Origin of the sequence: Spongiactinospora rosea, from assembly GCF_003315795.1 — a bacterium.
Taxonomy (GTDB): domain Bacteria; phylum Actinomycetota; class Actinomycetes; order Streptosporangiales; family Streptosporangiaceae; genus Spongiactinospora; species Spongiactinospora rosea.
Window position 1 is genome coordinate 570,734 of the sequence record NZ_QMEY01000003.1, and the last position, 115,343, is coordinate 686,076.

The window sequence follows — 115,343 nt, forward strand, 5'->3', positions numbered from 1 at the left end:
GCGGCCTCTCGCCGGGGGAGACCCGATTCATCGCCTGCACGGGCGCGTCGTTCTCACTGTACGTCTCCGGGCTGTGAGTCCCTGGCAGACGGATCACCTGCTCTGAGGCCCGGTGGCCGGGCCCGCTCCGCCAAGGGCGGTGCCCGGCCGCGGCCCTCCGGACGCGATCAGATCCGGATGACGGCGTGGGGCGTGAGCGCCGGGTCGCCCACCCTGACGGTGGTCCGGGCGCTCGGCAGGTCCTGGGTGTCCCAGGGGTCGATCTCGCCGTCGCCGCCCGGGTTGCTCGCCTCGGGGGAGGGCTCCGGGGCCGGGCTCTCCTCGCCCTCCTCCTTCTCCTTGTCCTTCTTCTCGTCAGGCGACCTGTCCGGCGAAGGGGACTTCTCGCGTTCCTTTTCCTCGTTCTCCTTTTCGCGCTGCCTCTCCCGCTGCTCCCGCTCCCGCTCGCGCCGCCGGTCGTCGTCCTCCCGCCCCTCCGGGGAGGACTCGTCCGTGGGAGCGGGGGCGGGCCGTACCTGCTCGTCCGGCGAGGGGGCCGGGGCTTGCACGGGGACCTCGGGGCTCGCCGGGGCGGTGGTCCTGATCGTGGTCGTCGTGGTGACGAACCCGGGGGCGGGCGCACGGCGTTCCCCCGGCTGCGCCGACAGCCAGGCGGCCCCGCCGCTGACCATGGCGACGAGCATCGCCAGGCCGGTCAGCCCGGCCACCGCGAGCACCTTCCTGCCACCGGTCTCCCGCGAGGCTGCGGCCGGGCGGTCGCGGTCGCCGTCCGGCTCGGCGGGCTCTGTGTGTCCGGAGTGCGCGTTGCGCGCCGTACGGTGGCCGTGGCCCGGCCCATGCGCCGGACGGGCCGCCCGGGCGGCGGAGACCCTGGCGTGGCCGCACCCGGCCCCCCGCGCCGCGGGCCGTACGCCCGCCGCCGCCTCCACCACCCCCACGGGGATGGGCGCGGTGGACTCGGGTTCCAGGCCCGACAGCACGGCCTGCATCCGGGCCGCCGCCTGCTCGGCGGTCGGGCGTTCGCGCGGGTCCTTGCTCAGCAGCGCGCCGATCACCGGGGCGAGCGCGCCCGCGTGGCTCATCGGCGGCGGCTCCTCGTGCAGGATCGCCGAAAGGGTCGCCAGCGCGTGGCCGCGGTGGAACGGCGAGCGGCCCTCCACCGCCAGGTACAGCGTCGCGCCGAGCGACCACAGGTCCGAGGCCCGTACCGCCCGGCCGCCGGCCGCGCGCTCCGGGGCCATGAAGCCGGGCGTGCCGACCAGCATCCCGGTCCGTGTCATCGGCGAGTCGCCCTCCATGGTGGCGATGCCGAAGTCGGTCAGTACCGCGCGCTGATCGTCGGTGAGCAGCACGTTGTCCGGTTTCACGTCCCGGTGCAGCACACCCGCGAGATGGGCGGCCCGCAGCGCGGCGATCACCTGGACGCCGATCCGGGCCACCTCCATCGGTGGCAGCGCCCCGCGTTCGCGGATCGCCGCCCCCAGTGTGGTCGAGGGCACCAGTTCCATGGCGATCCACGGATGGCCCCGTTCCTCCAGTACGTCGTACACGGCGGCCACACCCGGATGGCTGATCCTCCCGGCGGCCCGCGCCTCGCGGAACGTACGGGTGGTGAACGCCTCACGTTCCGGTTCGGACAGGTCCGGCGGTGGAGTGATCTTCTTTATCGCGATGTCCCGGCCGAGCGTTTCGTCGTGCGCCCGCCATACGGTCCCCATGCCACCGCGGCCGATCGGCTCGACCAGCCGGTAGCGCCTCCCGACCAACTGGCCCCGCTCCTGCGAATCCGACATGGACCGACGGCTACCCAGGGAAGGCCCCGGCATGCGACAGGAAGGGCGTTACGGACATACCTCACTTGGCGGGCTGGAAGGTCCTCGCGAAGGTGTCGAAGAAGGACAGGTCCTTTTTCCAGCTATCGGCCTTGGTGTGCCAGTAGAGCGCGTAACCCTTGCCGCCGTCGGTGACGAAGCCCCGGTTGCGGACACGCGCCCGGTCCGACTTCAGCTGCCAGGTGAACTCCCAGTCGGCCGCGGCCTTCATGTAGTCCACCTTCTCGATCTTCACGATCTTGTAGCCCCTGAAGGACTTCCGCGCGCTCTTCTCCTGCACCACCCAGTCCTTGTACGGGTCGGACCCGGCGTCCGCCGCCTCCTCGATCAGCAGGTAACTGCCCTTCGCCGTCCCCGGCCCGTGGAACCACACCGAACGCCCCTTCTCCTGATAGGCCGACCAGCCTTTCGGCAGGGCGATGGAGAAACCGCGCTCGTTCTTGTAGGTCCACCATCCTTCGGGGGCCTTGGTATCGGGTTTCGGGTCTTCGTCTTCCTCCTTGTCGGACTTGTCATCCGATTTCGGGGGCTCGGCGGACTTCTCCGGGGCGGATTGCGGCGGCGAGACGGATTGCCGTCCGCCCTGTTCGCTCTTGCTCTTCTCCCCTTCTTTCTTTTTCTTGTCGTCGTCCTTGCCGCCACTGGCGTCGGAGGAGGGGCTGCTGGTGATCTCGGCGGTGCCGGTACCGCCGTCGGAGGCGCTGCGCATCCCCAGCCACCATGCGATCAGCCCCACGAGCACGACGGCCAGCACGACGAACGGGATGGCGCGCTTGAACTGACCGCCGGGGAGCAGGCCGGGACGATCTCCGGGCGGCGGGGCGGGCGGGAAGTCCGCAGGCCCGAACGACGGCCGGGGGCCGGTCGGCGGGAACTCGACCGCGGTCCGCGCGGCGGGCGGCTCCTGACGCGGCGGGTCCTTCCTGAACCAGCCCGCCAGTTCCTCATCGATGCCGATGGCAGGCGGTTTCTTCGGGGACGGCCGCTTTTCGGGGACCGGGTCCAGTCGCGCGGTCTGCCCGTCCTTGGCGACGTTCTTTACGGCTTTGGAGGGCTTGGCGGATTTGCCGGGTGTTTTGTCGCTGGACGGTCCTGCCGCCTTGGGCGCCGGGGAGGCGGTTTCCTTGCCGGCGGCCGCGGTGGGTTTGGCGGATTTTCCGGATGCCGCGCTGGGCTTGTCCTTTTTGTCGTCGTCGGTGGCGCGGGTGGCCGGCCCTGCGGTCGCGGCCTTCGGGGTGGCCTTGGCGGGCTTTCCGGGTGTGGCGCCGGAATGGTTCTCTTCGTTGCCGGTGGCCGAGCCGGATGGGCCTGCCGCCTTGGGCTTCGCGGTCTCCGCGCCTGTTCCGCCCTGTTCGGCGGTGGAGCGGGACGGCTCGGCCGCCTTCGGCGTCGATGGCGGGGCTTCACCGTCCGCGGGCTCGCCGGGAGCCGAAGCGGCCGCGGAGCCGCCGGACTCTTCCTTGATCGAAGGGGCGAGGGCGGTGTCATCGGCCTCGGCATCGATCGGGGCGATGTCCGGTGAGGTGTCGTCCGTCGCGGCGTCGGACACGGCGGAGGCTTCGGCCGCCGCGGTACCGGCGTCGGAGGTGTCCGGCCCGGGGTCCTTGCCCGATTCGGCCGGGGCGGCGGTCTTGGCACCGGCGCCGGAGGCCGCCTTGCCCTTGGCGGTGGCCCCCTGTTTTCCGGCCTTGGAACCGGTGCCGCTCTCCGGGGCCTTCGCCGTACCGGCGGGCTTGCCCTTGGCGGTACTGGCGGACGCGGACGGCTTCCCGCTCTCCGGGGCCGTCGGGCTTTTCGCGTCCGCCGGTTCACCGGACTTCTCGGAGAGCGTGACCTTGGTGGTGGCGGCCTGATCGGTGGCGGGCTTCGGCGTCGCCGTACGCGCGTAGGGAGGACGGCGGCGCGTCGCCGCGTCATCCTGCCCGCCCGCCGCCTCTTCGTCGGCAGGCGACGCGAACGCGCCCTTCCCGTACCCCTTGGGAGGCGCGCCCTGCCCGAACGCGCCGCGACCGGGGGCATCCGGGGGAGAGGTGGAGGCGAACGCGCCCCGCCCAGGAGTGGCCTGGGAGGCGGCCTTCTCGAACGCGCCCAGCCCCGAAGTGCCCGGTTCGGTACCGGAGGTGGACACCGGCGGCACGGCCAGCTTCGTCTCCGGCTCGGAGGACGCCTCCACCTCAGGGGACTCGCCTTGGGCCGCGTCCTCTTCCGCCTCGGCGGCCTTCGGTGGTACGGGGGCCGAGGCCCTCTGCTCCGGCGCGGGCCGCCCGGTGGACGGCGGCCCGCCTAATGCCGACCCGCCGCCGGGTACGGCGGGTGGCGGCGCGCCCGTGGGGCCGCTGGAGGGTTTTCCGCTTTCCGATCCGGCGGGCGGCGGTGTGCTCTTGGGGCCGCCGGCGGGAGACTTGCTCGCGGGTGCGGCCGATGGCGATGCGCTGCCGCGTGCGGCGGGTGGCGGCGTGGCCGCGGGCCCGCCGGACGGGATACCGCTCGCGGGCGGGGCCGATGGTGGCGGGCCGCCGGCAGGGGCGCTGGGCGGGGAAGCGGGGGTGGGCCGTGCCGGCGCGGGCGCCGGGCGGGGCTGGGCGGCCGGGCGAGGGGCCGGGTCCTGGGCGGGGCCGTAAGGGGGCTGCTGGCGGGCGGCGTCGGCCGCCGGGCCGTAGGGGTTCCCGGGGCGCCTCGGGTCCGGGGCGGGGCGGTGGGGAGCGCCCTGGCGTCCCGCATCCGCCGGAGGACCGTAAGGGGCGGCCGGGCGCTGCGGGCCTCCCGCGCGGTTCGGTGGCGGCGGAACCGGCGTACGCCCGGGCCCCTGAGCGGGCCCCGGGCCCGGCCGCCGCTGGACCGGGCGGATCGCGGGCATGATGCGGGTCGGGTTGCCGCCGTCCAGTACCTGGCGCAGCATCCGCGTGGCCTCGTCATGGGAGAGCCGCTGCACGGGCTCCTTCAGCAGCAGCCCCTCGATCACCGGCAGCAGCGGCCCCGCGTGCGGCGCGGGGTCGGGCGCGTCGGTCAGTACCGAGTGCATGGTCGCCAGCGGCGTGCCGCGATCATGCGGCGGGCGGCCCTCCACCGCCGCGTACAGGGTCGCGCCCAAGGACCACAGGTCCGACTCACGGCGCGCCGGACGCCCGCGCAGCCGCTCCGGCGCGATGAACGCCGGAGTGCCCGCCAGCCCGGTCATGGTGAGCTGGGTCTCCGCCTCCAGCGTGGCGATGCCGAAGTCGGTGAGCACCACCCGGCCGTCATCGGCCAGCAGCACGTTCTCCGGCTTGACGTCCCGGTGCAGCACGCCGGCCTTGTGCGCGCTGCGCAGCGCGCTGACCACCTCCAGGCCGATCTTGGCGGCCCGCTGCGCGAGCAGCGGCCCCTCCTGCTTGATCACCTGCCCGAGCGACCGCGAGGGGACCAGTTGCATGACGATCCAGGGCCGGCCGTCCTCCTCGATCACGTCATGGACGACCACCACGTTGGGATGGCTCAGCCGCGCCGCGGCCCGGGCCTCCCGCAAGGTACGGCGGTTGAGCTGCTGCACCTCGTCACCGAGCGCGACCGCGTAGCGCACCTCCTTGACGGCGACCCGCCGGTCCAGCAGATCGTCGTGAGCGGCCCACACCACGCCCATGCCGCCGCGCCCGATGGGTTCGAGCAGATGGTAACGCTTTGCTACCACACGTTCGCTGCGCTGCCCCTCCGACATCACCGACTTTGACCCCCTCCCTGAAGCTAAAAATCCTCCCATAGAGGTGGATCTGGAGCGACCGCAAGCCGTTGCACGGCGGGCGATCCAGAGTCCGCACAGTGACCAGGATCTTCCGTCAAGTGGCGCGACGGGTGGTGATGGCCTAAGGTCATGGGCATGGATCACCATTTCGCGTTTATCGAGCCGGCTCCGGGAGGGCCGGTCGCACCAGCGTGAAGTAGCGATCGACCGGAGCCGGCTCAAGGCAGGGACGACACGTCTCTGCCTTTTGTTTTACCTCTTCACCTCACCCGCCGGCTCGTGGGGAACGCACGGCCGGCCCAATGCACAGGAGCCGAGATGTCGTCGATTTCCCTGCATGGTCAGTGGGAAAGGTCCGATTCGTGAGCGTAGAAATTCCGGACCTGCGCACGACGCGGGTCGTACGGATCGGACAGGTACCACTGGGTCAGGACGTCCTGCCGGTGGTGATAGGCGGAACCGCCGCGGCGGCCGGGCCGGGCGGCGCGCCCGGCGCGGCACAGGACATCCGATGGATCACGCTGCGTGGTCATCACGGACGCCGCCCGGCGGGCGAGATGGTCGCCGAGGCCCGCGCCGGATGGGCGGGCCCGATCCTGGTGGAGCCGTTCTCGGCCGCCGATCTGCCGGACATCGCGGAGCAGGCCGACGGCGTGGTCGTCGGCGCGGCCTGGATGCAGGACTTCCGGCTGGTGCGCGCCGCGGCCAAACTCGGGCTCCCGGTGATCGTGCAGCGTGGCCCGGCCGCGACGCTGGAGGAGTGGCTGGCCATCGCCGACTACTGCGTGGCCGAGGGCAACGACCAGGTGGCGCTGTGCGAGTGCGGCAGCCGTACGCCCATGCCGGGCGGCGGGATCACGCTCGACCTGGCCATGGCGCGCGAGGCGCGGGACCGCACCGGCAGGCCGGTACTGGTCGCGCTCGGCCGGGACGCCGAGCTGGCCGGGGCGGCGGTCGCGGCCGGGGCCGACGGGCTGATGCTCGCCCCCGACGCCGAACGCGAGGTCGTGGCGGCGGCCAGGGAGGCGGCGGTCGTGGTGGGCGCGATGGTGCGCCGCGAGGACCCCGCCACGGTGGCCGAGGCCCGTCAGGTCATCGACCGGGTGGACGCCGCGCTGGCCACGCTCCTGGAACGCCGGGCCGAGCTGGCCGGCGTCGTGCAGCGGCTGAAGCCGGTGGGCGGGTTCGCCGGGCGCGACATGGAACGCGAGCGCAGCCTGGTGGCCGCCATGGCCCGCCGCGCCCCCGTCCTGGGCGCGGACCGCCTGGCCCCGGTGATGAACGCCGTGATCGAGGCGGGCCTGCACCTGGCCGAGGAGCGCCGCGCCGGGCCGGACGGCGGGTGATCCTCCCGCGCCCCGGCAGGCGTGTCGCCGCGGCGCGGACCCTTTCCCGCTGGTGACGGGGCGGCGCCCGGCAGGTGTCCGGATGACGGGCGCCGGGTGGCCGCAACGCCCGCCGAACACGCGTAGGCTCTTGTCCGCCGCCTTTCGCGAGTGGTGATCGAGGGAGCCGCATGAGCGAGTCGTTCGTCCATCTGCACGTGCACACCGAGTACTCCATGCTCGACGGTGCCGCCCGGTTGAAGCAGATGTTCAAGCAGGTGGGCGATCTGGGCATGCCGGCCATCGCGATCACCGACCACGGCAACATGCACGGCGCCTACGACTTCTACAGGCAGGCCATGGCCGCCGACATCAAGCCGATCATCGGGATCGAGGCGTACGTCGCGCCGGAGCTGCGGCACAACAAGAAGCCGGTCCTGTGGGGCGAGCCGCACCAGAAGCGGGACGACGTCTCGGCGGGCGGCTACTACACCCACATGACCATCTGGGCTCGTGACAAGACGGGCCTGCACAACCTGATGAAGCTCAGCTCGCGGGCCTACACCGAGGGGTTCGTCCGCAAGTGGGCCCGGATGGACGCCGAGCTGCTCGCCGAGCACTCGGCGGGGCTCATGGCCACCACCGGCTGCCCGTCCGGCGAGGTCCAGACGCGGCTGCGGCTCGGCCAGTACGACGAGGCCGTCAAGGCCGCCGCGAAGTTCCAGGAGATCTTCGGCAAGGAGAACTACTTCCTGGAGGTCATGGACCACGGCCTGGACATCGAGCGCCGGGTCCGCGACGGCCTCACCCGGATCAGCCGGGAGCTGGACATCCCGCCGCTGGTCACCAACGACTCGCACTACACCTACGAGTCCGACGCCACCGGCCACGACGCCCTGCTGTGCATCCAGACCGGCAAGCAGCTGTCCGACCCCGACCGGTTCAGGTTCGACGGCACCGGCTACTACGTCAAGACCGCCGACGAGATGCGGGCGATCCACCCCAACGAGGAGCTGTGGCAGGAGGGCTGCCGCAACACGCTGCTGGTCGCCGAGCGGGTGGACCCGGCGGGGTTCTTCGAGTTCAAGAACCTCATGCCCACCTACCCGATCCCGGAGGGCATGTCCGAGGCCGAGTTCTTCCGGTCCCAGGTCTGGGAGGGGATGGGCCGCCGCTGGCCGGAGGGCTTCGACGAGGAGCACCGCAAGCAGGCGGAGTACGAGATCGGGATCATCGAGCAGATGGGCTTCCCGTCCTACTTCCTCGTGGTCGCCGACTTCATCATGTGGGCCAAGGCCAACGGCATCCGGGTGGGCCCGGGGCGTGGTTCGGCGGCCGGTTCGCTGGTGGCCTACGCGCTCGGCATCACCGACCTCGACCCGCTCCCGCACGGGCTGATCTTCGAGCGGTTCCTCAACCCCGACCGCGTCTCCATGCCCGACGTCGACATCGACTTCGACGAGCGCAGGCGCGGTGACGTGATCCGGTACGTCACCGACAAGTGGGGCGCCGACAAGGTCGCCATGATCGCCACGTTCGGCACCATCAAGGCGAAGGCCGCCATCAAGGACGCCGCACGCGTCCTGGGCTACCCGTACGCGCTCGGCGACAAGGTGTCCAAGGCGTTCCCGCCGTCGGTGATGGGCAAGGACATCCCGCTCTCGGGCATCTTCGACGCCGACCACCCGCGCTACAACGAGGCGGGCGAGCTGCGCAAGCTGTACGAGGAGGACGTCGATGTCAAGGCCGCGGTCGACCTGGGCAGGGGCCTTGAGGGCCTGATCCGCCAGACCGGCGTGCACGCCGCCGGCGTGATCATGTCCGCCGAGGTGATCACCGACCACATCCCGATCATGCGCCGCGACTCCGACGGCGCGATCATCACGCAGTTCGACTACCCGACCTGCGAGACGCTCGGCCTGCTGAAGATGGACTTCCTGGGCCTGCGCAACCTGACGATCATCGACGACTGCCTGAAGATGGTCGAGGGCAACACCGGCGAGCGGATCGACCTGCTGAAGCTGCCGCTCGACGACCCCAAGACCTACGAGCTCCTCGGCCGGGGCGACACCCTGGGAGTGTTCCAGCTGGACGGCGGCGGCATGCGCTCGCTGCTGCGGCTGATGAAGCCCGACAACTTCGAGGACATCTCCGCGGTCGGCGCCCTCTACCGGCCCGGCCCGATGGGCGCCAACTCCCACACCAACTACGCGCTGCGCAAGAACGGCCAGCAGAAGATCGAGCCGATCCACCCCGAGTTCGAGGAGTCCCTGGCCGAGATCCTCGGCACGACCTACGGCCTGATCGTCTACCAGGAGCAGGTCATGGCCATCGCGCAGAAGGTCGCCGGGTTCTCGCTCGGCAAAGCGGACCTCCTCCGCCGCGCGATGGGCAAGAAGAAGAAGGCCGAGCTGGACAAGCAGTTCGCCTCCTTCGAGCAGGGCATGAAGGACAACGGATACTCCGCCGCGGCGATCAAGACGCTGTGGGACATCCTGCTGCCCTTCTCCGACTACGCGTTCAACAAGGCGCACAGCGCCGCGTACGGCCTGGTCTCCTACTGGACCGCCTACCTCAAGGCCAACTACCCGGCCGAGTACATGGCGGCGCTGCTGACGTCCGTCAAGGACGACAAGGACAAGTCCGCCCTCTACCTCAACGAGTGCCGCCGGATGGGCATCAAGGTGCTGCCGCCCGACGTCAACGACTCCGACTTCGACTTCACCCCGCGCGGCGCGGACGTCCGGTTCGGCCTGTCGGCGATCCGCAACGTCGGCGGCAACGTGGTGGACGGCATCATCGCGGCCCGCCGGGAGAAGAGCCGGTTCACCGACTTCAAGGACTTCCTGCGCAAGGTCCCCGCGCTCGTCTGCAACAAGCGCGTGATCGAGTCGCTGATCAAGGCGGGCGCCTTCGACTCCTTCGGGCATGTCCGCAAGGGCCTGGTCATGGTCCACGAGCAGTCCGTGGACGCGATCATCGACATCAAGAAGAACGAGGCGATCGGCCAGGACTCCCTGTTCGGCGCGGTCGAGGGCGTGGAGGACCAGACCTTCGACGTGCAGATCCCGGAGGGGGAGTGGGACAAGAGCACGGTGCTGGCCTTCGAGCGGGAGATGCTCGGCCTGTACGTCTCCGACCACCCGCTGCTGGGCGTGGAGCACATCCTGTCCCAGGGGGCCGACTGCTCGATCGCCGCGCTGCAGGCCGACGAACGGCCGGACGGCCAGGTGATCACGGTCGGCGGCATCCTGTCGGGGTTGCAGCGCAAGGTCACCAAGAAGGGCGACACATGGGTGCTCACCCAACTGGAGGACCTTGAGGGCTCCATCGAGGTGATGATCTTCCCATCCGCCTACCAGCTCTGCGCCACGATCCTGGCCGAGGACGCCATCGTCTTCGTCAAGGGCCGCCTGGACAAGCGGGAGGACGTCGCCAAGATCATCGCGATGGAGGTCACCGCCCCCGACCTGACCCAGGAGGCCGGCGGCCCGCTGCTGGTCAGCCTGGCCCTCAGCCGCTGCACACCACCGCTGGTGGGCCGGCTGAAGGAGGTGCTGACCACCCATCCGGGCACCACCGAGATCCACCTGCAGGTCCACAACGGGGCCAGGACGACGGTGCTGCGCCTGGACGACCGCCTGCGGGTGTCCCCCTCCCCGGCGCTGATGGGCGACCTCAAGCAGCTTCTCGGCCCCGCCTGCCTCGGGGCCTGACCCCGGGCCAAGGCGGGGTCAGCGGCCCCAGGGCAGGTTCAGCCAGCGGTCGATCACCCGGGTGTGGCGGTGGTGCCGGTGCTGGCGGTGGTTCCGGTGGCCGCCGCGGGCCCGGTGGTGGCCGTCGCGGCCGTGGCGCCGCCACCGGCGGCCCTCGCCGCGGTGGTGCCGCCCCTCGCCGCGTTCGGCCTCCGCCTGTTCGAGGCCGGGGGTGTGCCCGCCGCCGAAGCGCGACATGTCCGGCCTGCGGAACGGTGTGGGCGCGGTGTCGCGCAGCGCGCGGGACATGGAGTCCACCCAGATGGGCCCCGGCAGCGACGCCCCCTGCACGCTGCCGTAGTGGGTGCCGCCGATGGTCACGCCGCGCAGCGGGTAGCGGTAGGAGCCCCGGATGTCGCCCACGCTGACCGCCGCGGCCAGGTCCGGGGTGTACCCGGCGAACCACGCCGAGGTGTAGCCGTTGTTGGTGCCGGTCTTGCCCGCCGCGTCGCGGCCGATGTCCTGGCCGCGCATGGTGCCCTTGTCGAAGACGCCGCGCAGCACGTGGGAGACCGCGTCGGCGACGTCGGGCTCGATGGCCTGGGAGCAGTCCGGGGGCACGCGGGTGGCCCGCCCGCCCGGCTCGGCGATCTCGGCGATCACCATCGGCCGGCAGTACCTGCCCCTGGCGCCGAAGGCGGCGAAGGCCGCGGCGACCGTCACCGGATCGACCTCGTTGACGCCGAGGGTGAACGTCGGCACCTCGCGCAGCGGTGTCCCGTCCGCGCGCTTGACGCCGAACCTGCGGGCCGTCCGCACCACGTCGCACAGCCCGACCTTCTGCTCCAGCATCATGTAGAAGATGTTCACCGACTTCCAGGTGCCGGTGGAGATGCTGTGCGGGCCGCCCTCGCCCTCGCCGCTGGCGTTGTGGATCACGGTGCCGGGGTCGTTGACCGGGTTGCCGTGGCAGTCGCGGTACCCGTACCCGGCGACGAACGACCCGGGCGTGTTGAAGCCCTCGTCGAACCGCCAGCCCTCGGCCAGCGCCGTGGCCAGCGTGAACACCTTGAACGTCGAGCCCGCCTGGAGCCCCTGCCCGCCGCCGTGCGCGATGTCGGCGGGCAGGTTGTAGGTGGTGTGGTCGCCGTGCTTGCTGTTGCGCGGATTGCGGCCGTAGCGCTTGCTGGCCGCCAGCGCGCGGATCATGCCGGTGCCCGGCTCGATCATCGCCTCGGCCGCGACCTGGGCGTCGGCGGGGTCCACCTGCGCCGAGACCGCCTTCTCGGCGGCGCGCTGGATGCGCGGGTCCAGGGTGGTGCGCAGCACGATCCCGCCGTGCATCAGGCGGCGCTGGCGTTCGGCCCTGGTGTGCCCGAACGCGGGGTTGGCCAGCAGCTCCTTCTGCACGTACAGGCAGAAATAGGGCGAAGAGCTCTCCGAGCAGCCGCCCGGCTCGGGGCGCAGCCTGATGCCGAGCCCTTCCCGCCGCGCCTCCGCGGCCCGCGCCGCGGTGATCATGCCGAGACCGGCCATCCGGTCCAGCACCAGGTCACGGCGTTCGCGCAGGCGCTGCCTGCGGCTCGGCCCGAGGGCCGGGTCCGTCTCGTACGGCCGGCGCACCGCTCCCGCCAGCGTCGCCGCCTGCCCCAGCGTGAGCCGGTCGGCCGTGGTGGAGAAGAACCGCCGGGCCGCCGCCTCCACCCCGAACGCGCCCGCCCCGAAGTAGGTGATGTTGAGGTAGCGCTCCAGGATCTCGTCCTTGGTGTACTTCTTCTCCAGCGCCAGCGCGTACCGCAGCTCGCTGATCTTCCTGCGCAGGCTCGGCGCCCGCGCGCGCTGCCGCTCCTGCTCCGACTCCGCGGCCTCCACCAGGATGTTCTTCACGAGCTGCTGGGTGAGGGAGGAGCCGCCCTGCCGGATGCCGCCCGCCTGGGTGTTGGTGATCAGCGCCCGCAGCGTGCCCCGGACGTCGAGCCCGCCGTGCTCGTAGAACCTGGCGTCCTCGATGGCCACCAGGGCCTGCCGCATCACCGGGGCCACCCGCGACAGCGGCACGGTGGTGCGGTTTTGGAAGTAGAACTGGGCGAACTGCCGGCCCCGGGTGTCCAGCAGGCGCGTGTGCTGGGCCAGCGGCACCTCGCGCGGCGCGGCCGGCAGGTCGGTGAAGGTGGCCGAGACCTGCTTGGCCGCCAGCCCCGCCCCGCCCACCGCGGGCAGCGCGAGCGCGGCGGCGAGCAGCCCGCCGAGCGCGCCCGCCATGGCCAGCTTGGCGAGCGCCCCCTGCCCGGCGGCCGGCGCCCCGTCACGCCGCTTACGCGCGGCCCTACCCGACCTCACGTCTGGGTAGGTGCAACCAGCCGATCAGTGTCAAACGCCGCCCGCCGGAATCTTTACTCCGCGCTTCACTTCACCGGGGCCATTTCCCTGCTGATCTTCAGCCCGAGCGAGGCGAACTGCTCGAACGGCCGGTGGTAGCCCCGCTCGATGTGGTGGACCCCGCGCAGCGTGGAGGTGCCCTCCGCCGCGGCGGCGGCCAGCACCGCGGAGAACCCGGCGCGGATGTCGGGCAGGCGTACGTCCGCTCCGCGCAGCTTGGACACCCCGCGCACCACGGCGGAGTGCTTGGCGTTGGTGTCGTGGTAGCGGCAGGCGGGCCCGCCCAGGCACACGTCGAACACCTCGATCTCACAGCCCATCTTCTGCAGCGCGGGCACATAGACCAGGCGGTTCTCGAAGACCGTCTCGTGCAGCACGGACATGCCGTGGCTCTGGGTGAACAGCACCATCAGCGGGGTCTGCCAGTCGGTCATGAACCCCGGATGGGTGTCGGTCTGCACGGCCGCCTGGCGCAGCCCGTCGGGGGCCGACGCCGACAGCCAGTCATCGGTGATGTCCACCTGCGCGCCCATCCGGGCGAGCGTGGTGATCGCGGTGACCAGGCGGTCCTGGGGGCACCCGTGGACCCGCACCTGACCGCCGGTGATCAGCCCGGCCACCAGGTAGGAGAACGCCTCGATGCGGTCGCCCGCCAGCCAGGTGGAGGCGCCGCGCAGGGTCGGCACGCCCTCGATCACGATCCTGCGGTCGGGACTCAGCTCGATGCGCGCCCCCATCCGCTGCAGGAACAGCGCCAGCTCCACGACCTCCGGCTCCATCGCCGCGCCCTTGAGCACCGTCTTGCCCTCGGCGCGCACCGCGGACATCAAGATCGTCTCGGTGGCGCCGACGCTCGGGTACGGCAGCTCGATCCGGGTGCCGTGCAGCGCCTTGGCCTTGGCGGTGATGCCGCTGTCGCCGACCTCGATCTCCGCGCCCATCGCGCGCAGCGCCTCGACGTGGAAGTTGACCGGCCTGCGGCCGATCGGGTCGCCGCCGACCAACGGCACGTACGCCTCGCCCGCCAGGTGCAGCAACGGCCCCAGCATCAGGATCGGGATCCGGTTCAGGCCGGTGAACGCCGCCGGGACCTGCGGCTGGATGACGGGGCCCTGCGAGATGGCGATCTCCCGCTGGGTGATCTCCACGTTCATCCCGAGCGCCCGGAGCATCGCCGCGGTGATCTCCACCTCGCCGACCTCGGGCGCGTTCTGGATCGTGCTCTCCCCCGTGCCGAGCATCGCCGCGACCATGTGCTTGGACACGGCGTTCTTGGACCCCCGGACCTCGACGTCGCCGCGCAGCGGTCCGGAGGGCTCGATCAGCCAGACCTCTTCTTCGTTCACGCGCCAAAGCCTAGCGAAGCGGCTCTCGTGGGCCCCGTGACCGTCGGCCTCCTTCTGTAGCATCGGAGGAATCCAACCAAAAAGGGGGCCCTCCTTGCGGGAGTCGCGGGACTTCGCCGTAACCGTGCTCGTGCTGGCCGTGCTGGGTGTCGCGGCGGGGGTGGTCTGGTCGCTGGTCGCGCCGCGCGCGCCGTACGTCGCGCTGGACGGCGGACCGGCCCTCGCCGATCCGTCCACCCAGGCCCTCGTCGCCGCCGACGGATGGTTCGCGGTGATCACCGGCGCGGTGGGGCTCGCGGTGGGGCTGGTGGGGTTCGTGCTGTCGCGGGGGCGTTCGCCCGCCGTGCTGGCGGGGCTCGCTGGCGGCGGGCTGGTGGCCGCGTTCCTGGCCCGCTGGATCGGCGGCGTGGTCAACCTCGGCACCGCGCACGTCGCGGCGCCGGTCGCGGGCGGGCCCGCCGTGCCGGGGGCGCTGGAGCTGACCGCGTCCGGGGTGCTGGTGACCTGCCCGCTGCTGGCCGTCGGCCTGTACGGCCTGCTGCTCGGCCTCGGCCTCTACCGCGACGACGACCCCGTCCCGTCGCCACCGCCCCTGTAGCCCGGGCGTGGCGGCCCAGTGAGTAGAGCAGGCCAGTAGAGCAGGTCGGTAGAGCAGGTCAGCCGAGCAGTGGCGGGCGGCGGGCCGCGTGGCCGGTGGCGGCCTCGAACGCCGCCGCCGCCCGCAGCACGCCCGCGTCGCCGTACGGCCGGCCCACGAGCTGCACCCCCACCGGCAGCCCGTCCGGCGTGAACCCGCACGGCACCGACGCCGCCGGCGCGTGCAGCACGCTGATCCAGTACGCCGACCGCATCCACGCCAGGTAGTCCGGCATCGGCACCCCCGCCACCACCGCCACGTGCGGCTCCTCGACGGGGAACGGCGGCACCTGGCTGACCGGGGCGATCAGCAGGTCGTAGTTCGCCCAGAAGGCGCTCATCCTGCGGAACAGGCCGGTGCGCAGGCGTTCGGCCCTGGCCAGGTCGGCCGCGGTGAGCGCGCGCCCGGCCGTGACGTTCCAGCGCACGTTCTCGGCCAGCTCGGACTGCGGCAGCTCGCCGTAGGCGAGCGTGTAGTACCATGCCCGGTAGATCCGGAAGGCGTCGTCGGCGGCGGACAGGTCGAGGTCCACCCGCTCGACCCGCGCGCCCAGCCGCTCGAAGACCGCGGGCGCCCGCGCGGTGATCGCCGCGGTGTCCGGGTCCACCGGGAGCCCGCCCAGATCGGGGCTCCAGGCCACCCGCAGACCGGTCAGGCCGTCCGGCGCGGACAGCGCATGGGACAGCGAACTGGACAGCGCGTTGGACAGGGCCGTGAACTCCGACCCGTCGCCGGGCAGGGTCAGCGGCGAGGAGTGATCGAACCCGGCGATCACGCCGAGCAGCAGCGCCAGGTCGCCGACCGTCCGTGCCATCGGGCCGCTGACGCCCAGGGTGTACCAGGCGGCGGTGCCGGTGGCGGGGGAGGGCACCAGGCCGGGGGTCGGCCGCAGGCCGGTCACGTTGCAGAACGAGGCCGGGTTGCGCAGCGAGCCGCCCATGTCGGAGCCGTCGGCGAGCGGGACCATGCCGGTGGCCAGCGCCGCCGCCGCGCCCCCGCTGCTGCCGCCCGCGCTCCTGGCCGTGTCGTAGGGGTTGCGGGTGGCGCCGAACACCGCGTTGACGGTGTGCGAGCCGGTGCCGAACTCGGGGGTGTTGGTCTTGCCCACGGTGATCGCGCCTGCCGCGCGCATCCGCCGCACGATCACCGCGTCGCGGTCGGGCACGTGCTCCTCGTACAGCCGCGAGCCGTAGGTGGTGCGGATGCCCGCGGTGTCCACCAGGTCCTTGTGCGCGACCGGCAGCCCGTGCAGGGGGCCGCGCAGGTGACCGGCCGCGAGGTCGGCGTCGGCCTTGGCGGCCTCGGCCAGCGCCTGGTCGGCCACCAGCGTGACGATGGCGTTGACCGTGCCGTTGACCCGCTCGATCCGGCGCAGGCACGACTCCACCAGCTCGACGGCGGTGATGTGGCGTTCGCGTACGAGCCGGGCGGCCTCGACGGCGGTGAGGTCGCACGGCTCGGTGTCGCTGATCATGGCGGGCTCAGCCCGCCTTGGCGATGGCGGCGGTGACGCCCCTGGTCAGCTCGACGAGCACGGACGGGGCGGTCTCGATCTGCAGGCCCCTGCGCCCCGCGGAGAAGTAGATCGTCTCGAACGCGAGCGCCGAGGAGTCGATCACCGTGGGCAGGCTCCGGCGCTGGCCGAGCGGGCTGATGCCGCCCACCACGTATCCGGTGACCCGCTCGACCTTGCCGGACTCGGCCATGACCGCGCGCTTGCCGCCGAGCGCCGCCGCGAACGCCTTCAGGTCGAGCTTGCCCGCCACCGGCACCACGGCGACCGCCAGGCCGTCCTCGACCTCGGCGACCAGTGTCTTGAAGATCCGCTCGTGCGGCACGCCGAGCGCGTCGGCGGCCTCCTCGCCGTACGCCTGAGCGCTCGGGTCGTGCTCGTACGGATGCAGGGTGAAACCGGCCCTGGCCTGTGTCAGCGCCACGGTGGCCGGGGTGCCCTGCCCGCCCTTGCTCTTGCTCCTGCCCACAGGGAGAGCCTAGGGGAAGACCAAAGATCTACTTTGTAAAGGCCGAGGGACGGGTGTCCACAAGGTGGACAGAACGAGTTTCGTCTTGCGCACTCCGTAAACTGGTGAGGTGATTTCCCGTATCGATCTGCGCGGAGGGCTCCCCAGAGACCTCCGCGCCGTGCTGCCCCGCGCCGAGCTCGACGTCGAGGCCGCCCTTGCCAAGGTGCGGCCGATCTGCGATGACGTGCGTCATCGTGGCGTGGCCGCGATCCGGGAGCTCACCGCACGCTTCGAGGGTGTGGAGCTGGCCTCCACCCGCGTCCCCGTCCAGGCCCTGGCCGACGCGCTGGCCGCGCTCGACCCCAAGGTCCGCGCGGCCCTTGAGGAGTCCATCCGCCGCGCCCGGCTGGTCCACCGCGCCCAGCGGCGGTCCGACGTCACCACCCAGGTGGTGCCCGGCGGCACGGTCACCGAGCGCTGGGTGCCGGTCGAGCGGGTCGGCCTCTACGTCCCGGGCGGCCGGGCGGTCTACCCGTCCAGCGTGGTCATGAACGTCGTGCCCGCCCAGGAGGCCGGGGTCGGCTCCCTGGCGGTCACCAGCCCGGCGCAGGCCGCGTTCGGCGGTCTGCCGCACCCGTCGATCCTGGCCGCGTGCGCGCTGCTCGGCGTCGATGAGGTCTACGCCGTGGGCGGCGCCCAGGCGGTCGCCATGTTCGCGTACGGCACGCAGGAGTGCCCGCCCGCGACCATGGTCACCGGCCCGGGGAGCATCTGGGTGGCGGCGGCCAAGCGGCTGCTCAAGGGCCGGATCGGCATCGACTCGGAGGCCGGCCCCACCGAGATCGCCGTCCTCGCCGACCGCACCGCCGACCCGGTCCACGTCGCCGCCGACCTGATCAGCCAGGCCGAGCACGACGTGATCGCCGCCGCGGTGCTGGTCACCGATGACGCAGACCTGGCCGCCCGGGTGGAGAAGGAGCTGGCCGCGCAGGTCGCCGCGACGCGGCACGGCGAGCGGGTCACCGAGGCCCTTTCCGGCAGGCAGTCCGGCATCGTGCTCGTCTCGGGCATCGACGACGGCCTCGCGGTGGTCGACGCTTACGCCGCCGAGCACCTGGAGATCCAGACCGCCGACGCCGCCGCGGTCGCCGCCCGCGTGCGCAACGCCGGGGCGATCTTCATCGGCCCCTACTCCCCGGTCTCGCTGGGCGACTACCTGGCCGGCTCCAACCACGTGCTGCCCACCGGCGGGTGCGCCTGCCACTCCTCGGGCCTGTCGGTCCAGACGTTCCTGCGCGGCATCCACGTGGTGGAGTACGACCGCGCGGCGCTGGCCGGGGCGGCGGCCCATGTGTGCACGCTGGCCGACACCGAAGACCTGCCCGCCCACGGCGCCGCGATCCGCGCCAGGTTCGACTGGGGGCTGCCCTCGTGACCTCGCTCTCCGACCTGCCGATCCGCGAAGATCTGCGCGGACGCTCGCCGTACGGCGCTCCGCAGATCGACGTGCCGGTCCGGCTCAACACCAACGAGAACCCCTACCCGCCGTCGCCGGGGCTGGCCGACGACCTGGCCCGGGCGGTGCGCGAGCAGGCCGTCGGCCTCAACCGCTACCCCGACCGCGACGCGGTCGAGCTGCGCGCCCGGCTCGCCGACTATCTCGGGCACGACCTGTCCGGCGAGCGGGTGTGGGCGGCCAACGGGTCCAACGAGGTGATCCAGCAGATCCTGCAGGCGTTCGGCGGCCCGGGGCGCACGGCGCTGGGCTTCGAGCCGTCCTACTCGATGCACCCCATCCTGACCAGGGGCACCGCGACCGAGTGGATCGCCGCCGCCCGCGAGGACGACTTCGGCATCGACCCCGGCAAGGCGGTGGCCGCGATCGAGGAGCACCGGCCCGACGTGGTGTTCCTCACCTCGCCCAACAACCCGACCGGCACCGCGCTGCCGATGCACGTGATCGAGCGGGTGGTCGCCGCCGCGCCCGGCATGGTGGTCGTCGACGAGGCCTACTTCGAGTTCGCCCGCACCGGCACGCCGTCGGCGCTGACGCTGCTGCCCGGCCACCCGCGGCTGATCGTGACCCGCACGATGTCCAAGGCGTTCGCGATGGCGGGCACCCGGCTGGGCTACCTGGCCGCGCACCCGGCGGTGATCGAGGCGCTGCTGCTGGTCCGCCTGCCGTACCATTTGTCGTCGTTGACGCAGGCGGCGGCGCTGGTCGCGCTGGCCCACCACGCGGAGCTGCTGGGCACGGTCGATCGGTTGCGCGCCGAGCGCGACGCGACGGTGGCCTGGCTGCGCGGCAAGGGCCTGTCCGCGGCCGACTCCGACGCCAACTTCGTGCTGTTCGGGCGCTTTCCCGACCGCCGCGCGGTCTGGGAGGCGCTGCTGGCGCGCGGGGTGCTGGTCCGCGAGCTGGGCCCGGCGGAGTGGCTGCGGGTTTCGATCGGGACGGGCGAGGAGATGGCGGCCTTCCGGGCCGCACTGGAAGGCGCCGTGATGGAGGGGGCTGCATGAGGTTCGGCCGGGTGGAGCGTACGACCAAGGAGACCTCGGTGCTGGTCGAGGTCGGCCTGGACGGCACCGGGCAGGTCGATGTCGCGACCGGAGTGGGGTTCTTCGACCACATGCTCGCGCAGCTCGGCAAGCACGGGCTGTTCGACCTGACCGTCAAGACCGAGGGCGACCTGCACATCGACTCCCACCACACGATGGAGGACACCGCGCTGGCGCTGGGGGCGGCGTTCCGCGAGGCGCTGGGCGACAAGTCCGGCATCCGGCGGTTCGGCAGCGCGTCGTGCCCGCTGGACGAGTCGCTGGCCCAGGTCACCGTCGACCTGTCGGGGCGGCCCTACCTGGTCCACACCGAGCCGGAGGGCATGGCCCCGATCATCGGCCGCGACTACGACACCACCATGACCAGGCACATCCTGGAGTCCCTGGTGGCCCAGGCGGCGATCTGCCTGCACGTCCACGTCCCCTATGGTCGCAACGCCCACCACATCGTGGAGGCCCAGTTCAAGGCGCTGGCCAGGGCGCTGCGCGAGGCGTCCGAGCGCGACCCCCGGGTCACCGGGGTGCCCAGTACCAAGGGCGTCCTGTGACGAACAACTGGACCGCCGCGGTCATGATGTTCGTCGGGCTCTTCCTGATCGGCGGCGTCGTCTCCTTCTTCAAGCAGGGCATGAAGCTGTTCGCCGTGGTGCTCGGCGTCGGCGCGGCCCTGGCGATCACGGCGGGGGTGCTGTGGTGGTGAAGGACGTCGTCATCCTCGACTACGGCTCGGGCAACCTGCGCTCGGCCGAGCGGGCGCTGGCCCGCGCCGGCGCCCAGGTGACGGTCACGGCCGACTACGACGCGGCGCTCAACGCCGACGGCCTGGTGGTGCCGGGCGTCGGCGCGTTCGCCGCGTGCATGGCGGGCCTGACCGGCGTACAGGGCGACCGGCTGGTGGCCCGGCGGCTGGCGGCCGGGCGTCCGGTGCTCGGCATCTGCGTCGGCATGCAGATCCTGTTCGAGGAGGGCGTCGAGCACGGCGTGCACACCAAGGGCTGCGGCGAGTGGCCCGGCACCGTTGAGCGCCTGTCCGCGCCGATCCTGCCGCACATGGGCTGGAACACCGTGGCCGCGCCCGAGGGCTCGGTGCTGTTCGCCGGGCTGCCCGCCGGCACCCGGTTCTACTTCGTCCACTCCTACGGCGTGCGGCAGTGGGAGCTGGCCGCCGGTCCGGGGTTCGCCGACCCGCTGGTGACCTGGTCCCGGCACGGCGAGCCGTTCGTGGCGGCGGCCGAGAACGGCCCGCTGTCGGCCACCCAGTTCCACCCGGAGAAGTCGGGAGACGCCGGAGCGGCGCTCCTGGCCAACTGGGTCGGCTCGCTCGGCTGAGCGCGCGATGAGGCGAGCGTGAGCAAGGAGCGGGCCCGCCGCCGGGCCGAGCGGGAGGCCGAACGCGAACGGCAGGCCGCGCTGCGCGCCCGGCAGGAGGCCAGGACGGCCCGCCGCCGGGAGCGGCGCGGCAGGCTGCTGGCCGTGCTGCCCCGCCGGGTGCGGGTGGCCAGGCAGGGCGGCCTGCTCGCCCGCCGCCAGCGCGCCCAGAACGCGGTGTTCCTGGTGCTCTTCCTGATCGTCCAGGTGCTCGCCTGGCTGCTGTTCTCCACCTGGGCGGCCCGGCTGGGCGTCCTGGTGTTGTCGTTGCTGATCGTCCCGGTGCTCGTCACCCTCGTCTTCGACCGGAGGTCGTGAACAAATGTCGTCGCTGGTGCTGCTGCCCGCCGTAGACGTAGCGGACGGCCAGGCCGTGCGCCTGGTGCAGGGCGAGGCCGGGACGGAGACGTCCTACGGCGATCCGCTCGCCGCCGCGCTGGCCTGGCAGGAGGCCGGGGCGGAGTGGGTCCACCTGGTCGACCTCGACGCGGCCTTCGGCCGGGGTACCAACCGCGAGCTGCTGGCCTCCGTGGTGGGCGCGCTCGACGTCCAGGTCGAGCTGTCCGGCGGGATCAGGGACGACGAGTCCCTGACCGCGGCCCTGTCCACCGGGTGCCGCAGGGTCAACATCGGGACCGCCGCCCTGGAGGACCCGGTCTGGTGCGCCAAGATCATCGCCGAGTACGGCGACCGGGTCGCGGTCGGCCTCGACGTCCGCGGCACCACCCTGGCCGCCCGCGGCTGGACCCGCGAGGGCGGCGACCTGTGGGAGGTGCTGGACCGGCTGGAGTCGGAGGGCTGCTCCCGGTACGTGGTCACCGACGTCACCAAGGACGGCACGCTGCGCGGCCCCAACGTCGAGCTGCTGCGCCAGGTGTGCGCGCGCACCGAGCGTCCGGTGATCGCCAGCGGCGGCGTCTCCTCGCTGGACGACCTGCGGGTGCTGTCCTCGCTGGTCCCCGAAGGGGTGGAGGGCGCGATCGTCGGCAAGGCGCTGTACGCGCAGGCGTTCACCCTTCCCGAGGCCCTGGCCGCGGTCGCCGCCTGACGTGGCGCGCCGGGTACGCTGGGTGACGGACGAACGGGAAGGAGTGGCCGGGTGAGCGTCGCGGTACGCGTGATCCCCTGCCTGGACGTCGATGCCGGACGGGTGGTCAAGGGGGTCAACTTCACCGGCCTGCGCGACGCCGGAGACCCGGTCGAGCTGGCCGCGCGCTATGACGCCGAAGGCGCCGACGAGCTGACGTTCCTCGATATCACGGCCTCGTCGGGGGAGCGCGAGACGATGTTCGACGTGGTCCGCCGGACGGCGGAGCAGGTCTTCATCCCGCTCACCGTGGGCGGCGGCGTCCGCGCCGTGGCCGACGTCGACCGGCTGCTGCGGGAGGGCGCCGACAAGGTCGCCCTCAACACCGCGGCCGTGGCCCGGCCCGAGCTGCTGACCGAGGCGTCCCGCCGGTTCGGCGCGCAGTGCGTGGTCCTGTCGGTCGACGCCCGGCGGGTCGTGGACGGCCCGCCGACCCCGAGCGGCTTCGAGGTCACCACGCACGGCGGGCGGCGCGGCACCGGCATCGACGCCGTGGAGTGGGCCAGGCGCGGCGAGGAGCTGGGCGCGGGGGAGATCCTGCTCAACTCGATGGACGGCGACGGCACCAAGTCCGGCTACGACATCGAGATGCTCCGCGCGGTCCGCGCGGCCGTCTCCCTCCCGGTGATCGCCAGCGGCGGCGCGGGCGACCTCGCCCACTTCCCCCCGGCCGTCGAGGCCGGAGCCGACGCGGTGCTCGCCGCCAGCGTCCTGCACTTCGGCCAGCTCAAGATCGGCGACATCAAGGACACCCTGCGCCAGGCGGGCCACCCCGTCCGCTGACCCCCGCCCGACCCCCGAACGGCTGACAGCCGATCGGCCGTCATGCGGCCGGGGTGCCCTGGGGTGCATCCTGAAGCAGCGGAACGGGCAGGAGAGGATCCGCGGGAGGGCAAGGCGGGCACCGGATGGGCACTGCGCGCCCGCCACGGCGGATCCGTCTCCTGTCCCGTTCGGCGTATCGATTCAGGACCCGCGGGCGGGCCACGGATGGGCGCCGTAGGCCCGCCGCAGCGGTTCCGTCCCCTGCCCGACCCGGCCCGTTGATCAGGGATCAACGGGCCAGTGGGCCGTTGTACGGCAGGGCGCGGATCCGTTTCCTGTCCCGTTCGGCGTGATGGTCAGGGATCAATGGGCGTAGACTGAGTTCCGCCCATCCCCCCCGCCGAAGGTGCGCGCGGTTTGCCCATGACCGCCGGTCTCCTGTTCCACGACACGGAGAGCCGCACCCCTGCTCGCGCGGCGTTGAACCGCGTCATCGCCGTGTGCGGCGCCGTCATGCGCGGCGCCGAGGCCCTGCTGGCCGCCGCCGCGGGTCTGCTCGGCGCGCTCCCGCCGGTCTCGCTCGCCTGGCTGTCGTCGGCGCTGCTGCTCAATCTGCTCTGGACCTCCGCCTTCGTGTGGGCCGCGCTGCGGTACGGCCTGCGGGCCTGGCTGGTCGCCGGGGAGATCGCCGTCGCCTGCGCCCTGTGCCTGGCCCAGGGGCGGCTGCTGGTCCCTGAGGTGGCCATGGCCGGGGCGAGCTGGGTCGCCGTGCTGGCCACGATGTCCATCCTGATCGCCGCGATGGCCTGGCGGCCGAGCGCGGCGGTACCGGGCGGGCTGGCGGTGGCGCTGGCCCATCTCACCGGGGCGCAGCTCGCCGGGTTCGGTGGTGGGGTCGTCACGGTGGGCATCCACTGCGTCCAGATCATCGCGGGGGTCACGCTGATGACGCTGCTGCGCCGTTCGGCCGACCTGGCCGACGCGCTGCTCACGCGTTCCAGGGAGGCCGCCAAGGCCGACGCCGTACAGCGGGCGCGGCGCGCCGACGAACGCGGCCAGTACAGCCGGGTCCACGACACCGTGCTCAACACGCTGACCACGGTCGGCGCGGGCGGCGTCGAACGCACCTCCCCGACGCTTCGCGGCCAGGCCGCCGCCGACCTGCGCGAACTGGAGCGCATCGCACGAGACGCCGCCCCCTCCGGCGGCCCGGCCCGGCTGGACGAACGACTGGCCGCCGTCGCCACCGAGGCCACACCACAGGTCCACACCGACCTCACCCCCCACACGGTCCCCGGCCACGTCGCCGAGGCGTTCGCCGGAGCCTGCGCCGAGGCCCTGACCAACGTCGCCCGCCACGCCGGAACCGGCACCGCTCACCTACGCCTCACCGACGGCGACGGCCGCGTCCTGGTGGAGATCACCGACACCGGCCACGGTTTCGACCCGGCGAGCATCCCCACCGACCGCTACGGCCTGCGCGGCTCGATCACCGCCCGGATGGAGTCGGTCGGCGGCGGAGCCCGTGTGGAGTCCGGCGCACACGGTACGCGTGTCCTGTTGTGGTGGTCGCCTTGAGTGATGATCCGGCGATTCTGGTCGCGCAGCGGTATGGGCGCGGGGCGACCGCGGCGATTGTGGTGATCTTCGCGTGCTGGCACGCGGGCTACGATCTGGCCGCCACGGTGATCAGCCGGGATGTCTATCGGTCGCCGTTGCTGGTGGCCGGGGCGTGGGTGGTCTTTCTGGGCATCGGGGTCGCGGGGTCGGTCGCGTTGTACCGGTCTGAGCGGCCGATTCGCGGGGTGTGGGGCTATGCCGCCGCCGCGCTCGCGGTGGCGGCGGCCGTGCTGGTGGCGTGTCCGCCCGCCGAGGTGGTGCAGCTCGCCGACTGGGGCTGGGTCTCGGTCGCCTGGCTCGGTCTCATCCTGTTCTGGCGGCGGCGGCACCACCTGCGCGAACTGCTTCTGTTCCTGGCCCTCGACGCGGTGATCGTGGTGGCCGGGATGGCGGTGTACGACCGGCTGGACCGGATCTCCCTGGCGTTGTTCCTGATGGTGTTCTTCGGCGGGGTGACCCTGGCGGTCGGGGCGAGCGTGGCCGGGCACGGGCTGGTGGCGGCGGCGTCGTTCGCCGCCGAGCGGTCCGCCGAGCAGGCTCGTGCCGAGACGGCCAGAGAGATCGCCGGGCAGGTGCACGCCGACCGGCTCCGCCGCTACCAGGCGGTCAGGTACGCCGCCGCCGATCTGCTGACCGCGCTGGCCGGGGGCGCCGACCCCGCCGACGAGCGGCTCAGGCGCGAGTGCGCCGCGGGCGGCGCCCGGCTGCGCCGGTTGATCTCCGAGACCGAGGACGTCCCCGACCCGCTGCTGCGCACGCTGCGCGACCACGTGCTCGACGCCGAGCGCCGCGACGTCGTGGTCGCCCTGGAGCCGCCGGTCGGCACGATCCCCGAACTGCCCCCCGGTGTACGCGGGGCCCTCGCCGACGCCCCGCTGCGGGCGCTGCGCGGGGCCCGCGCCGAGGCGCGTGTAACGATCTACGCGACCCCCCACGAAGTCATCGTCAGCGTGGTCGCCGACAGCGACGACCTCACCGTGCCCGGCGACGGCGGCGAGGTGGAGGTCACCCAGCAGAGGGAGGGAAGATCGCTGTGGGTTCAGAGCCGCTGGCCCGGCCGGTGACCTTGGCCGTGGTCGAGGACCACCCGGTGACCATCGACGGGATCCGGCTGTGGCTCGCCCGCGACCCGGCCCGGCGCGTGGAGCTGGTCGCCGGGGGCGCGACGGTCGAGTCGGTGCTGACCGGGCCGGGCGCGAGCGCCGACGTACTGCTCCTGGACCTCGAACTCGACGGTGTCATGATCACCGATCGGGTCGCCGGGCTGTGCGCGGACGGGCGGCGGGTGATCGTCTTCTCCGGCCATCGGGAGCCGGAGACCGTGCTGGCCGTCCTGGACGCGGGCGCGGCGGCCTTCATCGCCAAGCACGAGAGCGCCGACCACTGCGTGGAGACCATCGTGGCGGTCGCGCGCGACCGCCCGTACGTGACGCCGAGCATGGCCCACGCGCTGATCGCCGACGACCGCCCGCAGCGCCCGCGCTTTTCCGAACGCGAGCACCGGGCGCTGCTGCTGTGGTTCCAGTCGATGTCCAAGGCGTCGGTGGCCCGCAGGATGGGCATCAGCGAGGCGACCGTGCGGCAGTACATCGACCGGGCACGGGTGAAGTACGCCAAGATCGGGCGGCCCGCCCCGACCAAGGCCGCCCTGCTGGCCCGCGCCATCCAGGACGGCCTGATCCGGCCCGACGAGGTCGGGGAGTACCGCTCGTACGCCGCCGAGTGAGCCGGGCCGGGCCTTTCAGAAGGCGCGGAAGTGATGGTACAGCTCGAACGCCTGGTCCTCAGCGGCGAACGCCGCGGCCTCCGAGCGCTTGACCGCGAGGTACGCCTCGCGCCGCAGCGGCCCCAGTGCCTCCATGAGCAGTTCGTCGGCCTCCAGCGCGGCCAGGGCCTCCTCCAGGGTCGCCGGAAGGCGGTGGACGCCCAGGCGGGCCCGCTCGGCGGCGCTGAGCGTGTCCGGATCGACGCTGACCGCCTCGCCCGGGTCCAGGCCGCGGCGCAGCCCGTCCAGCCCGGCGTGGATGACCGCGCCGAGCGCCAGATAGGGGTTGGCCGAGGAGTCGGACGGCTTCAGCTCCAGGTTGACCGAGCCGGGGGCGAGCGGGGAGCAGATCCGCACCGCGGCCTCCCGGTTGTCCAGGCCGTAGCAGGTGTAGGCGCTGGACCACATCCGTGGCGCGAGCCGCCGGAAGCCGTTGACGGTGCCGCTGGTGAGCGCCACCAGGGCGGGCAGGTGGGCGAGCAGGCCGCCGATGAAGCGGTAGCCGAGCTGGGAGAGCCCGTTGGGGTCCGCGTCGTCGGCGAACAGGTTGTCGCGCCCCTCCCGGTCCCACAGCGACAGGTGCAGGTGGGCTCCGTTGCCCGCCTGGTCGGCGATGGGCTTGGGGGCCAGGGAGGCCCACATCGACATCCGCAGCGCCGTACCGCGCACGGTCTCGCGGTAGATCACCTGGTTGTCGGCGGCGCGCAGGGCGGGCGCGTGCCGGATGGACAGCTCGTGCTGGCCGTGCCCCAGCTCCGGGTGGTAGTGCTCCACCCGCAGGCCCTGCGCCTCCAGCGCCTTGACCAGTGCGGAGGTGTAGTCGTGGGCGGCGTTGAACCCGGTCGTGGCGTAGCACAGGCTGTCGTCGAGGGGGGCCAGGCGGTCCAGCGGTTCGCCGGGCAGCCGCCGGCCGAGCGTGAACTCCGGCTCGTACGCGGCCATCAGGGTGTACCCGGCCCCGGCCAGCGACTCGGCCGCCTGCCGAAGGAAGTCGCGCGGGCAGGCGTCCCACGGGCCGCCGTCGGGCAGGCGCATGTCGCACAGCATGGACGCCGACCCGGGCGCGTACGGCAACGGCACGAACGTCGAGGGGTCGGGGACGAGCCGGATCTCGCCCACCGGGCCCATGCCCGCCACCGGCTGGAGCCGGTCGAGCATGTTCATCGCCATCATGGCCACCGTGTGACCGATGCCGGTGCCGAGGCGCTGGGCCAGGCGCGAACGCGAGGCCGCCTTTCCCCGGATGACTCCGCCGTGGTCGGCGTACAGGAAGCGGATCAGCTCGATGCCCTCGATCTCGGAGCGCTCAAGGACCCGCCGGGCCGCCGGGTCCAGTGGCTTGATCTCGGTGACGCGCTGGCGATCTGTCATCCTGCCTGCGTAACACGTCGGCGTTCGCGGGGAAAGCACTACCGGGGGAGTGGCCTGCCGAGCCCTCCCCGGATGCCGGCGAACGCGCCGGTCAGGTGAGGATCTGACTGAAGAAAGTGGCCAATTGGTTCGCGCCGTTCATGATGCCGTCGAGAACGCCGTTGACGGCAGCCGCCGCCTGCGACGGTCTGCTGAACAAGTAGAAGACCACGAACGCGATACCGACGTACGTGAGCACCTTCTTGACCTGCATGGGGGGCCTCCTGCAGTCCAATCCCTGGCTTATATACCCGGTTTCGACGAGTTGCTCTCGGAAACTTGGGCGATCATAACCTTTCGGTCGGCCGCCACTCCGGCGCCACCCGCTCCCCGAAGCCCCCGTCGCTGCGAACCCTAACCCGCGCGGACGGGGCTTGTCGGCGTTGACTCGCCGGTGACGCCGCTGTCAGGGCTTTGTCACATGCCCGCGCCCGCCCGCCCGGCCGTCATAGGCCCAGGTCCGCGCCGCGCAGCCGGGCGATGTCGGCCGGTTCGCCGCTGAGATCGACCCTCGCGTGGTCCATGCGCCCCGCGCAGAACATCAGCAGCTCGGCCGCCGGGCCGGTCACCTCCACGTGGGGGGCGTCGCGGTCGCCGCCCAGCGCGACCCCGCCGCCGAGCCGGTGCAGCACGACGCCGACCGGCGCGCGGCGCAGCATCAGGCGGGCGGTCTTGGCGAGTCTGCGCCACAGGGTCCGCTGCTGCTCCGGTGGCAGGTCGCGGGGCTCCCAGCCGGGCTGGGCGCGGCGGACGTCCTCGTGGTGGACAAAGAACTCCACCGTGTTGACGGCCTCGTCCGCGCCGGGGACGAGGCCGTACACGCCGCCCGGCCCCCGCCTGATCAGCTCGACCAGCCCCGCGTAGCCGTGCTTGGCCTTCAGCGACTCCTGGACGGAGGCGGTGTAGGGGGCCAGAGCCTTGACCGCGATGCCGCCCATGGCGTCGACCCGGCGTTCGCGCAGGACGAGGTGGGCGGCGAGGTCGAAGGTCGCCCAGCCCGCGCACAGCGTCGGCGCCTCGGGGCCGAGCCGGTCGAGGAGGTCGCTGAGCGCGGCGCGTTCCGCGCGGGCATGGCTCACATCTTGATCGTAACAACCGCCGCACGCCCGGTGCCGCGGGGCGTTCGCCGGGGGAGCCGCCGCCTTCCGGCGGAATAAACGTGTCGGTAGTTCGTGATAGTGAGATAGACGGAAATTTCATACGGAATCCCTGCAGATAGTCGATCAGCCGTCGAAAGGACCCCCGTATCGTGGCGAGCAAGGTCACCACCGCCGTCATGCGCGAGGGCCTCCAGGTGCTCTGGGTGGCCATCCGCGCGGAGCCGGTGGTCTTCACCTTCGCGGTCCTTTCCAGCGCCGTCTACGGGGGCATGACGGTCGCCTCCGCCTGGGCGCTCGGGTGGGCCACCGAGCACGTGGTGCAGGAGGCGTTCGAGAACGGGGACATCGCCGGCGGCGTGGTCGCCACGGGCGTCCTGCTGATCCTCGGCACCGCGCTGCTCAAGGCGCTCGGCGTGGCCGGCCGGCGCATCCTGGCGGGCGTCATGCAGTACCGCATGCAGGCCCGCTCGCGGCGCGGCGTCACCCGCCAGTACCTCAAGCTGCCGCTGTCGTGGCACCACCGCCACCCCACGGGCCAGCTCCTGTCCAACGCCAGCGCCGACGCCGAGGCCGCCTGGGCCCCGCTCGCGCCGCTGCCGATGGCCGTCGGCGTGATCGTCATGCTGTTCACCGCCGCGGTGAGCATGGTGCTCACCGACACGGCACTGGCCGTCGTGGGCTTCCTGATCTTCCCGGCCATCGCCGTGCTCAACCTGGTCTACCAGCGCAGGCTGAGCCCGCTGGTCACCAAGGCCCAGCAGTTGCGCGCCGAGGTCAGCGAGATCGCCCACGAGAGCTTCGACGGCGCGCTGGTCGTCAAGACCCTCGGCCGCGAGGACCTGGAGACCGAGCGGTTCGCCGCCAGGGCGGGCGCGCTGCGCGACGCCAACATCGCCGTCGGCCGCATCCGCGGCCTGTTCGACCCCATGCTGGAGGCGCTGCCCACGCTCGGCGTGCTGGCCGTGCTGCTGGTCGGCGCGATGCGCCTGGAGTCGGGCGCGATCACCGTCGGCGTGCTCGTGCAGGTGGCCTACCTGTTCACCCTGCTCGCCTTCCCGATCAGGGCGCTCGGCTGGGTGCTCGCCGAACTGCCGCGCAGCGTGGTCGGCTGGCGGCGGGTGCAGGCCGTGCTGGACGCGACCGGCGCGATGGAGTACGGCACGGAGACCTTCGGCGAGCGGGCCGCCCCGGCGGCGCTCACCGTCGAAGGGCTCGGTTACGCCTACTCCGACAGCCCCGTCCTGCACGACGTCGCCTTCGAGGTGCCGGCCGGACGTACCGTCGCGCTGGTCGGGCCGACCGGATCGGGCAAGTCCACGCTGGCCCAGACGCTCGTGCGGCTGGTCGACCCCACATCGGGAACGGTCCGGCTGGACGGCGTGGACCTGCGCGAGGCCGCCCGCGGCGAGGTCAGCCGGGTCGCGGCGTTCGTGCCGCAGCAGACGTTCCTGTTCGACGACACCGTGCGCGGCAACGTCACGCTCGGCCTGCCCATCCCCGACGAGGACGTCTGGGCGGCGCTGCGGCTCGCGCAGGCCGACGGCTTCGTCAGCGCGCTGCCCGGCGGCCTGGACACCAAGATCGGCGAGCGCGGCGCGACCCTGTCCGGCGGCCAGCGCCAGCGCCTGGCCCTGGCCCGCGCGGTGGTCCGCCGCCCCCGGTTGCTCATCCTGGACGACGCGACCTCCAGCGTGGACCCCCAGGTCGAGGCCAGGATCCTGTACGGCCTGCGGGACGCCGCCGAGGCCGCCACGGTGGTCGTCATCGCCTACCGGATGGCGACCATCGCCCTGGCCGACGAGGTGATCTACCTCGAACACGGCCGGGTCGCCGACCGCGGCACCCACGCCGACCTCATCGTCCACTGCGCCGGATACCGCGAGCTGGTCACCGCCTACCAGCGCGAGGAGGCCGAGCGCGAGGCCCTGGCGGACTCCGGCTCGCCCGCCCCGTCCCGCTCCGATGACCCCGAGGAGGTCTCCGCTTGAGCGCCCTGCAGGGAGTCGAGCGTTCCGCGCTCGCCACCGTCCGGCGCGGGCTCGCGCTCACCCCGGAGTTCCGCAAGGGGCTCGCGGGCACGATCGCGCTCGCGGTGATCGCCACCCTCGGCAAGATCATCGTGCCGATCGCGGTCCAGCAGACCATCGACACCGGCCTGCGCGGCGCGGTCCCCGACCTGCCCTACATCCGTACCGCCGTCCTGGTGTGCGCCGCCGCCGTCGTGGTCACCGCCGTGGCCGCGTACCTGATGAACGTACGGCTCTACAAGTCCACCGAGTCGTCGCTGGCGACCCTGCGGGTCCGCGGCTTCCGGCACGTCCACGACCTGTCCGTGCTCACCCAGAACACCGAACGGCGCGGCGCGCTGGTCTCGCGCGTCACCGGCGACGTGGACCAGATCAGCAACTTCATGCAGTGGGGCGGGATGATGATCATCGTCGCGCTGGGCCAGATCGTGGTCGCCAGCGTGCTGATGTTCGTCTACTCCTGGCAGCTCACCCTGCTGGTGTGGGGGTGCTTCGTGCCGCTGTTCGTCGCCCTGCCGCGCGTCCAGCGCCGCCTGTCGGGGGCCTATACCCATGTCAGGGAGCGCACCGGCGACATGCTGTCCGGCATCAGCGAGTCCGTCGTCGGCGCGGGCGTGATCCGCGCGCACAGCTCCGAGGACCGCACCGCCGACCGGGTGGACCGGGCCATCAACGCCACCCGCTCGGCGCAGACCCGCGCCCAGACCATCGTCGGCATCGTCTTCCCGGTGACCGAGATCGTCGGGGCCCTGGCCCTGGCCGCCGTGGTGCTGCTCGGCGTACGGCTCGGCCTGGACGGCGACATCACGGCCGGGCGCCTGGTCGCCTTCCTGTTCCTGATCACGCTCTTCTTCGCGCCGATGCAGATGGCCACCGAGGTGCTGAACGAGGCGCAGAACGCCATCGCCGGCTGGCGGCGCGTCCTCGGCGTGATCGACACCCCGCCCGACGTCGCCGACCCCGGCGAGGACGGCGTCACCCTGCCGCGCGGCCCGATCGAGGTCTCCTTCGAGTCGGTCGGGTTCGCCTACCCGGGCGGCAAGCCGGTGCTGAAGGACGTGACGGTGGACATCCGCCCGCGTACGCGCGTGGCCGTGGTGGGGGAGACCGGCTCGGGCAAGACGACCTTCGCCAAGCTCCTCACCCGCCTGATGGACCCCACGTCCGGCCGGGTCCTGGTGGACGGCCAGGATCTGCGCCAGGTGCGCTTCTCCTCACTGCGCGAGCGCATCGTGATGGTCCCCCAGGACGGCTTCCTGTTCGACGGCACCCTCGCCGACAACATCCGCTACGGCAGGCCCGGCTCGACCGACGAGGAGATCCTGCTCGCCCTCACCGAACTGGGCCTGGCCGACTGGCTGGAGGGCCTGCCCGCCGGGCTGGACACGCCGGTCGGCCAGCGCGGGGAGTCCCTGTCGGCGGGCGAGCGCCAGCTCGTCGCCCTGGCCCGCGCCTACCTCGCCGACCCCGACCTGCTGCTGCTGGACGAGGCGACCTCCGCCGTGGACCCCGCCACCGAGGTACGGCTGGCGCGGGCCCTGGAGGGCGTCACACGCGGCCGTACCGCGATCTCCATCGCCCACCGGCTGTCCACCGCCGAGGCCGCCGACGAGGTGCTGGTGTTCGACCAGGGCCGCATCGTCCAGCGCGGCCCGCACCGCACGCTGGTCGAGGAGCCCGGCGTCTACGCGGAACTGCACGCCTCCTGGATCTCGGCGGCCCGCTCCTGAACGGACGGGCCGCCGGGGCTGGAGCGCGGACCGGTACGAGGTGCACACTGGCCTGGTGATCAGAAAGCTGCGCCCCCGCGCCTACGACGAGGCGATCTACGTCGGGCACTACTTCCGCACGGGCGTCCCCGTCGTGATGGACCTCAGCGCCCTGCCCGACGCCGAGGCCAGGCAGATGGTCGACTTCGCCGCCGGGCTCGTGTGCGGGCGGGGCGGCGACATGGACCGCCTCACCGACCGGGTCTTCCTGCTGCTGCCCGCGGCCCGCTGACCGGCCCGCTCATAGGGGCCACCTGTTGGGGGACCGCCCGGCCGGTGCGGCACAATTGGGGGCATGTCCCTTGACCCCGCCATCGCGGCCAGGTTGAAGCGCGACCCCGACGGGCTGGTGCCCGCCGTGGTCCAGCAGCACGACACCGGCGAGGTGCTGATGCTGGCGTGGATGGACGACGAGGCACTGCACCGCACGCTCACCACCGGCCGGGCGACCTACTGGTCGCGCAGCCGCAAGGAGTACTGGGTGAAGGGCGAGACCTCGGGCAATCCGCAGTGGGTCAAATCCGCCGCGCTCGACTGCGACGGCGACACGATCCTGCTGCGGGTCGACCAGGTGGGCGTGGCCTGCCACACCGGCGACCGCACCTGCTTCGACGCGGGCGCGCTGGCCGTGCCCGCCGCCGGATGAGCGCGCGGTGACCGCCGACTCCCGGCGCGGCCTCGCGATCTGGGTGGTCGCCTGCGCGCTCGGCGCGGGCCTGACGCTGTTCGCCGCCGGACGCGACTGGGCCAAGGTCACCATGGGCGGCGTCGCGGGCGGCCCGGCGAGCACGGTGCCGGTGTCCGGCGGCACCCTGGTCCCGGTCCTGACCCCGCTCGCGCTGGCCGCCGCCGCCTCCGCCGTGGCCGTGCTGGCCACCCGCGGCCTGTGGCGGCGCGTGGTGGGCGCGGTCCTGGCGCTGTGCGGCGTGGGCGCCGCCGTCGCCGCGGCGACCGGCGTGTCGGCCGCGTCGGGCCCGGCCGCGGCCGAGGCCGCCGCCCGGCAGAGCGCCCTGGCGCTGAGCGGCCAGGCCGCCGCCCAGGCCGTCTGGCCCTGGCCCGCGGTCGCCCTGGCCGGAGGCGTGGTGCTGGCGCTCACCGGGCTCGTCGCCTGCGTGCGGGGCGGACGCTGGGCCGCCATGTCCGCCCGGTACGATCGCCCCGGATCACGGCGTGAGGCCGCCGCCTCCGGTGACCGCGCGATGTGGGACGCGCTCGACGAGGGCGTCGATCCCACGGCCGACCCCGTAAAGCACGACAAGGAGAAATGATGGCCGGCAAGGACCCGACCAACGACCACGGCAGCCCGGCGGCGTGGACCACCGTGGCGATCATGCTGATCGGCTCGACCGTGAGCGGCCTGGCGCTCATCTGGGACTCTCCGACGATCTTCTTCAGCGGCCTCGGCGTGGTGGTGGCCGGAGGGATCGTGGGCAAGGTCATGCAGATGATGGGACTCGGCAAGCAGCCCGCCTGATCCCCTCTGGTCACAACTTTCCTGCAAAGCGGACTTTCCGCGTATTGCTGCGGCCGGTTGTCGCTACGCTTTGCGCGCGTACTCTCGCGTGACCTGATGGGCCGCCTTCAGATCACGATCGTCACCCTGACGGTCGTGGCGGAGGTCTTCCCCCGTGTGGAACGGTTTACCAGCGGTCGCCGATTCGAGCGCACGGCCAGTGAAGCGCCGATCACCGAGGAGACCTTGATGAGCTACGGCCATGGCAATGGCGGCTACCAGGACCAGCCGCCCTCTGACGGCTACGGGAACCAGCCCCCGTACGGCCAGGGGCAGCAGCCCGGTCCGGGGTACGGCCAGCCGGGCGGCTATGGCCAGGGCCACGGTCAGCCCGGCGGGCAGGGGTACGGCCAAGGTTACGGCCAGGGCCAGCCGCCGCCCGGTTACGGCGATCCCGGCGGCTACGGTCAGCCTGGTTACGGTTATGGCCAGCCCGGCGGCTACCCGCCGCCGCGCACCAACAACGGCATGGCCATCGCCGCCATGATCGTGGGCATCGTGGGCCTGCTCAGCTGCGGCCTGCTGTCCATCATCGGCGTCGTGCTCGGGCATGTCTCGCTCAAGCAGATCGAGCGGACCGGCGAGGACGGCCGCGGCATGGCCATCGCGGGCCTGGTGATGTCCTACATCGGGGTGGCGGTCGTGCTGGTCTACGTCGTGTTCATCGTCGGGATCCTCGGCTACGGGTTCTTCCTGTTCGACAACATGGCGGAGTCCGGTTCCCTCACGTCCTGAACACAGGTCCGCGGGTAGTGTGAGGGGCGATGACGGAGGTCCGGCGGCCGATGGCGGCACAGGGGGCGGGCAGGGGCCGGGGCGACCGGCCGCTCGCGGCGCTGGTCCCCGCCGGGGCGGGGGCCGCGGCCCTGGCCGCGGTCGCCTACATCGGGCTCGTCGATCCCGGTGAGCCCGGCCACTACCCGCCGTGCCCCTTCCTGATGCTCACCGGCCTGTACTGCCCCGGCTGCGGCACGCTGCGCGCCGTGCACGCCCTGGCCCACGGCGATCCGGTGACCGCCTTCGGCCTCAACCCGCTGGTGGTCGCCCTGATCCCATTCGTGGTCTGGTGGTGGGGGCGCTGGCTCGCGGGCGCGCTGCGCGGCAGGCCGTGGCCCGCCGTACGCGTACGCCCGGTCCTGCTGTGGATCGGGCTCGCGGGCGTCCTCGCGTACTGGGTAGTGCGCAATCTTCCTTTCGCGGCCTATCTGGCGCCGTGACCGGACCCGGGTGTGACCGCCCCCACCCTGCGGCCGGTCGAGTGCGCACAGGCCGATACCATCGAGCAAGCGAATCCGAGCTCCAAGGCGAGGAGATGGCATGACAGTGCTGGACGAGATCCTGGACGGTGTGCGCGCCGACCTCGCGGAGCGGCAGAAGGCCGTCTCACTCGAAGACCTCAAGCAGCGCGCCGAGCGCGCGCCCGCCGCCCGCGACGTCTTCGCGGCGCTCGGCGGCGACAAGGTCTCGGTGATCGCTGAGGTCAAGCGGTCCAGCCCGTCCAAGGGCGCGCTGGCCGCCATCGCCGACCCCGCGGCCCTGGCCGCCGACTACGAGGCCGGCGGCGCGCACGTGATCAGCGTGCTCACCGAGCGGCGGCGGTTCGCCGGCAGCCTGGACGACCTCGCGGCCGTCCGCGCCGCCGTGGACGTGCCCATCCTGCGCAAGGACTTCATCGTGTCCTCCTACCAGTTGTGGGAGGCCCGGGCGTACGGCGCCGACCTGGCCCTGCTGATCGTCGCCGCGCTCGACCAGAACGCGCTGGTGTCGCTGATCGAGCGGGCCGTGTCGATCGGCCTCACTCCGCTCGTCGAGGTGCACACTGAAGAGGAGCTGACGCGGGCCGTCGAGGCGGGCGCGCGGATCATCGGGATCAACACCCGCAACCTCAAGACGCTCGAAGTCGACCGCGACGTGTTCGCCGCGCTGGCTCCGAAGGTCCCCGACGGTATGATCAAGGTGGCCGAGTCGGGGGTCCGCGGCCCGCATGACCTGCTGGCCTACGCCAGGGCCGGGGCCGACGCCGTCCTGGTCGGCGAGAGCCTGGTGACCGGCAAGGACCCGAAGGCCGCGGTGGTGGACCTCGTCACGGCGGGGGCGCACCCGGCCACCCGGCTCGATCCGTCGCGGGCCGACAACCGACCTGAGAGGCATCAGTGACCGCACCAGAGGGATCCGTTCTCACGACCGCCGACCTGGCCGGAAACGCCGTGCTCGGTGACGATCCCGACAGCAACGGCAAGTTCGGGTCCTTCGGCGGCCGCTTCGTGCCCGAGGCGCTGATCCCGGCGCTCGACGAGGTCGCGGCGGAGTACGCCAAGGCCAAGACCGACCCGGAGTTCCTGCGCGAGTTCGACCATCTGCTGCGCGACTACGCGGGCCGGCCGACGTCGATCACCGAGGTGCCGCGGTTCGCCGCGCACGCGGGCGGCGCGCGGATCGTGCTCAAGCGCGAGGACCTCAACCACACCGGCGCACACAAGATCAACAACGTGCTCGGCCAGGCCCTGCTGACCAGGCGGCTGGGCAAGACCCGGCTGGTCGCCGAGACCGGCGCGGGCCAGCACGGCGTGGCCACCGCGACCGCCGCGGCGCTGCTCGGCCTGGAGTGCGTGATCTACATGGGCGCGGTCGACTGCGAGCGCCAGGCGCTCAACGTCGCGAGGATGAAGCTCCTCGGCGCGACCGTGGTCCCGGTCCACAACGGCAGCAAGACCCTGAAGGACGCCATCAATGAGGCGTTCCGCGACTGGGTGACCAACGTCGACCACACCCACTACCTGTTCGGCACGGTCGCGGGGCCGCATCCGTTCCCCGAGATCGTCCGCGACTTCGCCCGCATCATCGGGGTCGAGGCCCGCCGCCAGGTGCTGGAGCGCTACGGCCGGCTGCCCGACGCGGTCGCCGCCGCGATCGGCGGCGGCTCCAACGCGATCGGGATCTTCCACCCCTTCATCGCCGACCGCGACGTCAAGCTGTACGGCTACGAGGCCGCCGGGCACGGCGTGGACAGCGGCGAGCACGCCGCCACCCTCTCCGCGGGCACGGTCGGCGTGCTGCACGGTTCGCGCACCTACGTCCTGCAAGACGACGAGGGCCAGACCATCGAGTCCCACTCGATCTCCGCCGGCCTCGACTACCCCGGCGTCGGTCCCGAGCACGCCTGGCTGAAGGACACCGGCCGGGCGACCTACGCGGGCATCACCGACGACGAGGCCATGGCCGCGTTCGCCCTGCTGGCCAAGACCGAGGGCATCATCCCGGCCATCGAGTCCTCGCACGCCCTGGCCGGGGCGCTCAAGCTCGGCCCGGAGCTGGGCCCCGAGGCGATCATCCTGGTCAACCTGTCCGGGCGCGGGGACAAGGACATGGGCACCGCGATGAGCTACTTCAACCTGTGACACCCGACCTTGAAAGGGGCGGGGCCGCCGCAGGCCCGGCCCGGTGAGAACGGACGCCATTCGATGACGCAATCCACGACGACCCTGGCCTCGGTGTTCGGGAAGACCCGCGCGGAGGGCAGGGCGGCCCTGATCGGCTACCTCCCGGCCGGGTTCCCCACCAAGGAGGGCGGCGTCGCCGCGGCCTCGGCCATGGTCGAGTCGGGCTGCGACGTGATCGAGATCGGCCTCCCGTACTCCGACCCGCTGATGGACGGCCCGACCATCCAGGACGCGGTGCACCGCTCGCTGACCAACCGCACCCGCATCGCCGACGTGCTGCGCACCGTGGAGGGCGTGGCCGCCACCGGCGCCGCCACCCTGGTGATGACCTACTGGAACCCGATCGACCGCTACGGCGCCGAGCGCTTCGCCCGCGACCTCGCCGACGCGGGCGGGGCGGGCACCATCACCCCCGACCTCACCCCCGAGGAGTCGCAGGAGTGGCGTGAGGCGTCGGCCAAGGCGGGCATCGACACGGTGTTCCTGGTCGCGCCGAGTTCCACCGAGGAGCGCATCGCGGCGGTGACCGAGTGCTGCTCCGGGTTCGTCTACGCGGCCTCCCTGATGGGCGTCACGGGCGCCAGGGAGAGCGTGGGATCGGCCGCCGAGAGCCTGGTCAAGCGCACCCGCTCGCACACCGAGCTGCCGGTCTGCGTGGGCCTGGGCGTCGGCACGGGCGCGCAGGCCGCCGAGGTGGCCGGCTACGCCGACGGGGTCATCGTCGGCTCGGCCTTCTGCCGCCGCCTGCTCGACGCGCCCGACGAGGCGGCGGGTCTGCGCGCGGTGGGCGAGCTGGCCGCCGAGCTGGCGGCGGGCGTACGGCGCAGCGGACACTGACGGGGGCCGCCCTCCGCGGCGGCTCTCCGGAGGTCGTCTGATACACCTGACTTGCGGGTCTTTGCCGGTCACAGCGGCAGGACTCGCAGGTCTTACCCCACTCTTATGCGCCCCGTGATCTCATCTATGCGGGTACTGTGCGCTTTCAGTCCGCCCGATGCAAGGACCACCTCCCCTTTAGGAGACCATGGTGCTCGTGACATCAGAACCGCCCGCGTCGATCCGGTCGCGCACTGTCGCGAAGGCGCTACCCTGGGTGACGACCGTGGCCCGGCTGGTGGTCGCGGGCGTGCTGATCGTGGCCGGATGGCTCAAGATAGGCAACCCCGCGCTGTCGGTCCGGGCCGTCGAGGCGTACGAGCTGCTGCCCGGCGCCGTGGCGACCGTGGTGGGCTACGGCCTGCCTATCCTGGAGATAGTCGTAGGGGTGTTGCTGGTTGTCGGCCTGCTCACGAGGATCGCGGGCGCGATCTCCGCGTTGCTCATGCTGGCCTTCGTCATCGGCATCGCCTCCGCGTGGGCCCGTGGGCTGCGGATCGACTGCGGCTGCTTCGGCGGCGGCGGCGAGCTGGCGGCGGGGGAGGATCCCGAATACCTCTTGGAGATCGTCAGGGACTTCGGCATCGCGCTGCTCGCCGCCTGGATCACGATCCGCCCGCCCGGGCGTTTCGCGCTCGACTCCGCCCTCGGGCTGGCGCCAGATCGCGAGCAGTACGACCGCCACGACGACGAATGGGACGCCGACGAGGCTCCCGGCACAAAGGAGAACGGCTGATGGGTCGCAAGACCTCTGGTGACGCCGGAGCGCGCGAGCGCATCAAGGCCCAGCGCGAGGCCGACCGCAAGCGCGAGCAGCGCAAGCGCGTCACCACCATCGTGGCCGCGGCGGCCGCCGCGGTGCTCGCCGTGGGCGCGGGCATGTGGTACGCCGCGTCCAGCAGCCGGTCAGAGACCGCCACCACGGCGACCGCGCCGATCACCAAGCAGGCCGACGGCACGGTGGTGATGGCCAAGCCGGGCGTCGAGAGCCCGGTGCTCGACATCTACGAGGACTTCCAGTGCCCCGCCTGCCAGGCGCTGGAGGAGACCAGCGGCGCGACGGTGAAGAACCTCGCGGCCGAGGGCAAGGTCAAGGTCGTCTACCACCCGATCACGATCTTCGGGATGGAGCCGACCAAGTCCAACTCGGTCCGCGCGGGCGCGGCGGCGCGCTGCGCCCCCGCCGGGCAGTGGCTGGCCTTCCACGACAAGCTGTTCGAGGAGCAGCCCAGCGAGACCGTCAAGGGCTTCGAGCTTCCCGACCTGGTCGGCTGGGGCAAGGACGCCGGCATCGAGGACCCGGCCTTCGAGAAGTGCGTCACCTCCCAGGAGCAGGCCAAGGCCCACCAGGACTACAGCAAGCAGGTGCTCGGCTCCGGCGTCATCAAGCGCGGCACGCCGACCGTCCTGCTGGCGGGCACCGAGCTCAACGACACGGCGTTCAAGCCGGCGGATCTTCGTCAAGCCGTTCTCAATGCCGCCGCCAAGTAGACCCCCGACACGCTAATCTCACCTGACATGCCCCTCGCCTCGATTCCCAGCCCGTCCGAGGGCACCTGGTACCTCGGACCCATCCCGCTGCGGGCGTACGCGCTCTGCATCCTGCTCGGCATCATCGTCGCCGTCTGGATGGGCGAGCGCCGCTGGCGCGCCCGCGGCGGCACCCCGGGCACCATCGTCGACCTCGCCGTCTGGGCCGTCCCCTTCGGCCTCGTCGGCGGGCGGCTCTACCACGTCATCACCGACTACCAGCTCTACTTCCCCGACCGGCCGATCGAGGCGCTCTTCATCTGGAACGGCGGTCTGGGGATCTGGGGGGCCATCGCGCTCGGCGGTGTCGGGGTCTGGATCGCGTGCCGCCGCCGCGGCATCGCGCTCAGCGCGATCGCCGACACCCTGGCCCCGTGCATCGCCGTCGGCCAGGCCATCGGCCGCTGGGGCAACTACTTCAACCAGGAGCTATTCGGCAAGCCCACCGATCTCCCGTGGGGGCTGGAGATCGACCCGGGCCGCGACGGCACGGTCGTCGGCGCGGACACCTACCACCCCACCTTCCTGTACGAGTCGCTGTGGAACCTCGCGCTGGCGTTCGTGCTGATCTGGGTGGGCAGGCGCTTCGCGCTGCGGCACGGGCGGCTGTTCGCGTTGTACGTCGCCGGATACACCTTCGGCCGCTTCTGGATCGAGGGGCTGCGGGTCGATGAGGCCCACCAGATCCTCGGCCTGCGGCTGAACCAGTGGACCTCGATCGTGCTCTTCCTGGCCGCGCTCGCCTTCTTCTGGCTGACCAGGAACAAGACCGGCGAGGAGTCGCTGGGCGAGCCGCCGGACGAGACGGCCGAGACCCCTGAGACGACCCAGACCGGCGATGACGACCCGGCGCACCCGGGCGACCAGGCCGACGACGAGCCCGCCGCTGCCACCACGGCCGCTCTCAGGGCCGGTGATGAGGATCCGGCGCATCCGGGCGACCAGGCCGACGCCGAGGAGAGCGGCACGGGCGCCGCGGGCGGCGCCGCCGCCGGGCGCGACGGCTCGCCCGACCCGGTGCACGCCACCGACCAGGCCGACGCGGAGGAGGCGGAGGCCGCCGCCCGGGTCAAGGCGGAGGCCGGCGACTCCGACGGCTCGGTACAGGTCGGCACGGAGCCGGAGGCCGGCACCAGATGATCGTGGGCGGTTCGCGCGGCCCGGCCGGGACCCACCGGCGGGGCCGCGCCGGCACCGGTGGCCTGCCGGTGCCCGGCGAATGAGCAGGGCGCCCGCGCGCAGGCGTCGTCGTACCGCACCGCCGCGCCGCACTCCGCCGCCGGCGCCGCGCCGTACCCCGCCCCCGCCGCCCCTGGAGGAGAACGCGCTGGCCCGGTGGGGGCTGGACCACCGCCAGCAGCGCATCCTGACGATCATCGCGGTGACCGCGGGAGTGATCATCGCCGCGGTCGCGCTCACGTACGCCATCACCGGTCTCGGCGGCGGGGTGAGCGCCGGGGAAACCGAATCGGCCACCAGTCCGGTGCAGGCCAGACCGGACGCCTACCACGGCTGGGCCTCGACGCCGGTGTTCGCCCCGATCGCGGCGCGCACCGCCGACGCCCGGGCCCTCACCGTCAAGGAGGTCTTCGGCCAGAAGACCCTCAAGGCCGGGAAGATCAGCCTGAAGCTGGTGGCGACCAAGCTGGACGGCGACTGCGCCGCCGCCGCGTGGGGCGCCCCGCTCACCGAACGGCTCGCCGCGGGCGAGTGCAACCAGGCGCTGCGCGGCCTGTACGCGAGCGCCGACAACCGCTATGTCGCCCAGTACACGCTGTTCAACCTGCGTGACACCGAGGCCGCCAACACCCTGGTCAACGACCTTGAGACCCTGCACAGGGGCGGCTGGGCCGCCGCGCTGCCCGCCGAGCGGGCCGCGATGCCGCGCGACGGGCACACCGAGGCCAGCGGCCACGCGATGGGCCACTACGCCGGGCTGGTGTGGATCGGCCGCGGCGACGGGGCCGAGCCCGCCGCGTCCGACGACTTCGTCACGCTCTCGCTGGCCGTGCGCGGCGTGGAGAAGTCGGTGTACCGCAGGATCGTGGCCGCCTCGGGCACGCCGACGCAGTAGGAGCCATGTCCCGCCGCACCATCGTGATCGCCGTGTCCGCCGTCTGCCTGCTCGCCGTCGTCGCGGGCCTGCTGGCCTGGTTCCTGGTAGATGACCCGCCGCGCGCCGCCGTGGTGCGCGGCGACCGGACGTCGGCGGTGTACGCGCCGATCGCCGCGCGGACCCAGGATCCGGCCCCGCTGACCGTGGCGGAGGTGTTCGCGGCGGGGCAGGTGCGCTCGGGTAAGGTGGTGCTGAACCGGGGGGAGACCGGCTCGCCCGGCGAGTGCGCCGAGGCGGTGTGGGGGGACACGGTGACCGGGGCGGTCGCCGGATGCACGCAGGCGCTGCGGGCGGGGTACCGGACGCCGGACGGCCGGGTGGCCGGACAGTTCGTGATCTTCAACCTGGCCGACGCCGCAGCGGCCGACCGCCTGGTGGACGCGCTCGCCGGACGTACCGGCGGGTTCGCGCGGCTCGCGCCCGGAGTGCCGGACGACTTCGACGCGGCGCGCAGCCGCGCCCACGCGCGGGCCCTCGGCCACTTCGTCGCGGTGAGCTGGGCCGCGCCGCTGATCGGCGGCCCGGAGGTGGACCTCACCCGGCACCTGGTCGCGCTGGACACCCTCGGCCAGGCGGCGACCGCCCGCGTGGTGCGGGCGACTTAGCGCCGCCTTGACGGCCGCCGCGGCGGCGACGATGCCGCCCGCGGCCCTTGACGGACATTGCGCCGGATGTTCGTGATGCCGACCTGATGGGCACTATTCCGGCAGGGTACGGTAACCTCTACCCACACCGCAGCAGGGCCAACGTCGTCCCTCGCCTGTAGCAACCAGCAGACGAAGACGACGGGAGGGATTCAATGCCTGCTGCCCGCCTCGGGTTCCCCGAGCCCCAGGGCCTGTACCACCCCGCCACCGAGCACGACTCCTGTGGTGTCGCCATGGTCGCCGACGTGGCAGGCCGGCGCAGCCACGACATCGTCGCCAAGGCGCTGACCGCGCTCTGCAATCTCGATCACCGGGGGGCCAAGGGGAGCGAGCCGGACACCGGTGACGGCGCCGGCATACTCACCCAGATACCCGACACCTTCCTGCGCGTGGTCACCGGCTTCCCGCTGCCCGCGGCCGGGGCCTACGCGGCCGGCACCGCCTTCCTGCCCTCCGACGGGGAGGCCAGGGCGATCGCCGTGCAGATGATCGAGGAGATCGCCGCCGAGGAAGGGCTCACCGTACTCGGCTGGCGCGACCTGCCCGTCGATGTGACCAACGCCGGACCCTCCGCCCGCGCGGTCATGCCGTTCTTCCGGCAGCTCTTCGTCGCCTCCCCCGGCGGTGAGCGCGGGCTCGACCTGGACCGCCTGGTCTTCCGCCTGCGCAAGCGCGCCGAGCACGAGGTGGACGTCTACTTCCCCTCGCTCGGCTCGCGGACCATCGTCTACAAGGGCATGCTGACGACCCCGCAGCTCGAACCCTTCTTCCCCGACCTCTCCGACGAGCGCTTCGAGTCGGCCATCGCGCTGGTCCACTCGCGCTTCTCCACCAACACCTTCCCCTCCTGGCCGCTGGCGCACCCCTACCGGTACGTCGCGCACAACGGCGAGATCAACACCGTCAAGGGCAACCGCAACTGGATGCGGGCCCGTGAGGCGATGCTCGCCACCGGCCTGATCCCCGGCGACATGGCGCAGCTCTTCCCGATCTGCGACCCCGACGCCTCCGACACCGCCTCCTTCGACGAGTGCCTGGAACTGCTGCACCTGGGCGGGCGCAGCCTGCCGCACGCGGTGCTGATGATGATCCCCGAGGCGTGGGAGAACCACACCGAGATGGACCCCGCGCGGCGGGCGTTCTATGAGTTCCACTCCACGCTGATGGAGGCGTGGGACGGCCCCGCGTCGATCACCTTCTCCGACGGCACCCTGGTCGGCGCCGTACTGGACCGCAACGGCCTGCGTCCGGGCCGGTTCTGGGTCACCGCGGACGGCCTGGTCGTGCTCGCCTCCGAGGCGGGCGTACTGGACATCCCGGCCGAGGACGTGGTCCGCAAGGGCCGCCTGCAGCCGGGCCGGATGTTCCTGATCGACACCGCCCGTGGCAAGATCATCGAGGACGACGAGATCAAGGCGGAGCTGGCCGCCGCCCTGCCGTACGGGGAGTGGCTGCACGCCGGGCTGGTCCGGTTCGAGGAGCTGCCCGCCCGCGAGCGGCAGATCCCCACCCACGAGGCGCTGGTCAAGCGGCAGCAGACGTTCGGGTACACCGAGGAGGAACTGCGGGTCATCCTGGCCCCGATGGCCAGGACCGGCGGCGAGCCGCTGGGGTCGATGGGCACCGACACGCCGGTGGCGGTGCTGAGCGAGCGGCCCAGGCTGCTGTTCGACTACTTCAGCCAGCTCTTCGCGCAGGTCACCAACCCGCCGCTGGACGCCATCCGCGAGGAACTGGTCACCTCGCTGCAGTCCACCATCGGGCCCGAGGGCAACCTGCTGGAGCCCGGTCCCGCCTCCTGCCGGCGGCTGGTGCTGCCGTACCCGGTGATCGACAACGACGAGCTCGCGAAGATCATCCACATCAACGACGAGGGCGCGCTGCCCGGCTTCCAGCCGCACGTAGTATCCGGCCTGTACGAGGTGGCGGGCGGCGGCGAGGCGCTGCTCGCCCGGCTTGAGGAGATCCGCGCCGAGGTGTCGCGGGCCATCGCGGGCGGCGCGCGGATCATCGTGCTGTCCGACCGCGGCTCCTCCGCCACCATGGCGCCGATCCCGGCACTGATGCTCACTGGAGCGGTACATCACCACCTGATCAGGGAGAAGAGCCGCACCCGGGCCGGCCTGGTGATCGAGACCGCCGAGGCCAGGGAGTGCCACCACATGGCGCTGCTGATCGGCTACGGCGCCTCGGCGGTCAACCCCTACCTGGCCATCGAGACCGTCGAGGACATGATCGCCACCGGCGTGCTCGACCTCGACCCGCGCAAGGCCGTGCGCAACCTGATCAAGGCGTACGGCAAGGGCGTGCTGAAGGTCATGTCCAAGATGGGGGTCTCCACCGTCGCCTCCTACACCGGCGCGCAGATCTTCGAGGCGCTCGGCCTGGGCCAGGAGGTCGTCGACGCCTGCTTCGCCGGGACCACCTCCCGCCTGGGCGGCGTCGGCTTCGACGTACTCGCCCGCGAGGTCGCCGAACGGCACGCGCACGCATACCCCCGGGTGGAGAACGCGCACCGCCGCCTCGCGGTCGGCGGGGAGTACCAGTGGCGGCGCGAGGGCGAGCCGCACCTGTTCAACCCCGACACCGTCTTCAAGCTCCAGCACGCCACCCGCACCCGCCGCTACGAGATATTCAAGGAGTACACCGGCCTGGTGGACTCCCAGTCCGAGCGGCTGATGACCCTGCGCGGCATGTTCAAGCTGCGCGGGCGCACCCCGGTGCCGATCGAGGAGGTCGAGCCGGCCTCCGAGATCGTCAAGCGGTTCTCCACCGGAGCCATGTCCTACGGGTCGATCTCCAGGGAGGCCCACGAGACGCTGGCCATCGCGATGAACCGGCTGGGCGGCAAGTCCAACACCGGCGAGGGCGGCGAGGACCCCGAACGGCTCTACGACGCCGAACGGCGCAGCGCGATCAAGCAGGTGGCCAGCGGCCGGTTCGGCGTGACCAGCGAGTACCTGGTCAACGCGACCGACCTGCAGATCAAGATGGCCCAGGGCGCCAAGCCCGGCGAGGGCGGCCAGCTCCCCGGCCACAAGGTCTACCCGTGGATCGCCCGCACCCGCCACTCCACGCCCGGCGTCGGCCTGATCTCGCCGCCGCCGCACCACGACATCTACTCCATCGAGGACCTCGCCCAGCTCATCCACGACCTGAAGAACGCCAACCCGGCCTCCCGCGTCCATGTGAAGCTGGTGGCCGAGGTCGGGGTCGGCACGGTCGCGGCGGGGGTGTCCAAGGCGCACGCCGATGTGGTGCTCATCTCCGGGCACGACGGCGGCACCGGCGCCTCGCCGCAGACCAGCATCAAGCACGCGGGCGCGCCGTGGGAGCTGGGCCTGGCCGAGACCCAGCAGACCCTGCTGCTCAACGGCCTGCGCGACCGGATCGTGGTGCAGGTGGACGGCCAGCTCAAGACCGGCCGCGACGTCGTGGTGGCGGCGCTGCTGGGCGCCGAGGAGTACGGCTTCGCCACCGCGCCGCTGGTGGTCTCGGGCTGCGTGATGATGCGCGTCTGCCACCTGGACACCTGCCCGGTCGGCGTGGCCACCCAGAACCCCGAACTGCGCAAGCGGTTCTCCGGCAAGCCGGAGTTCGTGGTCAACTTCTTCGAGTTCATCGCCGAGGAGGTCCGCGAGCTGCTGGCCGAGCTGGGGTTCCGGTCGCTGGAGGAGGCCATCGGGCACAGCGAGCTGCTGGACACCCGGGCGGCGGTGGACCACTGGAAGGCGTCCGGGCTGGACCTGTCGCCGATCCTGTACCGGCCGGAGCTGCCGGCGAGCGCGTCGCTGCGCCGTACCGAGTTCCAGGACCACGGCCTGGACCGGGCACTGGACAACACGCTCATCCAGCTCGCCGAGGGCGCGCTTAACCTGGGTGAACCGGTCACCCTGCAACTGCCGATCCGCAACGTCAACCGCACGGTCGGCACCATGCTCGGCCACGAGGTCACCAAGCGGTACGGCGGGTCCGGCCTGCCCGACGACACCATCGACGTGTCGTTCACCGGCAGCGCGGGCAACTCCTTCGGGGCGTTCGTGCCCAGGGGGATCACCCTGCGCCTGACCGGCGACGCCAACGACTACCTGGGCAAGGGCCTGTCCGGTGGCCGGCTCGTCGTCCGGCCGCACCCGGACGCGCAGTTCGCCGCCGAGACCCAGGTCATCGCCGGGAACGTCGGCCTGTACGGGGCCACCTCCGGCGAGGTGTTCGTCCGCGGGATCGTCGGCGAGCGGTTCTGCGTCCGCAACTCCGGCGCCACCGCGGTGGTGGAGGGCGTCGGCGACCACGGTTGTGAGTACATGACCGGCGGCCGGGCCGTCATCCTCGGGCCCACCGGGCGCAACCTCGCGGCCGGGATGTCGGGCGGCATCGCGTACGTGCTCGACCTTGAGACCGCGCGGGTCAACCGCGAGATGGTCGAGATCGAGTCGCTGGACGAGGCCGACGCCGAGTTCCTGCGCGAGATCGTCGAGCGGCACCTGGCCGAGACCGGCTCCACGGTCGCCAAGGAGCTGCTCGCCGGCTGGGAGGCGGCGGCGAGCCGGTTCGGCAAGATCATGCCCCGGGACTACAAGCGGGTGCTCGCCGCGCGGGCCGCCGCCGAGGCCGAAGGGCGCGACATCGACGAGGCGGTCATGGCCGCCGCGCACGGATAAGGGAGGTTCGACGATGGCCGACCCCAAGGGGTTCCTCACGCACCCGCGCGAGCTGCCGGCGCGCCGGCCCGTGGACGTGCGCATCCGCGACTGGCGGGAGGTCTACACCGACTTCCCGCGGTCCGCGCTGGCCAGGCAGGCCGCGCGGTGCATGGACTGCGGCATCCCGTTCTGCCACAACGGCTGCCCGCTGGGCAACCTGATCCCGGAGTGGAACGACCTCGTCTACCGCGACGACTGGCGCGACGCGATCGAACGGCTGCACGCCACCAACAACTTCCCGGAGTTCACCGGGAGGCTGTGCCCCGCCCCGTGCGAGGCGGCGTGCGTGCTGGGGATCAACTCCGACCCGGTCGCGATCAAGCGGGTCGAGGTGGAGATCATCGACCGGGCGTTCGCCGAGGGCTGGGTCGTCCCGCAGCCGCCGCAGACCAGGACCGGCAAGCGGGTCGCGGTGGTCGGTTCCGGCCCCGCCGGGCTCGCCGCCGCCCAGCAGCTCACCCGCGCGGGCCACGACGTCGTGGTGTTCGAGCGGGCCGACCGGATCGGCGGGCTGCTGCGGTACGGCATCCCCGAGTTCAAGATGGAAAAGCGGCACATCGAACGGCGGATCGCCCAGATGCGGGCCGAGGGCACCGAGTTCCGCACCGGCGTCAACGTCGGCGTGGACATCACCGCCGCCGAACTGCGCGAGCGGTTCGACGCGGTGGTGCTCGCGGGCGGCGCGACCGCCTGGCGCGACCTGCCGGTGCCCGGCCGCGAACTCGCGGGCATCCACCAGGCGATGGAGTACCTTCCGCTCGCCAACCGGGTGCAGGAGGGCGACTACGCGGCCCCGCCGATCTCGGCGGAGGGCAAGCACGTGGTGGTGATCGGCGGTGGCGACACCGGCGCCGACTGCATCGGCACGGCCCTGCGCCAGGGCGCGGCCTCGATCACCCAGCTTGAGATCATGCCGCGTCCGCCGGAGTCGCGGCCGGGCGCTCAGCCGTGGCCGACCTTCCCGACGCTGTTCAAGATGGAGAGCGCCCACGAGGAACTGGCCGGCCAGGGCGGCGACCGGGTGTACGCGGTGTCCACGACCGAGTTCGCCGGCGACGCCGAAGGACGGGTCAGGGCGCTGCGCCTGGTCGAGGTGGAGGGCCCGGGCAGCGGGTTCCGGCCGATCCCCGGCACCGAGCGGGAGATCCCGGCCGAGCTGGTCACGCTGGCGATGGGCTTCGTGGGCCCGGAACACGGCGGCCTGCTCGCCGACCTCGCCGGACAGTCCGGCGACGCCGAGTCCTTCTTCGACGCCCGCGGCAACGTGGCCCGCGACGCCTCCTACATGTCGCCGCTGGACGGCGTCTTCGTGGCGGGCGACATGGGCCGCGGCCAGTCCCTCATCGTCTGGGCCATCGCCGAGGGCCGCTCCGCCGCCGCCGCCACCGACCACTACCTCACCGGCCGCACCGCCCTCCCCACCCCGATCCCCCCGACAGCCCGCCCCCTGGTCTGACCGGGCCCCATACCAGTACCAGGCACTCAGGGCCCCCTCGTCCGCCGGTCCGCCGGTCCGAGGGGGCCGCATGGGCGTACGTCACGGCCCGCCGCGGTCCCGTCGGTCCGTTGATCTGACGGGGCCGTGCCGGGCGGATGGCGCTGCCCGTTGAGGTCCCCCGGGCGGCTGGTCCGCCGGTTCAAGGGGGCGAACGGGGCGCAGGTGTCGCCTGTCGTGATCTCGCCGACGGCTGGTCTGTTGATTCGACGTGGACGCGTCAGGCGTACGGCGTTGCCCTTCGCGAGCCCGCCGAAAGCCGGATCCGCCGGTCTGACGGGGGCCGTACCGGGCGTACGGTGCCGGGCGGCGTGATACCTCCGACATCCCGACACACCGGTGATTACGCACGTCCGGCCCCTGCGTGGGGGCGGCGTGCATGATCTTTCTGATCCCTTTTGGTTCGTGGGTACGGCGGGGCCCGTCCGTTGGTGCCGTACAAATCGCGAAAAGTCAGTCAAAAGATGCCAGGAGGGTGAAGTAGCAGAGTCTAGGGTTGGATCCCTGGACAGAATGCTGGGGGAGAGCCGGCACAGCGGGAGGGTTGATGAGACGGGGGAACGATCGCCTGGCCCGCGCTGTGGCCGCGCTCGCCGTGACATGTGCGATGGCGCCGGCCATCGCCGGGGCCGGGGCGGTGCCCGCAGGTACGCAGGAGGGGGCCCAGGCGCGCCGGGCTCACCTGGTCTTCTATGCCGAAGGCGGGCGGGCGGCGGCCGAGCGGGCCGTGCGGGAGGCGGGGGGCACGCTCCGGCCGGGTGAGGCCGATCCACGGCTCGGGTACCTCGTCGCCGACGGTCCGGGGACCGCGTTCGTCCGGAACCTGGCGCACAGTGACGCCATCGTCGGCGTATCCGCCAACCGGCGGATCGGGACGGCCACCCGGGCGGCGGGCACGCTCGCCGTACCCCGCGTCGACAAGGACCTCGCCGGTCACGCCGACCTCGGCACCGCCCTCGCCGCCGGCGCGGAACCGCTCGCCGACCGGCAGTGGGACATGAAGATGATCGGCGCGACCGCCGCCAAGTCCTACGCCGCCGCGCCCGGCGACAAGCGGGTCCTGGTCGGGGTGATCGACACCGGCGTGGACGGCTCGCACCCCGACATCGCGCCCAACTTCGACCGCGGGCTCAGCCGCAACTTCGTCACCGACCAGCCCAAGGACCCCAAGGGCCAGGAGCTGGACGGCCCCTGCGAGCACGCCGGCTGCAAGGACCCCGTGGACGTGGACGACGACGGCCACGGCACCCACGTCGCCAGTACCATCGCCTCGCCCATCAACGGCCTCGGCGTCGCGGGCGTCGCGCCCAACGTGACCGTGGTCAACATCCGCGCCGGCCAGGACTCCGGGCTGTTCTTCCTCAAGCCCAGCCTGGACGCCCTGACCTACGCCGCCGACGCCGGCATCGACGTGGTCAACATGAGCTACTACATCGACCCCTGGCTGTTCAACTGCACCGACAACCCCGCCGACTCCAAGGCCGAGCAGCTGGAGCAGCGCGGCATCATCACCGGCATGCAGCGCGCCCTGGACTACGCCCGCGGCAAGGGCGTCACGCTGATCAGCGCCATCGGCAACGGCGCCACCGACCTCGGCCGCCCCAAGGTGGACACCACCAGCCCCGACCACCCTTCAGGGGCCGAGCGCACCCGGCGGATCGACAACACCTGCCTGAACGTCCCGGCCGAGTCCAAGGGCGTCATCTCGGTCTCCGCGGTCGGCCCGGACAAGGCCAAGGCCGCCTACTCCGACTACGGCATCGAGCAGACCGACCTCACCGCGCCCGGCGGCGACACGGGGAGCGGCGACGTCACCAAGACCATCCTGGCCGCCGCGCCCGAGCGGGCGCTACGCGAGCGCGGCCTGATCGGCCCGGACGGCGCCCCCAAGAGCCCCGCGGTCGTACGCGACTGCCGCGGCGCCACCTGCGCCTACTACCAGTACCTCCAGGGCACCTCGATGGCCGCCCCGCACGCCACCGGCGTGGCCGCCATCCTGATCAGCCGGTTCGGCGGGAGCGCGAACGGGGCCAAGGGGACCGAGGGCGGCAAGGCGGCGGGCGGCGCGTTCGGCATGGACCCCGGCAAGGTCAAGGCCCTGCTGTACGAGACCGCCACGCCGATCGCCTGCCCGATGCCGCGCGGCCAGCGGTACGTGGACGGCACCCACACCTGTGAGGGCGACCGCTCGCGCAACGGCTTCTACGGCCACGGGCTGGTCGACGCCGCCAAGGCCGCCACCATCCGCCCCTGAGTACCCGGCTCGGGGCGGTTGAGTAGGGACGCGGATTGCCGGTCCCCGGCCGCCCGCCTAACGTCGGATACATGGGATATCGGCTGGTCGGAGACGGCGCGATGGTCGTCCACTTCCTCTTCCTCGCGTACATGGCGCTCGGCGGGTTCCTGGCCTGGTGGCTGCCGCGGAGCATGTGGGCGCACGCCGCGGTCGCGGCCTGGGGACTGATCTCCATCACCACGGGCGTGGAGTGCCCGCTGACCGCCCTGGAGAACTGGGGCAGGACCAACGCCGGGCTCGCCGGGCTCGGCCCGAACGGGTTCATCGACCACTACATCGAGGGGATCATCTACCCGGAGGAGTACACCACGCTGGTGCGCTGGATCGTCGCCGCCCTCGTGCTGGTCTCCTGGATCGGGTACGGAACTCTGTCCAAGTGGCGGGGCGGGCGCCGGAGGCCGGTGGAACGGGCCAGCTCAGAGGGCCTGACGTCGGCGTGACCTTCACCAGGTTCTCCCGCCCGGTCAACGTGGATGTCATCAGCAAGTGGTCTGTACCAATAAAGTAGTCGTGTGACTCGTCGCGCAAAGATCGTCTGTACCCTCGGCCCCGCAACCTCCTCCCCCGAGCGCATCCGTGAGCTCGTCGCCTCCGGGATGGACGTAGCGCGGTTCAACCTCAGCCACGGCACCCATGAGCTGCACAAGGAGATCTACGACAGGGTGCGCGAGGCGGCCGCCGACCTCGGCCGGGGCGTCGGCCTGCTGGCCGACCTGCAGGGTCCGAAGATCCGCGTCGGCACCTTCGAGGAAGGTCCCGTCCGCCTCGGCTTCGGTGACGTGTTCGCGATCACCACCGAGAAGGTCCCCGGCGACCGCGAGCAGGTCTCCACCACCTACGCCGGGCTGCCCAACGACGTCAAGGCCGGTGACACCGTCCTGGTCGACGACGGCCGCGTGGTGCTGGAGGTGACCAGGGTCGACGGCCCGCGCGTCACCACCCGCGTGGTCGTCGGCGGCATGATCTCCGACAACAAGGGCCTCAACCTGCCGGGCGTCAACGTCAGCGCGCCCGCCCTCACCGACAAGGACGAGGCCGACCTGCGCTGGGCGCTGCGCACCGGCTTCGACATGATCGCCCTGTCCTTCGTCAGGCGCCCCTCCGACGCCGACGTCGTCCGCAACATCATGGAGCAGGAGGCGGTCCGCCTCCCGCTGCTCGCCAAGATCGAGAAGCCGCAGGCGGTGGAGCGGCTGCCGGAGGTCGTCGAGGCGTTCGACGGCATCATGGTCGCCCGGGGCGACCTCGGCGTGGAGCTGCCGCTGGAAGACGTGCCGATCGTGCAGAAGCGGGCCATCGAGCTGTGCCGGGAGAAGGCCAGGCCGGTCATCGTGGCCACCCAGATGCTCGACTCGATGATGCACTCCCCGCGGCCCACCCGCGCCGAGGCGTCCGACGTCGCCAACGCGGTGATGGACGGCGCCGACGCGGTCATGCTCTCCGGCGAGACGTCGGTCGGCACCTACCCGATCGAGGCCGTCCAGACGATGGACCGCATCGCCTGCGCGGCCGAGCGCGCCGTCCTGTACGCCACCCACACGCTGGACCGCATGCCGGAGACCACCGGTGGCGCCATCGCGCGGGCCGCGGCCGAGGTCGGGGCCATCGTCGGGGCCAAGGTCCTGGTGGCCTTCACGATGTCCGGCGAGACCGCCCGCCGGCTGGCCCGCTATCGCTCGCCCATTCCGCTGGTGGCCTTCACCTCGGCCACGCAGGTACGCGGCCAGCTCTCCCTGACCTGGGGCGTGGAGACCTTCCACGTGCCGTTCGTGCACCACACCGACGACATGGTCAGGCAGGTCGAGTCGTCGCTGCTCAGCCTGGGCCGCTGCGAGAAGGGCGACAAGGTCGTGATCGTCGCGGGCTCCCCTCCCGGCACGCACGGCTCCACCAACGCCCTGCGCGTGCACACCATCGGCTCGGCGGTCTCCCACCCGAGCTAGCCCGGCGCCGGGCGCGGACGGCGGGGCGTGCCCGCCGTTCGCACGTGCCGGAGAACGCGGCATTCAGCCTTGGGCAAAGGGCGGGGGAGGGCGCGAGCGCGCCGATCGATCAGGGGTGCCGGAAGTGGGACTCGAACCCACATGCCCTCGCGGACAAACGCTTTTGAGGCGTTCGCGTATGCCTATTCCGCCATTCCGGCTAAACTATGAACTTGTCCCGGTTTGACAGAGACCTCTGACCGGTCGAAGTCGATCGGCTAGCGCCCGTCAGCGTGGTACTAGCGTACCGGACGTCGGTACCCTTCTGGTCGTGAGTACGCAGCGGCGAGTAGTGATCGCGGAGGACGAGGCCCTGATCCGCCTCGATCTCAAGGAGATGCTGGAAGAGGACGGCTATGCCGTCGTCGGGGAGGCGGGCGATGGGGAGACCGCGGTCAAGCTCGCCCTGGAGCTGCGCCCGGATCTGGTGATCCTGGATGTGAAGATGCCCGTCCTGGACGGGATCTCGGCCGCGGAGCGGATCGTCTCCGAGCGGGTGGCGCCCTGCCTGATCCTGACCGCCTTCTCCCAGCGCGACCTGGTGGAACGGGCGCGCGACGCCGGGGCGATGGCCTATCTGGTCAAGCCGTTCACCAAGTCCGACCTGGTGCCCGCGATCGAGATGGCGGTCAGCAGGCACGACGAGATCAAGGCCCTGGAGCGCGAGGTCGGCACGCTGTCGGACCGGCTGGAGACGCGCAAGCTGGTCGAGCGGGCCAAGGGCCTGCTGATGGCCCGGCACGGCTGGACCGAGCCGCAGGCGTTCCGGTGGATCCAGAAGGCGTCCATGGACCGCCGGTTGAGCATGCGGCAGGTCGCGCAGGTCGTGGTGGACGAGGCGGCGGCCGGGCCGCCGCCCGAGTCCTGAAGGCGCGCTTCCTCGGGGCGGGAGGCCCGTTCAGCGGTCCGTGCAGGTCTCCCGCAGCAGCCGGTCCAGCGACCGCCGCAGGTCCGGCGTGACCTCGAACTCCAGGTAGCGCCGTTCGAGGCCGGGAAGGCCCGCCCAGAACGGGAACGTGTAGGGCTTCTTGGCGTCGGCCATGGCGTGGGCCGAGCAGTTCGGCGCGGTGAAGCGCACCGGCACCGTCAGCTCGTCCCGGTCCGGGCCCAGTACGGCGAGCGGCTTTTTCGCCGGCCCGGCCGGCGACAGCCCGAAGATCACGCTGCCGCCGACGTCGTGCAGCGTCACGGTGACGCCGGGCGTCTTACGCCGCATCACGACGTCGCCGGCCAGCGCGTCGCCCCGCCGGGTCCAGCGGGCGCCGAGCCGTACGTCCGCGGCCGCGCGCACGGCCTGCGCGCCGCACTCCAGGCCGACCAGGCGGGTCACCAGCGGGTCGGGGTGGGGGAGCGGCAGGCGGACCTGGCGGGTGCCGCCCGCCTGTTCGATCCAGGCGAGCACGTGGGCGGGGCCGGGCGTGGGCGGCGCGTCGCCGGTGCAGCGGGGCGCGCCGTAGGGGATGCGCAGATCCACCCGGGGAGTGGTCCCGATCCGGGTGTCCACCGGCTCGGGCGGCAGCGTGGCCAGCGGCGGGGCGATGAGCTGGATCCGCTCGATGTGGACGGGCGCGGGGCCGGGGTTGCCGACGGCGACGGACAGGACGTGCTTGAGCTCGTCGACGCGCATCTGCCGCAGCGAGACCGTGAGCCCCGGCGGCACCGGCGGCGCGGGCTCGGGGGCCGCGGCAGGCCCGGCGCAGGCCGTCACCGCGCAGGTGAGCGCGAGCGCCGCGGCCTTCGTGAGGGGGCCGCGCCGGTGACGCGGGCGGGGTACGGCGGGGCCGATCACGATCGGCACCTTAGCCCGCCGCCCCGGATTACAAAACCCGGTAGTTGGCATTCAAACGCGTTATAGGGCGTCAATAGTCCTCCCAGGTGTGTCTTCCGACAGATGCCGCGCCCGCCGCGCCGCCCGCCGGATCGCCGGACCATGTCCGGGTAGATCGCTTTTACTTCCGGTATACGAGACAAGGTAACCGGCATGTGAGACGATGACGCCGCGGTGTCCCATGTTGTTACACGTCACGCCGGTAATGCCGATCCGACCGCCGGTAAGTTGAGGAGTGATTACGACTCCGCATCCAAGTGCCCTCAGTTCCGGCGGATCTATGGCTTGCGGGGTGCGCGGTTTTATACGTTTCCGTCATTCGATCGGGACGGGTCGGCGGCGCTGACATATCCCGGCCTGGATGAAGGAGATGCTTCATGATCCGCATTGCCCCCGTCGGGCGCGTGCTGGCCGTCGCTGCGGCCGCGAGTCTCGCCCTGACGGCCTGCGGCGGTGGCGGCAACAACGCTGCCGCGCCGACCGACTCTGCGTCCTCGGCGCCATCAACGTCCGCGGCGCAGGCCAAGGGTGACGGCACGCTCACCATCGGGACCCTGCTACCGCAGACCGGTGACCTGGCGTACCTCGGACCGCCGGAGTTCGCCGGCGTGGACCTGGCCATCGAGGAGATCAACGCCGCGGGCGGCGTCCTCGGCAAGTCGGTGGCCAAGATCCACACGGACTCCGGTGACGCGAAGACCGACATCGCCTCGCAGTCCGTCGACAAGATGATCCAGCAGAAGGCCGACGCCATCATCGGCGCGGCGTCGTCCGGTGTGTCGTTCACGGTGATCGACAAGATCGTGAACGCGGGTGTGATCCACTTCTCGCCCGCCAACACCTCGCCCGAGTTCACGACCTACAACGACAAGGGCCTGTACTTCCGTACCGCGCCCTCCGACGTGCTGCAGGGCCGGGTCCTCGGCGACCTGATCATCGCTGACGGCAGCGACGCCGTCGCGATCCTCAACCGCCAGGACTCCTACGGCACCGGCCTGGCCGACCAGGTGGAGAAGGCCGTCACGGGCGGCGGTGGCGAGGTCACCGACAAGATCGCCTACGACCCGGCCGCGGCCGACTTCTCCGCCGACGTCGCCAAGATCAAGGCCAAGAACCCCAAGGCGCTGGCGCTGATCTCGTTCGAGGAGAGCAAGAAGATCATCCCTGAGCTGATCAAGCAGGGCATCGGCCCCGACAAGGTCAAGCTCTACTTCGTCGACGGCAACCTCCAGAACTACTCCGAGGACTTCCCGAAGGGCACCCTGAAGGGTGTCAAGGGCACCCAGCCCGGCGCGGAGGTCAAGGACGACCTGAAGAACAAGCTGCTGAAGATCAACCCGGACCTGAAGGACTTCAACTACGGTCCCGAGTCCTACGACGCCGCGATCCTGATCGCGCTGGCCGCCGAGGCCGCCAAGAGCGACGAGGGCGCCGCGGTCGCCGCCAAGCTCCCCGAGGTCAGCAAGGGCGGCGAGAAGTGCGACAACTTCAAGGCGTGCGCCGACCTGATCAAGGCGGGCAAGGACGTCGACTACAACGGTGTCAGCGGCCCGATCGAGTTCAGCGACGCGGGTGACCCGACCGAGGCCACCATCGGCGTCTACCAGTACGACGACAGCAACACGCACAAGAACGTCGACTTCCGCACGGGCAAGGTCGAGGGCTGATCCCGCCCGGCGTTCGCAACCTGGGGAGGCGGCGGCCCTGAGCCCGCTCGGATCCGGCTGATCTCCCCGCAGAAAGCCGCTTCACCGAAGGGCCCCGGCCGCTCCAGGCCGGGGCCCTTCGCCATGGATCGCGCCAGCGCCTCCCCGGGGAACGGGGCGCCTCAGCGCCACGCTCCCGGCCGTCACCACCGCTATGGGAATAAGTGTCGATCCCGCCTCGATGGGCGCTCCACGGCGCGCTCAGCCCCGCGCAGGCGCATGCGAACGGCCCCGGCCCTCGCGGGGGCCGGGGCCGTCGCCGGTGCGGGATCAGGCCTTGGCGAGCGTGCCCAGGTACAGCTCGATCACCTTCGGGTCGTTGATCAGTTGCTTGCCGGTGGCGGTGTAGGCGTTGCGGCCCTGGTCGAGCACGTAGCCGCGGTCGCAGATCTGCAGGCAGCGGCGGGCGTTCTGCTCCACCATGATCACCGTGACGCCCGCCCGGTTGATCTGCTGCGCGCGGATGAACACCTGGTCCTGCAGCTTGGGCGACAGGCCCGCGGAGGGCTCGTCGAGCAGCAGCACGGAGGGTTCGGTCATCAGGGCCCGGGCCATGGCGACCATCTGCCGCTCGCCGCCGGACAGCGATCCGGCGCGCTGCTTGCGGCGCTCCTTCAGCGCAGGGAACAGCTCGGCGACGAACTCGAAGCGCTCCTTGAACTTCCTGGGCGCCTGGAACGCGCCCATCTGAAGGTTCTCCTCGATGCTGAGGCTGGGGAAGACGTTGTTGGTCTGCGGGACGTAGCCCACCCCGCGCGCCACCAGCGCGTGCGCCTTGAGCCGGGTGATGTTCTCACCCTTCAGGGTCACCGTGCCCTGACGGACGTCCACCAGCCCGAACATCGACTTGAGCAGGGTGGACTTGCCCGCGCCGTTCGGGCCGATGATGCCGATCAGCTCGCCCTCGCCGACGTAGAGGTCGCACCCATTGAGGATGTTCACGCCGGGCACGTATCCGGCGTACAGCTCGTCGCAGCGCAGCACCGCGTCCTTCGCCGCCGCGACGTGCGCCGAACGGTCGGTGACGGCGGCCGCGGAGGTGTCTTGGGCCTCCTGGGCCCGGGTGAGCGGCTGGCCGTTGGGCTCGGTCACCGGCCTGCTCCTTCCTGAGCGGTCGCGTCGGTCCCCGGAGAGCCGGGGGAGTCCGTGGAGTCGGGGGCGGGCTCCTTGGCGGCCTCGGTCTCCAGTTCGGCTTCGGCCTCGGCGAGCTGCCGCTCCTCCTCCTCTGCCGACAGGGGCGTGTCGTGGTGCGCGCCGAGGTAGGCGTCCACCACGCGGGTGTCCGACATGATCGTGCCGGGCGGGCCCTCGGCGATCACCTGGCCCTGGGCCATGACGATCACCCAGTCGCTGATGTCGCGGACCATGTCCATGTCGTGCTCGACGAACAGCACGGTCATGCCCTGCTCGCGCAGATCCTTGACGTGCCCGAGCAGGGACTGGGTGAGGGCCGGGTTGACCCCCGCCATCGGCTCGTCGAGCATCACCAGCTCGGGGCCGACCATCAGCGCCCGGGCCATCTCCAGCAGCTTGCGCTGGCCGCCGGACAGGCTGCCGGCGAAGTCGCCGCGCTTGGCGTCCAGCTTGAACCGCGTGAGCAGTTCCTCGGCCCGCTCGGTGATCTCGTCCTCCTGGCCGCGCCACAGGCTCGGGATCAGCGCCCGCAGGAAGCTCTCGCCGACCTGCTTCTGGGCGCCCAGGCGCATGTTCTCCAGGACCGTCAGCTTGGACAGGGCCTTGGTGAGCTGGAAGGTGCGGACCATCCCGATCCGCGCGATCTTGTGCGCGGCCAGGCCGTTGATCTTGCGGCCGTTGAAGGTCCAGTGCCCGGCGTCAGCGGTGTCGAAGCCGGTGAGCTGGTTGAAGAAGGTGGTCTTGCCGGCGCCGTTCGGGCCGATCAGCGCGGTGATCGAACCGCGCTGGATCTCGACGTGCTCGACGTCCACCGCGGTAAGGCCGCCGAAGCGGCGCACCACCTTGTCGGCGACCAGGATGGGGTCGGGCTTGGCCACGCCCGGCTCGGTTGCCAGTCCGGCGAAGACGGCGGTGGCCTGCGCCTTGCGACTGCCGTCCGTGGCGGGCTGCGGAGTGTGCCCCGCGGCCTCGGGCGAACGGCCTGCGGCGGCTTCGTCAGCGTGCATCGAGTGCGATCTCCCTCTTGTCGCCGAAGATGCCCTGCGGCCGGAAGATGAGCAGGAGCATCAGTCCCAGGCCGACCAGCATGAACCTGATCGCGCCGACCTGGTTGGTGGTGATGAAGGTGATGACGCCCGCGCGGACGGCCTCCTCCAGCCCGGTCGTGATCAGGACGAGCAGGGCCCAGAAGATGGCCGCGCCCACCACGGGTCCGAGGATGCGGGCGGCGCCGCCGAGGATGAGGACCGTGTACGCGTAGAAGGTCAGCTCCGTGCTGAACAGGTCCGGCTGCACCGCGGCGCGGCTGAGGGCGAAGATGAAGCCCGCCAGCGAGCCGATCACGCCGCCGATCATCAGCGACTGCATCTTGTAGGAGAACACGTTCTTGCCGAGGCTGCGAACGGCGTCCTCGTCCTCGCGGATGGCCTTCAGCACCCGGCCCCAGGGGCTCTTCATGAGCAGGTAGATCAGGAAGCAGGAGATCGCGACCAGCAGCCAGCCGACGGTGAGCACCCACATCGTGCGGTGGTCGAAGCCGATGATCGAGCCGAGTTCGTACTGCCCGGCGGGGTAGGGGTTGAGCGAGTAGAACGAGTCGGAGAACCCCTGCAGGCCGTCCGTGCCGCCGAAGGTGTCGCGCAGGGCCACCGCGCGCACCACCAGGCGGACGATCTCGGCCGCGGCGATGGTGACGATGGCCAGGTAGTCCGCCCGTAGCCGCAGGGTGGGTATGCCCAGCAGCAGGGCCAGCACGATCGCCAGGGCCAGGCCGATCGCCACGCCGAGGAAGAACGGCAGGCCGAAGGTCGAGACGGTGACGGCGATCGCGTAGGCGCCGACCGCGAGGAAGGCGGCCTGGCCGAAGTTCAGCAGGCCGGTGTAGCCGAAGTGCACGTTGAGACCGATCGCGGCGAGCGCGTAGATCACGGTCTCGGTGCCGATGCCGGCCTCCGCGGCGCGGCTGATGATGAGAGTCCAGTCCATGTCCGCGGTCCCCCTAACCGATCCGCTCGCGGCGGCCGAGGATGCCCTGCGGCCGGATGAGTAGCACGATGATGAGGACCACCAGCGCGCCCACCGTCTTCATCTCCGGTGGGATCCACAAAGTGGAGACCTGGATGAACACCCCCACGATCAGGGACCCGACCAGGGCGCCGAAGGCGGTGCCGAGCCCGCCGAGCGTGACCCCGGCGAACATCAGCAACAGGACCTGCAGGCCCATCTGGTAGCCGAGGTTCTGGGTGGTGCCGAGCAGGATGCCGGCCAGCGCGGCGGTGGCGGTGCCCGCCGCCCACACGATCCGCACGACCCGGTCGACGTTGATGCCCGAGGACGCGGCGAGCGCCGGGTTGTCGGCGACCGCGCGGGTGGCCTTGCCGATGCGCGTGTAGAGCAGCGCCAGGCCGATGAGGATCAGCACGGCGATCTCGATGGCCATCGCGACCAGGCTCTTGGGCGTGGCGGAGATCGGGCCGATCTGCATGCCCTGCTGGGCGACGTACTGGCCGTAGGACCTGCCCTGGCCGCCGAAGAAGAACAGCAGCGTGTACCGCAGGAACATGGCCAGGCCGATCGACACGATCATCATCGAGATGATCCCGGTCTTGCGCCTGCGCAGGATGCCCCAGAACCAGCGGTCCTGCGCGTATCCGAAGACCGCCGCGACGGCCACGGCCAGCGGGGCGGCGATCAGCAGGTGCAGCCCCATGGCGGTGTTGAACACGAACGCGGCGAACGCGCCGAGGGTGAGCAGTTCCCCGTGCGCGAAGTTGGTGAGTCCGGTCGTGCCGAAGATGAGCGACAGGCCCACCGCGCCGAGCGCGATGACCAGGCCGAGGCTCAGCCCCTCGAAGCCGAGTTGCGCCACGCGGGTCCAGTACTGGGCCGACTCGCTCGGCGGCGCGGTCGTCTGGGCGTCGCCCTGGCCGCCGCCTCCGCCCGCCGCGATGGCGAACAGGACGTTTCGCTGGTTGCCCTCATAGACCTGTACCGTGAGGGTGGCTCTGTCCTTGAACTTCAGCGCCACTCCCTGCGGGAGCGTCTTCTGGTCCAGGGTGACCTTGTAGGTGCCTGCCTTGGGAACGGGGATCGCCCATTCGCCCTTGGCATCGGTGGTGTCGTCGCCGACGGCGGCCCCGCCCTCGTCTACGACACTGATCTTCACACCGTTCACTGGCTGACTCTGGTGTTTGAGTGTCCCCTTCAGGCCCTCGCCCTCTGCCCACGCCGCAGCGGTAGAGGACGTGAGCAGGAAGATGAGTCCGCCAAGGAACGCCGTGAACGCGATCACGGCTCTGCGCAATGGTGCTCCCTAATGAGGTCGTGGTGGAGGTTGTGCCCCCATCCCGGCACGCCACATCGCAAGAATGAGGTGCAATGCTGTGGGCGGAGCTTAGCTCTGGGCCGCCCGGTAAGGGGCCGTTCGTCACCAATCGGTGACCAGGGTGTTTCTTCGGCGTGAGGAAAAATCGACCAGGTCAGAGCATATTTACTGAAGATATGAAGTCCGACAGTGCCGTCTTATGGTTTGGCTAATTACGCCAATTCGGTCATGCCCCCGAGGGGGACACCTCAGGCCACCATCGTCACTACCGCCCCGAACGTTACGAACGTCATGGATCACCACAAAAGCCTCTGACGTCTCCCTTTGCGCGGGAGCCGTCGGCTCGCTACCGTGGGGCCAACGAGCCCGGGGTGGCCGAGTAGACAACGTGCGGGGCGGGGAAGCCCATTCACGGCACCAAAGGCGCCCCGGGCCCATCACCGCCCACCGCCGCGGGCCGGCCGTCCCGACCTGGGAGCGGACCGGTGTCAAGGGGAGCCCCATAGTCTGCCGAGCTCGGGTTTTCTGTCGTAGGCGGCGACTAGGCTGCGTGGTGTGCCGAAGACAGAAGTGACCCCCGCGTCCCCACGCCTGATGCTGCTCGACGGGCATTCGCTGGCCTATCGGGCGTTCTACGCGCTCAAGGAGGCCAACCTCGTCACGACCGACGGCCAGCACACCGAGGCGGTCTACGGGTTCACCTCCATGCTGGTCAACGCGTTGCGCGATGAGCGGCCGACCCACATCGCGGTCTGCTTCGACCGCTCGGAGCCGACCTTCAGGCATGTCGAGTACGCCGAGTACAAGGCCAACCGCACCGAGACGCCCGAAGACTTCCGCGGCCAGGTCAGCCTGATCTTCGAAATGCTCGACACGCTGGGCGTGCCGCGCATGTCCCAGGCCGGTTACGAGGCCGACGACCTGATCGCGACGCTCGCCACCCAGGCCGCGGGCCAGGAGATGGACGTGCTGATCGTCACCGGCGACCGCGACGCGCTCCAGCTCGTCAACGACCGGATCACCGTGCTGATGACCCGCCGCGGCATCAGCGACATGACCCGGTTCACGCCGGAGGCCGTCTACGAGAAGTACGAGCTGACCCCGGTCCAGTACCCCGACTTCGCCGCGATCCGCGGCGACACCAGCGACAACCTGAAGAACATCCCGGGGGTCGGCGAGAAGACCGCCGCCAAGTGGATCCGCGAGTACGGCTCGCTGCAGGAGCTGGTCGACCGGGTCGACGAGGTCAAGGGCAAGGTCGGCGAGAAGCTGCGCGACCACCTCGACCAGGTGCTGCTCAACCGGCGGCTCACCGAGCTGCGCCGCGACGTGCCGGTCGAGACCGACATCGCCGCCCTCACCATGGGCACCTTCGACCGCGACGGCATCCACAAGCTCCTCGACTCCCTGCAGATCCGCGGCGAGCTGCGCGAGCGGCTGTTCAACACGCTCGGCCCCGCCTCGGGCGCCGCCGAGGCGGAGGCGGGCTTCGAGGTCGAGCTGACCGTGCCCGGCCCCGACGAGCTGGCCGGCTGGCTCGCCGACATGCCGCAGGGCCGGGCCGGGCTGGAGTTCCGCAGCGCCTACGGCAGCGGCACCGGCCGCATCGACGCGCTGGCGATCGCCTCGCCGGGCGGCGTCGCGGCCTACGTCGACCCCGCCGCGCTCACCGAGGGCGACGAGCGGGCGCTGCGCGAGTGGCTGGCCGACGAGGCCAGGCCCAAGGCCGTCCACGACGCCAAGGGCCCGATGCTCGCGCTGTGGGCGCAGGGCCTCGACCTGCGCGGGCTGTCGTGCGACACCGCGCTGGCGGCCTACCTGGCGACCCCGGGCCAGCGTGACTTCAAGCTCGACGACCTGGCCGTGCGCTACCTGTCGCGGGAGCTGCGGGCCGAGTCCGCCCCCGACGGGCAGGGCACGCTGTTCGACGCCGCGGGCGAGGAGAACGACGACGCCGAGGCCCGCGACCTCGCGCTGCGCGCCCAGGCGGTGCGCGAGCTGGCCGACGGCCTGGAGGAGTTCCTCTCCTCGCGCGGCGGCACCCACCTGATGGGCGATGTCGAGCTGCCGCTGGTGAGGGTCCTCGCCGAGATGGAGCGCGCGGGCATCGCCGCCGACCGGGAGCACTTCGCCGCCCAGGAGGCCCAGTTCGGGGCCGCCGTCAAGCAGGCGGTGGAGGAGGCCCACCGGGTGGTCGGCGAGCAGTTCAACCTGGGCTCGCCCAAGCAGCTCCAGGAGATCCTGTTCGGCAAGCTGGGCCTGCCCAAGACCAAGCGCACCAAGACCGGCTACAGCACCGACGCCGACCAGCTCGCCTGGCTGGCCACGCAGACCGAGCACGAGTTGCCGACGATCATGCTGCGGCACCGCGACCAGACCAAGCTCAGGGTCACGGTCGAGGGCCTGATCAAGGAGATCGGCGACGACGGCCGCATCCACACCACCTTCAACCAGATCATCGCGGCCACCGGCCGGCTCAGCTCGGAAAAGCCCAACCTCCAGAACATCCCGATCCGCACCACCGAGGGCCGGCGCATCCGGCAGGGCTTCACCGTCGGTGAGGGCTACGAGACCCTGCTGACCGCCGACTACAGCCAGATCGAGCTGCGGATCATGGCCCATCTGTCCGGCGACGAGTCACTGATCGCCGCCTTCGAGTCCGGCCACGACTTCCACCAGGCCACCGCCGCGCGGGTGTTCGGCCTGCCGCCCGAGCAGGTCGGCGGCGAGCTGCGGGCCCGGATCAAGGCGATGAACTACGGCCTGGCCTACGGCCTGTCCGACTTCGGGCTGTCCGGGCAGCTCAACATCCCGGTCGCCGAGGCCAGGGCGCTGAAGGACGAATACTTCCAGGAGTTCGGCGGGGTGCGCGACTTCCTGCACGCGATCGTGGCGCAGGCCCGCAACGACGGCTACACCGAGACCATCATGGGCCGCCGCCGCTACCTCCCCGACCTGACCAGCGACAACCGGCAGCGGCGGGAGATGGCCGAGCGGATGGCGCTCAACGCCCCGATCCAGGGGTCGGCCGCCGACATCATCAAGGTCGCGATGCTCAACGTGCGCCGGGCGCTGGCGGAGGAGGGGCTGCGGTCGCGGATGCTGCTGCAGGTCCACGACGAGCTGGTGTTCGAGGTGGCCCCCGGCGAGACCGAGCGGGTGCGGCAGGTCGCCATCGAGCAGATGAGCTCGGCGTACCTGCTGCGCGTCCCGCTGGACGTGTCGATCGGCGTCGGCCGTACATGGGAGGACGCCGGGCACTGAGTGGTTTATCCGGTTTCGCGCGCATCTCGGGGATAGGTCCTAGTGTGGTGATCTGTCCGTCCCCGAGATCGGCCCTGGAGAGGTGTGCGCAGTCCGGCATTCGTCACGCGTGCGGTCGCCATCGCCAATGTCATCGTCGTCGCGGCGGCGCTGCTGTCCCTTCAGTCCATGTCCGGTCAAGATCCGCCGGTGAGCCACCCCGTCACCAAGCCACGGCCGAAGACCGGACCGACCGCCGCCCCGGCCACGACTCCGGCCGTGCCGCCGCAGGTTCAGGCGCTCCCGTCGGTGGGCCCGCCCGAGCCGGTCACCGCCACGCCGGAGTCGGCGCGCCGGGTCAAGGCCAACGAGCTGGGCCTGGTTCCGGTGATCATGTACCACCGGATCATCGCCAAGCGGTACGCGTCCATCGACCGCACCCCGGCGGCGATCCGCGCCGAGCTGGTGCGGCTGGCCAAGGAGGGCTACGTCCCGGTCACCGCCCGTGAGTTCGTGCGCGGCGAGATCAACATCCCGGCGGGCGCGCATCCGGTCGTGCTGACCTTCGACGACGGCCACGAGAGCCACTTCGCCCTGGACGAGCGGGGGATGCCGGCCAAGGACACCGCGGTCGCGATCATCTACGACGTCGCCAAGAAGTACCCGGACTTCCGGCCGGTGGCGACGTTCTGGATCAACAGCCGGCCGTTCGGGCTGAAGGACAGGAAGCGGCAGGAGCAGGCCGTGCGCTGGCTGGTCGAACGCGGCTTCGAGGTGGGCAACCACACCTGGTCCCACCCCGACCTCCGGGCCATCCCGCCGAAGCGGGCGCGCGAGCAGATCGCCAGGGGGGAGCGGCAGCTCCACCAGCTCGGCGTGACCGACTCGGAGACGTTCGCCCTGCCGTTCGGCTCGCGCCCGCGCGGCAAGACCTCCAAGACCGGCAAGTGGAACGGCACCAGGTACGACTACAAGGGCGTCTTCCTGGCCGGGGCCGAGCCCTCGCTGTCGCCGCACCACAAGAAGCTCGACCGCGGGGCCATCCAGCGGATCCAGAGCAACGGCAAAAGGGGCGAGTGCCGCCGCTGGTGCTCCAGGTACTGGCTCGACTGGCTGGCCAAGCATCCTGATCAGCGGTATACCGCCGACGGCGATCCCGCTCGGATATCCATCCCGCGGAAACTTCAGGGTAATATCGCGGTCAAGGGGAGCCAGCAGGTCAACGCCTATTAGGCCGCGTGACGCGGGGGCATCCGGCCCCCGATGGGTCCGCTTCCCGGGATTGACCAGGCCGCTCACGTCTCATATGCTGATCGCTGCGCTGTGGGCTCGCGCGTGCCTCAGACGGAGCGGGCTCGCGCTCGACGATGTCGATCAACGATTCCTCGGGTTGAAGTGAGGGCCTGCCGCGCGCTAGCCACACATCGACATCTGTCCGCGTTCGGAGCAATTCCACACATGACGAGCAGCACTGAGGCCACCTCGAGCACCCCGCAGGTAGCGGTCAACGACATCGGTTCCGAAGAGGCCTTCCTCGCCGCGATCGACGAGACCATCAAGTACTTCAATGACGGTGACATCGTCGAGGGCACCGTTGTCAAGGTCGATCGAGACGAGGTCTTGCTCGACATCGGTTACAAGACCGAGGGAGTCATCCCCTCCCGTGAGCTCTCGATCAAGCACGATGTCGATCCGGCCGAGGTCGTCGAGGTAGGCGAGCACGTTGAAGCCCTTGTTCTCCAGAAGGAGGACAAGGAGGGCCGCCTGATCCTGTCCAAGAAGCGCGCCCAGTACGAGCGCGCCTGGGGCACGATCGAGAAGATCAAGGACGAGGACGGCATCGTCACGGGCACCGTCATCGAGGTCGTCAAGGGCGGCCTCATCCTCGACATCGGGCTGCGCGGCTTCCTGCCGGCGTCCCTGGTCGAGATGCGCCGGGTCCGCGACCTGCAGCCGTACGTCGGCCGTGAGCTCGAAGCCAAGATCATCGAGCTGGACAAGAACCGCAACAACGTGGTCCTCTCCCGCCGCGCCTGGCTGGAGCAGACCCAGTCCGAGGTTCGCCAGACGTTCCTCAACACCCTCCAGAAGGGCCAGGTCCGCAAGGGCGTCGTGTCCTCGATCGTCAACTTCGGCGCGTTCGTCGACCTCGGCGGCGTGGACGGTCTGGTGCACGTCTCCGAGCTGTCCTGGAAGCACATCGACCACCCGTCCGAGGTCGTCGAGGTGGGCCAGGAGGTCACCGTCGAGGTGCTCGACGTGGACATGGAGCGCGAGCGGGTCTCCCTCTCGCTCAAGGCCACCCAGGAAGACCCCTGGCAGCAGTTCGCCCGCACCCACCAGATCGGCCAGGTCGTCCCCGGCCGGGTCACCAAGCTGGTGCCGTTCGGCGCGTTCGTCCGGGTCGAGGAGGGCATCGAGGGCCTGGTCCACATCTCCGAGTTGGCCGAGCGCCACGTGGAGATCCCGGAGCAGGTCGTCCAGGTCGGCGACGAGATCTTCGTGAAGATCATCGACATCGACCTCGACCGGCGGCGCATCTCGCTGTCCCTCAAGCAGGCCAACGAGGGCGCGATCGGCGCGGACGTGGAGTTCGACCCCACGCTGTACGGCATGGCGGCGACCTACGACGACCAGGGCAACTACATCTACCCCGAGGGCTTCGACCCCGAGACCGGCGAGTGGCTGGAAGGCTTCGAGAAGCAGCGTGAGGAGTGGGAGCGGCAGTACGCCGAGGCCCAGACGCGCTTCGAGGCCCACAAGAAGCAGGTCGAGGAGGCCCGCAAGGCCGAGGCCGAGGCCGGCGGAGAGGGCGCCCAGACCTCCTACTCCGGCGAGCCTCAGGGTGGTTCCACCGGCGGCGCCCCTGCCCAGGGCGGCGGCACCGGCGGCGCACTCGCCTCCGACGAGGCCCTCGCGGCGCTGCGCGAGAAGCTGGCCGGCGGCCAGAGCTGACACACCGGTTCGCCCCGGCCTTCCCGGCCGGGGCCACCGGCCCCACCGGACCCCGCCCCCGTGGCGGGGTTTCGTGTTTCTCCGGCGTTCTCCGGCCGCTCGCGGGGTCAGTAGGGTGGTCGCCGTGACACGGATCGAGAGGGCCGGGCCGGACGACGCGGGGGAGATCCTGACCGTCCAGCGCGCCGCCTACGTGACCGAGGCCCAGCTCTACGGCGACCCGTTCATCCCGCCGCTGGTGGAGTCGGTGCAGCAGATCCGCCACGCAGCGGACGCCGGGCTGATGCTGAAGGCGTCGGCGGGCTCCCGGATCGTCGGCTCGGTGCGCGGCCTGCTCTCCGGGACCACCTGCCTGGTCGGCCGCCTGGTGGTGGTGCCGGACATGCAGGGCCGGGGCATCGGCGGCGGGCTGCTCGGCGCACTGCACGAACGGGCCGCCGAGGCGGCGGAGATCGCCGCGTTCGACCTGTTCACCGGCCATCTGTCGGAGACGAGCCTGCGCCTGTACCGGCGGCACGGCTACCGGGAGACCGGCAGGGAACGGGTCCATGACCATCTGACGCTCGTCCACATGCGCCGCCGGGCCGAGCCGGCCGGAGAGGGGCGGTCCTGATGCTGAAGGTCGGACTCACCGGGGGGATCGGCTCGGGCAAGTCCGAGGTCGCGCGGATGCTGGCCCGCCAGGGCGCGGTCGTCATCGACGCCGACCAGGTCGCCAGGGAGGTCGTCGAACCCGGCACCGAGGGGCTGGCCCGCGTCGTGGCCGCCTTCGGCGAGGAGGTGCTGACGAAGGACGGGGCGCTGGACCGCGCCAGGCTCGGGTCGATCGTGTTCGCCGACTCCGCCAAGCTCGCCACGCTCAACGGCATCGTCCACCCGCTGGTCGGCACGCGGGTCGCCGAGTTGCAGGCCGCCGCCCCCGCCGACGCGATCGTGGTCTACGACGTGCCGCTGCTCGTGGAGAACGACCTCGCCTCGCAGTACGACTCGGTGATCGTGGTGGACGCCTCCGAGGAGATCAGGCTGGAGCGGCTGGTCCGCACCCGCGGCATGAGCGAGGCCGACGCCAAGGCCCGTATCGCCGCTCAGGCGTCCCGGGAGGCCCGGTTGGCGGTAGCGGACCACATCGTGCCCAACGAGGGCTCTGTGGCCGATCTGGAGGCCCGCACGGGGGATGTCTGGGCGGCGCTGCGCCGCCAGGCCGGACGCTGAGAGGGCCGGACGCTGAGAGGGCCGGACGCTGAGAGGGCCCGGCGTACGGGCGTGCGCCGGGCCCTCTTCTCGTCAGGTCAGAACCAGCCGCGGCGGCGGGCCATGTTCTGCAGCGCGTTCTGCAGGGTCTGCTCCACCCCCGCCGGGTTGTCGCCGTAGCCGACGGTGAACCTGCTGTAGGTGTCACCGCCCGCCGACAGGAACCCGCCGCGGTTGTCGGCCTCCAAGATCACGTCCATCGCCTGCGGCCCCGCGATGAACGTCAGCTCCAGCTCGTTGAAGTGGCGCCGCCACTCGTGCCCCGCGTAGTACTCGATCTCCTGGAAGAACGGCATGCTGGAGCCGCGCAGCGTGCCGCGTTCCAGGTCGGCCTTCTTGAACCCGAACCCCATCCGGCTCAGGGCGCCGATCAGGTACTCCTGCGCCGGCAGCGGGTTGATGAACAGCGGGTCGAGGTCGCCCTTGTCCAGCGCCCCCGCCAGGGACAGCTCGGTGGCGACGCCCAGGCGCATGCCGCGCAGCGGATGCCCGCCGATGGCGCTGATCGGCGTCTCCCACGGCACCTGGATCTCGAACGGCACCGACCTCGCGTTGCCCGCGGGCAGCTCCGACGGCCCCGCCACCGCCTGGTGCAGGAAGCTGTAGGTGGCGTTGTACTCGTTGTCGCCGCTCTCGACCTCGACCTTCGCGGTGAAGTCGATGAAGATCCCGTCGATCCGCTGGTCGGCGGAGCCGCCGCGGAAGTTGACCTCCCCGCGGAGGATGTCGCCGGGACGGACGTTCGAGTCGTGCAGGACCGTGTCTACCTCGACACCCGCGCCGAACGCGGCCATCAGTTTGCGGAACACCATCGGGACGTCTCCAGGTATGAAGTGACTCAGCAGGGGGTTGTCAGGTTCGGGGCGGATCCGCCGGTCCAGGTCAGGCGGACCTGGGGGGCGGCGGTTGTACAACGGGCGGCGGCAGGTGGCCGTTCCCTCCCGTGATCTTGGGGAGCATCTGCGCCAGCAGCAGCGTGGACAGCGCGGACGATTCGCCCGAGCCGGTCGCGGTCCTGACCACGAGCGGCTGCGGCGCGCTCTCGGCCAGCTTGGCGCCCACCTCCAGGCGGCGCCTGGCCAGCTCGTACTGCAGCACCGCGCGGTTGTCGCGGTAGGACTCAGCCAGCCGGCGCTGCGCCTTGGCCTCGTTCTCGGCGGAGGTCAGCTCGGCCCGGCCGCGCGCCTCGATCTCCCACCGGACCCGCTGCGCCTCGGTCTCGTGCTCCTCCAGCATCCGCGCCACGTCCTTGCGCGCGGTGTTGTGGGCGGCCTTGACCTCGACGATCCGCGCGTCGCGGGTCTTCTTGGCCCGCTCGATCTCCATCAGCAGCGTGTCGATGCGGCGCTTCCTGGTCAGCTCCCACTCCCGCTCGTAGGCCGACAGCTCCTTGGCGACCTTCTCGCGGGTGGACAGGTGCTGCTGGTACTGGTCGGGGAGCTGCACGTCGGGGATGTTGCAGCCCATCACCCGCACGCCGTACCGGCCGAGCTGGCGGTTCAGCGCCTCCTGCATGTCGTTGACGTCCGAGCCGCGCAGGTCGTACGCGCGCTCGGTGTTGACCCTGCGGCTGCGCTGGCGGATGGCGTCCTGGACGGCGCTGGACAGCACGAGGTCGAAGTTGCCCGCGCCGATCGTGCGGACGAAGGCGACCGGGTCCACGATCCGGAACTTCAGGAAGAACTCGATGGCCTTCAGCGGCACGTTCTCGGCCGTTGGGCAGGCGGCGATGGGCGCGGTGTAGGGGATCTCGGTGGAGGTGTCCACGACCGCCTCGACCCGGTCCCAGGGCAGCCACAGGTAGTGGCGGCCGGGGTCGAGCGTGCCGGTGATCGCGCCCCACCTGCTGCGCACGCCGGTGGTGCCCTGCTCGATCTCGATGATCGCCCGCCGCCACATCCAGATGAGGCCGGTGACCAGGAAGAACGCGGCGCCGATCCAGGCGAGCAGGCCGACGATGGCGTAGTCGGCCAGCACCGCCGTACCGGCCAGGTAGACGGCCAGGAACATCAGGGTCATCCACGAGAACCCGCGCCGGTCCTTGGGGATCACGACGGGGACGAGCTGGCCCTGCTCACCGCCGCGCAGCAGCTGGCGGATCTCCGACCAGGAGGCCAGCGATTCCTTGATCTTGGAGAAGTCGCGGTTCATCGGGTCTCCCCAGGAGTGAAGGGCGGCTCCTCGCGGGGCGCGGGCTGCGCGCTGATCGCGTGCCGTCCGGTGGGCTCGGGCGCGGGGGGCGGCGCGGGGGCCTGCGCGGGCTCGGCGTGTACGGCGGGGGCCCCCGCCGCGAGCAGCGCGGCGATCTCGGACTCCCGCTCCGCGACCCGCTGCCCGATCTCGCCCAGCCGGGCGCGGATCGCGGCCATGTCCTCACCGGAGAACAGCGTCGCGTCCTTGCCGCCGACCAGCTGCCTGGCCAGTGCCAGGAAGTCGATGTCGGCGCCGTCGCCCACCTGGATCACCTGGGGCAGCCGGGCGGCCACGCCCTCCAGCTTGTCCAGCAGGTCGGTCTGGAAGCGGTAGTCCAGGATCTCGGGGGCCTCGGCCGCCGAGAGTGCCCGGATGTCCAGGGCCTGGGCCTCCAGCAGCGCGGCGTTGGCGTTCGCGGTGCTCTCGGCCTCCACCAGGCGCTGCCGCGCCTGCGCCTTGGCCTGGTGGGAGGCACGTTCCAACGCGGTGTCCATCTGCGCCTGGTACCCGGCGATCTCCGCGTGGATGGCCGACAGCGTCTCCTGCAGACCGGCCAGCTCCTTGGTCAGGTCGCCCTCGTTCTGCTCCTTGCGGAGCTGCAGCTCGTACTCGTAGGTGTAGGCCTCCTTGGCCACCCTGACCATCTCGGGGGCGGCCAGGTCCATCCGGTACTCCTGGCTGGACGGCTCGGCGTGGGTGATGTTCACGTCCGTCAGCCGTACGGCGGGCAGGAACTGCTGGTTCAGGTTGTCCAGCATGCCGACGGTGCTCTCCCCGACGAGGTCGTAGATGTCCTCGGCGCGCTGGGCGTAGATCAGGCTGCGGGTGACCTCGCTGATCGCGTTCTGGAGCTTGGCCTGGAAGCCGGTCACCGAGCCGAGCACGAAGATGAACTCGGCCGGGTCCTCGATCCGGAACTGCAGGAACAGGTCCACGCTGGCCTTGACGCCCTGCTGGGTCGGGGCCTCGCGGATGGGGGCGTTGAACGGGTACTCACGCGTGGTGTTGACGATGTAGCTGACCCGCTTCCACGGGTTGAACAGCGTCACCCGGCCCGGTTCGGCGATCTGGACCAGCTTGCCGAACTTGGTGATGAGCGCGCGGCACCCCTCCGGCACCATGACCACGCTCCTGCGCCACCACAGGAACGCGGCGGCCAGTACCAGCACCGCCCAGTAGTGCGGGCCGAACAGCACCGCCGTCCCGATGGGCAGGCCGCTGACCACCAGCCCGACCAGGCCGAGCCCGGCGAGCGCCACCAGCGGGATGATCGCCTTGGCGGTCCCGGACTTCGGCATGATCACCGGCGAGATGACGTGCGCGGGCTCGCCGTTCGGGCCCTTGCCGGCGAAGCTGCGGTTGACGATCTCGCTCGCCTCGTTCAGCGACGCCGACCTCGCCTCGATCAGCGTGCCGAGCGAGCCTGCGTGGTCACGGGCGGCGAGGAAGTCGTCCGGGTTCAGGTGGAAACCTGCTCCCCTGTCGCCGGGTAGCTGCCCGGCGAGTTCGTCGATGGCCTGCCCGACCGCGCCGCGCAGATCACCACCCTCGGCGACTCGCTGGGCAACGCCCCTCGCCTTGTCGATGACCGCCTGTCGTGGACGGGCCATCCATCACACCTCCGGGTTGTCACGCGCGGTGAGCGCAGAACTATGTGGAGTTCCGGATATATCACGGCATGTAGTGATAGACACACCGTTGCTGCCGGACAGTTAAGAGAACGACGCTTGCGATCGGCTTGACATCGGATTGATCGTTGTCACCGATGCTGCGTCTGTGTGATGAACGCAGGTCACCCGAGGTGACGGGGGCCGCCACGGCGCTCCCGGCGGCGATCGGGAGGCGGGCCGTTTCTGTCGGTGGGGCCGCCTACAGTGGAGTGCGTGAGGCCAGTTACAGATCTGCAGCGCAGTGTGGCGCCGTTCAAGGTCGTCACCGAAATGACGCCGTCCGGTGACCAGCCCCAGGCGATCTCCGAGCTCACGGCCCGGATCACCGGCGGGGAGAAGGACAGCGTGCTCCTGGGCGCGACCGGCACCGGCAAGACCGCCTCCATCGCGTGGCTGATCGAGCGCGTGCAGCGGCCCACCCTGGTGATGCAGCCCAACAAGACCCTGGCCGCGCAGTTCGCCAACGAGCTGCGCGAGATGATGCCGGGCAACGCCGTCGAATACTTCGTCTCCTACTACGACTACTACCAGCCCGAGGCGTACGTCCCGCAGAGCGACACCTACATCGAGAAGGACTCCTCGATCAACGAGGAGGTCGAGCGGCTGCGCCACTCGGCGACCAACTCGCTGCTCACCCGCCGCGACACCGTCGTGGTCGCCTCCGTCTCCTGCATCTACGGCCTGGGCACCCCGCAGGAATACGTCGATCGGATGCTCCGGCTCAAGGTCGGCCAGGAGATCGAGCGCGACCGGCTGCTGCGCCGCCTGGTCGACATGCAGTACGCCCGAAACGACCTGGCCTTCACCCGGGGCACCTTCCGCGTGCGCGGCGACACCATCGAGATCATCCCCCAGTACGAAGAGCTGGCCGTCCGCATCGAGATGTTCGGCGACGAGATCGAGAAGCTGGCCACCCTGCACCCGCTCACCGGCGAGGTGATCACCGAGGACGCCGAGCTGTACATCTTCCCGGCCTCCCACTACGTGGCGGGCCCGGAGCGGATGGAGCGGGCGATCGCCGGCATCGAGCGGGAGCTGGCGGTCCGCCTTGAGCAGTTCGAGCAGCAGGGCAAGCTGCTGGAGGCCCAGCGGCTGCGCATGCGCACGACCTACGACATCGAGATGATGCGCCAGATCGGCACCTGCGCCGGCATCGAGAACTACTCGCGCCACATCGACGGCCGCGAGGCCGGGTCGGCGCCCAACACCCTGCTCGACTACTTCCCCGAAGACTTCATGCTGGTCCTGGACGAGTCCCACCAGACCGTCCCGCAGGTCGGCGCGATGTACGAAGGCGACGCCTCCCGCAAGCGCACCCTGGTCGACCACGGCTTCCGGCTCCCCTCGGCGCTGGACAACCGGCCGCTGAAGTGGGAGGAGTTCCTCGACCGCATCGGCCAGACGATCTACCTGTCGGCCACCCCCGGCTCCTACGAGCTGGGCCGGGTCAAGGGCGACGTCGTGGAGCAGGTGATCCGCCCCACCGGCCTGATCGACCCCGAGGTCGTCGTCAAGCCCACCAAGGGGCAGATCGACGACCTGGTCCACGAGATCCGCGAGCGCGCCGACCGCGACGAGCGCGTCCTGGTCACCACGCTCACCAAGAAGATGGCCGAAGACCTCACCGACTACCTGCTTGAGCTGGGCATCCGGGTCCGCTACCTGCACAGCGAGGTCGACACGCTGCGCCGGGTGGAGCTGCTGCGCGAGCTGCGGCTCGGCGAGTTCGACGTGCTGGTGGGCATCAACCTGCTGCGCGAGGGCCTCGACCTGCCCGAGGTGTCGCTGGTCTGCATCCTCGACGCCGACAAGGAGGGCTTCCTGCGCTCGGAGACCTCGCTGATCCAGACCATCGGCCGGGCGGCCAGAAACGTCTCCGGCCAGGTCCACATGTACGCCGACACGGTGACCCCCTCGATGCAGCGCGCGATCGAGGAGACCAACCGCCGCCGGGAGAAGCAGGTCGCCTACAACACCGCCAACGGCATCGACCCGCAGCCGCTGCGCAAGAAGATCGCCGACATCCTCGACCAGCTCACCCGCGAAGACGCCGACACCGACCAGCTCCTCGGCGGCGGCCGCCGGCAAAGCCGCGGCAAGGCCCCCGTCCCGGGCCTGTCCCGCCAGGCCGGCCAGCACGCCAAGGCCATCGCCGGCGAGATGCCCCGCGCACAGCTGGAGTCGCTGATCGAGTCCCTGACCGACCAGATGCACCAGGCCGCCGCCGACCTCCAGTTCGAGGTCGCCGCCCGCCTCCGCGACGAGATCAAGGAGCTCAAACGCGAGGTCCGCGACATGCAGGAGGCCGGCGTCTCCTGACCCTTCCTTCACCCGAACTCCAATGCGCCGACCGGCGCCCCCGGCGGTCGGCTCGTTGCGGGGAACGCCTGCTGCCTTGCCCGCTCATCGTCGTGGCCGGTGATCGGCGGACGGAGGGTGTCGAACTTCGGCGTACGAGTCTGGTCATCCGAGCAGTCGGTCCGGCGGCGTCGGCCGGTGGGATGTTTCGGTTCGGTGGGCGGTTCGTTGCTCGGGCGCGGTTGCTTTCGTGTGCCGGGTCTGGTTTTGAGGGGAACGGCTGCTGCGTTGCCTGTCATTGAGCCTGAGTCGTGGCGGGCGGACGGAGGGGGCCGATCTTCGCCCCGCCGTACTCCGGCGCACCGGCCCGTACCGTGGCCGCCGCCCACGATCGGCGGTGGCCCACGTGGCGGGGCATTGAGCCTGAGTCGTGGCGGGCGGACGGAGGGGGCCGATCTTCGCCCCGCCGTACTCCGGCGCACCGGCCCGTACCGTGGCCGCCGCCCACGATCGGCGGTGGCCCACGTGGCGGGGCATTGAGCCTGAGTCGTGGCGGGCGGGGAGTGGTGATCCTCGCTCCGACGTACTTCGGCGTACTCGCCTGTACGGTGGCCATCGCCCTGGCCCATTGGGCTCGGTTGGTGGGGTCGGTGTTCGCCTTGTGGGGCTGGGGGACTAGGGCTCCAGGGGGTGGCTGAGCAGGGGGATCATCACTTCGTCGACGATCTCGGTGATCACTTCGTCTGTTATGGGGACGCCGTAGAAGAGGAAGTGGCTGCGTAGCAGGGCCTGGCCGGTTTCGATGCGGCGTTGGGTGACGGCTGAGGCCGGGATCTCGCCGCGCTGGACCGCGCGGAGGGCGATTTCGCGCATGGCCTTGCGGCCCAGGCCGAGGGAGTGGCCGCGGAGTTCTTCGAGGCGGGCCTGGTCGCGCAGGGCGTCGCTGAGCAGGCCGCGGACTATCTCGCCGCCCGGTCCCGCCAGCAGGTCGGCGGTGCCGCGCAGCACCGCAAGCAGGTCGCCGCGCAGGGAGCCGGTGTCCGGGGGCAGGCCGTGGTCCGGCATCAGGCGATGGACGGCCTCGACGATCAGCTCCATCCGGCTCGACCAGCGCCGGTAGAGGGAGGCCTTGCCGGTCTTGGCGCGTTCGGCGATCCGCTCCATGGTCATTTTGGCGTACCCGACCTCGGCCAGCTCCTCCAGCGTCGCCTGGAAGATCGCGGTGTTCAGCGCGTCGCCGCGGCGGCGGGGGAGTCGGCGATGGTCGGCGGCCATGAGCAGATCCTATGGAGCGGCAGCGGTGACGCGGCCCGTCCGGCCGTCCACGGTGACCAACTGGCCGTCCTTGAGCACGGCGGTGCCGCGCCCGGTGCCCATGACGGCCGGTATGCCGTACTCGCGGGCCACGATCGCCGCGTGCGAGGCGGCGCTGCCCGAATCGACCACGACGGCCGCCGCGCGCTGGAACAGCGGGGTCCACGACGGGTTGGTGTAAGGACAGACCAGGACATCGCCGCCCGCCAGCCTGCCGAACTCGGCGGGCTCGCGTACGATCCGGACCGGACCCGTCGCGCTGCCCCCGCCCGCGGGCGTCCCGGACACGAGGGCGTCGCCGTGGTCGCGCGGGGGATGGATCAGGGCCGGGTCGAGGAGCGGCACGCCCGCCAGTTCCGCCCGCCGCGCCGCCCTGGCCCGTACGGCGGAGCGCAGCCGACCCCCCGCCGCCCCTTTCAAGACCTGTGGGTCCGCGATCTCCTCCAGCTCCTCAAGACGCAGGTGGAAGACCTCCTCGGCGTCGTCGAGCACCCCCACCTCGCACAGCCGCCGCCCGATCTCCAGCAGCGCCCGGCGCAGCACCGGCAGCGGCTTGGTGAAGTAGAAGTGGGTGTCCTCGCGGAAGGCCATCCCCGCCCGCGCGGCCAGCACCTGCCGCAGCACCCGCTCACGCCGCCCGGGGTCGCGCCGCAGCCTCGGGTGGTCCAGGAGCCGCGCCAGTGCCTCTCCGGCCCTGTCGGTCGCGGCGGGCGGATCGGCGGCGAGCACCTTGATCAGGCCGAGTACGACCTCCGGGACCTCGCCCCAGGTGGGCGGCGTGACCAGGATCGGGGAGGCGGTCTCGCGGTGCCCGTACTCGCGGAGAAAGTCGGTGAAGTCCGCCCAGAAGGCGTCATACCCCTTGAGCCGGTCCAGATCGGCCGCCTCCACCGCGTCGCGCAGCCCGGCGTCGGCGCGGACCGGCTCCGCGAGGGCCGCGAGGGCGCGGTTGGCGGCGGCGGTCCGGGTGTCCGCGCCGAGTACCAGGTCACCGAACATCTTCCGGCGCCGCAGCCCGGCCAGCGTCAGCAGCAGCCGGACCAAGGACCGGCCCACCCCCGGCAGGTAGGAGGTCCGCATGCCGAGCAGTGGCCTGACCAGGTCGAGTGCCTGCCGGGGCACGCGGATGAGCCGCGCCCACGGCATCGCCGCCAGGTCTTCCGCTGCCAGCCGGTCGGCGCTGGACCGCCACGCCGCGAACCGCGGGTCCTCCGTCCAGCGGGCGGGGTCGTACCGTCTGGCCAGCGAGAACAGCCGGTACGGCGCGCGCAGCACCCCGATGGTCGGCCGTGGGGTGCTCGGGGCGAGCCGGGTGACCACCCCGTCCTCCTCCACGAGGAACCCCTCGAACGCCCCCCGCACGCCGAAGTACTCGGTCAGCCTGGCCATGAGCCCCGCGGGGCCGTGCGGGATCCAGGTGGTCATGTCGATCGGGTACGGCCGCACGGGCAGCATCTCCAGCAGGGTGGCGGCGAGCCGCCGCCCTGCCGGGCCCAGGCGGATCGGCGGCGGGGGCAGCGCGGTCATCGGCCGGGCCTGGAGCAGGGACAACCGGCCGTCCGCGTAGGCCCATTCGATGTCCTGGGGCGTGCCGAAGTGACGGGCCGCGCGTGCGCCCAGCCGGGCGAGCTCGGCCAGGGCGGCACGCGGCAGCCGTTCCGCCGGGGCCGCGGACTCGCCGGAGGAGTGGGCGACACCGCCGCCCGCCGTACTGCGCACGACCACCTCACGCCGCCCGGCGGCGAACTCGTGAAGCCTGCCCCGGGGGTCGAGCACGTAGTGGTCGGGGGTGACGAGGCCGGAGACCACGGCCTCGCCCAGGCCGCCGCTCGCGTCGATCACCGTGCGGTCGCGCCGCCCGGTCACCGGGTCGGCGGTGAACATCACCCCGGCCAGCTCGGCGTCGATCATCCGCTGCACGACGACGGCGATGCGCACCTCGTCGTGCGCGATGCCGCGCCTGTCGCGGTAGGCGATGGCACGGTCGGTCCACAGCGACGCCCAGCACCGGCGCACCGCGTCGATCAGGGCCGTCTCGCCGATGACGTTGAGGTAGGTGTCCTGCTGGCCCGCGAAGGCCGCGCCCGGCAGGTCTTCGGCGGTCGCGCTGGAGCGCACGGCGACCGGCGGGCGGCCCGCGTCGGCGTAGGCGCGGGCGATCTGGGCGCGCAGGTCGTCAGGTACGGTCAGCGACTCGAACCGGGCGCGCAGCGCCGCGCCGTCCAGGCCGCTCGTGCCGGGCGCGACCGCCGCGTACGCCTCGGTGGTGACCACGAAGCCGCCCGGCACCGGGAAGCCCGCCCTGATCAGCTCGCCGAGATTGGCCCCCTTGCCCCCGGCGAGGGCGATGTCGGCGCGGCCGAAAGCGCCGAGCGGCGCGACGAGTGCCATCGGGTCTCCTAGACCAACTAGAGAACGAACCGTTCTCTAGCGACGATAGCCGTCGCCCATTAGAAGACGCAACGTTCACTGTTACGTCATAATCCGAGGGGGTGGCAGACGCAGGTCGATGTCGACTTCGAAGCCCACATAGGTCCGCAGCCGATGGTGGTGGATCCCCGTCGGCACGTACACCCGCACAGCGGGATCCAGCTCGTAGGTGTAGGCGACCGGGCGGTCGTCCTCCTCCTCGACGCGCCACAGGTAGCGGATCCCGGCATCGGCGTACTTGATCGGTTTTGTGACGCGGTCGCGGTCACAAGTTTCGTCGGATACCACCTCGGCGACCAGATGGACCTGCTCCGGCTGGAAAGTGGTCAGCTCGTTGTGCAGGACCGCGGCCTTGACCACGAGGATGTCGGGCTCCGGGCGCTGCCGCAGGCCCAGCGTCACCGTCATCTCACGCGCGACGGCCAGCCCGTCAGGCGGCCGGATCCGATGCTCCAGCAGGCCGACGACCCGCATATGGAAGACCGTCTGCGGCGGCCGCACCGTGAGTGCCCCGTCGATCAGTTCGACGTGCCGCGGTGCCTCGGGAGGCAGGTGGTCGAGCATGTCGGCGGTCCATCCGCCTGGCGGGCCAGGGTGGAACCACTCGGGAAGCGCGGTGGTCATCCGGGCGATCGTCTCACGGTGGGTGACGGTCAGGCGCGCTCTTCCGGGGGGCGGGCCGGGTGGTCGAGGGTGCGGCGGTACAGGTCGTCGATCTCGTCGAGCGGGTCGCGGACGACGTTGCGGCGGGCCTCGAGCTCCAGGTCGGCACGCCCGCGCAGGTCGTCGATGCCGCTCCCGGAGTGGCCGATGTGGTCGTCCAGCAGGTCGGCGCGGATCTTGGCGCAGGTCGTGGCGAGCTTGATGTGGTGGGCGCGGAGCCGCTCCAGGGTGACGTGGTCGATGAAGCCGGAGGCGCGGCGCTGCTGGGCGTACAGGGCGAGCTGCCCGTCCAGGACGTCGGCGTGCTCGCCCACCTCGCGCACCAAAACCGGCAGGTCGCCGAGGCTCCAGCCCTGGCGGGCCGCGTGGTCGAGGGCCTGGCGGGTCAGGGTGACCTCGCGGCGGAGCTCGACCCGTAGCCGCTCGGCCTCGGCGGCCTCGCCGGTGCCCATCGCGTTGACGTGGGTGGCGATCCTGGTCGTCGCGGCACGGGCCTTCTTCGTCGCCGCCTTCCCGAGCTTGACGGCGAAATAGAGCCCGACTCCTCCGATGACCAGGAAGAGCAGGAAGAGCACCAGGACGATCGTGATGAACGTGCTGATCGCAGACACCCCCAACCGCGGTGAGGGCCGGTAGGCCCGGATACCCTGATGTCATCGAGCATATCCACCGGGCGGCCCATGAGACGCCCGATGAGAACGCCGATCACGCGACTTCAGGGGACGCCGCGCACGGCTCGCGCGGTGCGCCGGCGCCGCCGTACCGCCCTGATCACCCACCACGCCGCCACGGCGAGCAGCAGCAGCACCACGACCACCAGCACCGGCAGGAAGAGCGCGACCAGGCTGATGCCGACCGACCCCGCGTCCTCCACGGTGCTGACCACGGGCGCGCCCACCCCCGCCGTCGTCGCGTTGACCACCGGGCGCGCGGCGGCCTTCATCAGGTGCACGACCAGGGCCAGGGCGATGCCGAGCAGCCAGCCGACCCATGGATGGTCGGCCATCCAGGACGAGCCCTCCAGCTCGGCCGCGGCGGCGGTGGCGCTGAAGACGACGCCGCCGGCGGCGGGCCGTACCGCGGTCTGGATGATGTCGTTGACGTGGTCCACCACGGGGACCTTGTCCAGCGCCAGCTCCGCCAGCAGCAGCACGCCGATGATCAGCAGTACCGGCCACTCGGCCAGCCAGGCGTACCCCTCGGGCAGCCGCACGGCGTCGGTGAAGTTGGCCGCCAGGCCGACCACCAGCAGCGGGATGTAGGCGTTGAGCCCCGCGGCGGTGGACAGGCCGAGGCCGGTCAGTGTCGCCAGCATGCGTCCTCCCGGGCGCCGTTCTCCGTCGGTCGCAAGAAGTCGTTCGCAAGAAGTCGATGGCAAGAACGCTTCCCGTGCGCCCGGAGATCCCACCCTGGGGTCACATGTCGATGACGCCGCGCAGCCTGGCCACCGCGGCGCCGAACTCCTCGATCATCTCCTGGACCACCTGCCGCGTAGGGCCGACCCGGTCGAGCTGGCCGACGACCTGCCCGACGAAGTAACCGGCCAGCCGCTCCGCGCCGGGATTGCCGGACTCGGCGGCCCGGCCGATCCGCGTCATCGCCGCCTCGGCGACCAGCGTCTGCAACGGCGGGGGCAGCGCGCCGGGGCTCTCGGTGGCCTCGTCCCACTCGTCGGTCCAGGCGGACCTGAGCTGGCGCGCGGGCCTGCCGGTGCGGGCGGTGGAGCGCGTGGTGTCGAGTGAGGTCGCGGCCAGCATCTTCCGCCGTACCGGCGCGGACGTCTCGGCCTCCTCTGTGGTCAGCCACACCGAGCCGCACCACACGCCCTCCGCGCCGAGCGCCAGCGCCGCGGCCATCTGGCGGCCGGAGGCGATCCCGCCCGCCGCCAGCACCGGCACCTCGACGGCGTCCACCACCTGGGGGACCAGGACCATCGTGGTGATCTCGCCGGTGTGCCCGCCCGCCTCCGTGCCCTGCGCCACGATCACGTCCGCGCCCGCCGCCGCGTGCCGCCTGGCCTGCTCGACCGTGCCCACGGACGCCGCCACCGGCACCCCCGCCGCCCTGGCCTTGGCCACCAGCGCCGCGTCGGGGGCGGCGGAGGCCCCCGCGATCAGCGCGATCGGGTGCTTGAGCGCCACCTCGGCGAGCGCGGCGGCCCCCGCGGGCCCGACCCTGCGGCCGAACTCCTCGGCGGGCGCGGCCAGGTGCCCGGGCAGCGGGTCCAGGGTGCTCACGCCGTACTTGGCGAGCAGGTGCGCCACGAAGTCGCGGTGCCGCTCGGGGATCAGGTCGGCGACCCGCGTGAACGCGTCGCCCGCCGTCGCGGTGGCCCGCAGGTCGACCGTCGCGGGCGCGGGCACGTTCACCCCGTACGGCCGACCGCCGACCTCCTCGTCCAGCCTGGACAGCTCGGCGTCGAGCCGGTCGGGGGAGTAGGCGGCGGCGCCGAGCACGCCGAACCCGCCCGCGCCGGTGACCGCCGCGACTACGTGCCGGGAGTGGCTGAACGCGAAGAGTGGGTGTTCGATGCCGAAGCGTTCACAGATCGCGGTCCGCATGCGGCGAAGGTAACCCCGGTATCGTGGCCGGGTCCAGCGGAACGGAAGTCTCCTGCGGTCCGGCCGCGACCGGCCCCGCGGAGATCGGCCCGGAGGGCAGGAACGGCATTCGCCAGCCCTCGTCAGGGGTGTAGCTGCGCACCACCCTGGCCGGGACCCCGGCGAGCACGCAGTGGTCGGGGAACTCCCCCCTGACCACGGCCCCGCCCGCCACCACGGTGTTCCGCCCCAGCCGCGTCCCCGGCAGGATGATCGCTCCGGCCCCGAGCCATGAGCCCGACCCGATCGTCACCGGGTTGTTGCGTGGCCACTGTCGGCCGATCGGGGTTTCGGGGTCGTCGTAGACGTGGTTCTGGTCGGTTATATAGACGTACGGGCCGGTGAAGACGTCGTCACCGATCTCGATTCGCTGGTGGCCGACGATGTGCGTGCCCCTGCCGATGGAGCAGGAACGGCCGATCCGCACCACCGTCCCGGGGCCGAGATCCAGCCCCGGGTTCATGCCCGCGCTGATCGACACGCGCTCGCCGACGAGGGTCCCGTCGCCGATCTCGATCCACTCTTCCCCGAAGATCGCGCCGGTGGGAAAGGCCAGGCAGGCGCCCTCGCCCAGCCTTTTGAAGCGGTGTCCCGCGGGGCTGCGCGGCGTGATCGCGCCGGCCCGCCTGATCGCCGCCCAGGCGCGGTGGACCAGCGTTCCCGCGGCCCGCCGTACGGCATCGCGGACTGACATAACCGCCCAAGCTACTGCGTGCCCGCCACATAACGGAACAGCAGGTCGAGCACAGGAGGACCACGGTGTTTGATAATCTGAGAGCCCGTGGGTACGGGAGGCCGCCCACTCAACGGCCGACGATCGAGACGACCACGGGAGCCCTCTTGCGCAGCGCCGCACACACCAAACATCTGTTCGTCACCGGCGGCGTCGCCTCAAGTCTCGGCAAGGGGCTGACGGCCTCCAGCCTGGGGCGCCTGCTGAAGCTTCGCGGCCTGCGGGTGACGATGCAGAAACTCGACCCCTACCTCAACGTCGACCCCGGCACGATGAACCCCTTCCAGCACGGCGAGGTGTTCGTCACCGACGACGGCGCCGAGACCGACCTCGACATCGGTCACTACGAGCGGTTCCTGGACACCGAGCTGCACGGCTCGGCCAACGTGACCACCGGGCAGGTCTACTCCAACGTCATCGCCAAGGAGCGCCGCGGCGAATACCTCGGCGACACCGTCCAGGTCATCCCGCACATCACCAACGAGATCAAGGACCGCATCCTCGGCATGTCCGGGCGCGACGTGGACGTGGTCATCACCGAGGTGGGCGGCACGGTCGGCGACATCGAGTCGCTGCCGTTCCTGGAGGCCGTCCGCCAGGTCCGCCACGAGGTGGGCCGGGACAACTGCTTCTTTCTGCACGTCTCGCTGCTGCCGTACATCGGGCCGAGCGGCGAGCTGAAGACCAAGCCGACCCAGCACAGCGTGGCCGCGCTGCGCAGCATCGGCATCCAGCCGGACGCGATCGTGTGCCGATCCGACCGGCCCATCACCACCAGCCTCAAGCGCAAGATCAGCCTGATGTGCGACGTGGACGAGGACGCCGTGGTCAGCGCCGTGGACGCGGCGAGCATCTACGACATCCCCAAGGTCCTGCACGCCGAAGGGCTCGACGCCTACGTGGTCCGCCGCCTCGGCCTGCCCTTCCGTGACGTGGACTGGAAGGAGTGGGACCAGCTCCTGCGCCGGGTCCACCGCCCGGCCAAGGAGGTCACGATCGCGCTGGTCGGCAAGTACATCGACCTGCCCGACGCCTACCTGAGCGTCACCGAGGCGCTGCGCGCGGGCGGCTTCGCCAACGACGCCAGGGTCAACATCCGCTGGGTCAAGAGCGACGACTGCGAGACCACCGAGGGCGCGGCCCGCGAGCTGGACGGCGTGGACGGCGTGCTGATCCCCGGCGGGTTCGGCGTGCGCGGCATCGAGGGCAAGGTCGGCGCGGTCCGCCACGCCAGGGAGAACCTGGTCCCGCTGCTCGGCATCTGCCTGGGCATGCAGTGCATGATCATCGAGGCGGCGCGCACGCTGGCCGGGCTGCCCGACGCCAACAGCGCCGAGTTCCTGCCGGACACCGTGCACGCGGTGATCTCCACCATGGCCGACCAGGAAGACGTCGTCGCGGGCGAGCGCGACATGGGCGGCACCATGCGCCTCGGCCTCTACCCGGCCGAGCTGCAGGACGGCACGCTGGCCCGCAAGCTGTACGGCAAGAGCCGCGTCGAAGAACGGCACCGGCACAGATACGAGGTCGCCAACTCCTACCGGGAGGGGCTGGAGAAGGTCGGCGTCGTCTTCTCGGGCCTTTCGCCCGACGGGCGGCTGGTGGAGTACGCCGAGCTGCCGGTCTCCGCCCACCCGTTCTTCATCGGCACCCAGGCCCACCCCGAGTTCAGGTCCCGCCCGACCCGCCCGCACCCGCTGTTCAAGGGGCTGGTGGCGGCGGCGCTCGACTTCGCCGACGAGCGCAGCGCCGCGGCCAGGGCGGGGAGCGGCGCATGAAGCGCATCGACGTCGCCGATGTCGCGGACTCGCCGGAGGAATGGGAGGTCGTGGCCTCCTTCGACCGGTTCGCGTCGAAGATCATCAATGTCCGGACCGACCGGGTGCGGATGCCGCTCGACGACACGGCCGACCGCGACTACGTGACCCACCCCGGGTCCGTCGCCGTCCTGGCGCTCGACGAGCGGCAGCGGGTGCTGATGCTGCGCCAGTACCGCCATCCGGTGCGCGGCATGCTGTGGGAGCTGCCCGCGGGCATCCGCGACGTGTCGGGCGAGCCCACCTGGGTCACCGCGGCCAGGGAACTGGCCGAGGAGGCGGCCTACCGCGCCACCACCTGGCACACGCTGGTCGACCTCTACAGCTCGCCGGGGATGACCAACGAGCGCATCCGCGTCTTCCTGGCCCGCGGCCTCACCGAGATCCCCGAATCCGAACGCGACTTCGAGCACCACCACGAGGAGATCGGCATGCCGGTGGTGTGGGTGCCGCTGGCGGAGGCGGTCGGCAAGGTCCAATCGGGAATGATCCACAATTCCCCGGCCGTGGCCGGTATCCTCGCCGCGTACGCGGCCTCCGCCGACGGGTTCGCCTCCCTGCGGCCCGCCGACGCTCCGGAGGCCTGAGCACGAAGGGGGTCGGGCGCGCTGAGCGACACGGAGGCTGTGCTTTCCAGCTACCTCGACCATCTGGCGGTCGAGCGTGGCCTTGCCGCCAACACGCTCGCCTCCTACCGTCGTGACCTGCTGCGCTACGTCGATCACCTGAAGACGCGCGGGCTGACCCGGTTCGGCGACGTGGCCGAGGCCGACGTGGTGGCGTTCCTGGCCGCGCTGCGCGAGGGCGACGAACGGCACCGGGCGCTGGTGGCCAGTTCCACCGCCCGGGCCGTCTCGGCCGTGCGCGGCCTGCACCGCTTCGCGCTGCGCGAGGGCGCGGCCGGGCACGACCCCGCCCACGAGGTACGCCCGCCGCGCCGGCTCCGTCGGCTGCCCAAGGCGATCGGCGTGGCCGAGGTCGAGCGGCTGATCGCCGCCGCGGGCCCCGACGGCCAGCCGCTGACGCTGCGCAACCGCGCGCTGCTCGAAGTCCTGTACGGCACCGGCGCGCGCATCTCCGAGGCCGTCGGCATGGCGGTGGACGACGCCGAGCCGGAGCAGGTACGGCTGCGCGGCAAGGGCGGCCGGGGCAGGGTCGTGCCGCTCGGCCGCTACGCCCGGCAGGCCCTGGACGCCTACCTGGTGCGGGCCCGCCCCGCGCTGTCCGCCCACGGCCGCGGCACCTCCGCGCTGTTCCTCAACGCCCGCGGCGGGCGGCTGACCCGCCAGGGCGCCTGGGAGGTGCTGCAGGCCGCCGCCGAACGCGCCGGTCTGGACGGTGTTTCTCCGCACATGTTGCGACATTCGTTCGCAACGCACCTCCTGGACGGCGGCGCGGACGTTAGGGTTGTCCAGGAGCTGCTCGGCCATGCCTCGGTGACCACCACCCAGGTCTACACCTTGGTCACGGTCGATAAGCTACGAGAGGTCTACGCCGCCGCGCACCCCCGCGCCAGGCGATGATCGCTGTCGAGACGTTGGAGATGCTTGCCGATCGGGCGTAGCCGGGCGTGCCGCCTTGCCGCATACGTGCTGACGCCATAGTGTCCGTCCGGACGGTCCGGTTCGGGGCCGTCAGGGAGGTTCAACTGGTGACTGTGACCACCGACGGTTCCAGCCGGAGGGCGACCCCCGGCACCACCCCCGACAACCCGTGGGGTGATTCCAAGACCGCCGCGTCCACGGCGGCGAGTGGGATCCTCGGCCCCACGGGTCGGCCCCGCCCGGTGTTCCCCGAGCCGCCCGCGCGCACGTCCCACGGGCCGGCGCGGGTCGTCGCCATGGTCAACCAGAAGGGCGGGGTGGGCAAGACCACCACGACCATCAACCTCGGGGCCGCGCTCGCCGAGTGCGGGCTGCGGGTGCTGCTCGTCGACTTCGACCCGCAGGGGGCGCTGTCGGTCGGCCTCGGCATCAACCCGCTCCAGCTCGACCTGACGATCTACAACCTGCTGATGGAGCGCGGCGTCGCCCCCGACGAGGTCCTGCTGAAGACCTCCGTCGAGGGCATGGACCTGCTGCCCAGCAACATCGACCTGTCGGCGGCCGAGGTCCAGCTCGTCACCGAGGTCGCCCGCGAGCAGGTGCTGGGCCGGGTGATCAAGCCGCTGCTGCCCGACTACGACGTCTGCCTGATCGACTGCCAGCCGTCCCTGGGCCTGCTCACCATCAACGCGCTGACCTGCGCGCACGGCGTCATCGTCCCGCTGGAGTGCGAGTTCTTCGCGCTGCGCGGCGTCGCCCTGCTGATGGACACCATCACCAAGGTGCAGGAGCGGCTCAACGCCGACCTGGAGATCGAGGGCCTGCTCGCCACGATGTACGACGCGCGCACCCTGCACGGCCGGGAGGTGCTGGCCCGGGTCGTCGAGGCGTTCGACGAGAAGGTCTTCCACACGGTGATCAACCGCACCGTGCGCTTCCCCGACGCGACCGTCGCGGGCGAGCCGATCACCATCTTCGACTCCTCCTCGCTGGGCGCGAGCGCCTACCGCGAGCTGGCCCGCGAGGTCCTGGCCCGCTGGCCCGACATCCCGGCCTGACCCCTTCGCGAGCCGTGGCCCCCGCGGGCGGTGCGCGGGGGGACAATGGCGGGGTGACGGAGGAGACGGAGGAACAGACCGCCAGGCCGGGCGGCTTCCAGGTCCACCTGGACGTGTTCGAGGGCCCCTTCGACCTGCTCCTCGGGCTGATCTCCAAGCACAAGCTCGACATCACCGAGGTGTCCCTGCACAAGGTCACCGACGAGTTCATCGCCCACATCCGCTCCCGCGGCCCGGAGTGGGACCTCGACCAGGCCAGCCACTTCCTGCTGGTGGCCGCCACCCTGCTCGACCTGAAGGCGGCCCGGCTGCTGCCCTCCGGCGAGGTCGAGGACGAAGAGGACCTGGCCCTGCTGGAGGCCCGCGACCTGCTGTTCGCCCGGCTGCTCCAGTACCGCGCCTACAAGGAGGTCGCCAAGGTCTTCTCCGGGCGGATGGCCGCCGAGGCGCTACGGTACGCCCGGATCGTGCCGATGGAGCCGCGGTTCGCCGACCTGCTGCCCGACCTGGTGCTCGGCATCGGCCCGGAACAGCTCGCCAAGATCGCCGCCAGGGCGATGACGCCCAAGGCCCCGCCGTCGGTCTCGGTCGCCCACATCTACCAACCGCTCGCCAGTGTGCGCGAACAGGCGGCTATCCTTGTGCGGCGGCTGCGGGAGGTCCGCCGTGCGACGTTCCGGGCGCTGGTGGCCGACTGCACGGGCACCTTCGAGGTCGTCGCGCGCTTCCTGGCGGTCCTGGAGCTGTACCGCGAGGCGGCGGTCACCTTCGAGCAGATCGAGCCGCTGGGCGACCTGCACGTGCAATGGACCGGCGCCGACGACGGAGACGTCTCGGTCGCCGACGACTACGACGAGAACGCCGGAAAGAAACCCGATGAGTGAAGCAGACCCGCGCGAGGCGACCGGCCTGGCCGAGCCCGGCCTGGCGGCCGCGCTGGAGGCGATCCTGCTGGTCGTGGACGAGCCGGTGGCCGAGGTGACGCTCGCCCAGGTGCTCGAACGCCCCACGCACGAGGTCGCGGCGGCGCTGCGCGACCTCGCGGCGGAATACACGGCGGCCGGACGGGGTTTCGATCTGAGAGAGGTCGCGGGCGGCTGGCGTTACTACACGCGGGCCGAGTGCGCGCCTTTCGTCGAGCGTTTCGTCCGCGACGGCCAGCAGACGCGACTCACCCAGGCCGCGCTGGAGACCCTGTCCGTGGTGGCCTACCGGCAGCCGGTGAGCCGCGCAAGGATCTCGGCCATCCGCGGCGTGAACAGCGACGGGGTCATGCGGACCCTCGTCGCCAGGGGGCTGGTCGAAGAGGCCGGCACCGACCCGGAGAGCCAAGCCGTGCTCTACCGGACCACTTCCTACTTCCTCGAACGGCTGGGTCTGCGCGACCTGGGCGAGCTTCCTGAGCTGGCGCCCTTCCTGCCCGAGGACGTGGAGAACTTGGAGGAGACCAAGTGAACGATGGACGCACCCCGTCCGGTGATGGACGCGGTCGGCGTTTCGAGTCCCGCGGCGGCGACGCCGGACGCGGGTCCTTCCGCGCCTCCAGAGGAGGCGCCAGGGAGCGGTTCGGCACGCCGCAGGGCGGCGGACAGCCGGGCTCCCGCTCCGGCGGGCCCCGAGGGCCCCGCCAGGACTCCAGGGACACCTTCCGCGACCGGCCCGCCCGCGACTCTCGCGAGGGGCGCGACGGACGCGACGACAGGCGCGGGCGCCCCGACGACCGCCCGCGCCGCGACGACTTCGGTTCGCGTGGCGATTCGGGCTCCCGTGGCGGCTATGGGTCGCGCGGTGGGGATTCCGGTTCGCGCGGTGGTTATGGCTCGCGTGGCGATTCTGGTTCGCGCGGTGGTTATGGCTCGCGTGGCGATTCCGGTTCGCGCGGTGGTTATGGCTCCCGCGGTGACTCAGGTTCGCGTGGCGGTTATGGCTCGCGCGGCGATTCGGGCTCGCGCGGGGGTTCCGGGGGCCGTGGCGATTCGAGCTCGCGTGGCGGCTACGGGTCGCGCGGTGGGGATTCCGGTTCGCGCGGTGGTTATGGCTCGCGCGGCGATTCTGGTTCGCGCGGTGGTTACGGTTCCCGTGGTGATTCGGGTTCGCGCGGTGGTTATGGCTCGCGCGGCGATTCTGGTTCGCGCGGTGGTTACGGTTCCCGTGGTGATTCGGGTTCGCGTGGCGGTTATGGCTCGCGCGGCGATTCGGGCTCTCGCGGGGGCTACGGTTCCCGCGGCGAGGCAGGTTCTCGGGGCGGTTATGGGCCCCGTGGTGGCGATGGCGGCTCGCGCGGTGGCTACGGCTCGGGTGATTCGGGTTCGCGCAGCCGTTATGGCTCGCGGGACGACTCGGGCTCGCGCGGTGACTTCGGTTCGCGGGACGACCGCGGCTCCCGGGGCGACTACCGGCCGCGTCCCGATTCGGGTTCGCGCGGCGAGTACCGATCCGGCGGCGGCTTCGACTCCCGTGGCGACCGCGGCTCCCGTGGGCGTGGCGAGTACGGTTCGCGCGACGCCGTACAGACGATCGGCGGCGGCGGACCCGGTGGCGGGCGTGCTCGTTACGGGCGTCCGGAGGGCGACCGCAGGGAGCGGGCCGGGCGTACCGACCGGGGCGGCCGCCCCGAGTGGACCGCGCGCGCCGACCGGCAGGGCAGGCCGCAGCGCCGGACGTCCGGCGAGGGCTTCAAGACGGCCGAGCAGCCGCTGCGCGACCCCGACCACTTCCCGCCCGGCTACAGCGACGAGCGCGACACCACCGAGGTCCCCGACGGCGTACGCCTGCAGAAGGTGCTCGCCCAGGCCGGCGTGGCCAGCAGGCGCGCCTGCGAGGAGATGATCGGCGCGGGCCGGGTCACCGTGGACGGCCAGGTGGTACGCAGGTTCGGCGCACGCGTCGATCCGGTCAAGCAGGTCATCCACGTGGACGGCAAGCGCATCCCGACCGCCCCCGACCTCGTCTACTTCGCCATCAACAAGCCGATCGGCGTGGTCAGCACCATGTCCGATCCCGATGGCAGGCCGTCCCTGGCCGACTACGTGGCCGACCGCAAGGAGCGGCTGTTCCACGTGGGCCGGCTGGACACCGAGACCGAGGGCCTGATCCTGCTCACCAACGACGGCGAGCTGGCCAACCGGCTCACCCACCCCAGCTACGGCGTGCGGAAGAAGTACTGGGCCAAGGTGAACGGCACCATCGAGCGCGGGCTCGGCAAGCGGCTGCACGAGGGCGTGGAGCTGGAGGACGGCCCGGTCAAGGTCGACGACTTCAAGGTCGTGCAGGAGCACGGACGTCAGGCGCTGGTCGAGGTGGTGATCCACGAGGGCCGCAAGCACGTGGTGCGCCGGATGCTCGCCGAGGTCGGGCACAGTGTGATCGACCTGGCGCGCATCGAGTTCGGGCCGGTCAAGATGGGCCGGCTGAAGTCGGGCACGCTGCGCGCCCTCACGCTGCAGGAGATCGGCGAACTGTATGCTGCGGTCGGGCTGTAGCCTGTCCGGCACGGCCGGTGCGTACGCCCTGGCCTCGTGGGCAGGAGCGCCCCGCACGCGTGGGGCGCTCGGAAGGGGATGAGATGGTGCGGGCGATCCGCGGTGCGACTCAGATCGAGTCCGATGACCGCGATGCGATCCTGTCGGGAGTCACCGAGCTGGTGACCGAGGTGATGTCGCGCAATGAGCTGACGACCGACGACGTGATCAGCGTGATCTTCACCGCGACCCCCGACCTCACGGCGGAGTTCCCCGCGCTGGCCGCGCGCAAGCTCGGGTTCCACGACGTCCCGCTGATCTGCGCCTCGGAGATCGACGTGCCGGGGGCGCTGCCCCGCGTGGTGCGGCTGATGGCCCACGTGGAGACCGACCGCCCCCGGCAGCAGGTCCAGCACGTCTACCTGCGCGGCGCGGTCGCGCTGCGGGTGGACATCGCGCAGTGAGCGGCGTCCGGGGCATGGCGAGCGAATCATGGTCTTCCATGGTCATTTGCGAGGCGGGGAGCCGGTGAGTCCTCTGGACAGCGTCCTGGTCGTCGGTACCGGGCTGATCGGCACCTCGGTGGCCCTCGCCCTGCGCGAGCACGACGTCGAGGTGCGGCTGGCCGACCTCGACCCGGGCTCGGTACGCCTGGCGAGCGAGCTGGGCGCGGGCCTTCCGTGGTCGCCGGGGGAGGGCGGTCCGGCGTTCGACCTCGCGGTGATCGCCGTGCCGCCGCAGTACGTCGCGGCCGAACTCCTCTCGCTTCAGCGGCAGGGCGTCGCCCGCCACTACACCGACGTGGCGAGCGTCAAGGCGCTGCCGCTGGCCGAGGCCGGGCGCCTCGGCTGCGACCTCGCGAGCTTCGTCGCCGGGCACCCGCTCGCGGGGCGGGAGCGGTCGGGCCCGGCCGCGGCCAGGGCCGACCTGTTCCTTGGGCGGCCCTGGGCGTACTGCCCGGCCCCGGAGACCTCGCCCGCGGCCGTGGAGACCCTGCTCGGGCTGATCAAGCTGTGCGGGGCCGAGGCGGTGCGGGTGGCGGCCGAGGAGCACGACCGGGCCGTCGCCGTCGTGTCGCACGCGCCGCACGTGACCGCCGCGGCGGTCGCCGCCCGGCTGGCCGAGGCGCCGGAGACCGCGCTGGGGCTGGCCGGCCAGGGGGTGCGTGACGTGACGCGCATCGCGGCGGGCGACCCGGCGCTGTGGACCGGCATCCTGTCGGGCAACGCGCTGCCGGTGGCCAAGGTGCTCGAAGCGGTGGCGGCCGACATCGCCGCCGCGGCGGCGGCGCTGCGCCGTACGGCCGGGGCCGACGTCCCGGACGCCGGCGCCGAGGCCGGGATGCCCTGGGTCACCGCGCTGCTCGAACGCGGCGTGACCGGCACCGAGCGGATCCCCGGCAAGCACGGCGGCCCCGCGAGCGTCTACGCCAACGTCCAGGTGATCGTCGGCGACCGTCCCGGCGAGCTGGCGCGGCTGTTCCAGGTCGCCAAGGAGGCCGGGGTCAACATCGAGGACGTCCGGCTGGAGCACACCCCCGGGCTGCCGCTGGGCGCGGCCGAGCTTTCGGTACAGCCCCAGGCGGCGGACACGCTGATCGGCGCGCTGCGCGCGCACGGCTGGCACATTCCCTGATCGGAGCCACCGGGCCGGTGCCGTTGACAGGCACCGGCCTTTCGTGTTTCATAGTGGGTAACAGTGTTACCGCTTAGAAACAGCGTTACCAACTCCATTGGGGGACTGACGATGACGAGCTCGGAGAAGACCCCGTTCCACGGTGGCTACGCCCCGGTGACGGAAGAGATCACCGCCTTCGACCTGCCGGTCACCGGCAGCCTGCCGGAGAGCCTGAGCGGCCGGTTCCTGCGCAACGGGCCCAACCCGCTCGACCTGGAAGACCCGCACCCGCACCTCCTCGTCGACAACGGCATGGTCCACGGCGTGCGGATCCGGGACGGCAAGGCGGAGTGGTACCGCAACCGGTGGGTGCGCTCCGACAAGATCGCGGCGGCCCTCGGGGAGGAGCCGCGTCCGGGCGGCATCAACGAGGCGCCCAACACGCACGTCATCGGGCATGCGGGCAAGACCCTGGCCCTGATGGAGGCCGGAGCGCCGGTCGTGGAGCTGACGTACGAGCTGGACACGATCGGCCGGGGCGACTTCGGGGGCACGCTGCCGGGTGGCCTCACCGCGCACTCCAAGATCGACCAGCGGACCGGGGAGCTGCACGCGGTGGCCTATGACGTCACCCGGCACGACCGTGTCCAGCATGTGGTGGTCAGTGCGGCGGGGCAGGTCACGCGCGTCACCGACATCGCCGTCAGCGACGGGCCGATGATGCACGACTTCGCGCTCACCGGTAAGTACGTGGTCGTGTACGACCTTCCGGTGACGTTCAGCATGGCGGCGGCGGAGGCGGGCGTGCGCCTGCCGTACGCCTGGAACGAGGCGCACCGGGCGCGGGTCGGGCTGCTGCCGCGCGAGGGCGGCGGGAAGGGCATCCGCTGGTTCGACATCGACCCCTGCTGGGTGTTCCATACGCTCAACAGCTACGACGACGGCGACCGTGTGGTGATCGACGTGGTCGCCTACGACACCCTGTTCGTGGACGCCAGGCTCGGCACGGGCGGCCCTCCCGCGCTGGAGCGGTGGACGATCGACCTGACCGCCGGCGCGCTGAAGCGCGAGCGGCTGGACGACCGGCCCCAGGAGTTCCCGCGCATCGACGAGCGCAGGTCGGGCCTGCCGCACCGGTACGGCTACACCGCCCAGACCGAGGAGTTCCTCAAGCGGCTGTCGCGCGATGCCCAGGATCTCTCGGACCTGCCCACGCCCGCGTTCGGCGCCGCGCTGCTCAAGCACGACTTCCGCACGGGGAGCCGCGAGGAGCACCTGTTCCCGCGCGGCTACTTCGCGAGCGAGCCGGTCTTCGTGCCGGGTGACCCGGAGGCGGACTCCGCCGAGTCCGCCGAAGACGACGGATATGTCATGACCTATGTCCACAACCCGGACCGGGACGCGGCCGACCTGGTCGTCCTCTCCGCCCAGGACTTCGCCGCCGGCCCCGTCGCCACCGTCCACCTGCCCGGGCGGGTGCCGCTGGGCTTCCACGGCAGCTTCGTCCCCGACGCCCCCTGAGTCACGCCCAGGGCCGATGCCGATTGACAGGCATCGGCCCTAAGGCGTTGAATGGCGGTAACGGCGTTACCACGTAGTAACGACGTACCTACATGGGTGATGGGGGACCTACGATGACGAGCTTGGAGAAGAACCCGTTCCGGGGCGGCTACGCCCCGGTGACGGAGGAGATCACCGCCTTCGACCTGCCGGTCACCGGCAGACTGCCGGAGATTTTGAACGGCCGGTTCCTGCGTAACGGGCCCAACCCGCTCGACCTTGACGAACCCAGCCCGCACCTTTTTCTGGGCAACGGCATGGTGCACGGCGTGCGGATCCGGGACGGCAGGGCGGAGTGGTACCGCAACCGGTGGATCCGCTCCGACGCGGTCGCCGCGGCTTTGGGAGAGGAGCCCCGGCCGGGGCCGCGCTTCGACGGCCTGGACTCGAACGCCAACACGCACGTCATCGGGCACGCGGGCAAGACGCTCGCCATGGTGGAGAGCGGGCTGCCCATCCAGGAGCTGACCTACGAGTTGGACACCGTCGGACGGTACGACTTCGACGGCACCCTGCCGGGCGGCTTCGCCGCGCACTCCACGGTCGATCCGCACACCGGGGACCTGCACGCGGTGGCCTACTACTTCGGCTGGCCGGACCGTATCCAGCACCTGGTGGTCAACCCCGCGGGCCGGGTCGAGTGCGCCGTGGACATCGCCGTCAAGGACGGGCCGATGGTTCACGACTTCGCGCTCACCGGCAAGTACGTGGTGCTGTACGACCTTCCGGTGACCTACAGCACGGCGGCGCTGGAGGCGGGCGTGCGCCTGCCGTACGCCTGGAACGAGGCGCATCCGGCGCGCGTCGGGCTGCTGCCGCGCGACGGCGGCGGCGAGGACGTCCGCTGGTTCGACATCGACCCCTGCTGGGTGTTCCACACGCTCAACGGCTACGACGACGGTGACCGTGTGGTGATCTACGTGGTGGCCTACGACAGCCTGTTCGTGGACGCCAGGCTCGACGGGGGCGGCCCCCCCGGGCTGGAGCGGTGGGTGATCGACCCGGCGTCCGGCTCGGTGAAGCGTGAACGCCTGGACGACCGCGCCCAGGAGTTCCCGCGCATCGACCCGCGCAGGGCGGGCATGCCGCACCGCTACGGCTACACGGTCGACACCGAGGAGCTTCTCGTCCAGTTGCCGCGCGGGGCCCAGGATCTGTCGGAACTGCCGCCTCCCGCGTTCGGCGCAGCGCTGCTCAAGTACGACTTCCGGACAGGGAACCGCGAGGAGCACCTGTTCCCGCGCGGCTCCTACGCGAGCGAGCCGGTCTTCGTGCCCGCCGATCCGAGCGCCGAGGCAGCCGAGTCCGTCGAAGACGACGGATATGTCATGACCTACGTCCACAACCCAGACCGGAACGCGGCCGACCTGGTCATTCTCTCGGCCCAGGACTTCGCCGGCGGCCCCGTCGCCACCGTCCACCTGCCCGCCCGGGTGCCGCTGGGCTTCCACGGAGGTTTCGTCTTCGACGAGTCCTGAGGGCTTCGACGAGTCCTGAGAGCTTCGACCAGTCCTGAGGCCGATCGGCGTCCCGAGATTGACAAAACGAGACTTTACATAAAAGCTTGTTCTTGAGATGAGGGACGTCGTCTATCTGGACCGGCTGGAGCAGGCCGAGGCGCTGCTCAAACCCATGCGCGTGGAGGTGCTGCGCCGGCTCGCCGAGCCGAGCTCGTGCACCGAGGTGGCCAAGCAGCTCGGCCAGACACCGCAGCGGGTCTACTACCACGTCAAACAACTGGTCGCGGTCGGTCTGGCCGAGCAGGTGAGCGAGCGCCGGGTGCGCGGCATCAACGAGGGCATCTACCAGGCCGTCGCGCGCTCCTACTGGCTCTCGCCCGCCCTCGTCGGGCGGCTGGGGCCGCGCCGCTCCGAAGACCGGCTCAGCCTGGGCTACGTGCTCAGCCTGGTCGAGGAGGTCCAGGCCGACATCGCCAACCTCGACCGCACCGCACCCGAGCTGCCCTCGCTCGGCATCTCGGGACAGGTCTGCCTGCCCGAGGAGCGGCGGCCGGAGTTCCTGGCCGACCTGAGGGAGGCCATGCAGGGCCTGTTCGAAAAGTACGGCGGCGCGGAGGGCTCGTCCTTCCGCGTCGCTCTGGTCTGTTACCCGGCCGCCGAAGGGCCTCCCGTGGAGCCCGTGACAGCGGACCCTGCCGCGGAGGACGCCGCCGAATCCTCGAACGCTCCCAAACACCGGTAGCCTCGACTGCGAACACATCGGCAGCTTTGCGCACAGGCAAATAGGGAGTGGCCGTGACCGGACTGGTCGTCGCCATGGACGGTCCTTCTGGATCGGGCAAGTCCAGCGCGTCCCGCGGGGTGGCGCGGGCGCTGGGGCTTCGCTACCTCGATACCGGGGCGATGTACCGCGCGGTCACCTGGTGGATGCTCCAGCACGGCGTCGAGCCGGCCGACCCCGCGGCGATCGCGGCCCGCGCCGCCGACCCCGTGCTCGATGTCGGCACCGACCCCGACGGCCCCACGATCGCCGTGGGCGGCGTCGATGTGGCCGGTCCCATCCGGGGCCCGGAGGTCACCGGCGCGGTCTCCGCGGTGAGCGCGGTCCCCGAGGTCCGCGCCCGGCTCGTCGCCGCGCAGCGGGCCGTCATCGGCTCGGGCGACATCGTCGTGGAGGGCCGTGACATCGGCACCGTGGTGGCCCCGGGCGCGCAGGTCAAGGTCTACCTGACGGCCAGCGCCGAGGCCCGCGCGCACCGCCGTACGGCGGAGCTGAACGGCGGCGCGGCCGGCACCACGGTCGAGGCCCAGCGGGCCGCCATGGCGCGGCGTGACGCGCTCGACTCCACGCGCAAGGCCGACCCTCTGGTGCGGGCCGATGACGCCGTCGAGCTGGACACGACCGCGCTCACCCTCGACGAGGTGATCGCCGAGATACTGCGACTGGTAAAGGAAAGAACGTGACGGGGGAGCGGTTCGACGAGGGCTTCGACGAGGGCTGGGTCGAGTTCGGCGAGTTCGCCGAAGACATGGCGGACCTCGCGGCCGAGCAGGAGGCCGACTCCGGCCCGCTTCCGGTGGTCGCCGTGGTCGGCCGGCCCAACGTGGGCAAGTCCACCCTGGTCAACCGGATCATCGGCCGCCGGGAGGCGGTCGTCGAAGACGTGCCGGGCGTGACCCGCGACCGGGTGACGTACGAGGCGACCTGGCGGGGCCGCCGGTTCACCGTGGTCGACACCGGCGGCTGGGACCCTGAGGCCACCGGCATGGCCCAGCGCATCGCCGAGCAGGCCCAGGTGGCGGTGGAGCTGGCCGATGTGATCCTGTTCGTGACCGACGTCACCGTGGGCATCACCGACGCCGACGAGGCCGTCGCCCGGGTGCTGCGGCGCGCGGGCAAGCCGGTCGTCCTGGCCGCCAACAAGGTCGACGACCAGCGCGCGGAGCTGGAGGCCGGGGCGCTGTGGGCGCTCGGCATCGGCACCCCGCACCCGGTCTCGGCGCTGCACGGCCGGTCCAGCGGCGACCTGCTCGACCTGATCCTCGACGCGCTGCCCGAGGCCCCCGAGCAGCGGTTCGGCCCTGAGCGCGGCCCGCGCCGGATCGCCCTGGTCGGCAAGCCCAACGTGGGCAAGTCCTCGCTGCTGAACAAGCTGGCGGGCGAGGAGCGGGCACTGGTCGACCCGATGGCCGGCACCACCCGCGACCCGGTGGACGAGCTGGTGGAGCTGGGCGGCAAGACTTGGCGCTTCATCGACACCGCGGGCATCCGCCGCCGCGACCGCGAGCTGCAGGGCGCCGACTTCTACGCCAGCCTGCGCACCAGGGCCGCCCTGGAGCGCTCTGAGGTCGCGGTCGTGCTCATCGACGCGAGCGACCCACTGACCGAGCAGGACCTGCGGATCATCTCCCTGGTGGTCGAGACCGGCCGGTGCGTCGTGGTCGCCTTCAACAAGTGGGACCTCGTCGACGAAGACCGCCGCTACTACCTGGAAAAGGAGATCGACCGCCAGCTCGTGCGCATCCCGTGGGCACTGCGGGTCAACATCTCCGCCAAGACCGGCCGCCACGTCGATCGCCTGGTCCCCGCCATCGAACGCGCCCTCGACTCCTGGGCCACCCGCGTCCCCACCAGCCGGCTCAACGCCTTCCTCACCGAGCTGATCCAGGCCACCCCGCCCCCGGTCCGTGGCGGCAAGCAGCCCAAGATCCTCTTCGCCACCCAGGCATCGGTGGAGCCGCCCAAGTTCGTGTTGTTCACCTCCGGTTTCCTTGAGGACACCTACCGGCGTTTCATCGAACGCCGGCTGCGCGAGGAGTTCGGTTTCGCCGGTTCCCCGGTGGAAATCAGCATGAAAATCCGCGAAAAGCGCTTCGCCAAAAAACGCGGATAACCACCTCCCCGGCAAGGGGATATAGTTTGCCGCCAATGTGGCGACAGGTGTATTTTCCTCTGTGCCCGTCACCGGGACGGGCACAGAGGAGGTGAGATCGTGGTGCACGCGTTCCGGCGGACAGCGGGTTCGTTAGGCGTCGGTCTCTGCCTGCTGGCGGTTTCGGCATGCCAGGTGGCGGGGGAAAGTCTGCAGAAGGCGCTCGACAAGGCGGTTCCTCCCGAGTACACCATTACGGCGGAGGCGCCGTTCGCGGGGTCCAAGGCGGAGACGTTCGGGGACGGGGCGGCGGCGATCGTGCCGCCGGAGGCGGTGAAGGCCGGCGCTTTTTCCCGTAAGGACGTGGCGGTGGCGTACCGGACGGCGAAGAAGATGCTGGTGGCCGCCTACCTGGACCGGGTGACACTTCAGGGCGGGAAACCGCAGGCGTTCGCCCGGCTCCTCGGTCCGGAGCAGCGCAAGGATTTCCTGAAGAATCTCGACCACAAGGATCAGAACAAGAACAGCCGCGGCGAGGTGGCGAGTTTCGCCAAAGGGCAGGCGGAGCTGGTCGGTGATGTCATAAAGGTGCAGGGCAAGATGTCGGCCAAGCCGCGTAAGGGCGATGACGGCGGCGCCGAATTGCGGGTGACGTACGAGTACCGGTTCGTGTACGCGGTGCGTAAGCCGGGGACCGGCATGATCACCCGGGTGATGGCCTACGACAAGGGCGCCTACGACTTCTGGCGGGACGCTCCCGGGGGGCCTCTTCAGCACTGGTGGATGGGCTCGGACGAAAGATGGCAGGCCGGTGTCGAGTGCGAACCGGACGACGGCTTCATCCGGCCGACCTATCCCGATGCCGCGCCGACCGGGGTGCAGCCCTCGGGGCCGGTCCAGGACGCCTACGGTGAAGGGGAGTCCAGCGACGAGGATTGCGGCAGCGTCGGGGACATCTGACCCAGCCCGGCGGCTCTCTTCGGCATCTCGCCGCCGATCGGGCTCCCACCTGTGACAATGGGAGCCAGTGATGATGCCGGAGATCGCGTTTTCCGCGCTGCACCCCGAGGTTGTTTCTGCGTTGCGCGCGGCGGGGTGGGCGCCAGGGCGAAAGGTCGCGACCGCGGCGTGGGTCGAGCCGCTGGTCTGTGAGGGGCATGTGGTGAGCCCGCTCGCCGAGGCCGTGCTGGCGTCGCTGGGCGGGCTGGTGATCCAGCCGGTCGCCGGGGGCGAGCCGCGCTTTTCGAACGGTGAGCCGTTCAGCGTCGATCCACTGGCCGCCGGGGCCGGGCAGCGGGAGCTGGGCCGGGAGGTCGAGACGGTGCTCGGCGGGAGCTATTTCCCGATCGCCGAGTGGCTGAGCTATTCGAGCGTGTTCCTTGAGGCCGGGGGCCGGATGGTGGCCTGCGGGCTGGGCTGGATCTGGGAGCTGGGCGGCACCTTCGAGGAGGGGCTGGAGCTGGCCGTACGCGCGCACCGGCCGCTCGTGTGCCTGCACGCCGACCCCGGGCTCGACCCCTGGCCGTGAGACTCCTGGCCCTGAGATCCCTGGCCGTGAGACTCCTGGCCCTGAGACCCCCGGCCGTGACGCCGACCGGGCGTCAGCGCTCCCGGGTGGCCGAGACCAGCGCGAGCACCGCCGCCAGCGCGCACAGCCCGGCCGTGAGCAGGAAGATCTCGGTGTACTCGGTGTGCAGCGCCGCCTTGACCTGCGCCTGGTACTCCGCCATCCGCCTGGCGTACTCCGCCTCCTCCACCCCGAATGGCAGCGGCGTGTCCAGCTCCGCGGTCAGCGACCGGAACCGGTAGAACCCCCACGCCGACAGCCCGGCCACGCCGAGGAGCATGCCCATCATCCGGGCGACGACCACCGCCGCCGAGGCCACGCCGTGCTGGGCGGCGGGGGAGACCCGAAGCACGGCGGAGGAGACCGGCGCGATCACCAGGCCGAGCCCCGCCCCGGCCAGGATCAGGTCGAGGTCGATCCGGAGACCGGCGGCGGCCAGGTCGAGCGGCCACTGACCGATCCGGATATATCCGGCGGTCGCCAGGGCCAGACCGGCCACCGCGACCGTTTGCTCACCGAGCCTCCTGGCCAGCAGCCCGCCCGCCAGCGCGGTCACCGCCAGCGCCACCAGGAACCTGGACAGCACCAGCGCGCCGCCCACGGCGTCCAGGCCGAGCAGCGTCTGCGCGGTGAGTTGTACGTCGACCAGCGTGACCAGCAGCGCCGCGCCGCTCAGGAAGCTCACCCCGAGCCAGCCGAAGAACGGCCCCCGGCGCACCCGCGTGAGGTCGATCAGCCGGTGCCGGGCCCGGCGCTCCCACAGGACGAACGCCACGCCCACGGCCACGCCCGCGAGCGCCAGCGGCGGCCCCCACGGCGGCAGCACCGCCCGCTCCGGCTCGGGGTTGTAGAGCCCGGCCACCAGCAGGCCCAGCGCGAGCGCCAGCAGCAGCCCGCCGGTCACGTCCGTGCGCGGCCGGTCGGCGCCGTCGTCCCCGGCGGGCGGCGCGGCCCCGCCCGGTACGGTACGCCACACCGCGACCGCCGCGAGCGCCGACAGCGGGAGGTTCACCCAGAAGATCCCCCGCCAGCCGACCAGGGCGGCCACGCCCGCGCCGTACAGCGGGCCGAGGACGCTGCCCAGCTCCTGGGCCGCGCCCACCGCGCCGAGCGCCACCGGCCTGGCGTGCTCGTCCCACAGGTCGGCGACCAGCGCCATGGTGATCGGCAGCAGCGCGCCCCCGGCGAGGCCCTGCAACGCGCGCCCGGCGACCAGCGGCGGCACCGATCCGGCCAGTGCGGTCAGCGCGGACCCGGCGGCGAACCCCGCCAGGCAGGCCAGGATGAGCGGACGCCTGCCGTACCGGTCGGACAGCCTGCCGAGCAGCGGCATCGCCGCGACGTAGCCGAGCAGGAACCCGGTGACGACCGGGGTCGCCCGCTCCAGGCGGTTGAGCGGGACGCCGACGTCGGCGGCGATGTCGACCAGGACGGTGACCACCACGTAGGCGTCGAGCGCGGCCAGCAGGACGGCCGTGCCGCCCACGCCCAGCGCGACACCGCGCCGGGCCCGCCGGGACGCACCGCCGCCTGAGAGCGCGGCATCAGAGGGAGCGGACGGGACGGTCACTTCGGCGCGGTCACCTGCACCGGGGCATCGTAGTCGCTGAGCGTCACGACCACCGTGCCGGACGCCTCGCCCTTGCCCAGCGGGAGGCTGGCCTTCACCAGCCGGCCGTTCGCCTTGTCCAGCCACAGCGTGGCGTCCGACCCCTGCTGGACGCCCGGCACCACCGTGGACAGCGCCGCCTGCGGCAGCGTGGCGGTGACCCGGTAGGCGGCCACGCCGCCGACCTCCTCCTCGGCCTGGGTGGCCGCCTTGGTGGACGAAGCGAGCAGCGCGGGCACGCCCTTGGCCGGATCGAGGATGGCCGAGGGGTCGTAGAAGGCGGCGAGCTGCCGCCTGGTCATCGTCTGGTAGCCGCCGGTGGGCCCCTTGAAGTGCACGGTGTCGCCGAGCAGGACGAAGGCCAGCTCCTGCAGGCTGCCGATCACCTCGATCTGGACGGTGCCGTCGGCGTCGCCGGCGGCGGTCAGCCTGCCGTCCGCCTTGCGCACCGAGACCGGCGGGCTGCCCTCGGTCTCGATCGCGAACGCCGCGCTCTTGACCGTGCGCATCGCCGTCGCGGACTTCTTCATCAGCTCCTCGCCCGGCGGCAGCGCCGAGCCCGACGCGCCGCAGCCCGCCACGGCCACCGGCACGGCGAGCAGTGCCAGGCACAGCGCGAGCGCGCGTATCCGGGCCCTCACCGCAGGCTCTTCAGGTGGTCGATCACCGGGTCGAGGGCGCACTGGAGATCGCGGATCTGGTCGTCGGTGAGCCTGTCGATGAAGTGCTGGCGTACACCCGCCACGTGGTGCGGTGCCACCCGCTGGATGGTCTCCCAGCCCTGCTCGGTCAGCACCGCGAACGTGCCGCGCCGGTCGTCGTCGCAGCTCTCCCTGGTGACCAGCCCGGCCGCCTCCATGCGCGATATCTGGTGGGAGAGCCGGCTGCGCGACTGGATCGTGGCGTCGGCGAGGTCGCTCATCCGCATCCGCCGCTGCGGGCTCTCCGAGAGGTTGACCAGGATCTCGTAGTCGTTGAGCGAGAGCCCGAACTCGTGCAACTCGCGGTCGAGCCGGTGGGAGAGGAGTTTGTGGGCGCTGAGATGGGAACGCCACGCCCGCTGCTCGACCGAGGTGAGCCAGCGGGGTTCGTCGGTGCTCATGCCATGAATCTATACGCAGGTGGCCGATCGCGTACTGTCGCGCAGACGACCTTCATTGGCCACGGGTCCGGCTGATCCGCAGGTCTGGTGAGAGGTTTCTCATTCGATGCTCACCCTGCCCCAATGCGGCGCGGCGATCGTGGGAAACGGCCGGGAGAGGCAGCGAGGGCACGGGAGGCAGGCATGCTCAGGCGACTACTGCGGCTCCTCCTGGTGGTCTCGCTGGTGCTCACCCTCGGCTGGGGGGCCACCGGCACGGCGGCGGGGGTCGTACGGGGGGCACCGGGGGCCGTACCGGCGTCCGCCGCCCTGCTCGCCGACGACGGCGACGACGAAGACGATGACGACGATGACGACGATGACGATGAGGGCGAGGCCCGGCGGCAGCGGTACCGCCCGGTGGCGCGCGCCGAGGGCGGGGCCGTCCGGCGCAGGAGCGGCGAGCCCGGGGAGAGGCGGAAGGCGGACCCGGTGCGCGCTACGCCCTCCGGCCGGGAGCCCTCCGCCGCGCCGCCCCGGCGCCCCTTGCCGGGCGACGAGGAGGCCGCTTCCCGTCCTCAGAAGCCGCGGAAGCCGGAACAAGAGGAGAAGGCGCCTGTCGCGTCCCCGCACGGTACGGAGCGGCCCCACGAGGCTTCTGCGGGCGGCGGGACGCCGCTGGCCGAGGTCGATGGCAGGCTCGTGGGCACCGAGTCGGCGCAGAGCGAGGGGGCGTGGGCGCTGGTGATGAGCGCCCTGGCGGCGACCGGCATGTTCCTCGGGGGCGCGTTCTGGCTCTCGCGCAGGCCCGTCATGAACGGCCCGGGGGCACACGGCGGCAAGCCGAAGACCCGGCGTGCCACGGCCGTCCGCGCCCGTTGCCCCGGCCCGCCCCGCCGTACCCGCTGACCGCCGATCAGGGGGAAGGGGCGGCGGCACGGTCGTAGGCGGTGCGGGAGGCGACCACGGCGGGGCCGTGCCGTTCGGCCCAGGCGGTGAGCCCCACCAGGTGGTCGTACAGCTCGCGGGCCATCTCCGTGGCCGTGTACTCCACCTTGGCCGGCACCGTCGGGTAGACCGTCCGCACGATCAGCCCGTCGCGTTCCAGGTTGCGCAGGGTCAGGGTGAGCATCCGCCTGCTGATGCCGCCGATCGACCGCTCCAGCTCGGTGAAGCGCACCGGCCCGCCGGCGGTCCGGATCAGCACGGTGATGCTCCACTTGCCGCTGACGCGGTTGAGCACGTCGAGGATCGCGCACGCCTGCCCCTCATCGACGTGCTCGGTCACATCCGTGTTCCGTTGTGACATGAAACTGCCTCCTTCCGCGTACGCCCTCGGTAACAAATGATGGCCCCCATAACAGAACATGTCCCACAGGGGGAAGGGGACCCAGGTGCCCGTCACCATGAACGAGGCCACGCGCCGGCTGATCGACGGCCGGAACTTCGCCACCGTCGCCACGCTCAACCCGGACGGCAGCCCGCACACGTCGGTCGTGTGGGTCATGCGGGAGGGCGAGGCCGTGTTGTTCACCACCACCGAACGCCGCCGCAAGGCGCGCAACCTGGCCGCCGATCCGCGGATCAGCCTGTCGATCTTCGAGATGGGCGACCCGTACAACTACGCGGAGATCCGCGGCACCGCCGAACTGCTGGAGGACCCGGGCAAGACGCTCGGCCGCACGCTGTCGCACAAGTACGTCGGCGAGGACCCGCCGCCGGAGCCCGCCGACGTGCTCCGCCTGATCGTCAGGGTGACCCCGGAGAGGGTCTTCCACGCGTCCTTCGGATAGCCGTCGCGCACGAAGAGGGCCCGGCCGCCGTCACCGGCGGCCGGGCCCTTTCGGCGCGCGCCGTGGGGGCGCGCGAATCGGCCGAGGACCTCGCCCGCCTCACAACTTTGGCCGGAGCGGGACGGACGGGACCTCCCATCGCGAACCGAACTGACACGCGGAGTGAGAAACCTACTACCCGATGCATGCAAGTTGGTTGCCACCGGTTAGTGTCGCAAATCCTGCGGCCTCATTAAAAGCAAGAGGTACGAGCCTTTGTGACATATATCACGCTGGCACAAGACGGATATACCGGGCGGCGAAACGGCATTCCCGCTGGTAAGGCGCGGTGTTTCGCGGGAGACTCGCCGACAGACACAAGTCCGAGGACCTCGTCCGTCTCACATCTTTGGCCGGAGCGGGCCGGGCGGGGCCTCCCATCGAAAGGAAGTCCACGTGTCTGTTGACCCATGCCCGCCGAACGGGCACGACCTCGCGGCCACGCCACGGATCCGCCCCATCCGCCCCGCCGTACGGCGGGCAGTGGGGGATCGCAGATGACCTCGTCCGCGACGGCAGACCCGGACGACGACACACCCGCGTCACGCGAGGCCACAGCCTCTCCGGCGCTGCCCCTGTCCGCCGTCCGGGACGTACGCCGGGCGGTCCGCTTCACCGCCTGCGGCCTCGCCGACTCCTACGGCGCCGACAGCGAGGACATCGCCCAGGAGGTGCTGCTGGCCCTGCTCACCGCCCACCGGCTGGGCAGGCTCCCCGAGCGCCCGGCGGCCTGGGCGCAGACGGTGGCCCGGCGGCGCGCCTGGAAGTCCGACATGGACCGCCGCCGCGAGGTGCCCGTCGGCGGCCCCGGCGAACTCGACCTGGTCTCCTCGGCGACCGGCGCGCGCGGCGACGAGATGGCCGACCTGACCGTGCAGCGGCACCGGCTGGTCGGCTGGATCGGCGACCTGCCGCCCGAGGTGCGGGCGGTGATGGCGCTGCGGATGGACGGCTACTCCGACGGCGAGATCGCCCAGCGGCTGCGGATGAGCCGTTCGCTGGTCAAGGTCCATGCCCGGGAGGGGACCGAGCGGCTGCGCGCCGCCCTGGTCGGCCAGATGGCCGCGGAGATGGCGGCCGAGCAGGCCGAGCGCCGCGCCGAGCAGGCCGAGACCCGCCAGGCCGGGCCCGTGCCCGCCTGTCCCGCCCCGGCCGCGCCGTCGCCGTCCGAGGACCGGGCGCTGGCCGGTCTGCCGCCCCGCCAGAAGGAGGTGCTGCGGCTCAGCCGCCGCGGGTACACCCCCGCGCAGATCGCCCGCCTGCTGGGCCTGAGCGCCAACACCGCGCGGGTCAACCTGTACCACGCCCGCAAGCGGGTGCGGCGCGATTTGGGACTGCTGGACGACCGGCGTCCGGACGACGCGGGCCCGCGGGCGGGCCGGGCATGAGGTACGGCGCGGACACCGCCATCGCGCGATCCCCAATCGACCGACGAGGAGAGGTGCCCATGGCCCCGGCCGACCCCGGCAGCGGCGCACGGCCCGAGCACGATGAGCACGATGACCACTCGCGGGAGGAGCCGCCCACGACGCCCGCCGCGGCCGGTGGCGGTCCGCCTTCGGCGACCGCCGTGTTCGACGACGCGCTCGCCACCGCGGCCGGCGGCGTACGGGCCGCCTACGAGATCGGCCTGCTGTGGGCCGACGAGATCGGCCGGGACATCGAACACCGGCTCGGCCTCGACGCGGGCGACGAGCTGGCCTGGAGCGACCAGCGCTACGGCCGCGCGCTGGCGCTGTGCTCCCGCCTCGCCGAACTGGCCGCCGCCCTCCAGGCCCTCCACGACGACACCAGGAAGCTGACCCGCACCGGCCCGCCGTGAGACCACCAGACGGCCGGGTCGCCGCCCCTTTCGGGGCGGGCCCGGCCGCGGTGGGGCCGGATCAGGCGTACTTGCAGATCAGCGCCTGGCTGCCGCCCTGTGCGTAGCCCAGGTAGGTGAGGCTCGGGTTGAAGTAGACGCAGGCCGCCGACGGGCTGCCGCTGCCCGCGTAGACGAGGTTGGGCGTGCCCCAGCGGTAGCAGCTTAGGCCGCCGTTGTAGAAGCCGATGGTGGCGGAGGGGTTGACCTTCGCGGCGCAGTAGTCGCCGAGGGAGAGCGGGCTGTAGACGACCTCGGTGGCCGCCTGCGCGGGGGTGGCCGAAACGGCGACCGTACCGAGGCAGGCGAGGGCCGTGACGGCCATCGCGGCGAGTGCGCGGGTGCGTCGGGGCATGGCGGACCTCCATGGGGATGCGGCGAATGACGCCGGAAGGGGGCGCGGGCGGGCATGACGAAAGCCCGCCGCCGGGCGAGGGATGGGGTGCTGCGAGCCGATGAGCTGTGCTGATCGCAGTATTAAATAGGAAACCTTCCTGTGCAATGGGCGGAGGGAGCCTTTCATCCCAGCTTTGCCCGTTGTCGTCGCCCGGTCAGGAACGTGCCATTCGGCCGCCTCGCCTCCCGGAAAAGACCCGCGGGGGTTTCGGTCGTGCGCCGAGCGACCCCGGCCTCCCGGACCTGCCCGGACGCCGCGCCGTTTCGTGATCGAGCCGCCGTCCCGTATCGGGCCGAAATCGCCCCGGAAAGCGCTTACGATCGCGGTGACCAGCAACAAGATGTTCCGGTCAGGGCCTTGACGGAGTGTGGGCCCGGCATGTTGCCTTGAATTGGCCGTGGCGCACGTGACCGCGGACGCGTACGACGGGCCGGCGCGGGGGATTGAGACGGTTACCTGCGGAGGTGATGTCGATGCTGATAGACGCGATCCTGCGGACCAAGGGCACGGCGGTGGCGACCGTGCCGCCCGACGCCAGCGTCCGGCGGCTGCTGGCGGTGCTGGCCGAACAGAACATCGGAGCCGTCGTGGTGTCGGAGGACGGTGCCACCATCGCCGGCATCGTGTCCGAGCGCGATGTGGTCAGGCGGCTCAACGAGCAAGGGGCGGAGGTGCTGGACGCCCCGGTCTCGGCGATCATGACCACCGAGGTCCGCACCTGCGCGCCGGACGCCAACGTCGACGAGTTGCGGCGCACCATGACCACGCACCGCATCCGGCATGTGCCGGTGGTGAACGGCGGGCGGCTGGCCGGACTGGTCAGCATCGGCGACGTCGTGAAGAGCGCGATCGAGGAACTGGAGACCGAGAAGGCCCACCTGGTGGAGTACATCCACCGCTGAGCGCCGGGCGGATCCCTCACCGCCAGTCAGCGAGAACCCTACGGCGTTGTCAAGTTGTCCGGATTTGCCGGATTCGGCCGGTCCTTTCCGCTTTTCGCGGCGAGGGCCGGCCGTCCCGCATCGGTCCGGACGGGCCCGAAACAGGGGGCGGACGGCCCTAGATGTCGGGTTTTTCGTGACTGATGTGATCTAAGTGGTTAAGGTTGTGGATTTTCCCGACATGTCAGTGTGGGAACTGCTATGAAGATACGCGGCCAAGATTTCTGACAGAAGGGGTCACCATGAGCCGCGGATCGCAAGATCCGTCGTACGGCGGTCACCGCGAGCCTGACCATGAGGAGATCTGGGAGCAGACCGGCGCTCTCGACCCTGACTGGTCGGCCGATGCCGCGGGCTCCCCGGAGCGCGGCGACGGCGACGTGCTGTCGGACGGATGGGAAACGGACGCCGAAGAGGAGCCCGCGCCCGAGTCCGATGACAACCTCCACATCAAGACCGGTGTCCACATGGCCCTCGACCCGAGGCTCATGTCGGACGACCGCGAATGGACCGAGGGCGAGCGCTGGGACGATGGCGCCGACCAGCCCAAGGAATGGGAGAACGAGTCCAGGGAGTGGGAGAAGACCCACCACGCCGACGACTGGGAGCCCGGTGAGGACGGCCCGGGCACCGAGGAACGGCGGGGATTCCTCGGGGCGGGTGTCCGGCACCAGCACGACTACGACGAACCGGACCTCGCCGAGGACGAGGAGCGCCCGCGCCGGGGCAAGGGCCTGCTACTGATCGCCGCGGGGGCCGTGGTGGCCGCCACGGCCGGCGGCTGGATGCTGTTCGCCTCGCTCGGCGACTCGTCCGATCCCTGCACCAGCGCCGCGACCTGCGCGTCCGTGGGGCGTCCCGCGCCCACCGCGGCGCCGGCCACCACCTCCGCCGAGCCGACGCTGGAGGAGGCCGAGGAGCCGCTGGACCCCACGGTCACGCCCACGGCGGAGGTGTCGACGACCTCACCCACGCGGGGCGCGGAGCAGGTGGCCACCCAGCCCACGGCCGAGCCCACGCGGACCGGCGAGGCCCGGCCGTCGCCGACGCGCACCGGCCGGACCTCCCACGCCCCGAGGCCCGAGGCGGAGGAGCCGGAAGAGCGCCCGAAGCCGCAGGAGAGCTCGGTGCCCAAGCCGAAGACCACGACCTCCGTGCCGCTGCCCCCGCCCAGCAAGTCTCAGGCGCCACCGCCCCCGCCGGAGAAGGAGAAAGAGAAGGAGAACGGCGGATTGCTGGACTGGCTCTTCTGAGTCCGGCGCGGTCAAGGACAGGCGGTCGAGCGGGGCCCGGCGCACCGGGCCCCGCTCACGCGTCCGGCGTGCTTCCCGCCGCTGCGGGGGCCGCCGGTACGCCCGGCCCGGCGAAGTCGATGACCCGGTCCGCCCAGCGGTCGAGCAGCACGGTGTCGTGGCTGATGGCCAGCACGCCCGCCCCGGTCCGCCTGCGGTAGGCGTCCACCACGCCCACCAGCAGGGCCTGCGTGGACGCGTCCAGCATCGTCGTCATCTCGTCGCAGATCAGGTAGCGCGGTTCCAGGCTCAGCGCCCTCGCCAGGCACGCGCGCTGGAGCTGCCCCTCCGACACCTCGTGCGAGCGTCGGGTCAGCAGGTCGTCGGTCAGGCCGGTCTCGCGGGCGAGCGCGCGGACCCGCTCGGGGTCCGGGCGGCCGTTGGCCGCCAGCGGCTCGGCGATCACCTCGGTGAGCGTCAGGCGCGGATCGACGGCCTGGCGGGGCGACTGGTAGATCAGGGCCACGCTGGTGCGCAGCCGCCGATCGGCCCGCTGGCGCCAGCCCCGTACGGTGACGCCGTCCACGCTGACCTGCCCCGACCGTGGCCGCAGCATCAGCGCGAGCACCCTGGCCAGGGTGGACTTGCCGCAGCCGCTCGGCCCGGACAGCGCGGTCACCAGGCCCGGCTCGACCGACAGCGACACGTCCGCGAGCACGATTTTGCGCTGGTAGGCGACGGTGACGTCCTTGGCCTCAAGCATCGGCGGTCTCCAGCGGGTGGTGGCAGGCCACGCCGCCGCCGAAGGCGGGCGGCGCGGCGCACGCGTCGTCGGCGCGGGGGCAGCGGGGGCGGAACGCGCAGCCCTCCGGCAGCCTGGTCAGTTCCGGCGGCAGGCCGGGGATCGGCGCGAACTCCCGGTCCGGCTGGGCGGCGAGCAGGCCCGCGGTGTACGGATGGCGGGGCCGGGCGAACACCCGGGCGGCCGGGCCCTGCTCCACCAGCCGGCTGGCGTACATCACGGCGATGTCGTCGGCCACCTGTTCGGCGGCCCGCAGGTCGTGCGTGATCAGCAGCACCGCGCGGCCCTCGTCGCACAGCTCGCGCAGCGTGCCCATGGCCTTCTCGACCAGCGGCCGGTCCAGCCCGCTGGTCGGCTCGTCGGCGAGTACCAGCCACGGGTCCCCGGCCAGCGCCATCGCGTTGGCCACCCGCTGGGCCATCCCCCCGGACAGCTCGTGCGGGTAGCGGTCCAGGTCGGCGGGGCGCAGGCCGTACCGCAGCACCAGGTCATCGGCGCGTTGCGCCGAGCCCAGTTCGCGCAGCGCCTCGGTGAGCTGCGCCCGCGCGGTGCGCACGGGCGTGAGGTGGGTGGCCGGGCTCTGCGGGATCAGCCCGATCCGCCGCCCCCTGACCCGCCCGGCCAGTACGGCGGGCGGCGCGGAGAGCAGTTCGACCGGCTCCCCGTCGCCTTCCAGCCAGGCCGCGCCGGACACGGTGGCGTTGCCCGGCAGCAGCCCGAGCAGCGCGTGCGCGAGCACCGACTTGCCGCACCCGGACTCCCCGACCAGGGCCAGGCAGCGGCCCGGCCGTACGGTGAAGTTCGCGTCGCTGACCGCCCGCACGGTCCCGCCGGGGACGCGGAAGGTCACCGTCAGCCCCTCGGCGCGCAGCAGCCGTCCTTGAGTGGTCACAGTTCCAGCTCCGATCGCTGCCTGGGGTTCAGCCGGTCGCGCAGCCGCTGCGCGAGCACCGCCACGGCCAGCGTGGGCACCAGGATGAACAGGCCGGGCACCAGGCTCGGCCACCACGCGCCGGTGAGCAGCGAGCGCTGCCCGTCGCTGATCATGTTGCCCAGCGAGGCCAAATGCGGCGGCAGGCCCAGCCCGAGGAAGCTGAGCGCGGTCTCGTGCCAGATGGCGTGCGGCACCATCAGCACCGTGGCCAGCAGCAGGTGCGGGAACAGGTGTGGCAGCAGGTGCCTGCGCACGACCCGGGTACGGCTGGCCCCGCCGGAGATCGCCGCCTCCACGAACGGGCGCGAACGCAGCGACAGCACCTCCGAGCGGACGATCCGGGCGGCCGTCGTCCAGTGCGTGACGCCGACCGAGACCACCACGGCGACCGGGCTCGGCGCGAACAGCGCGACGATGAAGATGCCGAACAGCAGGTGCGGCAGCGCGTTGAAGCCGTCCACGACGCGCATCAGCAGCCGGTCGGCCAGGCCGCCCAAGCTGCCCGCGGCGAGCCCGACCAGGCCGCCGATGACCATGCTGACCAGCGCGGCCACCAGACCGACCAGGAAGGAGACGCGCAGCCCGTAGATCGACCTGACCAGCAGGTCGCGGCCCACCTCGTCGGTGCCGAACAGGTGGGAAAGGGACGGGGGCTGCCCCGCCGCGCGCAGGTCCACCAGGCTCTGGTCCAGTTGCACGATCGGCGGGACCAGGACGACGGCCAGGGCCAGGACGGCGAGGGCGGCCAGTGAGAGGCGTACCGGCATCAGCCCACCCCCAGCGTACGGACCCGGGGGTCGGCGACGGTGTAGGCGATGTCGGCGAGCAGGTTGCCGGCCAGCACCGCCACGGTGCCGAGCAGGGTCAGCGCGGCCAGCAGCGGGAAGTCCACGGCCAGCGCCGCCTGCACCGACGTACCGGCCACGCCCGGCCAGGAGAACACGGTCTCCACCAGGATCGCGCCGGTCACCAGTTCGGGCATCCGGGCCCCGAGCAGGGTCAGGAACGGCAGCAGCGCCGAGCGCAGCGCATGCCGGACCAGGATCGTGCGTTCGCGCAGGCCGCGCGCCCGGGCGCCGATCACGAAGTCCTCGCGCAGGGTGCCGATCACCGACTCGCGTACGTACAGGACCAGCCACGACGACTGCGACACGGCGAGCACCACCACGGGCAGCACCATGTGCGCGGCCACGTCGCCGACGGTGATCGAGGTCGAGGCGGCGTCGGTGAGGCCGCCCGCGGGCAGCCAGCCGAGCGTCACCGCGAACACCGAGATCGCCAGCAGGCCGAGCCAGAACACCGGCGCGGCCTCGTTGGCGAACGCGCCCCCGACGATCAGCCGGTCCAGCCACGACCCGCGCCGCCAGGCCGCGATCGTGCCGACCACCAGCGAGGCGGCGAACATCAGCACCATCGCCGAGCCGGTGGCCAGCAGGGTCCAGCCCAGCCGTTCGCCGATGACCTCGGCCACCGGCCGGTGGAAGGAGCGGGACTCGCCGAGGTCGCCGCTCACCAGATTGCCGAACCACGCGGCGAACTGCTCGTGGACCGGCCGGTCCAGCCCCCAGTTCGCCCGGATCTGCTCAAGGATCTCCGGGGAGGTGACCAGCGCCCGGTCGCCCAGGTACTGCCGCACGGGGTCGAACGGCGAGGCCTGGGCGAGGGCGAACATCACGATGGTGACGATCACGAGCAGCGGGACGGCGAACGCGACCCGCCAGGCGACCATCCGCAGGACGGCTCTCACGCGGCGGGTTTCCAGGTGTGGATCGTCGCGAACAGCCCGCCGGTGGCGTGCTCGTGCGCGTCCACGCCCGGGGTGATCCCGGTGTACTGGCCGCGGACCACGTAGACGTGCTTGAGGAACACGATGTAGGTCCACGCCTGGTCATCGTGGATGAACTTCTGGAACTCGCGGTACGCCTGCTTGCGTTCCGCGTCGCCGGCGGACGCGCGGCCCTTGTCGAGGAGTTCGTCCACCTTGGGGTTGTTGTAGTGGCCCGGGTTGAAGTATCCCTCTCCGGCGTACTTGGAGTGGAACAGCTCGTAGTTGATGTAGTCGGGGTCATAAGGGCTGCCGTAGCCCATGATCAGCGCGTCCTCGGCCATGCGCGGCTCGATGGCGTCCCAGTCCAGGCCGGCCGGCTCCACCGCGATGCCGATCTTCTTGGCGTCGGAGGCGACGGCCAGCGCCAGTTCCTTGCGCAGCGAGTCGCCCGCCGGGTACATGAGCGTGAACTCAGCCCTGCGGCCGTCCTTCTCCCTGATCCCGTCGGCGCCCGGCTTGTACCCGGCCTCCTCCAGCAGCCGCTTGGCGGCCTCCTGGTCCGTCTTGCCGGTCACCTCGGGGTTGTGCCAGGCGGTGTCGGGCGAGATGGGCCCGTACGCCGGGGTGCCCGCGCCGGCCAGGATCGCGTCCACGATCGCCTGCCGGTCGATGGCCAGATCGACGGCCTTGCGGATGGCCTTGTCACCGGTCACCGGCTGCTTCATCGGCCAGGCGATACCGCGGTAGTCGGCGGTGTGGGCGTCGTACACGGTCAGCCCCTGCTGCCCGCGGAACCCGGCCGCGGCCTTGGGCGGCAGCACGGTGGCGTCGAATTCACCGGCCCGCAACCGCGTGGCCCGGACATTGTCATCGGGCGCGAACGCGAGCACCAGCCGGGAGATCGCCGGAGCGCCGCCCCAGTAGTCCTTGTTCGCCTCCAGCACGACCTTGTCGCCGGGGGTCCAGGACACGAACTTGTACGGCCCGCTGCCCACGGGCCTGGTCTTCTCCAGCGTCCCCTTCGGCACGATGCCGAGGGTGGTGCGCTGGGGGAGCGGGGCGTAGGGGTGGTTCAGCTCGAACACGACCGTGGTGGGGTCGGGCGCCTCCACCTCTTTGATCGCGGCGTAGTCGCCCCTGATCGAGGAGTTGTTCTTGGGGTCGAGCAGCGCCTCGTAGGTGTACTCGACGTCTTCACTGGTGAGCGGCTTGCCGTCGTGGAACTTCACACCTTGGCGCAGGGTGAACGTGACGGTCTTGCCGTCCTCGGAGATCTGCGGGGGCGCGGTGGCGAGGGAGGGCTTGAGGGTGAGGTCGGGGGACCGGGTCATCAGGCCGTCGAACATCATCGACCCGCCGTCAGGGGAGAAGCCGAGCACGGGGCTCAGGTTGTCGAACTCAGAGCTCATCCCGATGACGAACGTGCCGTCGTCGGCCTTGCCCGCCGGTGCGGCGGGGCCTTTGGGCGCGGAGCAGGCGGCGGCGGTCAGCATGCCGAACGCGACAGACAGCGCGATCAGGCGCTTCATTACAGATAACCTCCGAGGTGCGATCAAATCGGACCCTAACCAGGATTGTTCGCAGTTGCAAACAAGTCGCAACTGGGGGTCCGCGTAGACTCCTCCCGTGAAGCTGAAGCTGGATCTCCACCCGATCTACAACCGGGGCGGCGAGATCGACAAGGCGCTGCGCGGCATCATCGACGAGGCCATCCGGAAGAAGGCGACGGAGGTCGAGATCATTCCGGGCAAGGGCTCAGGGCAGTTGAAGAAGAAGGTCCTGCGCTTCCTTGATCAGAAGGAGATCAAGGCCCTGTACCACCGCATCGACAAGGACTCCAAGAACCACGGGCGGCTGTTCGTCTACTTCCGCCACCGCTGATACCTCCACCACCACCGCCGAGCGGGACGCCACGCGGTGGGAAAAGCTGGGTAACGGCCACATATGCGGTGGCCTGGTGTCACGTCTGTGAATCCAGGCGAATGATGCGCTGTTCGTGACGAGTGTCGTGAACGAGTCGCTGGAGCAGCGTATGGGGCAGATGACAATGATCGGTACGACCGCGCTCGCGGCCGTACTGCTGATCACCGGCGAGACGGCCGCGCGCGGAGACGCCGGGCTCGAACGGCCCCCAGGGGACGGCAAGGTCGCGGCATCCCCGGTGCAGGACCCCGCCGCGACCCTGGCCTACTGGACGGACGCCCGCCTGGCGGCGGTGACCAACGAGCCGCCCCTCAACGGCCAGGCCCGGGGGAGCGCCCCGGCGCCGCCGGCACGCCCGGGGCGCGATGAGTCGCACACGCAACGGCCCCGGCACCGGGAACGCCCGGGCGCCGAGCGCCCGGACCGGGCCAGGCCGTCCCGCGGCGGCCCCGCGAGCCGGGAGGAGTCCAGGCGGCGGCCGGGCCCCTCGCGGTCGGTGAACCTCGCGCGGCCGGCGGCCGAAGATCCGAGGAACAGGATCCTCACCAAGGGCGGCGACAGCCGGGGGTACGCGCCCTGGCCCACGCCGTACTCGGCGGACTCGCGCTCACGCATCACCGGGAAGCTGTTCTTCTTCGACGAGGTCGACCGCCGGGACGAGAGCTGCAGCGCCAGCGTGGTCAAGTCGCAGAGCCGCAACGTGATCAGCACGGCCGCGCACTGCCTGATCAACGGGACCACCTGGTCGAGCCGGGTGCTGTTCATCCCGGCGTACCGGGAGTCGGGCGGCCGGGTGGAGAGGCCGTTCGGCCGGTGGGCGGCGACCCAGTCGTTCATCCCGCGCCGGTACCTCGACGCCAACGCCGGGTTCAACGTGGACATCGGGCTGGTCGCGCTGGCCCCCGACGACCGGGGCCGCCGGGTGCAGAACGTGGTGGGCGGATTCGTCCCGCACATCAGCCGGACCGGCACGAAGTTCCCGCCGGTGATCAACCTGGGGTACCCGCAGGAAGGGCCGTACACCGGCGGCCTGCTGTACCGCTGCGACGCCCACGTCACCGACCTGAACCACCGCGACGACAACAGCCTGCTGACCACCCGCAACTGCCGCGTGGCCCCGGGCAACAGCGGCGGCCCGTGGATCACCCGCTGGCCGCACCACCACGGCCCCGGCCCGGCCATCGGCCCGCCGCCGCCGGTCTGGGAGGAAGAGGAGAAGGGCTGGCTGCGTCCATTGCCGCGCAGCGCCGAGTGCCGCCCCGAGGACCACCACCACTGGTACCTGATCGGGGTCCTGAACAGCGGAAACGGCACCTCGGAAGCGGCCAGGCTGCACCCGTCCACCTACGGGATCCTCGCCGGTCCGGCCGACCGCGCCGCGCTCCGCGCCGCCGGCCAGGACCACCGCCTCGCCACCACCAACGCCGTCCCATGCGGCACCCCGGCATCGGCCGGCTCGGATTCCTGACCCGCTGGGCCGGGCGGCCGGCCTGGAAAGGCCGTGCCGCCCGGTGCGGATTCCCGTACCGGCCGGGTGTGGGCTTTTCAAGCCGTGCATCAACGTCGTGCCGGGCGGCCGGGTTTCCAGGCCGTACCGTCCGGTGTGGTCAGGGCCACCGATGGCCGCATCGGGATCGCGCCGGGTCCGTATCGGGTGGCCGGACTTTCAGTGTCGCCTGGTGCGGACCGGGGCGTGCCG

General features: G+C 71.6%; 102 protein-coding genes and 1 tRNA gene (1 of these 103 cut by a window edge). 68 read left to right on the plus strand and 35 right to left on the minus strand.

The features are described from left to right. On the plus strand, positions 1-77 hold the 3' portion of the coding sequence (locus DP939_RS46115) for a hypothetical protein (RefSeq protein ID WP_158578536.1). Its footprint begins 73 nt before the window's first position; the window shows 77 of its 150 coding nt (coding positions 74-150); the start codon falls outside the window, past its left edge; it ends in the stop codon at positions 75-77. 90 nt (positions 78-167) lie between these two features. Here the strand turns inward: DP939_RS46115 and DP939_RS11225 are convergent, their stop codons facing one another. Both DP939_RS11225 and DP939_RS11230 read right to left on the minus strand, forming a co-directional pair. Next, entirely contained in the window at positions 168-1,793 is a 1,626-nt protein-coding gene (locus DP939_RS11225; protein WP_158578537.1) for a serine/threonine-protein kinase, read from the minus strand. Between the two features lie 61 nt (positions 1,794-1,854). Continuing rightward, positions 1,855-5,526 (minus strand): serine/threonine-protein kinase, encoded by a 3,672-nt coding sequence (locus DP939_RS11230; protein WP_158578538.1) that lies wholly within the window; start codon positions 5,524-5,526, stop codon positions 1,855-1,857. Between the two features lie 386 nt (positions 5,527-5,912). On the opposite strand from DP939_RS11230, the gene DP939_RS49095 reads away from it, so the two are divergent. Beyond that, on the plus strand, positions 5,913-6,896 hold the full coding sequence (locus DP939_RS49095; protein ID WP_318656277.1) for a chorismate mutase: 984 nt from the start codon (positions 5,913-5,915) through the stop codon (positions 6,894-6,896). Between the two features lie 170 nt (positions 6,897-7,066). Beyond that, on the plus strand, positions 7,067-10,591 hold the full coding sequence (gene dnaE, locus DP939_RS11240; RefSeq protein ID WP_113980553.1) for a DNA polymerase III subunit alpha: 3,525 nt from the start codon (positions 7,067-7,069) through the stop codon (positions 10,589-10,591). An 18-nt stretch (positions 10,592-10,609) separates the two neighbouring features. On the opposite strand, the gene DP939_RS11245 is transcribed toward dnaE, so the two are convergent. After that, the gene (locus tag DP939_RS11245) at positions 10,610-12,910 is read right to left on the minus strand and encodes a transglycosylase domain-containing protein (protein WP_263972308.1); all 2,301 of its coding nucleotides are present in this window, start codon (positions 12,908-12,910) and stop codon (positions 10,610-10,612) included. Between the two features lie 65 nt (positions 12,911-12,975). After that, on the minus strand, positions 12,976-14,295 hold the full coding sequence (gene murA, locus DP939_RS11250; protein ID WP_113980554.1) for a UDP-N-acetylglucosamine 1-carboxyvinyltransferase: 1,320 nt from the start codon (positions 14,293-14,295) through the stop codon (positions 12,976-12,978). 94 nt (positions 14,296-14,389) lie between these two features. Here murA and DP939_RS11255 point away from each other — a divergent pair, with 94 nt between their 5' ends. Next, on the plus strand, positions 14,390-14,893 hold the full coding sequence (locus tag DP939_RS11255; protein ID WP_113980555.1) for a hypothetical protein: 504 nt from the start codon (positions 14,390-14,392) through the stop codon (positions 14,891-14,893). Positions 14,894-14,951: 58 nt separating this feature from the next. Here the strand turns inward: DP939_RS11255 and DP939_RS11260 are convergent, their stop codons facing one another. Continuing rightward, positions 14,952-16,406: an amidase gene (locus DP939_RS11260; protein WP_113980556.1), complete on the minus strand. Its 1,455-nt coding sequence runs from the start codon at positions 16,404-16,406 to the stop codon at positions 14,952-14,954. Positions 16,407-16,413: 7 nt separating this feature from the next. Further along, the gene (ybaK, locus tag DP939_RS11265) at positions 16,414-16,914 is read right to left on the minus strand and encodes a Cys-tRNA(Pro) deacylase (protein WP_113980557.1); all 501 of its coding nucleotides are present in this window, start codon (positions 16,912-16,914) and stop codon (positions 16,414-16,416) included. Positions 16,915-17,023: 109 nt separating this feature from the next. On the opposite strand from ybaK, the gene hisD reads away from it, so the two are divergent. From hisD to DP939_RS11315, 11 genes are all read left to right on the plus strand, one after another. Next, on the plus strand, positions 17,024-18,331 hold the full coding sequence (gene hisD / locus DP939_RS11270) for a histidinol dehydrogenase (protein WP_113980558.1): 1,308 nt from the start codon (positions 17,024-17,026) through the stop codon (positions 18,329-18,331). Beyond that, positions 18,328-19,416 (plus strand): histidinol-phosphate transaminase, encoded by a 1,089-nt coding sequence (locus DP939_RS11275; RefSeq protein WP_199565085.1) that lies wholly within the window; start codon positions 18,328-18,330, stop codon positions 19,414-19,416. The genes hisD and DP939_RS11275 overlap by 4 nt, the downstream gene beginning before the upstream one ends. After that, positions 19,413-20,003 carry an imidazoleglycerol-phosphate dehydratase HisB gene (gene hisB, locus DP939_RS11280; protein WP_113980559.1) on the plus strand — a complete coding sequence of 197 codons (591 nt, stop codon included), beginning with the start codon at positions 19,413-19,415 and terminating at the stop codon, positions 20,001-20,003. The genes DP939_RS11275 and hisB overlap by 4 nt, the downstream gene beginning before the upstream one ends. Further along, the gene (locus DP939_RS46120) at positions 20,000-20,155 is read left to right on the plus strand and encodes a hypothetical protein (RefSeq protein ID WP_158578539.1); all 156 of its coding nucleotides are present in this window, start codon (positions 20,000-20,002) and stop codon (positions 20,153-20,155) included. The genes hisB and DP939_RS46120 overlap by 4 nt, the downstream gene beginning before the upstream one ends. After that, positions 20,149-20,784: an imidazole glycerol phosphate synthase subunit HisH gene (hisH, locus tag DP939_RS11285; protein WP_113980744.1), complete on the plus strand. Its 636-nt coding sequence runs from the start codon at positions 20,149-20,151 to the stop codon at positions 20,782-20,784. The genes DP939_RS46120 and hisH overlap by 7 nt, the downstream gene beginning before the upstream one ends. An 18-nt stretch (positions 20,785-20,802) precedes the next feature. Continuing rightward, positions 20,803-21,141: a hypothetical protein gene (locus DP939_RS11290; RefSeq protein ID WP_113980560.1), complete on the plus strand. Its 339-nt coding sequence runs from the start codon at positions 20,803-20,805 to the stop codon at positions 21,139-21,141. A 4-nt stretch (positions 21,142-21,145) separates the two neighbouring features. Further along, the gene (priA, locus tag DP939_RS11295; protein WP_113980561.1) at positions 21,146-21,871 is read left to right on the plus strand and encodes a bifunctional 1-(5-phosphoribosyl)-5-((5-phosphoribosylamino)methylideneamino)imidazole-4-carboxamide isomerase/phosphoribosylanthranilate isomerase PriA; all 726 of its coding nucleotides are present in this window, start codon (positions 21,146-21,148) and stop codon (positions 21,869-21,871) included. Between the two features lie 51 nt (positions 21,872-21,922). Continuing rightward, positions 21,923-22,693: an imidazole glycerol phosphate synthase subunit HisF gene (gene hisF, locus DP939_RS11300; RefSeq protein ID WP_113980562.1), complete on the plus strand. Its 771-nt coding sequence runs from the start codon at positions 21,923-21,925 to the stop codon at positions 22,691-22,693. A 405-nt stretch (positions 22,694-23,098) separates the two neighbouring features. After that, the gene (locus tag DP939_RS11305) at positions 23,099-24,253 is read left to right on the plus strand and encodes a sensor histidine kinase (protein WP_113980563.1); all 1,155 of its coding nucleotides are present in this window, start codon (positions 23,099-23,101) and stop codon (positions 24,251-24,253) included. Continuing rightward, positions 24,250-25,359, plus strand: a complete 1,110-nt coding sequence (locus tag DP939_RS11310) for a hypothetical protein (RefSeq protein ID WP_147267953.1) — start codon at positions 24,250-24,252, stop codon at positions 25,357-25,359. The genes DP939_RS11305 and DP939_RS11310 overlap by 4 nt, the downstream gene beginning before the upstream one ends. Then, the gene (locus DP939_RS11315) at positions 25,329-26,021 is read left to right on the plus strand and encodes a response regulator (RefSeq protein WP_225878166.1); all 693 of its coding nucleotides are present in this window, start codon (positions 25,329-25,331) and stop codon (positions 26,019-26,021) included. The genes DP939_RS11310 and DP939_RS11315 overlap by 31 nt, the downstream gene beginning before the upstream one ends. 15 nt (positions 26,022-26,036) lie before the next feature. Here the strand turns inward: DP939_RS11315 and DP939_RS11320 are convergent, their stop codons facing one another. From DP939_RS11320 to DP939_RS11325, 3 genes are all read right to left on the minus strand, one after another. Further along, a complete protein-coding gene (locus tag DP939_RS11320) occupies positions 26,037-27,431 on the minus strand; it encodes a glutamine synthetase family protein (RefSeq protein ID WP_113980565.1) in 1,395 nt (464 codons plus the stop codon). A gap of 91 nt (positions 27,432-27,522) precedes the next feature. Next, a complete protein-coding gene (locus DP939_RS46920) occupies positions 27,523-27,684 on the minus strand; it encodes a hypothetical protein (RefSeq protein ID WP_199565086.1) in 162 nt (53 codons plus the stop codon). A gap of 232 nt (positions 27,685-27,916) precedes the next feature. Then, positions 27,917-28,549, minus strand: a complete 633-nt coding sequence (locus DP939_RS11325) for a TIGR03085 family metal-binding protein (protein ID WP_113980566.1) — start codon at positions 28,547-28,549, stop codon at positions 27,917-27,919. 197 nt (positions 28,550-28,746) lie between these two features. On the opposite strand from DP939_RS11325, the gene DP939_RS11330 reads away from it, so the two are divergent. The 21 genes from DP939_RS11330 to pyk all read left to right on the plus strand — a co-directional run bounded on the left by DP939_RS11330 (position 28,747) and on the right by pyk (position 52,925). Next, positions 28,747-30,558 carry an ABC transporter ATP-binding protein gene (locus DP939_RS11330; protein WP_113980746.1) on the plus strand — a complete coding sequence of 604 codons (1,812 nt, stop codon included), beginning with the start codon at positions 28,747-28,749 and terminating at the stop codon, positions 30,556-30,558. Further along, positions 30,555-32,327 carry an ABC transporter ATP-binding protein gene (locus DP939_RS11335; protein ID WP_113980567.1) on the plus strand — a complete coding sequence of 591 codons (1,773 nt, stop codon included), beginning with the start codon at positions 30,555-30,557 and terminating at the stop codon, positions 32,325-32,327. The genes DP939_RS11330 and DP939_RS11335 overlap by 4 nt, the downstream gene beginning before the upstream one ends. Before the next feature lie 55 nt (positions 32,328-32,382). Next, the gene (locus DP939_RS11340) at positions 32,383-32,598 is read left to right on the plus strand and encodes a cell division protein SepF (protein ID WP_158578540.1); all 216 of its coding nucleotides are present in this window, start codon (positions 32,383-32,385) and stop codon (positions 32,596-32,598) included. A gap of 63 nt (positions 32,599-32,661) precedes the next feature. Then, complete coding sequence (hisI, locus tag DP939_RS11345; RefSeq protein ID WP_113980569.1) at positions 32,662-33,012, plus strand: phosphoribosyl-AMP cyclohydrolase; 351 nt, start codon at positions 32,662-32,664, stop codon at positions 33,010-33,012. A gap of 7 nt (positions 33,013-33,019) precedes the next feature. After that, positions 33,020-33,634 (plus strand): Trp biosynthesis-associated membrane protein, encoded by a 615-nt coding sequence (locus DP939_RS11350; protein WP_113980570.1) that lies wholly within the window; start codon positions 33,020-33,022, stop codon positions 33,632-33,634. Continuing rightward, a complete protein-coding gene (locus tag DP939_RS11355; RefSeq protein WP_199565087.1) occupies positions 33,631-33,840 on the plus strand; it encodes an HGxxPAAW family protein in 210 nt (69 codons plus the stop codon). The genes DP939_RS11350 and DP939_RS11355 overlap by 4 nt, the downstream gene beginning before the upstream one ends. A 96-nt stretch (positions 33,841-33,936) precedes the next feature. Continuing rightward, on the plus strand, positions 33,937-34,614 hold the full coding sequence (locus DP939_RS11360; RefSeq protein ID WP_113980572.1) for a DUF4190 domain-containing protein: 678 nt from the start codon (positions 33,937-33,939) through the stop codon (positions 34,612-34,614). A 29-nt stretch (positions 34,615-34,643) separates the two neighbouring features. Beyond that, positions 34,644-35,096: a DUF2752 domain-containing protein gene (locus tag DP939_RS11365; protein WP_113980573.1), complete on the plus strand. Its 453-nt coding sequence runs from the start codon at positions 34,644-34,646 to the stop codon at positions 35,094-35,096. Positions 35,097-35,196: 100 nt separating this feature from the next. Continuing rightward, a complete protein-coding gene (trpC, locus tag DP939_RS11370; RefSeq protein ID WP_113980574.1) occupies positions 35,197-36,036 on the plus strand; it encodes an indole-3-glycerol phosphate synthase TrpC in 840 nt (279 codons plus the stop codon). 35 nt (positions 36,037-36,071) lie between these two features. Further along, positions 36,072-37,277: a tryptophan synthase subunit beta gene (gene trpB, locus DP939_RS11375; RefSeq protein ID WP_225878186.1), complete on the plus strand. Its 1,206-nt coding sequence runs from the start codon at positions 36,072-36,074 to the stop codon at positions 37,275-37,277. 63 nt (positions 37,278-37,340) lie between these two features. Continuing rightward, positions 37,341-38,156: a tryptophan synthase subunit alpha gene (gene trpA, locus DP939_RS11380; protein ID WP_113980576.1), complete on the plus strand. Its 816-nt coding sequence runs from the start codon at positions 37,341-37,343 to the stop codon at positions 38,154-38,156. Positions 38,157-38,412: 256 nt separating this feature from the next. Beyond that, positions 38,413-38,931 carry a MauE/DoxX family redox-associated membrane protein gene (locus tag DP939_RS11385; protein WP_263972309.1) on the plus strand — a complete coding sequence of 173 codons (519 nt, stop codon included), beginning with the start codon at positions 38,413-38,415 and terminating at the stop codon, positions 38,929-38,931. Further along, positions 38,931-39,686: a DsbA family protein gene (locus DP939_RS11390; protein WP_113980578.1), complete on the plus strand. Its 756-nt coding sequence runs from the start codon at positions 38,931-38,933 to the stop codon at positions 39,684-39,686. The genes DP939_RS11385 and DP939_RS11390 overlap by 1 nt, the downstream gene beginning before the upstream one ends. Before the next feature lie 27 nt (positions 39,687-39,713). Beyond that, a complete protein-coding gene (lgt, locus tag DP939_RS11395; protein ID WP_113980579.1) occupies positions 39,714-40,865 on the plus strand; it encodes a prolipoprotein diacylglyceryl transferase in 1,152 nt (383 codons plus the stop codon). Between the two features lie 79 nt (positions 40,866-40,944). After that, the gene (locus DP939_RS11400; protein WP_113980580.1) at positions 40,945-41,799 is read left to right on the plus strand and encodes a hypothetical protein; all 855 of its coding nucleotides are present in this window, start codon (positions 40,945-40,947) and stop codon (positions 41,797-41,799) included. A gap of 5 nt (positions 41,800-41,804) precedes the next feature. Continuing rightward, positions 41,805-42,446 (plus strand): hypothetical protein, encoded by a 642-nt coding sequence (locus DP939_RS11405; RefSeq protein ID WP_113980581.1) that lies wholly within the window; start codon positions 41,805-41,807, stop codon positions 42,444-42,446. A gap of 194 nt (positions 42,447-42,640) precedes the next feature. Further along, complete coding sequence (gene gltB, locus DP939_RS11410; protein ID WP_113980582.1) at positions 42,641-47,149, plus strand: glutamate synthase large subunit; 4,509 nt, start codon at positions 42,641-42,643, stop codon at positions 47,147-47,149. 13 nt (positions 47,150-47,162) lie between these two features. Next, the gene (locus tag DP939_RS11415) at positions 47,163-48,647 is read left to right on the plus strand and encodes a glutamate synthase subunit beta (RefSeq protein WP_113980583.1); all 1,485 of its coding nucleotides are present in this window, start codon (positions 47,163-47,165) and stop codon (positions 48,645-48,647) included. Between the two features lie 586 nt (positions 48,648-49,233). Then, positions 49,234-50,940 (plus strand): S8 family peptidase, encoded by a 1,707-nt coding sequence (locus tag DP939_RS11420; RefSeq protein ID WP_113980584.1) that lies wholly within the window; start codon positions 49,234-49,236, stop codon positions 50,938-50,940. 71 nt (positions 50,941-51,011) lie between these two features. Next, entirely contained in the window at positions 51,012-51,422 is a 411-nt protein-coding gene (locus DP939_RS11425; protein WP_113980585.1) for a DUF2784 domain-containing protein, read from the plus strand. Positions 51,423-51,494: 72 nt separating this feature from the next. Beyond that, the gene (gene pyk, locus DP939_RS11430) at positions 51,495-52,925 is read left to right on the plus strand and encodes a pyruvate kinase (protein ID WP_113980586.1); all 1,431 of its coding nucleotides are present in this window, start codon (positions 51,495-51,497) and stop codon (positions 52,923-52,925) included. 116 nt (positions 52,926-53,041) lie between these two features. On the opposite strand, the gene DP939_RS11435 is transcribed toward pyk, so the two are convergent. After that, positions 53,042-53,125 (minus strand) — tRNA-Leu (locus tag DP939_RS11435). A 110-nt stretch (positions 53,126-53,235) separates the two neighbouring features. On the opposite strand from DP939_RS11435, the gene DP939_RS11440 reads away from it, so the two are divergent. Then, a complete protein-coding gene (locus DP939_RS11440; protein ID WP_225878167.1) occupies positions 53,236-53,832 on the plus strand; it encodes an ANTAR domain-containing response regulator in 597 nt (198 codons plus the stop codon). A 30-nt stretch (positions 53,833-53,862) separates the two neighbouring features. Here DP939_RS11440 and DP939_RS11445 read toward each other — a convergent pair whose 3' ends face one another. Continuing rightward, entirely contained in the window at positions 53,863-54,753 is an 891-nt protein-coding gene (locus DP939_RS11445) for a hypothetical protein (RefSeq protein ID WP_113980588.1), read from the minus strand. A 416-nt stretch (positions 54,754-55,169) separates the two neighbouring features. On the opposite strand from DP939_RS11445, the gene DP939_RS11450 reads away from it, so the two are divergent. After that, on the plus strand, positions 55,170-56,459 hold the full coding sequence (locus tag DP939_RS11450) for an ABC transporter substrate-binding protein (protein WP_113980589.1): 1,290 nt from the start codon (positions 55,170-55,172) through the stop codon (positions 56,457-56,459). Positions 56,460-56,768: 309 nt separating this feature from the next. On the opposite strand, the gene DP939_RS11455 is transcribed toward DP939_RS11450, so the two are convergent. Genes DP939_RS11455 through DP939_RS11470 form a run of 4 tightly spaced genes read right to left on the minus strand, consistent with a single transcriptional unit; the run spans position 56,769 to position 60,807 of the window. Continuing rightward, positions 56,769-57,590: an ABC transporter ATP-binding protein gene (locus DP939_RS11455; protein ID WP_113980590.1), complete on the minus strand. Its 822-nt coding sequence runs from the start codon at positions 57,588-57,590 to the stop codon at positions 56,769-56,771. Then, entirely contained in the window at positions 57,587-58,639 is a 1,053-nt protein-coding gene (locus DP939_RS11460; RefSeq protein ID WP_113980591.1) for an ABC transporter ATP-binding protein, read from the minus strand. The genes DP939_RS11455 and DP939_RS11460 overlap by 4 nt, the downstream gene beginning before the upstream one ends. After that, complete coding sequence (locus DP939_RS11465; protein WP_113980592.1) at positions 58,629-59,618, minus strand: branched-chain amino acid ABC transporter permease; 990 nt, start codon at positions 59,616-59,618, stop codon at positions 58,629-58,631. Before DP939_RS11465 ends, DP939_RS11460 begins: the two co-directional genes overlap by 11 nt. Positions 59,619-59,631: 13 nt before the next feature. Next, positions 59,632-60,807: a branched-chain amino acid ABC transporter permease gene (locus tag DP939_RS11470; RefSeq protein ID WP_113980593.1), complete on the minus strand. Its 1,176-nt coding sequence runs from the start codon at positions 60,805-60,807 to the stop codon at positions 59,632-59,634. A 705-nt stretch (positions 60,808-61,512) separates the two neighbouring features. On the opposite strand from DP939_RS11470, the gene polA reads away from it, so the two are divergent. The 5 genes from polA (at position 61,513) to coaE (ending at position 68,367) form a co-directional block, all read left to right on the plus strand. Next, entirely contained in the window at positions 61,513-64,221 is a 2,709-nt protein-coding gene (gene polA, locus DP939_RS11475; protein WP_404828584.1) for a DNA polymerase I, read from the plus strand. A gap of 84 nt (positions 64,222-64,305) precedes the next feature. Then, positions 64,306-65,433 carry a polysaccharide deacetylase family protein gene (locus tag DP939_RS11480; RefSeq protein ID WP_225878168.1) on the plus strand — a complete coding sequence of 376 codons (1,128 nt, stop codon included), beginning with the start codon at positions 64,306-64,308 and terminating at the stop codon, positions 65,431-65,433. A gap of 225 nt (positions 65,434-65,658) precedes the next feature. After that, positions 65,659-67,155: a 30S ribosomal protein S1 gene (gene rpsA, locus DP939_RS11485; protein WP_113980595.1), complete on the plus strand. Its 1,497-nt coding sequence runs from the start codon at positions 65,659-65,661 to the stop codon at positions 67,153-67,155. A gap of 124 nt (positions 67,156-67,279) precedes the next feature. After that, on the plus strand, positions 67,280-67,768 hold the full coding sequence (locus tag DP939_RS11490) for a GNAT family N-acetyltransferase (RefSeq protein ID WP_113980748.1): 489 nt from the start codon (positions 67,280-67,282) through the stop codon (positions 67,766-67,768). Further along, entirely contained in the window at positions 67,768-68,367 is a 600-nt protein-coding gene (gene coaE / locus DP939_RS11495) for a dephospho-CoA kinase (protein WP_113980596.1), read from the plus strand. Before DP939_RS11490 ends, coaE begins: the two co-directional genes overlap by 1 nt. 77 nt (positions 68,368-68,444) lie before the next feature. Here coaE and DP939_RS11500 read toward each other — a convergent pair whose 3' ends face one another. The 3 genes from DP939_RS11500 to DP939_RS11510 form a co-directional block, all read right to left on the minus strand. Then, entirely contained in the window at positions 68,445-69,218 is a 774-nt protein-coding gene (locus tag DP939_RS11500) for a sporulation protein (RefSeq protein WP_113980597.1), read from the minus strand. 70 nt (positions 69,219-69,288) lie between these two features. Next, positions 69,289-70,557 carry an SPFH domain-containing protein gene (locus DP939_RS11505; RefSeq protein WP_113980598.1) on the minus strand — a complete coding sequence of 423 codons (1,269 nt, stop codon included), beginning with the start codon at positions 70,555-70,557 and terminating at the stop codon, positions 69,289-69,291. Further along, positions 70,554-72,209: an SPFH domain-containing protein gene (locus DP939_RS11510; RefSeq protein ID WP_113980599.1), complete on the minus strand. Its 1,656-nt coding sequence runs from the start codon at positions 72,207-72,209 to the stop codon at positions 70,554-70,556. Before DP939_RS11510 ends, DP939_RS11505 begins: the two co-directional genes overlap by 4 nt. Before the next feature lie 273 nt (positions 72,210-72,482). Here DP939_RS11510 and uvrB point away from each other — a divergent pair, with 273 nt between their 5' ends. Beyond that, positions 72,483-74,588, plus strand: coding sequence for an excinuclease ABC subunit UvrB (gene uvrB, locus DP939_RS11515; RefSeq protein ID WP_113980600.1), 2,106 nt, complete (start codon positions 72,483-72,485; stop codon positions 74,586-74,588). Positions 74,589-75,242: 654 nt separating this feature from the next. Here uvrB and DP939_RS11520 read toward each other — a convergent pair. The 7 genes from DP939_RS11520 to DP939_RS11550 form a co-directional block, all read right to left on the minus strand. Beyond that, on the minus strand, positions 75,243-75,842 hold the full coding sequence (locus DP939_RS11520) for a TetR/AcrR family transcriptional regulator (protein WP_113980601.1): 600 nt from the start codon (positions 75,840-75,842) through the stop codon (positions 75,243-75,245). Between the two features lie 9 nt (positions 75,843-75,851). Further along, positions 75,852-78,272 (minus strand): PEP/pyruvate-binding domain-containing protein, encoded by a 2,421-nt coding sequence (locus tag DP939_RS11525; RefSeq protein WP_113980602.1) that lies wholly within the window; start codon positions 78,270-78,272, stop codon positions 75,852-75,854. 81 nt (positions 78,273-78,353) lie between these two features. After that, a complete protein-coding gene (locus DP939_RS11530; protein ID WP_113980603.1) occupies positions 78,354-78,935 on the minus strand; it encodes a Uma2 family endonuclease in 582 nt (193 codons plus the stop codon). 29 nt (positions 78,936-78,964) lie between these two features. Next, the gene (locus DP939_RS11535; RefSeq protein WP_113980749.1) at positions 78,965-79,585 is read right to left on the minus strand and encodes a hypothetical protein; all 621 of its coding nucleotides are present in this window, start codon (positions 79,583-79,585) and stop codon (positions 78,965-78,967) included. 104 nt (positions 79,586-79,689) lie between these two features. Then, a complete protein-coding gene (locus tag DP939_RS11540; protein ID WP_113980604.1) occupies positions 79,690-80,289 on the minus strand; it encodes a DUF4126 domain-containing protein in 600 nt (199 codons plus the stop codon). 100 nt (positions 80,290-80,389) lie between these two features. Continuing rightward, positions 80,390-81,535, minus strand: a complete 1,146-nt coding sequence (locus DP939_RS11545; RefSeq protein WP_113980605.1) for an NAD(P)H-dependent flavin oxidoreductase — start codon at positions 81,533-81,535, stop codon at positions 80,390-80,392. Beyond that, positions 81,516-82,268, minus strand: coding sequence for an acyltransferase (locus DP939_RS11550; protein ID WP_113980606.1), 753 nt, complete (start codon positions 82,266-82,268; stop codon positions 81,516-81,518). The genes DP939_RS11545 and DP939_RS11550 overlap by 20 nt, the downstream gene beginning before the upstream one ends. A 146-nt stretch (positions 82,269-82,414) precedes the next feature. Between DP939_RS11550 and DP939_RS11555 the strand changes: the two genes are divergently transcribed. The 16 genes from DP939_RS11555 to DP939_RS11630 all read left to right on the plus strand — a co-directional run bounded on the left by DP939_RS11555 (position 82,415) and on the right by DP939_RS11630 (position 99,225). Beyond that, positions 82,415-84,085 (plus strand): CTP synthase, encoded by a 1,671-nt coding sequence (locus tag DP939_RS11555; protein ID WP_113980607.1) that lies wholly within the window; start codon positions 82,415-82,417, stop codon positions 84,083-84,085. Next, on the plus strand, positions 84,082-84,711 hold the full coding sequence (locus tag DP939_RS11560; protein WP_113980608.1) for an NUDIX domain-containing protein: 630 nt from the start codon (positions 84,082-84,084) through the stop codon (positions 84,709-84,711). The genes DP939_RS11555 and DP939_RS11560 overlap by 4 nt, the downstream gene beginning before the upstream one ends. A 21-nt stretch (positions 84,712-84,732) precedes the next feature. Beyond that, positions 84,733-85,647, plus strand: a complete 915-nt coding sequence (locus DP939_RS11565; RefSeq protein WP_113980609.1) for a site-specific tyrosine recombinase XerD — start codon at positions 84,733-84,735, stop codon at positions 85,645-85,647. A gap of 128 nt (positions 85,648-85,775) precedes the next feature. Beyond that, positions 85,776-86,726 carry a ParA family protein gene (locus tag DP939_RS11570; protein ID WP_113980610.1) on the plus strand — a complete coding sequence of 317 codons (951 nt, stop codon included), beginning with the start codon at positions 85,776-85,778 and terminating at the stop codon, positions 86,724-86,726. A gap of 53 nt (positions 86,727-86,779) precedes the next feature. Continuing rightward, positions 86,780-87,610 (plus strand): segregation and condensation protein A, encoded by an 831-nt coding sequence (locus DP939_RS11575; protein WP_113980611.1) that lies wholly within the window; start codon positions 86,780-86,782, stop codon positions 87,608-87,610. After that, positions 87,603-88,181, plus strand: a complete 579-nt coding sequence (gene scpB / locus DP939_RS11580; protein ID WP_113980612.1) for an SMC-Scp complex subunit ScpB — start codon at positions 87,603-87,605, stop codon at positions 88,179-88,181. The genes DP939_RS11575 and scpB overlap by 8 nt, the downstream gene beginning before the upstream one ends. Next, positions 88,178-90,208, plus strand: a complete 2,031-nt coding sequence (locus tag DP939_RS48655) for a pseudouridine synthase (protein WP_113980613.1) — start codon at positions 88,178-88,180, stop codon at positions 90,206-90,208. Before scpB ends, DP939_RS48655 begins: the two co-directional genes overlap by 4 nt. Positions 90,209-90,291: 83 nt before the next feature. Beyond that, positions 90,292-90,651 carry a chorismate mutase gene (gene aroH, locus DP939_RS11590; RefSeq protein ID WP_113980614.1) on the plus strand — a complete coding sequence of 120 codons (360 nt, stop codon included), beginning with the start codon at positions 90,292-90,294 and terminating at the stop codon, positions 90,649-90,651. A gap of 28 nt (positions 90,652-90,679) precedes the next feature. Continuing rightward, on the plus strand, positions 90,680-91,822 hold the full coding sequence (locus tag DP939_RS11595) for a prephenate dehydrogenase (protein WP_113980615.1): 1,143 nt from the start codon (positions 90,680-90,682) through the stop codon (positions 91,820-91,822). Positions 91,823-91,933: 111 nt separating this feature from the next. Beyond that, positions 91,934-93,325, plus strand: coding sequence for a carotenoid oxygenase family protein (locus tag DP939_RS11600; protein ID WP_113980616.1), 1,392 nt, complete (start codon positions 91,934-91,936; stop codon positions 93,323-93,325). A 113-nt stretch (positions 93,326-93,438) separates the two neighbouring features. Continuing rightward, entirely contained in the window at positions 93,439-94,842 is a 1,404-nt protein-coding gene (locus DP939_RS11605; RefSeq protein ID WP_113980617.1) for a carotenoid oxygenase family protein, read from the plus strand. 97 nt (positions 94,843-94,939) lie between these two features. Next, positions 94,940-95,566 (plus strand): winged helix-turn-helix domain-containing protein, encoded by a 627-nt coding sequence (locus DP939_RS11610; protein ID WP_113980618.1) that lies wholly within the window; start codon positions 94,940-94,942, stop codon positions 95,564-95,566. 74 nt (positions 95,567-95,640) lie between these two features. Continuing rightward, complete coding sequence (gene cmk / locus DP939_RS11615; RefSeq protein ID WP_113980751.1) at positions 95,641-96,288, plus strand: (d)CMP kinase; 648 nt, start codon at positions 95,641-95,643, stop codon at positions 96,286-96,288. Next, the gene (gene der / locus DP939_RS11620; RefSeq protein WP_225878170.1) at positions 96,285-97,718 is read left to right on the plus strand and encodes a ribosome biogenesis GTPase Der; all 1,434 of its coding nucleotides are present in this window, start codon (positions 96,285-96,287) and stop codon (positions 97,716-97,718) included. The genes cmk and der overlap by 4 nt, the downstream gene beginning before the upstream one ends. Before the next feature lie 99 nt (positions 97,719-97,817). Beyond that, positions 97,818-98,657, plus strand: coding sequence for a hypothetical protein (locus DP939_RS11625; RefSeq protein WP_147267954.1), 840 nt, complete (start codon positions 97,818-97,820; stop codon positions 98,655-98,657). A 70-nt stretch (positions 98,658-98,727) separates the two neighbouring features. Next, entirely contained in the window at positions 98,728-99,225 is a 498-nt protein-coding gene (locus DP939_RS11630) for an SUKH-3 domain-containing protein (protein WP_113980620.1), read from the plus strand. Between the two features lie 73 nt (positions 99,226-99,298). On the opposite strand, the gene DP939_RS11635 is transcribed toward DP939_RS11630, so the two are convergent. Genes DP939_RS11635 through DP939_RS11645 form a run of 3 tightly spaced genes read right to left on the minus strand, consistent with a single transcriptional unit; the run spans position 99,299 to position 101,975 of the window. After that, on the minus strand, positions 99,299-100,834 hold the full coding sequence (locus DP939_RS11635) for an MFS transporter (protein ID WP_113980621.1): 1,536 nt from the start codon (positions 100,832-100,834) through the stop codon (positions 99,299-99,301). Next, positions 100,831-101,514, minus strand: coding sequence for an LppX_LprAFG lipoprotein (locus DP939_RS11640; RefSeq protein WP_225878171.1), 684 nt, complete (start codon positions 101,512-101,514; stop codon positions 100,831-100,833). Before DP939_RS11640 ends, DP939_RS11635 begins: the two co-directional genes overlap by 4 nt. Continuing rightward, entirely contained in the window at positions 101,511-101,975 is a 465-nt protein-coding gene (locus tag DP939_RS11645; protein ID WP_113980622.1) for a MarR family winged helix-turn-helix transcriptional regulator, read from the minus strand. Before DP939_RS11645 ends, DP939_RS11640 begins: the two co-directional genes overlap by 4 nt. 183 nt (positions 101,976-102,158) lie before the next feature. On the opposite strand from DP939_RS11645, the gene DP939_RS11650 reads away from it, so the two are divergent. Further along, positions 102,159-102,863 (plus strand): hypothetical protein, encoded by a 705-nt coding sequence (locus tag DP939_RS11650; protein WP_113980623.1) that lies wholly within the window; start codon positions 102,159-102,161, stop codon positions 102,861-102,863. Positions 102,864-102,870: 7 nt separating this feature from the next. On the opposite strand, the gene DP939_RS11655 is transcribed toward DP939_RS11650, so the two are convergent. Beyond that, positions 102,871-103,263, minus strand: a complete 393-nt coding sequence (locus tag DP939_RS11655; RefSeq protein WP_113980624.1) for a winged helix-turn-helix transcriptional regulator — start codon at positions 103,261-103,263, stop codon at positions 102,871-102,873. Between the two features lie 85 nt (positions 103,264-103,348). On the opposite strand from DP939_RS11655, the gene DP939_RS11660 reads away from it, so the two are divergent. The 3 genes from DP939_RS11660 (at position 103,349) to DP939_RS11670 (ending at position 105,608) form a co-directional block, all read left to right on the plus strand. Beyond that, entirely contained in the window at positions 103,349-103,747 is a 399-nt protein-coding gene (locus DP939_RS11660; RefSeq protein ID WP_113980625.1) for a PPOX class F420-dependent oxidoreductase, read from the plus strand. Positions 103,748-104,283: 536 nt separating this feature from the next. Next, the gene (locus tag DP939_RS11665) at positions 104,284-105,174 is read left to right on the plus strand and encodes a sigma-70 family RNA polymerase sigma factor (protein ID WP_158578541.1); all 891 of its coding nucleotides are present in this window, start codon (positions 104,284-104,286) and stop codon (positions 105,172-105,174) included. A 59-nt stretch (positions 105,175-105,233) separates the two neighbouring features. Continuing rightward, entirely contained in the window at positions 105,234-105,608 is a 375-nt protein-coding gene (locus tag DP939_RS11670; RefSeq protein WP_113980627.1) for a hypothetical protein, read from the plus strand. Positions 105,609-105,669: 61 nt separating this feature from the next. Here DP939_RS11670 and DP939_RS11675 read toward each other — a convergent pair whose 3' ends face one another. After that, on the minus strand, positions 105,670-106,002 hold the full coding sequence (locus DP939_RS11675; protein WP_113980628.1) for a hypothetical protein: 333 nt from the start codon (positions 106,000-106,002) through the stop codon (positions 105,670-105,672). 515 nt (positions 106,003-106,517) lie between these two features. Here DP939_RS11675 and DP939_RS11680 point away from each other — a divergent pair. Both DP939_RS11680 and DP939_RS46125 read left to right on the plus strand, forming a co-directional pair. After that, positions 106,518-106,946: a CBS domain-containing protein gene (locus tag DP939_RS11680; protein WP_113980753.1), complete on the plus strand. Its 429-nt coding sequence runs from the start codon at positions 106,518-106,520 to the stop codon at positions 106,944-106,946. A 281-nt stretch (positions 106,947-107,227) separates the two neighbouring features. Next, positions 107,228-108,238 carry a hypothetical protein gene (locus DP939_RS46125; protein ID WP_158578542.1) on the plus strand — a complete coding sequence of 337 codons (1,011 nt, stop codon included), beginning with the start codon at positions 107,228-107,230 and terminating at the stop codon, positions 108,236-108,238. A 55-nt stretch (positions 108,239-108,293) separates the two neighbouring features. Here the strand turns inward: DP939_RS46125 and DP939_RS11690 are convergent, their stop codons facing one another. From DP939_RS11690 to DP939_RS11710, 5 genes are read right to left on the minus strand one after another with little or no spacing between them, the layout of a single operon-like run. Further along, a complete protein-coding gene (locus DP939_RS11690; protein ID WP_113980630.1) occupies positions 108,294-108,980 on the minus strand; it encodes an ABC transporter ATP-binding protein in 687 nt (228 codons plus the stop codon). After that, positions 108,973-109,911 carry an ABC transporter ATP-binding protein gene (locus DP939_RS11695; protein WP_225878172.1) on the minus strand — a complete coding sequence of 313 codons (939 nt, stop codon included), beginning with the start codon at positions 109,909-109,911 and terminating at the stop codon, positions 108,973-108,975. The genes DP939_RS11690 and DP939_RS11695 overlap by 8 nt, the downstream gene beginning before the upstream one ends. Then, complete coding sequence (locus DP939_RS11700) at positions 109,908-110,720, minus strand: ABC transporter permease (protein WP_113980631.1); 813 nt, start codon at positions 110,718-110,720, stop codon at positions 109,908-109,910. The genes DP939_RS11695 and DP939_RS11700 overlap by 4 nt, the downstream gene beginning before the upstream one ends. Further along, positions 110,720-111,700: an ABC transporter permease gene (locus DP939_RS11705; RefSeq protein WP_225878173.1), complete on the minus strand. Its 981-nt coding sequence runs from the start codon at positions 111,698-111,700 to the stop codon at positions 110,720-110,722. The genes DP939_RS11700 and DP939_RS11705 overlap by 1 nt, the downstream gene beginning before the upstream one ends. Then, positions 111,697-113,250 carry an ABC transporter substrate-binding protein gene (locus DP939_RS11710; protein ID WP_113980632.1) on the minus strand — a complete coding sequence of 518 codons (1,554 nt, stop codon included), beginning with the start codon at positions 113,248-113,250 and terminating at the stop codon, positions 111,697-111,699. Before DP939_RS11710 ends, DP939_RS11705 begins: the two co-directional genes overlap by 4 nt. A gap of 97 nt (positions 113,251-113,347) precedes the next feature. On the opposite strand from DP939_RS11710, the gene DP939_RS11715 reads away from it, so the two are divergent. Both DP939_RS11715 and DP939_RS11720 read left to right on the plus strand, forming a co-directional pair. Beyond that, a complete protein-coding gene (locus tag DP939_RS11715; RefSeq protein WP_113980633.1) occupies positions 113,348-113,602 on the plus strand; it encodes a Smr/MutS family protein in 255 nt (84 codons plus the stop codon). A 115-nt stretch (positions 113,603-113,717) separates the two neighbouring features. Beyond that, positions 113,718-115,112 (plus strand): hypothetical protein, encoded by a 1,395-nt coding sequence (locus DP939_RS11720; protein ID WP_147267956.1) that lies wholly within the window; start codon positions 113,718-113,720, stop codon positions 115,110-115,112. The last annotated feature ends 231 nt before the right edge of the window (positions 115,113-115,343 follow it).

Bases quoted from the DNA above. Each gene is read 5' to 3' on its own strand.
- DP939_RS11550 (WP_113980606.1), bottom strand. From the start codon at position 82,268: ATGTCAGTCCGCGATGCCGTACGGCGGGCCGCGGGAACGCTGGTCCAC.
- DP939_RS11425 (WP_113980585.1), top strand. From the start codon at position 51,012: ATGGGATATCGGCTGGTCGGAGACGGCGCGATGGTCGTCCACTTCCTC.
- DP939_RS11595 (WP_113980615.1), top strand. From the start codon at position 90,680: ATGGTCTTCCATGGTCATTTGCGAGGCGGGGAGCCGGTGAGTCCTCTG.
- trpA (WP_113980576.1), top strand. From the start codon at position 37,341: ATGACGCAATCCACGACGACCCTGGCCTCGGTGTTCGGGAAGACCCGC.
- coaE (WP_113980596.1), top strand. From the start codon at position 67,768: ATGCTGAAGGTCGGACTCACCGGGGGGATCGGCTCGGGCAAGTCCGAG.
- DP939_RS11545 (WP_113980605.1), bottom strand. From the start codon at position 81,535: ATGCGGACCGCGATCTGTGAACGCTTCGGCATCGAACACCCACTCTTC.
- DP939_RS11450 (WP_113980589.1), top strand. From the start codon at position 55,170: ATGATCCGCATTGCCCCCGTCGGGCGCGTGCTGGCCGTCGCTGCGGCC.
- DP939_RS11690 (WP_113980630.1), bottom strand. From the start codon at position 108,980: ATGCTTGAGGCCAAGGACGTCACCGTCGCCTACCAGCGCAAAATCGTG.
- DP939_RS46125 (WP_158578542.1), top strand. From the start codon at position 107,228: ATGAGCCGCGGATCGCAAGATCCGTCGTACGGCGGTCACCGCGAGCCT.
- hisB (WP_113980559.1), top strand. From the start codon at position 19,413: ATGAGGTTCGGCCGGGTGGAGCGTACGACCAAGGAGACCTCGGTGCTG.
- DP939_RS11510 (WP_113980599.1), bottom strand. From the start codon at position 72,209: ATGGCCCGTCCACGACAGGCGGTCATCGACAAGGCGAGGGGCGTTGCC.
- DP939_RS11605 (WP_113980617.1), top strand. From the start codon at position 93,439: ATGACGAGCTTGGAGAAGAACCCGTTCCGGGGCGGCTACGCCCCGGTG.
- DP939_RS11305 (WP_113980563.1), top strand. From the start codon at position 23,099: ATGACCGCCGGTCTCCTGTTCCACGACACGGAGAGCCGCACCCCTGCT.
- DP939_RS11665 (WP_158578541.1), top strand. From the start codon at position 104,284: ATGACCTCGTCCGCGACGGCAGACCCGGACGACGACACACCCGCGTCA.
- gltB (WP_113980582.1), top strand. From the start codon at position 42,641: ATGCCTGCTGCCCGCCTCGGGTTCCCCGAGCCCCAGGGCCTGTACCAC.
- DP939_RS11710 (WP_113980632.1), bottom strand. From the start codon at position 113,250: ATGAAGCGCCTGATCGCGCTGTCTGTCGCGTTCGGCATGCTGACCGCC.
- hisI (WP_113980569.1), top strand. From the start codon at position 32,662: ATGTCCCTTGACCCCGCCATCGCGGCCAGGTTGAAGCGCGACCCCGAC.
- DP939_RS11610 (WP_113980618.1), top strand. From the start codon at position 94,940: ATGAGGGACGTCGTCTATCTGGACCGGCTGGAGCAGGCCGAGGCGCTG.
- DP939_RS11355 (WP_199565087.1), top strand. From the start codon at position 33,631: ATGATGGCCGGCAAGGACCCGACCAACGACCACGGCAGCCCGGCGGCG.
- DP939_RS11500 (WP_113980597.1), bottom strand. From the start codon at position 69,218: ATGGTGTTCCGCAAACTGATGGCCGCGTTCGGCGCGGGTGTCGAGGTA.
- DP939_RS11655 (WP_113980624.1), bottom strand. From the start codon at position 103,263: ATGTCACAACGGAACACGGATGTGACCGAGCACGTCGATGAGGGGCAG.
- DP939_RS11650 (WP_113980623.1), top strand. From the start codon at position 102,159: ATGCTCAGGCGACTACTGCGGCTCCTCCTGGTGGTCTCGCTGGTGCTC.
- DP939_RS11230 (WP_158578538.1), bottom strand. From the start codon at position 5,526: ATGTCGGAGGGGCAGCGCAGCGAACGTGTGGTAGCAAAGCGTTACCAT.
- DP939_RS11360 (WP_113980572.1), top strand. From the start codon at position 33,937: ATGGGCCGCCTTCAGATCACGATCGTCACCCTGACGGTCGTGGCGGAG.
- DP939_RS11505 (WP_113980598.1), bottom strand. From the start codon at position 70,557: ATGAACCGCGACTTCTCCAAGATCAAGGAATCGCTGGCCTCCTGGTCG.
- DP939_RS11630 (WP_113980620.1), top strand. From the start codon at position 98,728: ATGATGCCGGAGATCGCGTTTTCCGCGCTGCACCCCGAGGTTGTTTCT.
- DP939_RS11330 (WP_113980746.1), top strand. From the start codon at position 28,747: ATGCGCGAGGGCCTCCAGGTGCTCTGGGTGGCCATCCGCGCGGAGCCG.
- DP939_RS11390 (WP_113980578.1), top strand. From the start codon at position 38,931: ATGGGTCGCAAGACCTCTGGTGACGCCGGAGCGCGCGAGCGCATCAAG.
- DP939_RS11675 (WP_113980628.1), bottom strand. From the start codon at position 106,002: ATGCCCCGACGCACCCGCGCACTCGCCGCGATGGCCGTCACGGCCCTC.
- DP939_RS11365 (WP_113980573.1), top strand. From the start codon at position 34,644: ATGACGGAGGTCCGGCGGCCGATGGCGGCACAGGGGGCGGGCAGGGGC.
- DP939_RS11560 (WP_113980608.1), top strand. From the start codon at position 84,082: ATGAAGCGCATCGACGTCGCCGATGTCGCGGACTCGCCGGAGGAATGG.
- DP939_RS11520 (WP_113980601.1), bottom strand. From the start codon at position 75,842: ATGGCCGCCGACCATCGCCGACTCCCCCGCCGCCGCGGCGACGCGCTG.
- DP939_RS11225 (WP_158578537.1), bottom strand. From the start codon at position 1,793: ATGTCGGATTCGCAGGAGCGGGGCCAGTTGGTCGGGAGGCGCTACCGG.
- DP939_RS11420 (WP_113980584.1), top strand. From the start codon at position 49,234: ATGAGACGGGGGAACGATCGCCTGGCCCGCGCTGTGGCCGCGCTCGCC.
- DP939_RS11260 (WP_113980556.1), bottom strand. From the start codon at position 16,406: ATGATCAGCGACACCGAGCCGTGCGACCTCACCGCCGTCGAGGCCGCC.
- DP939_RS46920 (WP_199565086.1), bottom strand. From the start codon at position 27,684: ATGCAGGTCAAGAAGGTGCTCACGTACGTCGGTATCGCGTTCGTGGTC.
- DP939_RS11400 (WP_113980580.1), top strand. From the start codon at position 40,945: ATGAGCAGGGCGCCCGCGCGCAGGCGTCGTCGTACCGCACCGCCGCGC.
- DP939_RS11645 (WP_113980622.1), bottom strand. From the start codon at position 101,975: ATGAGCACCGACGAACCCCGCTGGCTCACCTCGGTCGAGCAGCGGGCG.
- DP939_RS11600 (WP_113980616.1), top strand. From the start codon at position 91,934: ATGACGAGCTCGGAGAAGACCCCGTTCCACGGTGGCTACGCCCCGGTG.
- DP939_RS11405 (WP_113980581.1), top strand. From the start codon at position 41,805: ATGTCCCGCCGCACCATCGTGATCGCCGTGTCCGCCGTCTGCCTGCTC.
- aroH (WP_113980614.1), top strand. From the start codon at position 90,292: ATGGTGCGGGCGATCCGCGGTGCGACTCAGATCGAGTCCGATGACCGC.
- DP939_RS11525 (WP_113980602.1), bottom strand. From the start codon at position 78,272: ATGGCACTCGTCGCGCCGCTCGGCGCTTTCGGCCGCGCCGACATCGCC.
- priA (WP_113980561.1), top strand. From the start codon at position 21,146: ATGTCGTCGCTGGTGCTGCTGCCCGCCGTAGACGTAGCGGACGGCCAG.
- DP939_RS11460 (WP_113980591.1), bottom strand. From the start codon at position 58,639: ATGCACGCTGACGAAGCCGCCGCAGGCCGTTCGCCCGAGGCCGCGGGG.
- lgt (WP_113980579.1), top strand. From the start codon at position 39,714: ATGCCCCTCGCCTCGATTCCCAGCCCGTCCGAGGGCACCTGGTACCTC.
- DP939_RS11320 (WP_113980565.1), bottom strand. From the start codon at position 27,431: ATGACAGATCGCCAGCGCGTCACCGAGATCAAGCCACTGGACCCGGCG.
- cmk (WP_113980751.1), top strand. From the start codon at position 95,641: ATGGACGGTCCTTCTGGATCGGGCAAGTCCAGCGCGTCCCGCGGGGTG.
- DP939_RS11680 (WP_113980753.1), top strand. From the start codon at position 106,518: ATGCTGATAGACGCGATCCTGCGGACCAAGGGCACGGCGGTGGCGACC.
- DP939_RS11415 (WP_113980583.1), top strand. From the start codon at position 47,163: ATGGCCGACCCCAAGGGGTTCCTCACGCACCCGCGCGAGCTGCCGGCG.
- DP939_RS11670 (WP_113980627.1), top strand. From the start codon at position 105,234: ATGGCCCCGGCCGACCCCGGCAGCGGCGCACGGCCCGAGCACGATGAG.
- DP939_RS11465 (WP_113980592.1), bottom strand. From the start codon at position 59,618: ATGGACTGGACTCTCATCATCAGCCGCGCCGCGGAGGCCGGCATCGGC.
- trpC (WP_113980574.1), top strand. From the start codon at position 35,197: ATGACAGTGCTGGACGAGATCCTGGACGGTGTGCGCGCCGACCTCGCG.
- DP939_RS11530 (WP_113980603.1), bottom strand. From the start codon at position 78,935: ATGACCACCGCGCTTCCCGAGTGGTTCCACCCTGGCCCGCCAGGCGGA.
- DP939_RS11700 (WP_113980631.1), bottom strand. From the start codon at position 110,720: ATGCCGGTACGCCTCTCACTGGCCGCCCTCGCCGTCCTGGCCCTGGCC.
- rpsA (WP_113980595.1), top strand. From the start codon at position 65,659: ATGACGAGCAGCACTGAGGCCACCTCGAGCACCCCGCAGGTAGCGGTC.
- scpB (WP_113980612.1), top strand. From the start codon at position 87,603: ATGAGTGAAGCAGACCCGCGCGAGGCGACCGGCCTGGCCGAGCCCGGC.
- DP939_RS11540 (WP_113980604.1), bottom strand. From the start codon at position 80,289: ATGCTGGCGACACTGACCGGCCTCGGCCTGTCCACCGCCGCGGGGCTC.
- dnaE (WP_113980553.1), top strand. From the start codon at position 7,067: ATGAGCGAGTCGTTCGTCCATCTGCACGTGCACACCGAGTACTCCATG.